Genomic DNA, 107,781 nt, shown 5'->3' with positions numbered 1-107,781 from the left:
GAACGAGGTGCACGCCTTCAACCTCTTCGGCTTCCTGAGCCGTTCGCAGGTGACGTGGAACCCGAGCTTCACCTCGGTGGTGAAGCACAGCTACATGTGCCCGACGACCGAGGAGCACATCCTGCCGATCATCCACGGCAACGACCGCGTCGAGTGGTTCTTCCAGATGACCGACGAGATCCACTGGGACTGCGGCGACAAGAACACCGGCAGGCCCATGGCCCGCGTGATCATGAAGGCAGGCGACATGGCCGCCATGCCTGCCTACTGCCGCCACCAGGGCTTCAGCCCCAAGCGCTCGATGCTGCTGGTGTGGGAGAACGGCTCGCCGAGCCTGGTGTACGAGATCCAGAAGGGCGAGTCGCCCGAGATCCCGGTGCAGTTCTGAACTGACTTTCTCCCTCCCCCTCTGGGGGAGGGCAGGGGTGGGGGCTCTTCGAGCCCGCGCCCTCCTTGAAGAAGCCCCCACCCCAACCCTCCCCCAGCGGGGGAGGGAGAGGAACGCTCATGCCTATTTCTTCCATCCGCCACCAGCTCTTCATCGACGGCCGCTTCGTCGACGCCGAGTCCGGCGAGACCCTCGCCACGCTGAACCCGCACGACAACACGCCCATCGTCGAGGTGGCGCTCGCCGGCAAGGCCGACGTCGACAAGGCCGTGGCCGCTGCGAAGCGCGCCTTTCCGAAGTGGAGCCGCATGGCCGCCGCCGACCGCGGCCGCATCCTGCTGAAGCTCGCCGATCTCATCGAGGCCAACGCCGAGGAGCTCGCACGGCTCGAATCGCTGGACACGGGCCACCCGATCCGCGACTCGCGCCGGCTCGACGTGCCGCGCACCGCGGCGTGCTTCCGCTACTTCGGCGGCATGGCCGACAAGTTCCAGGGCGAGACCATCCCGGTGGAGGAGGGCTTCCTCAACTACACGCTGCGCGAGCCCGTCGGCATCGTCGGCCAGGTGGTGCCGTGGAACTTCCCGCTGATGTTCACCAGCTGGAAGATGGCGCCCGCGCTCGCGGCCGGCAACTGCATCGTGATGAAGCCGGCCGAGATCACGCCGCTGAGCTCGCTTCGCATCGCCGAGCTGATGGCCGAGGCCGGCCTGCCGCCCGGCGTGGTCAACATGCTGCCGGGCCTGGGCAGCGTGGCGGGGCAGTACATCGCCGAGCACCCGGAGATCGCGAAGATCGCCTTCACCGGAAGCACCGCCACCGGCCGGCGCATCGTGCAGGCCAGCGCGGGCAACCTGAAGAAGGTGCAGCTCGAACTCGGCGGCAAGGGACCGAACATCGTGTTCGAGGACGCGAACCTGCAGGCGGCCGTCAACGGCAGCGCTTGGGCCATCTTCCACAACCAGGGGCAGGCCTGCATCGCGGGCTCGCGGCTGATGCTGCACGAGAGGATCGCCGACGAATTCCTCGCGCAGTTCATCCCGCTCGCGAAGTCGATCCGCCTGGGCAATCCGCTCGACGATGCGACGGAGATGGGCCCGCTCACCAGCGCGCAGCACCGCGAGCGCGTGCTGGGCTACGTCGACGTGGCGCAGGGCGAGGGCGGCGAGCTGCTCGCGGGCGGCAAGTCGCCCGGCGGCGAACTGGCGAAAGGCTGCTACGTCGAACCGACGGTGATGCGCGCCAGGTCGTACAAGGACCGCGTCGCGCAGGAAGAGGTGTTCGGCCCATTCGTCACCGTGCTCACCTTCAAGTCCGACGAAGAGGCGATGCAGATCGCCAACGGCACCGACTACGGCCTCGGCAGCGGCCTGTGGACCCGCGACCTGCAGCGCGCCCACAAGGTGGCTCGCGACCTGCACGCCGGCATGGTCTGGATCAACAGCTACAAGCGCGTGAACCCCGGCTCGCCCTTCGGCGGCGTCGGCCAGAGCGGCTACGGCCGCGAGATGGGCTTCGACGCGATGCGCGAGTACACGCAGGTCAAGAGCGTGTGGGTGAACGTCGACGCGCAGATACCGCCGCACTTCGTGCGCTGACGAAGCGGGACATCGAGACGAGCAGATCAGAGCAAGAGAAAGAACGAGGAGACACGAGAGATGCATTCGATCACCGCCCGCTTCATCGCGAGCCTCGCCGCTGCCGGTGCGCTGTTCGCCGCCGCTGCGCCCGCCGCCGCGCAGACCTGGCCCGTGAAGCCGGTGCGCGTCGTCATCGGCTTCCCGCCCGGCGGCATCGTCGACACGGTGGCGCGGCAGCTCCAGCCGCGCCTGCAGGCCGCGCTCGGCCAGCCGGTGATCGTCGACAACCGCGGCGGCGCCGGAGGCACCCTGGCAGCGGCCGAAGTGGCCAAGGCCGCACCCGACGGACACACGCTGCTGATGGTGTTCGACAGCTACGCGACCTATCCGCTGGTCTACCCGAAGCTGAGCTTCGACATCGCGCGCGACCTGCAACCGGTGACGCAGATCGTCAGCAATCCGCTTGTGCTGCTGGTCAACCCGAAGGTCGATGCGCGCGACCTCAGGAGCTTCGTGAGCCTGCTCAAGTCGCAGCCCGGGCGCCTCAACTACGCGAGCGTCGGGCCGGGGTCGAGCAACCATCTCACGGCCGAATACTTCAAGGCGGTGAGCGGCACCTTCGTCACGCACATTCCCTATCGCGGCGGCGGCCCGGCGCAGCAGGACCTGCTCGGCGGGCAGGTCGAGATGATGTTCCTCTCCGCCGTCCTGGCGCAGCCGCACGTCAAGTCGGGCCGCCTGCGCGCGCTGGCCCAGACCGGCCTGCAGCGCGCGGCCGCCTACCCCGACACGCCCACCATCGCCGAGAGCGGCTATCCAGGCTTCGAAGTCAATTCATGGGTCGGCCTGCTGGCGCCTGCGGGCACGCCGCGCCCCGTGGTCGACCGGCTCCAGGCCGAGGTGAAGAAGATCGTTGCCGACCCCGCCTTCGCCGCGCGCCTGCAGGAGCAGGGCCTGACGGGCATCGCGGGCACGCCCGAGCAGTTTGCGGCGGTGCTGCGCACCGAGCAGGACAAGTGGGCCCGGCTGGTGCGCGAGCGCCAGCTGAGCCTGGAGTAGCAGTGAGAGCGACGCAGAGTCCGGCAACAGGACAACAGAAGGAGACAACCATGGCAATCAATCGCAGGCAGTTCACGCAGGCCACGGCCGCGCTGGTGGCATCGGGCGCGGCACCGCTGGTGTTCGCGGCCGACACGCTGAAGATCGGCTACGTGTCGCCGCAGACCGGGCCGCTGGCGCCCTTCGGCGAGGCCGACAAGTGGGTCATCGACCAGATGAAGGCGGCCTTCAAGGAAGGTCTGACCGTCGGCGGAAAGAAGTACGCGGTGCAGATCGTGCTGAAGGACAGCCAGTCGAACCCCAACCGCGCGGGCGAGGTGGCGAACGACCTGATCCTGAAGGACAAGGTGGCGCTGGTGCTCACCGCAGGCACGCCCGAGACCGCCAACCCGGTGAGCGACGCCTGCGAGCTCAACGAGGTGCCCTGCGTCTCCAGCGTGGTGCCGTGGCAGCCGTGGTTCTTCGGACGCAAGGGCGATCCGGCCAAGGGCTTCAACTGGACGTACCACATGTTCTGGGGCTTGGAGGACGTCATCGCCAACTTCACCAACGGCTGGAAGACGCTCGCCACCAACAAGAAGGTCGGCGGGCTCTTCCCCAACGACGGCGACGGCAACGCGTGGGGCGACAAGGAGCTGGGCTTTCCGAAGCCGCTCTCGCAGATGGGCTTCACGCTCACCGACCCGGGCCGCTTCCAGAACGGCACGCAGGACTTCAGCGCGCAGATCGCGGCCTTCAAGAGAGACGGCGTGGAGATCGTCACCGGCGTGGTGATTCCGCCGGACGCAAAGACCTTCCTCACGCAGGCGCGGCAGCAGGGCTTCAAGCCCAAGGTCATCACGCTGGGCAAGGCGCTGCTGTTCCCCGGAGCGATCGAGGCGCTGGGCGACCTGGGCGACGGTCTTTCCACCGAGGTGTGGTGGAGCCCTGCGCATCCGTTCACATCGAGCCTCACGCAGCAGAGCGCGAAGGCGCTGGCCGAAGCCTACGAGGCCGGCACGAGGAAGCAGTGGACGCAGCCGATCGGCTTCGCGCATGCGCTCTTCGAGGTGGCGGCGAATGCGCTGGGGCGCGCCAGGTCGCTGAAGGCTTCGGACGTGCGCGACGCGGTCGCATCGACCTCGATCAATTCGGTGGTCGGCCCGGTGAAGTGGGGCGGCCAGGGGCCGTTCAAGAACGTCAGCAAGACGCCGCTGGTGCTCGGCCAGTGGGGCAAGGGCCAGAAGTACAAGGTGGAGCTGACCATCGTGAACAACGAGGCGGCCACCAACATTCCCACCGGCGGCAAGCTGCGGCTGCTCTGACGCGGGAACGCCATGACGCTGCTTGCACTGCATGCCGTGAGCAAGTCCTACGGCGCGCTCAAGGTCACCGACGGCATCACGCTGGCGGTGGCCGAGGGCGAGACGCTGGGCATCCTCGGGCCCAACGGCGCGGGCAAGACCACGCTGTTCAACCTGATCTCGGGCGACGTGCGCGTCGATGCCGGGCGCGTGGAATACGCCGGCCGCGACGTGACGCGGCTGAAGCCCCACCAGCGCTGCCACGCCGGCATCGGCCGCAGCTACCAGGTGCCGCAGCCCTTCGGCAACATGAGCGTGTTCGAGAACCTCGTGACCGCTGCCTGCTTCGGCGGGCAGCAGAACGAGCGGGAGGCCTGGCACACCGCGCAGGAGGTGCTGGAACAGACGGGCCTGATGGCGCATGCCAACAAGCCTGCGGGCGGCCTCACGCTGCTCGACCGCAAGCGGCTGGAGCTGGCGCGCGCGCTGGCGACACGGCCGAAGCTGCTGCTGCTCGACGAGATCGCGGGCGGCCTCACGGAACCAGAGGCCGCGGTGCTGGTCGGCGAGCTCAAGCGCATCAAGGCGCGCGGCATGACGATGATCTGGATCGAGCACGTGGTGCACGCGCTGCTGTCGCTGGCGGACCGGCTGTTCGTCATCAACTTCGGGCAGAAGCTCGCGGAAGGTGCGCCACGCGCGGTGATGAGCGATCCGGAGGTGCGGCGGGTGTACATGGGGATGGAAGCATGAGCACGCATCGACTTCGCATTGCTCCTTCCCCCTCTGGGGGAAGGCCGGGATGGGGGCACGACGGCGCCGCCATTCCGACGCCGCCTGCCCCCACCCCAACCCTCCCCCAGAAGGGAAGGGGGCAGGACCCGCGGGAGCAAACACCATGAACACCCTGCTCTCCACCCGCGACCTCAAGGCCTTCTACGGCGACGCGCAGGCTCTCTTCGGCATCGACTTCTCGCTGGAGCGCGGCGAGCTGGTGGCCATCATCGGCGCCAACGGCGCGGGCAAGTCGACCTTCCTCAAGAGCCTCACGGGCCTAGTGCGCGCGCCGCTCGACGCGATCCGCTTCAAGGGCGAGCCCATCGGCGGCCTGCCGCCTGGCGACATCGTGCGCCGCGGGCTCGCCATGGTGCCCGAGGGCCGCCGGCTCTTCCCGAGCCTCAGCGTCGAGGAGAACCTGCTGATGGGCGCCACGCCATCGCGCAAGGGGCCGTGGAACCTGCAGCGGCTGTATGCGCTCTTTCCCATCCTCGCCGAGAAGCGCAACCAGCCGGGCACCTCGCTTTCGGGCGGGCAGCAGCAGATGGTCGCGCTCGGCCGTGCGCTCATGAGCAACCCCGAGGTGCTGCTGTGCGACGAGCTCTCGCTGGGGCTCGCGCCCATCGTCATCCGCGAGATCTACGCCGCCATGCCGGCGATCACCTCGGAGGGCATGACGGTGGTCATCGTCGAGCAGGACGTGACCATGGCGCGGCAGGTCTCGCAGCGCGTCTACTGCTTCCAGGAAGGCCGCGTGTCGCTCGAGGGGCGTTCGGCCGAGCTCACGCGCGAGCAGATCTCGCAGGCCTACTTCGGCCTCTCCGAGGACTCGGAGGCGGCCCATGCTTGAGACGCTCGTCCAGGGCCTGCTGCTGGGCGGCCTCTACACGCTCTTCGCGCTGGGCCAGTCGCTGATGTTCGGCGTGATGCGGCTGACCAACACGGCGCAGGGCGACTTCATCGTTCTCGGTGCATTCGCGGTCATTGCGGGCATGTCGCTGACGGGCGGCGAGTCGCCGTGGCTGGTGGTGCTGGCGGTGCTGCCGGTGGCCTTCGGCTTCGGCTACGTGCTGCAGCGCTTCGTGCTCAACGGCACGCTCGGCAAGGACCCGCTGCCCTCGCTGGTCGTCACCTTCGGCCTGTCGATCGTCATCCAGAACCTGCTGCTCGAGCTGTTCTCGGCCGATCCGCGCGCCATCGAGACCGGCGGGCTCAGCACGCAGGGCATCGCGCTGGGTGACGCGATGTCGCTGGGCGTGCTGCCGCTGGTCGTGCTGGCCGTCGCGCTCGCTGCGACGGGCGCTCTGCAGTGGCTCTTCGCACGCACGGCGCTGGGGCGGTCGTTCCGCGCCGTGTCGGACGACCGCGAGATCGCCGAGCTGATGGGGCTGAACGCGAAGAAGGTCTACGCGCTCGCGACCGCCATCGCCTTCGTGCTGATCGCCGTCGCGGGCGCACTGCAGGGCATGCGCACGACGGTGTCGCCTTCGGACGGGCCGCTGCTGCTGCTCTTCGCCTTCGAGGCCGTGATCATCGGCGGCATGGGCTCCTTCTGGGGTACGCTGGCGGGCGCGATGATCCTCGGCGTCACGCAGCAGATCGGCTTCAGGCTGGACCCGGGCTGGGGCATCTGGTTCGGGCACATCGTGTTCCTCGCCGTGCTGGTGCTGCGGCCGCAGGGGCTTTTTCCCAGGACGCGCGGATGACCAACATGCCTCCTTCCATCGTCGCGGTCGAACGCGCAACGGCCGCGAGCCGCGCGGCGCTGTTCGCCGGCATCGCCATCGTTCTCGTCGCGGCCAGCCTGCCGTTGTGGGGCGAATCGAGCTGGATGCGCGAGTTCGTCGAGATCGCCTGCTACTTCATCTTCGCGATGATGTGGAACCTGCTCGCCGGCTACGGCGGCATGGTGAGCATCGGACAGCAGGCCTTCTTCGGCTTCGGCGGCTACGTGATGCTGATGCTCGGCAACTTCGCGGGCGTGAACCCCTTCGTGGCGATACCGCTGGGCGCGTTGGCCGCGGGGCTGGTGGCGGTGCCCGTGTCCTTCGTCGCGTTCCGGCTGTCGGGCGGCTACTTCGCCATCGGCACATGGGTCATCGCGGAGGTGTTCAGGCTGAGCTTCGCCAACGTGTCGGCCGTGGGCGGCGGCTCGGGCACCACGCTGACCGCGCTGCGCGGCATCGACAAGGCGACGCGCGAGAGCACCACCTACTGGATGGCGCTGGCCTGCGTGGTCGCGGCGATCGTGCTGGTGTATCTGTTCCTGCGCAGCAAGCGCGGCCTGGCGCTGCTGGCGATACGCGACAACGAGGTGGCCGCCGAGTCGCAAGGCATTCCGGTGGCGCGCATGAAGCTCGCGGTATACGTGGTCGCGGCCTTCGGCGCGGGGCTCGCGGGGGCGCTTTACTTCGTGGGCAACCTGCGCATCAGCCCCGACGCGGCCTTCAGCGTCAACTGGACGGCCTTCGCCATCTTCATGGTGGTCATCGGCGGCATCGGGCGCATCGAGGGGCCGCTGGTGGGCGCGCTCATCTTCTGGGCGCTGAACAAGTTCCTGAGCGACTACGGCACCTGGTACCTGCTGGGTTTGGGGCTGCTCGCGATCCTCGTCACGCTGTTCTTCAAGCAGGGGTTGTGGGGGTTCGCACAGCAGCGCTGGGGCTGGTCGCTGTTCCCCACGCAGCGCAAGCTGCTTCGCACCTTGCCGCAAGGGAGTGCGCTTCTACGTGATCGCCCCTGACTGGAAGCCACTTCGGACTTGCTAAAAACATCGTCGTCATGTAACGTGTTGTAAACGCCATGTAATCATTCCTTCCAGTCCCCTTCATCCTCCTGGAGTCATCTTGACGATCACCAAACGCCGCCTGCTCGAAGGCGGCGCGGCAGCCATTGCCGCTTCGCTGCTTGCGAAGACTTCGTGGGCTCAACAGCAACGCAACAGCGGCACCGCCGACGCGGCCTGGCCGACCAAGCCCGTGCACATCCTCGTGGGGTTTCCTGCAGGCGCATCGCCCGACCTCGCGGCGCGCGCCATCGCCGAGCCGCTGTCGAAGATCCTGCGCCAGCCGGTGGTCGTCGAGAACAAGCCCGGCGCCAGCGGCAACACCGTGGCCGACCAGGTGGCGAAGGCCACCGACGACCACACCATCGGCGCGCTGATCAACGGCAACCTGACGATCGCGAAGCTGCTCAATCCCTCGCTGCCCTTCGATCCCGAGAAGGACTTCGCGCCGGTCGGCCTGATCGGCACCGCGCCGCTGGTGCTGGCCGTCTCGGGCAGCGCAACCGGCAAGACCGCGGCCGAGCAGCTGCTGTGGGTGCGAAACCTCGGCAGCGGCGCCAAGTACGGCACGCCGGGCGTGGGCACCGTGGGCCACCTGGGCATGGAGCTCATCAAGAGCCGCGCGGCCATCACCGCGCAGCACAAGCCCTACACCGGCAATCCGCAGGTCATCGCGGGCCTGCTGGCCAACGAGATCCAGCTGGCGCTGCTGCCGCCGGGCCTCGCGATGCCGCACATCAAGTCGGGAAAGATCAAGGCCATCGGCGTAACCTCGCCCGAGCGCAGCCCGCTGGCGGGCGAGCTGCCCACCATCCGCGACGCGGACGTGCGCGGCGCCGACCTCGAGATCTGGACCGCGCTGGCCGCGCCCGCGAACATGAAGCCCGCGGCCGTCGCCAGGCTCAATGCCGCGCTGGTCGAAGTCATCAGCTCGCCCGACGTGAGCCAGGCGCTGCTGAAGACCGGCTGGCAGGCCCAGCCCGGCTCGCCCGACACGCTGGCCAAGCGCATGCGCGCCGACACCACGCGCCTGGGCGGCGTGATCATCATGAAGGGCATCCACTCGGAAGGCTGATGCCTTCCGGGGTGTCGTTCGCTGCTTCGCTCGCCCGCGCTCAGGTCTTCGATGCGGTGCGCTTGAACAGCGGCTGCTCGAAGCGGATCGTGATGATCTCCGTGTCGTCCGGCTTGCCGGGCACGCGGCCGTCTTCCGTCGGGTAGTTGGTGTCGATCGCGACGGCGAGCGTGTAGTCGTCCGCCACCTCGACGCTTTCGATCGAGTCGAAGGGCATGCTGAACTTGCCGTTCGCGACGTTGGCCAGCGGGCCGCCGATGTCGTCCGGGTCGGAGATGTTCAGCAGGTCGACCAGCAGCGTCTTCTTGAGCACGCCGTCGGCGTCCTTCACGTCGAGGTCGACCATGTAGAGGCGCTTGACCACGGCCTTGGAGCCATAGAGGCTGTCGCGCTCGATCAGCACGAACCTGTTGCCGCCGATGTTGGTCATGTCGCCGATGACGATCTGGTTGTCCTTGGCGGGGCCGTCCTTCCTGTAGACCGGGTTCTTGCCGGTGTAGAGCATCGAGGCGGGATCGAACTCGAAGAAGTTCAGGTAGCGCTCGTCGTCGGCCACCGGGCGCAGCGATGCCAGCGAAGGCGCCGCTTCGGGCACCGCGTAGAGGCGGGTCTTGTCGGCGTTGAAGGCGAGGCTCTCGAAGCCGCGGCTGGAGAGCGAAGTCGCGGTGGCGCCCTCGTTCATCACCAGCGGGTTGGACGGGCTGCGCAGGAAGGGATGCGGCACCGGGTCGCTCATCAGCGTGCCGTCCTTGTCGAAGTGCAGGATGTAGGGGCCGAACTCCTCGCCCACGAAGTACGTGCCGTCCTTCGCGCGGGCGATCGACTCGACGTCGAGATCGAAGCCCGTCAGCAGCCGGCCGCTGACGATGCGCGGATCGACCGGCTTGCCGCTGTCGACGAGGTTGTTGCCCGAGACCGTCTGGTAGTTGGCGAAGTCGGCGGTGATCTTCAAATCGACGCCCTTGCCGTCCTTCAGGAAGCCCTTCGCATCGTTGAATGCGACATGGCTGTTGACCTTCACGGTGCCGGGCACCGTCGTGCCGTTGGACGCGGTGCGGAAATCGATGCTCAGGTTGTAGAAGCCGACCACGAAGTCGCCGGAGTTGCCCTTGCTGCCGTAGCCGTTGTCGGGCATGGCGGTCCAGGTGCCGTCGTCGTTCTTCAGCAGCGCCGAAAAGCCGGGCAGCGGCTGGCCGTCGACGAAGGGCGGCGTCACGCCGAGCGCGGCGGTGATGAACTGGCCGGTGGTCGGCCCGGGCTGGCGGAACGAGTCTGGCAGCGAGGCCCAGCCGGTGAGCTTGTGCGGCAGGCCCGCGGAAGCATCCTGCGGCGGCTGGGCAGCGGGAGCGGGTGCCGGCGCGGGCGCAGGCGCCGGTGCTGGAGCGGGCGTGCCCGCCACGGGCGGAAGGACGATGCCGTTTCCGTTGCCGCCGCCCCCGCATGCGGCGAGGACTGCGGATGCAACGGCCGCGATTGCGATATGGCGCGGCAGGCTGAGCGAGACGAGGCGACTGGACACGATTGGATCCTCCGGTGTTGTTGTGAGGGGAGCAATCTAGGAAGCCGATGTGACCTGTCCGTGAATGTCCTTTCGCCTTTCGTCCTTCGCTGTTTGCCTTTCGCTTTCGTTCAGTGCGGATCGGCCGCGATCAGAGCATCCGAGAGACCCGGTCCGCCGCTTCGCGCAGCGCGGGCAGCATGGTCTCCTGCATCGCCTTCGCGCTGGTGCGGTTCGCCTGGCCGCTGATGTTGAGCGCGGCCACCATGCGGCCCTGCCTGTCGACGACTGGCGCGGCCACCGAGATCAGGCCCTCCTCGAGTTCCTGGTTCACCAGGCACCACTGCTGCTTGCGCGCCTGCGCGACCTTGGCCATGAGCGCGTCGATGTCGGTGATCGTGTGCCGGGTCAGCGCCTCGATGTTCGAGGCTTCGAGCCGCGCGCGCACCTCGTCGTCGTCGAGGTCCGCCAGCAGCAGCCGGCCCAGCGAGGTGCAGTAGGCCGGCAGGCGCGAGCCCACGCCCAGGTTGATGTGCATGATCTTCTTGGTCGGCACCCGCAGCACGTAGACGATGTCGGTGGCATCGAGCACGGCGGCGGAGCACGACTCCTGCACCTGCTGCACCAGCGCCTCCATCACCGGCTCGGCGCGGTTCCAGATCGGCATCGATGAGAGATACGCGAAGCCCAGGTCGAGGATGCGCGGCGTGAGCGTGAAGAGCTTGCCGTCGGTCACCACGTAGCCCAGCGTCTGCAGCGTGAGCAGGATGCGCCGTGCGCCCGCGCGCGTCAGCCCGCTGCCGGCGGCCACCTCGCTGAGCGTCTGGTGCGGCGCATTGGCGCTGAACGAGCGGATCACCTGCAGGCCGCGCGCGAAGGACTGCACGTAACTGTCGCCGGGGGCCGGTGTCTCGGGTTGTGACGCGTGGGTTGCCATGGTTCGTCTTCCTCTCTAGAATTCATTATACGAACAAATGTTCTTTAGACGAACAAATCGGCGGTTTGCAGAATCGGTCGGCGCGTTCAGGCGGATTCGTTTCTTCGTTCCCTTCCCTCACTTCCGGAGACAGGCTTCATGATCAACAAGATCGCGCGCTCGGTCGCCGATGCCCTCGCTGGCATCCCCGACGGCGCCACGGTTCTCATCGGCGGTTTCGGCACCGCCGGCATTCCCAACGAGCTCATCGACGGCCTCGTCGAGCAGGGCGCCAAGGACCTCACGGTCGTCAACAACAACGCGGGCAACGGCGAGACCGGCCTCGCGGCGCTGCTGAAGGCCGGCCGCGTGCGCAAGATCATCTGCAGCTTCCCGCGCCAGGCCGACAGCCAGGTGTTCGACGGGCTCTACCGCAGCGGCAAGATCGAGCTCGAACTCGTGCCCCAGGGCAACCTGGCCGAGCGCATCCGCGCCGCGGGCGCCGGCATCGGCGCCTTCTTCTGCCCCACGGGCTACGGCACGCAGCTGGCCGGCAACCGCGAGACCCGCGAGATCGACGGCAAGCAGTACGTGCTCGAGTACCCCATCCACGGCGACGTGGCGCTCATCAAGGCGGAGCGCGGCGACCGCTGGGGCAACCTGGTCTACCGCAAGGCGGCTCGCAACTTCGGCCCGGTGATGGCCATGGCCGCGAAGAAGACCATCGCCACCGTGCACGACATCGCCGAGCTCGGCACCCTCGACCCCGAGACCATCGTCACCCCGGGCATCTTCGTGCACCAGGTGGTGCGCATCGAACGCGTGGCCACCCAGGCCGGCGGCTTCAAGAAGGCAGCATGACCATGAGCACGAACTACACACGCCGCACCAAGGACCAGCTCGCCGCACGCGTGGCGCAGGACATCTTCGACGGCGCCGTCGTCAACCTCGGCATCGGCCAGCCCACGCTGGTGGCCAACCACCTGCCCAAGGGCCGCGAAGTCATCCTGCAGAGCGAGAACGGCATCCTCGGCATGGGCCCCGCACCCGAGGCCGGCGAGGAGGACTACGACCTCATCAACGCAGGCAAGCAGCCCGTCACGCTGCTGCCGGGCGGCTCCTTCTTCCACCACGCCGACAGCTTCGCGATGATGCGCGGCGGCCACCTCGACATCTGCGTGCTCGGCGCCTTCCAGGTGTCGGCCACCGGCGACCTCGCCAACTGGCACACCGGCGAGAAGGACGCGATTCCCGCAGTCGGCGGCGCGATGGACCTCGCCATCGGCGCCAAGCAGACCTGGGTCATGATGGACCTGCTCACCAAGCAGGGCGTGAGCAAGCTGGTGAAGGAATGCACCTATCCGCTGACCGGCATCGGCTGCGTCAAGCGCGTGTACTCCGACCTCGCCACGCTCGAATGCACGCCGCAGGGCCTGAAGCTCGTCGACCTCGTCGACGGCCTGAGCCGCGAGGAGCTCGAGAAGCTCGTGGGTCTGCCCATCGCCGCCTGAGGCGAACTTCCGGGCGGGGCGCGAAGGAACTTCGGAAAATGGTCCGGGTTTTCTTTTGCGCCTTTCGCGAGACCTTCGCGTTCTCTGCGTCCGGTATCCGAATTCGATTCACTTCCAAGCGAGACACACCATGACCAACCAAGCCTTCATCTGCGACGCCGTTCGCACCCCCTTCGGCCGCTACGGCGGCTCACTCAGCAGCGTTCGCACCGACGACCTCGGCGCCGTGCCGCTGAAGGCGCTGATGGAGCGCAACAAGAACGTCGACTGGCAGGCCGTGAGCGACGTGCTCTACGGCTGCGCCAACCAGGCCGGCGAGGACAACCGCAACGTCGCGCGCATGTCGGCGCTGCTGGCGGGCCTGCCGATCGAACTCGGCGGCGCCACCATCAACCGCCTGTGCGGCTCGGGCCTCGATGCCGTGGGCACCGCGGCGCGCGCCATCCGTGCCGGTGAAGCCGGCCTCATGATCGCCGGCGGCGTGGAGAGCATGAGCCGCGCGCCCTTCGTCATGCCCAAGGCCGAGAGCGCCTTCAGCCGCAACAACGCGGTGTACGACACCACCATCGGCTGGCGCTTCGTCAACAAGCTCATGAAGGCGCAGTACGGTGTCGACTCGATGCCCGAGACGGCCGAGAACGTGGCCACCGACTACAAGATCGAGCGCGAGGCGCAGGACCTGATGGCGCTGAACTCGCAGCTGCGCGCCGTGGCTTCGCAGAAGTCGGGCTTCTTCGACGCCGAGATCGTGCCCGTGACCGTGCCGCAGAAGAAGGGCGACCCCATCGTCGTCAACAAGGACGAGCATCCGCGCGAGACCAGCCTCGAATCGCTGGCCAAGCTCAAGGGCGTGGTGCGCCCCGACGGCACCGTCACCGCGGGCAATGCCAGCGGCGTGAACGACGGCGCCTGCGCGCTGCTGCTGGCCGACGAAGCCAGCGCCGCCAAGCACGGCCTCACGCCGCGTGCCCGCGTGGTCGGCATGGCCACCGTCGGCGTCGCGCCGCGCGTGATGGGCATCGGCCCCGCGCCCGCCACGCAGAAGGTGCTGGCGCTCACCGGCCTGAAGCTCGACCAGATCGACGTGATCGAACTCAACGAAGCCTTCGCCGCGCAGGGCCTCGCCGTGCTGCGCCTGCTGGGCCTGAAGGACGACGACGCGCGCGTCAACATCAACGGCGGCGCCATCGCGCTGGGCCACCCGCTCGGTGCCAGCGGCGCGCGCCTTGCCACCACCGCCGTGAACCAGCTGCACAAGGGTGGCGGCCGCTATGCGCTCTGCACGATGTGCATCGGCGTGGGGCAGGGCATCGCGGTGATCCTCGAACGCGTCTGACGACCGGACCGCGGCGAAACGAAAAAACAACCAGAGAAGCAAGAAGACAAGCCATCGGCAGCCGCGGCAACAGCGGCCCGATGGCATTTTTTTAACCAAAGAGGATGAAAGAGAAGGATCAGAGGATGAACCACACGTCGAAGAAGACTGCGCGCCGCGGCGCCGGCATTGCCGCGCTCGCGCTGGCCGCCGCAGCCCTGTTGCCCGCGGCCGCGTCCGCGCAGCAGGCCTTTCCCACCAAGCCCGTGCGCATCATCACGCCGTTCCCCGTGGGCGGCGGCCCCGATGGCGTGGCCCGCCTGGTGGCCGACAAGCTCTCTCGCGCCTGGGGCCAGCCCGTGGTGGTCGAGAACCGCCCCGGCGGCAACGGCTTCATCGCCATCGATGCCTTCAAGCGCGGCGCGAAGGACGGCCACGACATCATCGTGCTCGACAACGTGCACCTCGCGGCATACCCGGCGCTCTTCAAGAAGCTGCCCTACGACACGAGCAAGGACTTCGACGCGCTGCTGCCGCTGTTCAAGACCTACTTCTTCTTCACCGTCGCGACCAACAGCAAGTACAAGACCATCGGCGACCTGATCGCCGACGCCAAGGCCAACCCCGGCAAGCTGGACTACGGCTCGTGGTCAGTGGGCAACCCGGTGCACCTGGGCTCGGAGCTCTTCGAATCGGCCACCGGCACGCAGATGGAGCACATCGTCTACAAGGAAACCACGCAGCTCTACACCTCGGTGGCCACGGGCGAACTGGCCTTCGCGCTGGGCAGCAGCGCCACCGCCGGCCCGCTGCAGCGCGCGAACAAGCTGCGCTTCCTGGCGGCCGCCGCGCCGCAGCGCGTGGCAGCCTTCCCCGACGTGCCGACGGTCGGCGAATCGGGCGGCCCGAAGGGCTTCGAGGTCATCGGCTGGAACGCCATCGCCGTGCCCAAGGGCCTGAGCGCATCGGTCACCGAGAAGATCAAGCGCGACATCGAGAAGGGCCTGGCCGAGCCCGACGTGCTGGAGAAGTTCAAGAGCTTCGGCTACGAGCCCTTCCCGACCACGCGCCCGCAGTTCGACGAGTTCGTGGCGAGCGAGACCAGGCGCTTCACCGACGTGATCCGCAAGGCGAACGTGTCGCTGGACTGACGCGGCGGGCGCAGGCGCGTCATCGCGCCGCCGCGCGAAGCGTGTGTACCTTGGCGGCCGGCCGTTGTTCAGGCAGCGGCCTGCCCCAGCCCTCGGGCAGCTCGTGTAGCACCGCCTTCGCGTCGAGCGAGCGGATCGCCACCGAGTTGTCCGCCGGAATGCGCCCCTGCGCCAGCAGCGCCTCGTAGCGCAGGGCGCTCACCCGAAGGAACGAGGCGAAGTTGCCGACCTCGCCGCGCGCGGCCACCAACTCGTCGTACAGCCGCTCGATGAGCTGCACCACGACCATGCCGTCGCGCCGCGCGATTTCTTCCAGCACCTGCCAGAACAGGTTCTCCAGCCGGATGCTGGTGACCACGCCGTGCAGCCGCACCGAGCGCGTGCGCGCGTCGTAGCTCTGCGGATCGGCGCTGATGAAGACCTCGCACATGGTGGTTGTCTCCTTTGCTCGAAGGAAGGTGGGCGACGCCGCACTGTAGCGCCGTCCGCCTGTTCGAAGCTCAATGCGCGATGTGCGTACCCAGCACCGCGAGGAACTGCGCGAGCCATGCCGGATGCGCCGGCCATGCGGGCGCGGTGACCAGGTTGCGGTCGGTCACCGCCTGGTCGACCGGGCTGCCCATGTATTCGGCACCCGCGAGTTCCACCTCCACCTGGCAGGCCGGATAGGCCGACACCTTGCGGCCCTTGAGCAGCCCCGTGGCTGCGAGCAGCTGTGCGCCATGGCACACGGCCGCCAGCGGCTTGTCGGTGGCGAGGAAGTGCCGCGCGATCTCGACCACGCGGCTGTTCATGCGCAGGTACTCGGGTGCGCGGCCGCCCGGGATGACGAGCGCGTCATAGGCCTCGGGACGGACGTCGGCGAAGTTGGCGTTGAGCGTGAAGCGGTGCCCTGGCTTCTCGCTGTAGGTCTGCGCACCCTCGAAGTCGTGGACGGCGGTGTGGATCCAGTCGCCGGCCTTCTTGTCCGGCGCCACCGCATGGACCGTGTGGCCCACGGCCAGCAGGGCCTGGAAGGGCACCATGGTTTCGTAGTCTTCGGCGTAGTCGCCGCACAGCATCAGGATCTTGCGCGCCATGTGGTTTGTCTCCTTCGGATGAGGTTGGAATGCGGCCCGGCCCGGCGTGTTGGACCTGGCGCGGGCCGTTTCCGGATTATTCGAAGGAGCAGGGTGCGGCGGGTAGCAGCCGGCTGTGACCGGTATGCCGGCCCGGCGTCTTCAGATGAGCGTCACCGCCACGCCACGCCGCGCCTCACCGCGGGCGCGATGCCGGCGTAGAAGAAGCCCAGGTCGTCTTCCGGGCCGTTGGTGGCGCGCCCGCGCACCTTGCCCATCACGCACACGCCCATCTGCGCGTTGCCCTGGCCGATGACGAGCACGAAGGGGTTGTCCCGTCGCCGCGTGTGGGAGGGGAGAGTGCGCGGCTGCAGTGGCTAACAGAAGTTCGTAGAAGTTGCAGGGCATGCGCAAGAGCCGTGGGCCGCAGCGGGGGCGTCACCGATCTGCCTTTTGCGCTGAATAGCCTCGCTCAGGGTTTTCCCGCATCCCCGGGCAAGCCTCTCACGGACCGACAGACAACCCACAGAAAAGACCAGCCATGAAGACCTCCCAGATCACCCTCGCTGCCGCGCTCGCCCTGCTCGCCGTCGCTTCCTTGCCTGCCCAGGCCCAGCAGCGCACCCGCGAAGCCGTCGAGGCCGAAGCCATCGCCGCCGCCCACGCCAAGGACCAGAACGTCACCCGCGGCTCACGCGGTGCCGATCCGTTCACCTCCACGGCCGACCCCGAGGCCGTGTACAAGCAGGCCGTCGACACCGCCCACGCGCCCAACCAGAACGTGACGCGCGGTTCGCGCGGCCCGGACCCGTTCACCTCCAGCCGCGACCCGGAGCAGGTCTACCGCGAAGCCATGGCCACCGCCGCCGCGCCCGACCAGAACGTGACCAGCGGCTCGCGCGTCAACAGCAAGGTCATCTCGACCATGCAGAACCCGGTGCTGCAGTCGGCACAGGGCAAGTAAGCGCTTCGCCGGAAGACTCCGCCGCTACGCGTTATGTGCGCGGCGCGCGGGTTCGGCCTGGTGCAGGAATCCGGTGAAGGTGTCCGGCGGCGACGAACCGGTCAGCCGGGTCAGGATCCGGCCGACCTCGCCCCGGTGATAGCCCGCGTGCGTCGCCACGTGGGCCAGCATCTCCTCGCGCGACATCCGGCCCGCTGCGCCGTCGGTGAAGCTGAAGTCGATGCGCTCCTCGAGCTCGCGCGGGCCCAGGCGTGCGACGTAGTCGATGTACCAGCGGTCGGTTTCCCGCACCGCCTCGGCCAGCGTCTCCAGTGGCGGCGGCTCGGGTGCGCCCGTCGCGGCGTGGCCATGCGGCAGCCGCTGCACGTTGGCGACGAAGATCCGGTCGACGATGCAGGCGTGGTTGAACACCCGTGCGGCCGTGCGGTATTCGTCGGCAGGCCCGCTGGCCGCAAGATCGACCAGGCCCGCCAGCAGGCCTTCGTCAGCCCAGGCCTTGTAGCTGAACAGCGAAGCCAGAAGCGTCTGCGTACTCATCACAATCTCCCCTCGGCAGTTGAACGTTGAACGCACGCCTTTGCGTGCGCTCCCATTCTTGAGTGGAGCCTCGAACTTGGGTACTCGCATTCCCCCACAGCGCAGGACCATGCGCAAAGCGCCCCGGCAGCAGCGTTCGCGCGTCACGGTGGACGCGATCGTCGAGGCCGCAACTCGCGTTCTGGCGCGCCGCGGATGGGCGCGCTTCACCACCAACGAGATCGCGGCGGTGGCGGGCGTCAGCGTCGGCTCGCTCTACCAGTACTTCCCGGACAAGCTGGCCATCGCCGAGGCGATACGCCAGCGCCACCTCGACGAGGTGCTCGCGGCGCTGGGCCGTTGCGACGAAGAGGGCGATCCCGCGGCCACGTTCCCGCGCCGCGTGGAGCGCTTCGTCGATGGCGTCATCGCGGCCCATTCGGTCGATCAGGCCCTGCATCGCGTGCTCGTCGACGAAGTGCCGCTGGCCGCGCGTTCGAGCTATCCCGAGTTCGAGGCGGAATACCAGCGGCGTTACCGCGCCCTGGTCGCGGAAAGCCGAGAGCCGGCAGAAAGAGAAAGCGCCGACGCCGACATCGCCGCCCGCATGCTCTCGTCGGCGGTCGAGGGGGCCGTCCACTCGGCGGCGCGTCGCGGCGACCTGGATGCTCCCGCGATGCGGTCCGAGCTCGTCAGGCTGGTCCTGGCCTACCTGAGCGACCGCCGGCGCACGGACTGAACTCCATCGGCATTCGGGTTGCCCGCGTGGACACTGCCCCCGCACCCTGACCACAATGCCCCCGCCCCGTGCCTTTGCGGGTGCTGAAAGGTCATCGCAATGAAAAAAATGCTCGTGCCGGCTTGCCTGGCCCTGGCTCAGATGATGGTCGTGCAGGTGGCGTCCGCCCAGTCCTCGGGCGAAGCGGATCCCTCCCAGGGCAAGGCCCGGCCCACCGCGCCCACCACCAAGGCGGAGCGCGCCGAGGCTCGCAAGGAACGCCGCACCGAAGGCGCCGCCGCGGCGCGCGGACCACAGATGCAGGAGGGTGAGGTCCGGGCGACGACCGCGCCCCGGATGTCGAGGGAAGAACGCCGCGCCGCGACGGCCAAGCGCCGGGCGGCCAATCGGGAGGCGATGAAGGCAGGCCAGCTGTCGCGCGGCGGCAGCAACGACGCCCCCGAGAAGCAGAAGAAACCCTGAAGCCGAGCGGCGCGCCGTGCCGGCGCTGACCGGGTTGGAACAGGCCTGAGCTTCAGGCCAGGGCCCTGGCCGAGCGCATCTGCAGCAGGGCCAGCATCCGGGCTTCCTCCGCGTCGCGCAGGCTCTTGGCGGCGCGGCTCGCGGCGTACGTCACGTAGAGCGTCTCGATCGCCTTGGCCCAGCACTGGACCGTCTGGTACGGGCTGCTGGCGCTCCCGGGGATCGCGGGCACGGCGTACCCGGCCTTGCGCAGGATGTTGGCTTTGTGTTCAGTGCTCAGCATGGCGTGCTCCCCGGTTCGATGGTGGGAGCGCCTCAAGCCCCCGGGTTCGATGATGGGAGCACATTAACTGCGATGCGCCATGTTCGCTATTAGCTACATGACGTATCCAGATGTAGGAGAAGACAACCTGGGCTAAGCCGTAAGGCTTAGCCGGCGTTGCCCGCCTGCCACACGAGTGTGGCGGCGGTGAGATCTTCGAGTGCACTGCCGACGGCCTTGAATACGGTTCGTTCGGCGTCGTTCGAGCGGCCCGGGCGCTCCCCGCGGCACAGCGCGGCCAGCGTGCCGCGCACTTCCTCCTGGCGCAGCGTTCCGGCGGCCATCGCGTCCAGCAGGTCGCCGGCCTTCTGGAGCGCCTCGTCGGTGTCGACCCAGGTCAGGGCGCCGTCGAAGCACCTCGCGTCGGCTTCGCGCATCGCGGGGGTGAAGCTGCCGATCAGGTCGAGGTGCGAGCCCGGAGCCAGCCACTCGCCGCGCACGAGGGGCGAGGTGGCCAGCGTCGCGCAGCTCACGATGTCGGCCTGCCGCACCGCGGCTTCGAGGTCTGGTGCCGCGCGCGCGTTCCAGCCTTCGGCGCGCCACTGCGCGGCCAGCGCTTGCGCGCCTTCGGGCCGGTGGTTCCATACCCACAGTTCGTCGATGGGCCGCACGCTCGCATGCGCGGCCGGCAGCATGCGCGCGATGCGGCCGGTGCCCAGCACCAGCAGCCGGCGAGCGCCGGACCGCGCCAGGAACGACGCACCCAGCGCCGAGGCGGCGGCCGTGCGCCGGGCGGTGATCTCGTTGCCGTCCATCATCGCCAGCGGCACGCCGGTGCGCGCATCGTAGAGCACATAGGTCGCGTGCAGGCCGGGCAGGCCGTGCTCGCTGTTGGCCGGGAAGATGTTGATCGTCTTGATACCCAGGAAGCCGGCGTCGCTCCACGCCGGCATGATGAGCACGGTGCCCTTGCGCGTGCCGCCGTCGCCGTTGCCCGCCTCGGTCTCGATCGTGTGCACGTGGCGCGGCGGCACCTGCGCCCCGGCGGCGAAGGCCGCGCGCAGCGCAGGAACCAGCCGGTCGAAGGACAGTGGCGCGCGGGTGGCGGCCTCGTCGAAATGCCTCATGGCCGTCGTCTCATTGCTGCAGCGGATGGAGTGCCGACTCGAAGAACTCGGTCAGCGCCTTGCGGTAGGCCGAGCCGTAGCGCAGGGCCGTCATCGGCTCGAGATGCGCGGCGCTCGGCACCTCGATCAGCCGCTTGGGCTCGCGCGCGTCGGCCAGCAGTCGCCTGGAGTGCGAGATCGGGATCACCTGGTCCGCCGTGCCGTGGATCAGCAGCAGCGGAATCGGCGATATGGCCGCCACGTACTTCGATGCCGCGTAGTCGTCGTTCACCAGCAGGCCTGCGCCGCTGAGTTTCTCGTTGGCGATCGCCGAATAGGAATAGAAGGTCGACTCGATGGCTGCGGCCTTCACGCCCGCGCGGTTGCCCGAGCCCACCACCGCGATCGCGTTGGTGCCTCCCAGGCTCTGGCCGAAGACGAAAAGCCGCTCGGGGTCGACGTCCTTGCGCGAGCGCACGTAGTTCAGCGCCGCGTTGGAGTCCTCGAACACGCCCTTGGGCTCGGGCTTGCCTTCCGACTGGCCGTAGCCGCGGTAATCGAACACGAACACGTTGTAGTCCCGCTTGGGCAGCCAGGCCACGAAGCGCCAGTGCGTGCTCATGTTCTGCGCGTTGCCGTGGAAATGCACCACCGTGCCCTTGGCTTCCCTCGGGTCCTGGCGGTTCTCCGCGGGCAGGAACCAGCCGCTCAGGCGCGTGCCGTCGGCGCTGGTGAACTGCACGTTCTCGTAGCGCATGCCCAGCGCCTCGGGCGTCTCGTAGCGAACGCTGTCGGGGTAATAGAACAACGACTGCACGCAGCCACCCAGCAAGAGCGGCAAGGCGCAAATCGCCAGCCTTCCGAACCAGCGACGCATCGCGCCGCCCTTCATGCGGGCTTCCCGCCGGCGACAGCCGCGCGGCTTTCCGCAAGCATGTTGCAGAACAGCGCCCCCTGCTCGATGGCATCGTCGAGCGCCACGTGCGTGTGCGGCAGCCCGGCGTCGAACCAGCGGCGCGGCATGGCGCGCTTGGTGCTGTCGCGGTAGTCGAGCTTCAGCATCGCCATCGCGAACGACTTCACGTCGAGTGCCGAGTGGCTGAACGGGCTCTCGCCCGCGAAGCGCATCAGGTACCAGTAGACGAAGAGAAAGTCGAAGCCCGCCGGGTACGCGACGAACACCGGCCGCGCATTCAGGCCCTTGAGCCAGCTCACGTAGTTCTTCATGGCGTGGGCCGGGTCCTGCAGATCGGCGCGGCACGCGGCCCAGGCCTCGGGCTGGGTCTTCCACCATGCGGCGGTCTTGGGGTCGGCCTGAGCGCCGGGCAGCGTGTGCAGGTTGGCGCTGAAGGTGGAGACGAGTTGCTTGTCGGCCGTGTAGGCGGCCGAGCCGAAGCTGAGCATCGAGTTCGGGCCCGGGATGGGGCCGTCGGATTCGACGTCGGTGCTTATGTAGATTTCTGGCATGTGTTGTTCTTATTGGATGGAGCGCAAGAACGAGGCTGCACGCCGCAGTTGAAAGACGTGCATGTCGCGCCACTTGCCTGTCGAGTTCTCGATCAGCGCGATCTCGATGCAGGCCGCATGCACAGCTCCCGATGCGGCCAGGCGCGCTCGGAGTTCGTCCGCCGCCGCATCTGCATCGAGCGCCTTGCCGTGCGCCACAGACAGATGCGGAACGACGCTGTCGTGCTCGCCACCGTACGGCGGAAATTCGGGAAACGCTTCCACGAGCGCCAGCGTCATCTCGATGAATGGTGCCGCCGGCTCAGGTGCGAGATACGCGGTTTCCGGAAAACGCCCGACCTTGTTCAGTGCGAAGGAGAACGATGGTGTTCGGCTCAGGGCCTGTCGGGCACGCTCCAGGACTTCCGGCGTGATGCGCGCCGGGTCCATGAATGGAACGAGCACCGTGATGTGTGCGGGCACGCCAAGGGCCGAGGTGGCGTCGTAGAGCCGGCGCAGGTCGCCCACCATGGGCTCGGCGGCGGGAACCTTCACGGCGAATGCGGAGATGGCCATGGCGGCGGAGGATAGCTCAGGCGTTGGCGATCCGGCCCCATTCCAGGCCGTGCTTGGCGAGGTACTTGCGAAGCCGGTCGGCGTCGTTCACCACGCTGCGTTGCGCGCGCGAAGCCTGGAAGAGCTGGCGACCCGCGTCCGACAGGCTGCGCGACTGACGGCAGACGCGCACCACCGCCTCGAGCTGCAGGCGGTCGAACAGGTCGAGCGCTGCGCTGCGTTCCTCGCCGAGCAGGGCATCGAGATCCACGCCTTCGGTTGTGGGCGGCGCGGTGCCCGCGTGCTTCCACAGCCAACGCAGCCGCGCGATCTCGGCTTCCACCAGCGCGACCGGGATGCGCCCGCCGTCGGCCAGCGTGGACAGCCGCGTCACGCTGGCCGAGAGGTCGCGGAAGTTGCCGCTCCAGATCGCCTCGCCGCTTTGCGCGAAGCGCAGGTACGCGGCGCGCGCCTCGGCGTTGAAGCGCACGACGCGGTTGTTCTCGGCGGCATGGAGGGCCAGCAGATGGTCGACGTTGGGTTCGATGTCCTCCGGCCGCTTCGCGAGGCCGGGCAGGTCGTAGGTCCAGAGGTTGATGCGCGCGAAGAGGTCTTCGCGGAAGCGGCCCTCGGCGACGTCGCTGCGCAGGTCGCGGTTGGTGCCGGCGATCAGCTGGAAGTCGCTTTCCACCTCCTTGTCGGCGCCCACGGGGAAGAAGCGTTTCTCCTCGATGGCCTTCAGCAGCATCGCCTGCTCGTCGAGGCCGAGCTCGCCGATCTCGTCGAGGAAGAGTGCGCCCTGGTGCGCGGTGCGCAGCAGGCCCGCGCGGTCGGCGGCGGCTCCGGTGAATGAGCCCTTCTTGTGGCCGAAGAGCGTGGAGGCCGCGCCGTCGCCGCGCAGCGTCGCGCAGTTCACTTCGACGAACGGGCCCGTCATCTGGTGGCGCGACTGCTTCAGCTCGAACATGCGCCGTGCCAGGAACGACTTGCCCGCGCCCGTCGGCCCCACCAGCAGGATGGGCGCGCGCGAGCGCACGGCGACGCGCTCGATCTCGTCGATCAGCGCGTTGAAGCGCGCGTTGCGCGTGGCGATGCCGCTCTTGAGGAAGGCGACCGCGTCGCGCTGCTCCGCGTCGAAGCGACGCGCGATCACGTCGTAGCGCGAGAGGTCGAGGTCGATCAGCGTGCACTTGCCGGCCTCGCCCTCGCGCTGCTTCTTCGGCGGCGATGTCTGCGCGAGCACGCCGGGCACCACGCGCGATTCGGACAGCAGGAACATGCAGATCTGCGCCACGTGCGTGCCGGTGGTGATGTGCGTCCAGTACTGCTCGCGCTCGGTATCGAAGCTGTAGCCGCGCGCCCAGTCGTAAAGGCGCGTGTAGACCTCGCCGAAGTCCCACGGGTCGGCGAGGTCGAGCGGCACGAGGTTGACCGTGGTCTCGGGCGACACGGTGGCGATGTCGGCCTTCACCACCTCGGCCAGCGCCTTGTGCCGTAGCGTGTAGAGCAGCTCCATGCGCGAGACGACCATGTCCTCGTGCTGCGCGAGCGAGACGGTGGGCCGCCACTTGTTCCAGCGGCCCGCGCCCTGGCCGGCGTCGAGCTGGGTGCCGAGGAAGCCGATGACGACGATGGGTTTCTTCTTCATTTGGATAAATGGCTATCCAAAATTATATGAAATGATCAATTGAGAAAGCTGGGTAAGAGGCGATTGATCGCGTCGTATTGGAAAAAACTCAATCAAATCAATAGCTTGGAAAGATCAATCACCAGAAGGCTGAACGCTGGCACACCCGTTGCAATAAGGATCGCAACTCAAGAAAACAACCGACAAAAAAGAACCGAACAAGGAGAAGTCGCATGGCCAACCTTCAACTCTTTCAGACGCTGCGCGGTGCCCTGCAACCCGCTGCCGATGCCCGCAACGAAGCCGGCGGCGCCGCCTATGCGCTGTCCCCCAAGCATCGTCTGGCGCAGCTCGCTGCCACCGGCTGCCTGAACAACACGTTCCACGCACAGGCCCAGGACCAACTGGACGCCGTGCTGGCCCTCGCCCGCGAGATCGATCCAGTGTTCGTGGCGAAGACCGCCGTGTATGCCCGCCGCGCAGGCCACATGAAGGATATGCCGGCGCTGCTGGCCGCCACGCTGGCGGTGCGCGACGTGTCGCTGCTCGCCAAGGTGTTCGGCCGCGTGGTCGACAACGGCAAGATGCTGCGCAACTTCGTGCAGATGCTGCGATCCGGCGCGGTGGGCCGCAAGTCCCTGGGTACGCGTCCGAAGAAGCTGGTGCAGCAATGGCTGCTCGAGGCGACCGAGGCTCAGCTGCTGAACGCTGCCGTGGGCAACACGCCGTCGCTGGCCGATGTGGTGAAGATGGTTCACCCCAAGCCCGTCGAAGCCTGGCGCGCCGCATGGTTCGCATGGCTGATCGATCGTCCGTATGCGCTGGAGGCGCTGCCTCCGGTGACGCAGGCCTTCGAGCGCTTCAAGCGTGACCGTGCGCAAGAGGTTCCGGATGTGCCGTTCCAGATGCTGACCGCACTGGAGCTGGACAAGCATGCGTGGGCGCAGATTGCGCAGCGCGGTTCGTGGCAGATGGTGCGTCAGAACCTGAACACCTTCGCCCGCCACGGCGTGTTCGCACTGCCCGGCCTTGCCGAAGCAGTGGCTGCCAAGCTGCGCGATCCGCAGGCGGTGGCCAAGGCTCGTGTATTGCCGTACCAGCTGATGGCGGCCTGGAAGGCTGCCGGTGCCGATGTGCCGCACGTGGTGAAGGAAGCGCTGCAGGACGCGATGGAACTCGCGCTGGCCAACGTGCCGGAGTTCGAGGGCCGCGTGGTGGTGTGTCCGGACGTGTCGGGCTCGATGAGCTCGTCGGTGACGGGGCACCGCGGTTCGGCGACCTCGACTGTGCGATGCATCGACGTGGCTGCGCTGGTGGCTGCCGCCATGCTGCGCCGCAATGCCGATGCGCGCGTGCTGCCCTTCGAGACGAAGGTGGTTTCGCTGCAACTGAATCCTCGCGATTCGGTGATGACCAACGCGGCCAAGCTGGCGGCGGTAGGCGGCGGCGGTACCTCGTGCAGCGCGCCGCTGGCATTGCTGAACCGCGAGAAGGCGCAAGCCGACCTGGTGGTGCTGGTATCGGACAACGAGTCGTGGGCAGACCCCGCACGCGGCCGCGGTACCGCCACCATGCAGGAATGGGCGGCGTTCAAGAAGCGCAACCCGAAGGCGCGGATGGTGTGCATCGACATCCAGCCTTATGCGACGACCCAGGCGCAGGAGCGCGACGATGTGCTGAACATCGGCGGCTTCAGCGACGAAGTGTTCAAGCTGCTGGCGGTGTATGCCGCGGGTGGCCTGGGCGCCGACCACTGGGTGGGTGTGATCGAGGAAACCTCGATCTGAAGGACAGGAGAGTGCCGCGGGCTCGGCTCGTGGTACTCCTCCCACGAATTGATAGATGTCGTCGTCCGGCGAATGCAGATGTGAGTACATCCAACCATGTTCTCCTCACATCGAACGTTAGTCGCCGGACGGGGACGCCAAGTTGAAGTGCGAATGCAGGCAGGACTACATCTGGACGCCCGGGGGTCGAGCCCCGACACCAGTTCACTGGTGGGCATGTCTTGCCATCCTTGTCGCACTGTTTTTTGCAGCGAATGCTGGCGGAACTACAGACTCTTAATCTCGTGGTCGCGGGTTCGACTCCCGTCGGTCGGAAGACCGTAGCTCAGTGGTCAGAGCACGCCGTTTCGTCGATTCTTGTCGCTGCTTTTTTTTGTTTTGGGGTGAATGCAGGCGGGCTTACAGGTAAGAGCGTCATGGTCTTGGCCATGAAGGTCCCGGGTCCGAGTCCCGGTCTGCCCAGGCAGATAGCTCAGTTCAGAACCCGCCGCTCCTGGTCACCTCTTTTTTGTTTTCGGGCACGCAGGCACAGAAGGGAGCGCCACTGCCAAAAATGTTGATGTTGCCGGCAGTCCGGGTAGCACCGGATGCGGCGGGCAAGTTGGTCGACGAGCAAGGTTGAGGATGCAGGTGCTGGCTCCGATGACGGGTCTGTCACTGGCGCGCGTTTCCAATCGTCGACTGGGCCGCTGGATTCAAGCACCGCGGTCGCCGTATTGATGCGGGTTCGAATCCCGCCGTGTCCACCAGCCGTTCGTGAAGAATGGACAGACAGGTACAGAGAGAAGGAAAGAGAAATATGGAACAGATCGAGAACTACAACCTGCACGAAGTCGCCAACGGCGTTCCCGTGAAGATGTGGACCCGCGGCGTGCCCGTGGAAGACGAGGCGCAGAAGCAGCTCGAGAACGCGGCGCGCCTGCCCATCGTCTTCAAGCACATCGCGGCCATGCCCGACGTGCACTACGGCATCGGTGCGACGGTGGGGTCGGTGATACCGACCTTCAAGGCCATCATCCCGGCCGCGGTGGGCGTGGACATCGGCTGCGGAATGATGGCGTGCAAGACCACGCTGCATGCCAACGACCTGCCCGACAACCTGGGGCCGCTGCGCTCTGCGATCGAGAAGGCCGTGCCGCATGGATCCAACCCCAAGCGCATGGGCCGCGACAAGGGCTCGTGGGAGACGCCTCCCAACGAGACCGACGTGGCCTGGGCCGGGCTGGTGGACGAGTTCGACGCGATCTGCGAAGACTACCCGCGCCTGAAGAACACCAACAACCACAAGCACCTGGGAACGCTGGGTACGGGCAACCACTTCATCGAGGTGTGCCTGGACGAGGCGGGATCGGTGTGGTTCATGCTGCACTCGGGTTCGCGCGGCGTGGGCAACGCCATCGGCACGCACTTCATCGAACTCGCGAAGAAGGACGCCGAGCAGCACCAGCGCAACCTGCCCGACCAGGACCTGGCGTACTTCGAGGAGGGCGCCAAGTACTTCGGCGACTACGTGCGCGCGGTGGGCTGGGCCCAGAAGTTCGCGCGAGCGAACCGCGAAGTGATGATGCAGCGCGTGGTCGCGGCCGCGCGCAAGGTCATCACCAAGCCTTTCGAGGCGCACGTGGAAGCGGTGAACTGCCATCACAACTACGTGAGCCGCGAGACGCACTTCGGCGAAGACGTGCTCGTGACCCGCAAGGGTGCGGTGAGCGCCAAGGCCGGCGAGCTGGGGATCATCCCGGGGAGCATGGGGGCCAAGAGCTACATCGTGCGTGGAAAGGGAAACCCCGAGAGCTTCATGAGCTGCAGCCACGGCGCCGGTCGAAAGATGAGCCGTACCAAGGCCAAGAAGCTCTACACGGTGGCCGATCAGATCGCCGCGACGGAAGGCGTGGAATGCCGGAAGGACGCCGACGTGATCGACGAGATCCCGATGGCCTACAAGGACATCGACGCGGTGATGGATGCGCAGAAGGACCTGGTGGAGGTGGTCTACACGCTCAAGCAGGTCGTATGCGTGAAGGGATGAAGGCGAGGCCGGTGCACGGCCTTGTGGCGGGGATGCCGTAGAAGCGAAGGGCTCGGGCCCTCCTTCGCGGCAACTCGCGCATTGGAAAGGTCCGAGAGATGAAGAAGAGCAACAAGCAACGGCGCGCTGAGATCAAGACGCGTCGCCTCGAGCGCGCCGCCGCATCGGCCGCACGTCTGCGAGAGAAAGATGTCCGTCTGCCGCAGACCGACTACGCGTTCGCCCTCGGCTGCGAGCCGGCGGATCGGTCTGTTCTCGAGCGATACAACAACACCTATGGCGTGCTGCCCGCCTTCTACGAGGACCGCCCCTTCACCTGCCGCGATTGCGGCGCTGAGGAAGTGTGGACGGCCAAGCAGCAGAAGTGGTGGTACGAGGTCGTGCACGGGCATATCGATAGCCGCGCCGCACGATGCCTCGAGTGCCGGCGCGCACGCCGCGAGCGACTGCGCAACGCGCCGCCGGGCGCGAACCTGCTGCGCGAGCAGACGGATCGCCTTCGTGCGCTGGGCGATGCAAAACCGACCGCGAGCGCCGTCGCCGAGGTCGAGGCCGCGCTTGAAAGCAAGTGGTGGAGCCTGCGCGTCGTGGCGATCTAGACCATGGCGCGATGGGGCGGCGAAGCGAACCTCGCGAAGCTGCATGAGCTGATGGCGGCCCGCCCAGAAGGCGGTCGCCGATACTTTGCCTGGGAGCGCGTTGCCGCCGATGCGGCGAGGCGTGCGCTGATGAACACGGAGCGATGGCCTTGACGACGATGATGAAACTGACTTTCCTGGGGACCTCTTCCGGCACCCCCACGCGCCATCGCAACGTCTCCGGACTTGCCGTGCAGACGGTGCTCGGCGCCGACTGGTTCCTGGTCGACTGCGGCGAGGGTACGCAGCATCGCGTGCTGCAGACGCCGCTCTCTCTGAACGACCTGGCCGCCGTGTGCATCACGCATGTGCACGGCGACCATTGCTATGGGCTGCCGGGGCTGCTCGCGAGCGCAGGCATGGGCAAGCGGACGAAGCCGCTGAAGCTGATCGCGCCGCTGCCGGTGTGGCAGTGGTTCGAGGCCACGCGCATGCTGACGGACCTGCATCTGCCCTACGAAGTCGAGCATGTGGATGTCGAGGCGCAGCAACTGGTGTACGAGGCGCCCGGCGTGCGCATCGAGCGCCACGCGCTGCTGCATCGCGTGCCCAGCCATGCGTACCGCGTGCAGGCCCAAACGCGGCGCGTGCGGCTGAAGGCGGATGCGCTGCGTGCCGTCGGCCTTCCGCCCGGCCCTGCGTGGCGTGCATTGCAGAGCGGTGAGGACGTGCCCTTCAACGGCGAGTTGCTGCGCAGCGCTGATTTCGTCGACACGCAGGTCGACACTGCCAGCGTGCTTGTCGGCGGCGACAACGCCGAACCTTCGTTGCTGCGAGATGCCTGCCAGGGAGTGCAGTTGCTGGTGCATGAAGCCACCTTCACGCAGGACGCGCTCGACAAGGTCGGGCCCGGCCCGATGCACAGCTCGGCACGCCTGCTGGCCGAGTTCGCGCAGTCGGTCGAGGTACCGAACCTGATCCTCACGCACTTCAGCGCGCGCCACCAGAACGAGGAGGGCATGGCGGCGCTGATGGCCGAGACGCAGGCGCACTACCGCGGCCATGCGTTCCTGGCCAGCGACCTGGATGTCTACGAGCTCGACAGTGCCGGCGAAGTGGCCGTCACGCGAGCCCGATGAGAAGAGAGAAACAAGAAAGAAAAAGAAGGAAGAACCGAAGATGAGTACCGAAGAAGAATTCCTGCGCTCCGCCCATCCGATCGAACCCGCCATGCGCGCGCAGATCATGGAGGCGCTGAGCGACATCGAGGCGAAGCACGACGTGACCGTGCTCTTCGCCTGCGAATCCGGCAGCCGCGGCTGGGGCTTCGCCTCGCCCGACAGCGACTACGACGTGCGCTTCATCTACGTGAACCGCCCGCCGTGGTACCTCACGGTGATGCCGCGCCGGGACGTGATCGAGGTGCCGATCAGCGGCGACCTCGACATCAACGGCTGGGACCTGCGCAAGGCCCTGGGCCTCATGCGCGAGTCGAATCCGACGCTGCTCGAATGGCTGCGCTCGCCCGTCGTGTACCGCGACGACGCGGCGGCGATGCCACGCTTTCGCGAACTGTCGGAGGCGGTGTTCTCCAACGCACGCGCCTGGCATCACTACGCCTCGATGGCGAAGAAGAACTTCCGCGAGCACCTGCAGGCCGACGAGGTTCGCTACAAGAAGTACCTCTACGTGCTGCGTCCGCTGCTGGCCGCGCGCTGGATCCGCACGCAGCCCGGCGTGCCGCCGATGCGCTTCGCCGACCTCGCTCAGCGCACGCTCGACCCGGTCCGCGACGCCGCGCTGATCGCCGAGATCAACGCACTGCTCGAAGTGAAGATGCGCGCCGGCGAGGCCGCGACCAGCCCGCGCTGGAGCGGCATCCATGCGTTCATCGAAGCCGAGCTGGCGGCCAACGCGGTGGAGTCGGTGGCGCCACTGCCGCGTGCCGAGGAGGCAGGACTCGATGACTTCCTGCACGAGACCGTGCTGCGTTTCGAGCAGCGGAAGAAGCAGGAGGAGGCACCGCATGGTTGAACTCGACGGTTCCCAGGGCGAGGGCGGCGGCCAGATCCTGCGCACCAGCCTCGCGCTGTCGATGGTCACGGGCCAGCCGATGGCCATCGAGAAGATCCGCGCCGGTCGCGCCAAGCCGGGCCTGATGCGACAGCACCTCGCCTGCGTGAACGCGGCCGCTGCCATCAGCGGCGCGCAAGTCGATGGCGCCGAGCTCGGTTCGCAGTCGCTGCGTTTCGCGCCCGGCCCGGTGCGCGCTGGCGAGTACCGCTTCGCGATTTCTGGCGCGGGCAGCTGCATGCTTGTGCTGCAGACGGTGCTTCCGCCTCTGCTGCTCGCCGGTTCGCAGAGCCGCGTGCACCTGAGCGGCGGCACGCACAACCCGATGGCGCCGCCGTTCCATTTCCTGGAGCGTGCGTTTGCCCCGCTGGTGCGCCGACTGGGTGCGGACCTGCAACTGACGCTGCGCCGCTGCGGCTTTTATCCGGCCGGCGGTGGGGAGGTCGAGGCGGTCATCGTGCCCGCAGCCGGTGCGCTGCGGCCCTTCGACCTGATGGCGCGCGGTGCGCACCAGTCGAACTACGCCGAATGCCTGGCGCCCGGCATCCCGCGCCATGTGCCGACGCGCGAGCTCGAAACGCTGGGCGGCGCGATGGGCTGGTCGGGCGAGCAGCTGCGCTTCGGCTCGGTGCGCCAGAACGAAGGTCCGGGCAATGCGCTGCTTGCCACGCTGGCCTACGAGCACGTGACCGAGGTTTTCACCGCCTTCGGCGAGAAGTCGCTGAGCGCCGAGCAGGTCGCGCACGGGCTGGTGAAGGAGCTGCGCTCGTTCCAGAAGAGCGAGGCGGCCGTGGGCCCGCACCTGGCGGACCAACTGGCGCTGCTGCTGGCGCTCGCGGCGTGGCAGGGCAAGAAGGAATGCGCCTTCACCTGCAGCGAGGTGACCGAGCACACGCGCACCAACTGCGCGGTGATCGAGCGCTTCCTGCCGGTACGCTTCGCGATCGCCGAGAGCCGCCAGGCCTGCACGGTGCAGGTCGCGCCGGCCTGAGGCGGGTGCACGGCCGGTGTCTGCGGCTGGCGGAAAACTGCTTTCCGTTTTCCGCCATTGAACTGCGGGCGAGCCGGCGTATCGTGGTGGCCCGGCACGGGCCGGGGGGCGGACGGATTCGTCCAGGCAGACATCTATCGGAGACACCGGAGACAGGGCACCAGGCCATGACCACACCCTCGTTCATCTACACCAGCGCACCCCAGCGGGTGGTTTTCGGCGCAGGTTCGCTGCAGCACCTGGCCCGCGAGATCGATGCGCTCGGCGCGCGCCGGGCGTTGGTGCTCTCGACGCCCGAGCAGCGCCCGCAGGCCGAGCGCGTGGCCGACATGCTCGGCGCCCATGCGGCGGGGGTGTTCGACCGCGCCGTGATGCACGTGCCCATCGAGACCGCACGCGAGGCGAGGGAGGTGGCCGGCAAGCTCGGCGCCGACTGCGCCGTCGCCATCGGAGGCGGCTCCACCACCGGGCTGGGCAAGGCCATCGCGCTCGATTCGGGCCTGCCGATCCTTGCCATCCCGACCACCTACGCGGGCTCCGAGATGACGCCGATCTACGGCATCACCGAAGCCGGCATGAAGAAGACGGGCAAGGACTTCCGGGTGCTGCCGCGCACCGTGATCTACGACCCCGAGCTCTCGCTCGGGCTGCCCGTGGGCATGAGCGTGACCAGCGGCATCAACGCCATCGCGCACGCGGCCGAAGGACTCTATGCGGTCGACTCGAACCCGATCATGGACCTGATGGCGCAGGAGGGCATCGCCGCGCTGGGCCGCGCGCTGCCGGCCATCCGCGCCACGCCCAAGGACCCGGCCGCCCGCAGCGACGCGCTCTACGGCGCATGGCTGTGCGGCACGGTGCTGGGCAATGTCGGCATGGCGCTTCACCACAAGCTGTGCCACACGCTGGGCGGCAGCTTCAACCTGCCGCATGCCGAGACGCACACCATCGTGCTGCCGCATGCGCTGGCCTACAACGACGCGGCGGCGCCCGAAGCCATGGCGAAGATCGTGAAGGCGCTGGCTGGAAGCGGCAGCGCCGCGCAGGCCGTGTACGACCTGGCCCGCGACAACAGCGCGCCGGTCGCGCTGCGCGACATCGGCATGAAGGAGGCCGATCTCGACCTGGCCTGCGAGTACGCGCTCAAGAACCAGTACCCCAACCCGCGCCCGCTGGAGCGCGCGGCGATCCGCGCGCTTCTGCAGAACGCCTGGGAAGGCGTGCGGCCCTGAGCCCGCGCGTCAGGGGCGTGCCGTGCTCGGCAGGCTGGCCTGCCGCGTGAACGAGACGCTGGGCTTCCTGTAGGCCGCGGGCACTTCGTCGCGGTAGAAGGCGCGGCGGTCCAGGCTCTGCAGCGGGTTGTTGGCAGCGGCCACGGCTTGCTCGCGCACGGTGGCGCGGTCGAGCGTGGAACTGAAGGCCACGGCGCCTTCGGCGGCGGCGTCCGAATAGCGGTTGCCTTCGCGCGTCGCGGCCACGGCTTCGGCCTTCACGTCGCTGCGGCTGGCGGAAGAGGTGAGGGGCTGCACGCCTTCATAGGCTTCGGCGTGGGCGCCGGCCGCGCCCAGCATGGCGAAGGCTGCGGCGAGGGCGGATGCGGCGATGCGTTGCTTGTTGTTCATTGCGAGATTCCTTTCGAGTGGTTCGGGCCGATCAGAGCGGCAGTGCGTCGCCACGGGCGGCAGCGCGGGCAGCGGCACGCACGGCGGCGCGGTCGACGGTGCTGGCCACCATCGGGGCCACGCCCGACGAAGCGGCTTCGGCGTAGGGGTTGTCGGCACGCGCTGCGGCGACGGCTTCGGCGCGCACGGCGGCGCGGCTGGTCGACGAGGCGATCACCGGGGCGGGGCCGGCGCTGGCGCCGTCGGCATAGGGGTTGTCGGTGCGCGCGGCGGCCACGGCTTGGACATGCACGTCGGCGCGGCTGGCGGCGGAGGTGATCGGATGCACGCCTTCATAGGTTTCGGCGTGGACCGCGCCCGCTGCGCCGAGCATGGCGAATGCGATGGCGGAGAGAGCGGCGATGCGTTGCTTGGTGTTCATGATGCGAGTCCCTTTGCTGACTGTGTGGGCGGCGGACATTCGTCGTTGCCACGGGATGCAGTGTGAAACCGCATCGTGGTTCGCGATGTGCGTTTGCGCACCGCTTTCGCCAACTGGCAGCTAGAGGGAGGCCGTTGTCGCCGCAGTCGCGGTCGCCGTCACCTGCGGCGCGTACAGCACCGCCAGGGGCTCCGAGCGGCCCCGCACCTTCAGCACTTCGGCCTCGCCCATGGCGTGCGCCATGCCGGCCCGCTCGGCCGCGAAGAGCGACACCACGAGGCGCGAGGCGGCGGTCTTCGAATGGTCCTGCAGCCGGCTCGCGGTGTTGACCACCTCGCCGATGGCGGTGAAGGTGGTGGTCTCCAGGTAGCCCACTTCGCCCACCGCCGCACGGCCCGCGTGCAGGCCCATGCCGAACTCCAGCCGCTGGCCGAACTGCGCCTCGAAGCCTTCGCTCCACGCGTCCATGCGCTGGCCGATCAGCTCGGTCGCGCGCATCGCCTGCCTGCAGGCGGTGGGCAGGTCGCAGTCGAGGCCGAAGATCGCCATCACGCTGTCGCCGATGAACTGGTTGGGCACGCCGCCGCTTTCGCGCACGGCCGCGCCCACGGTGGCGAAGTAGCGGTCGAGCACGTAGGCCAGGTCGAAGGGCCACTGCCGCTCCGACAGGCCCGACCACCGCCGCAGGTCGACGAAGAGGATCGCCACGTCGCGCTCGCGCCCGAAGCTGCCCACCGGCGCGGGCCGGCCCTCGTTGGGCAGCGGCGCGAACAGCGGCGTGACCTCGATGTCGCCGCGCGGGCGCAACTGGCAGGCCAGCCGCACGTCGGCCGGCGCGCGCACCCTGTCGAGCGTGCGCCGCTCGTCGCGGCCCGGCTCGCCGATGTGCTCGGCAGGGCCGGCCACGCGCACGCGGCAGGTGGAGCAGCGCGCCCGTCCGCCGCAGATCGAGACGTGGTCGATGCCGTGGGAGCGGCTCGCCTCCAGCACGCTCCACCCGCGCGGAACCTGTACCGTGCGGCCGGGGTAGCGCAGCGCCACCTGCGGCTGGCGCGACCAGCGCGAGAAGCTGTTGCGGCCCCAGCGCGCCGCCAGCAGCGCGGCCAGCGCCAGGCCGTAGCCCCACTTGATCGCGTTCTCGGCGGTGCCCAGGGCCTTGGACTGCTCGGCCGTGGGCAGGGCGGCCGGCGGCACGCCGGTCCACTGGAACTCGCGCCCCATCGAAACGAAGCCCATCGCGGCGGACAGCGGCAGCACCACGGCCACCGCCAGCAGCAGGTGCGAGAAGCGCCGCCATGCCGGCTTGGCCCGCAGCGCGAAGTGCAGGCCCAGGCAGCCGTGGGTCCAGGCCGCAAGCAGCATCAGCAGCTGCGCGGCGGCGCCCTGCCAGTCCCACAGCCCCCAGACCACGCGTACGTACGAACCCTCGATGCCGTAGGCCTGGTAGGCGCCGCGCATGGCCGTGAGGTGAGTGGCCAGCAACAGCGGAAGCGCGAAACCCAGCGCCACGCGCAGGCCTTCGAGCGGGGGCATGCGCAGGGTGCGCCGCTCCCACAGGGCGACCACGGCCAGCGCGAGGTGCGTGGCGGCCGCGCCATAGAGCAGGGCGGTGCCCGCGATGGTGTGCCAGAAGGCCTGTACGCCGCGCAGCATGGTCTCGGCGGCGGCGAACGAATAGACGCCCAGCGAATGGTTCAGCAGGTGCAGCGTGACGTAGGCCATCAGCACCAGCCCGCTCGCCCAGCGCAGATTGCGCCGCGTGGGCGGTTTCAGCGAGAACGCGGCGGCGGGGGAGGCGTCGGAGGGGGCTTCAGGGGAACGTCTGGCCATGAACGGGTTCGAAGCGGCACCCGAGCATAATCCGCGCGCCCATCCCCGTTGACCACCGACCCCCGGCATGGCCAGACCCGAACCTACCCCCCGTTCCAGCCTTGCGCTTCGCCAGATCGCGTTGCTCGAAGGCCTTTCAGACCAGCGGCTGGACCTGCTGGCCCAGCAATGCCTGTGGCACAGCGTGGAGGCCGGCAAGCCCCTGCTGCTGCGCGCCGAGCAGCAGGGCGAGGTGTTCCTGCTGGTCTCGGGCCGGGTGAGGGTGACGACCTACTCGGCCAATGGCCGGCAGGTGACCTTCCGCGATTCCGAAGCCGGCGAGCACTTCGGAGACATTTCCGCCATCGACGGCGGCCCGCGCTCCGCCGACGTGGTCACGCTGGAGCCCAGCGTGGTCGCCAGCCTCGACCGGGCCTCCTTCATGGCCCTTCTGCGCGACGAGCCCCTGGTGGCCGGCCGGGTGATGCTGCGGCTGGCGACGCTGGTGCGGCAGCTGTCGGAGCGGGTGATCGACCTGAGCACCCTGGGCGTGCAGAACCGGCTGCATGCCGAGTTGCTGCGCCTGGCCCGCGCTGCCGGCGTCGAGGGCAACCAGGCCCGGCTCGACCCGGCGCCCAAGCACGCGGCGCTGGCCAGCCAGATCAGCACCAACCGCGAGCAGGTGACCCGCGAGCTCAACGCGCTGGCGCGCAGCGGCGTCCTGAGCAAGGACGACAAGGCCCTTCTGGTCGCCGACGTGGCCCGCCTGGAGCAGATGGTCTCCCAGGTACGCGGCGATTGAGGCTTTCCCTGAGGCTTCGCGCGCTTCGGGTCGCTGCGCCAGACCCCCTTCCGGGAGCAACACTGCGGCCCGGCAAAGCCGGTTGCGCGGTGTTCCACGAATGATTCGCCGGCTAGCTCAGTTCCAGCGGCCCTTGGTGCCGCCCAGCGAGAAGCGGCCGGCGCCCAGCAGCACCACGGTCAGCGCGCCGAACAGGTACAGGCCCTGCAGTTCCAGCGCCCAGCCGCCCTGCTTGGTCAGCGCGAAGAAGTCGGCCATGTGCACCAGGCCGAAGGCCACCAGCATGTTGATGACCACCACGCCTGCGGCGGCGCGGGTGTAGAGGCCCGCGATCATCAGCAGCGGCGCGACGATCTCGCCGACGTAGACCAGGTAGGCGATGCCGCCCGGCAGGCCGGCCTTGGCCAGCATGCCGGCGATGAAGCCCACGCCGGCCGAGAGCTTGAAGATGCCGTGCAGCAGCACCAGGAAGCCGACCGTTACGCGGATCAGCAGCTTGCCGGAATCGTCCAGCGAGGAGGGGGAGAGGGCGGACAGCGGCGACGCGATCGGCGCACGCGGGGTGTTGGCGGCGGTGGCCTGGGTGTTCATGGCAGATCCTTGCAGGGTGGAAACAGACGGTGGGCCCGCCGCGGGATGCGACGGTTGCGGTTCCAGTGTGCGGGGCTGCGAAAGGCGGGGATGTGCGTTTACGCACATGTTTCAAGCATTGGCTGCGGCGCGTTCCCTTTCGTGGAACGCGGCGCAACCGGTTTGCGGGGCCGAAGGTGTCGCCGCGGCCGAGGGCGGCAAAGCGGCGCGAATTGCGCGCAGCCTGGGGGCGAGCCTAGAACCTCCCGGTCCACTTGCGCTCGTATTCCATCTTCTGGAAGTGCGCCGCCATGAAGTCGATGAAGCTGCGCACCTTGGCCGACAGGTGTTTGCGGCTCGGGTAGGCCAGGTTGATGGTCAGGTGCGGCAGGTCCCAGTCGTCCAGCGTGGGCACCAGCCGGCCGGCCACGATGTCGTCGTAGACGATGTAGGTGGGCTGCACCAGGATGCCCATGCCGTCGAGCGCCGCCGCGCGCAGCACCTGCCCGTCGTTCGATTCGAGCAGGCCGGTGACCGACACCGTGTGCGTCTCGTTCCCGCGGCGAAAGCGCAGCTCGTTCGGGTTGTTGGCGTGGGTGTAGATCAGCAGCTTGTGCTGCTTCAGCTCTTGCAGCGTCTTCGGGAAGCCGTGCTGCGCGAAGTAGCGCGGCGAGGCGGCCAGGATGCGCCGCGTCTCGCCGAGCCGGCGGATGGTCACGTTCGAATCGGGCTCGAACTCGCGGGTGCGGATCGCCACGTCGATGTTGTTGTCGATCAGGTCGAAGTAGCGGTTGGCCGCCTCCACGTGCACCGTCACGCCGGGGTAGCGGTCGGTGTACTCGCGCAGCAGCGGCGCGATGTGGTGGATCGAGAACGACAGCGAGGCCGTCACGCGCAGCGTGCCCGTGGGGTTGAGCGCGGTGGCGTTCACCGCCGATTCGGCGTCCGAAAGGTCGGCCAGGATGGTGCGGGCGCGGCCGCAGAACTCGCGGCCGGTGTCGGTGAGGTAGAGCCGGCGCGTGTTGCGCTCGACCAGCCGCGCGCCCAGCCGTTCCTCGAGCGCGCTCAGGTGGCGGCTCGCGGCCGCGTTCGAGAGGCCCAGCGCCTCGGCGGCGCGGCTCAGGCTGCCGGCATCGGCGATCTGCACGAGCAGGGCGATTTCGGTCCAGCGGTCCATGGGCGTTCTTTGTCTCCGGGCTTGCCTGCCGTGCGCGGTTCTCGCCGGACCGATCGCGGGGCTGAACCGGGCCCCGGACGCCTGCGGGCGGGCAGGCTGGGGATTCTATGTGGCGCGCCCTGGGCGGGGCGCGCGCGGGTGCCAGGCGAAAGCCGGTTCCAGTCAGGTCCCGTTAGGCCGGAAGCTTTACAAAGGGAGGCAATGAATTCCTGGCCCTTCCTTCCCGGCGCCCGTCCGGAGCCCGCTCCCGCTCGGCATCTTTCCCTGAACGGCGCCGTCGTCATCGCGCTGCTGGCGCTGGTCGTGCTCTGGACGCTGCCCATGGCCGGCTTCTACGAGACCCCGCCCTGGGACAACGTCGAGGAGCTCTTCTGGGGCGGCAGCATGCAATGGGGCTACTACAAGCACCCGCCGCTGCCGAGCTGGCTGATGGGCCTGCCGGTCCTGCTGGCCGGCCGCCAGCCCTGGCTGACCTATGCAGCGGGCGTGGGCTGCGGCGTGGGCGCGCTCTACATCATGTGGCGCTGGTCGCTGGGCATGATGCCGCCGATGCGGGCGGCGCTGGCGGTGCTGCTCGGCTCGCTTGTGACGTACCACGTGCAGCGCGCCACCATCTTCAACCACAACACGGTGCAGCTGCTGCCCATGGCGGGCTACTGGTGGATGCTCTGGCGCGTGCTGCGCACGCCTTCGGCAGGCGGCCGCTTCGACTGGCTCTGGCTCGGCGTGTTCGCGGCGCTGTCGATGCTCACCAAGTACAGCGCCCTGGTGCAGTTCGCGGTGGGTGCGGGCTTCATCGCCTGGGAGGGCTCGTGGCGCGATGCGCGCGTGCGCCGCGACCTGCTGCGCGCTGCCGGCGTGGCGCTGCTGCTGATGGCGCCGCACCTTGCATGGCTGCTGCAGCACGGCGACCAGACCATCGGCTACGCGCGGCACTCGATGCACCCCTCGGGGCCGCTGCTCAAGCACGTGCATCCGCGGCCGCTTCGCATCCTGCTGGTGCAGGTCGCCCGGCTGTCGCCGATGCTTCTTTTCGTGGCCTGGGCCTGGTTCATGCGCGAAAGAGGCGCCGTGCAGGATCAGAAGACGGCACGCGACGGCTTCGACCGGCGCTTCCTCGCCTGGGCGACCTTCGGGCCGGTGTGCCTGGTGCTGGCGATGTCGGTGCTCTTCAACATGCGCCTCGTGGCTTCGTGGCTCAGCACCTTCTTCCTGCCGGTCGCCGTATGGGCGGTGATGGTGGTGCCGGGCCTGGAGGCCGAGCGCTGGACGCGCCGCCGATGGATCGGCACGCTCGTCGCGGCCGCCGTCCTGCACGTTGCCGGATCGTTCGGCCAGGCCTGGGTCGACGGCGTCTGGAGTGCGCGCCACGGCTACATCACGCGCGCCAACCTGCCTTCCGGCCGGATCGCCGAGGCCGTCCAGGCCGTATGGCGCGAGCGCGCGGGCGACCGCCCGCTGCGGCTCATGGTGGGCGACACCTGGTTCGCCGGCGCGGTGGTGCTGCACATGGACCCTGACGTGCAGTTGCTGATCGACGGCGACCCGCGCACCTCGCCATGGCTGCCGCCCGATGCACTGGCGCGCGAGGGCGGCATGGTGCTGATCCTCGACACGCCCGAATTCCGCTCCGAAGGCGCCCTGCTGGAGCCGCTGCTGGCCACCGCCAGCTGCACCGGCAGCCTGCGCATGCCCTGGGCGGGCGAGGACGACGAGCGCAGCGTTCGGGTGCGCTGGGGCATCCTGCCGGGCAGCGACGTGCGGGAAGAGCTGCGAAGCTGCCTGCCGCCGGCTTCGCCCTGACCCGGGCCCGGCGCCCGGCGACCTTTCCGCTGCACGGAAAAATCATTTGCACCGTGGCGCTTCAAGCGCCGTGTCGCCCGCCCTACAGTTCCTTGCGGTCGATCGACGACCGGACAACACGGAGACAGCCACGATGCGCAACCTCAACCAGGACAACATCACCCAGGCCGTGCTCGCGCGCTTCGCCGACACGCCCGACCCGCGCCTGCGCGAGATCCTGACCAGCCTGGTGCAGCACCTTCACGCCTTCGCGCGCGAGGTGAAGCTCACCGAGGAAGAATGGTTCCAGGGCATCCAGTACCTCACGGCCACCGGGCAGAAGTGTGACGACAAGCGGCAGGAGTTCATCCTGCTGTCGGACGTGCTGGGGCTGTCGATGCTCACCATCGCGATGAACAACGACAAGCCGGCCGGCTGTACCGAGGCCACCGTGTTCGGCCCCTTCTACTTCGAGGGCGCGCCCGAGTACGAGCACGGCGACGACGTGGCCAACGGCGCCGAGGGCGAGCCCTGCGACGTGTTCGCCACGGTGCGCGGTCTCGACGGCGAGCCGGTGGCGAATGCTGTCGTCGACGTGTGGCAGGCCGACGCGGGCGGCCACTACGACGTGCAGCACGCCGGCCTCGACCATGCGGAGAACCGCGGCACGCTGCGCACCGGGCCCGACGGTTCGCTGCACTTCCGCAGCGTGGTGGCGGTGGCGTACCCGATCCCCGTCGACGGGCCGGTGGGCGACCTGCTGCGCGCGACCAGGCGACACCCGTGGCGGCCCGCGCACCTGCACTTCAAGATCGAGGCGCCGGGCTACGAGCGGCTCATCACGCACGTGTTCCGCGACGGCGACGAGTACCTGGATTCGGATGCGGTGTTCGCGGTGCGCCAGTCGCTGGTCGCGCCATGGAAGAAGCAGGACAACGGCCGCTGGCGCCTGGACTTCGACTTCGTGCTCAATCCGCTGAAGCAGACAGCTCGGCGGTAGCCCGCAGCCGGCACGCGCGGTGCCATGCTGCTACGCTCGGAAGGCAAGCCCGCTCCCAGGCGGGTTTTCTCTTGTCTTCCTTCCCCATGGCTTTTCCCCTGATCACCGACCCGTACTTCTACGCGGTCGCCATTCCCGCCGTGCTGCTGCTCGGCATCAGCAAGAGCGGCTTCGGCGCGGGCTTCGGCTCGCTCGCGGTGCCGATGATGGCGCTGGCCGTCACGGTGCCGCAGGCGGCCGCCATCCTGATGCCGCTGCTGCTGCTGATGGACCTGCTGGGCCTCGCGGCGTTCCGGCGCGACTTCGACCGCACGCTGCTGAAGTTCCTGATTCCGTTCGGGCTGCTGGGCACGGCGATCGGCACGCTGCTGTTCCGCGTGCTCTCGGCGCACACGGTGGCGGGCATCGTCGGCGTGTTCACGCTGCTCTTCCTGGCGCAGCGCCTGCTCTTTCCGCCCAAGCCCGACGATCCATTGCCCTCGCGCGGCGTCGGCGCGGTGCTGACGACGGTGTCGGGCTTCACCAGCTTCATCGCGCACGCGGGCGGGCCGCCGATCAACGCCTACGTCATTCCGCTGCGGCTCTCGCCGGTGATCTTCACGGCCACCATGGCCTACTTCTTCTTCGTGGTGAACCTGAGCAAGTGGATTCCCTACGCATGGCTCGGCCTGCTCGACTTCCGCACGCTGGCCACCTCGCTGGTGCTGATGCCGATCGCGCCCTTGGGCGTATGGGTCGGCATCCGCATCGCGCGGCGCATCGATGCGACGTGGTTCTATCGCTTCGTGTATCTGGGAATGTTCCTGACAGGACTCAAGCTCGTCTATGACGGCTTTCTGGCCTGAGGCCGGCGAAGCGACACGAAGTGCGCGAAGCCTGGGGGCGAGCCTAGAACTCAACGATGGATTTGAAGCCGCCGAAGATCATCCGCTTGCTGTCGAAGGGCATGGTCTTGGGGTCCATCCCCGTGATGCGAGGGTCGGCCATGACCTTCGCGTTGACGGCGTCGCGGTGCTTGCGCGACTTGTAGACGATCCACGAGAAGGCGACGGTCTCGTCGGGCTTCTGTTTCACGCTCTGCGGAAATGATGTGAGCTTGCCCGGCTTCACGTCGTCGGCGATGCACTCCACGTATTCGAGTGCGCCGTACTCCATCCACACCTTGCCGGCCTTGCGCGCCAGCTTGCGGTAGGCCTCGACGTTGGCCGAGGGAATGGCGAGGACGAAGCCGTCTACATAGCGAGCCATGGTTGTTCTCCTGAAGAGTCTGTGGAACCGTTGAAGAAAGAAGACCGGCGGTTGCATGGCAGGTCGCCGCTCATTGCGAGGCCGCCGTTTCGTGGGGTGCTGCTGTTTCTTCGTTGTTCTGCGTCTGCCCCGGCATGGCGGAGCGAAGCAGCAAGGCACCGAGCAGACCCGCCACCGCCGCGAACACGGCGCCGACGAGGAACGCGAGGTTGTAGCCGCCGGTGAGTGCCAGCGGCAGCTGCGCACCGGCAGCTTCCATCGATGCGGAGCGCGCGGCGGCGGCGCTGGCCAGCACGGCCAGGCCCAGCGCGCCGCCCATCATGAAGGAGGTGTTGACCACGCCCGAGGCCAGGCCCGAGTCGGAGGGGCTCACCTCGCTCATCGCGGCCAGCAGCACCGGGTTGAAGGCCATGCCCGCGCCCAGGCCCAGCAGCATCATGCCGGGCAGCACGTCGAGCGCGAAGCTGCCGTTGACCGGCGCGCGCGCGAACAGCGCCAGCCCGATGGCCGCGAGCCACAGTCCCGCCGCCAGCGGCTTGCGGATGCCGAAGCGCATCACGATCCTGGCCGACAGGCCCAGCGAGAACACCGCCATGATGATGTTGGCCGGCAGGAAGGCCAGGCCGATCTGCATCGGCGTGTAGTTCAGCACCAGCTGCATGTAGAGCGCCGAGATGAAGAACCACGCGAACATGGCCGCTGCCCACAGCACGCCGACCACGTTGGCCACCGACACGCTGCGCAGCTTGAAGAGACCCAGCGGCATCAGCGGATGCTGCACGCGCGCTTCGATGGCAATGAAGATCGCCAGCAGCACCACCGCGGCGCCAAGCAGGCCCAGGGTCTGCGTGGAGCCCCAGCCGGCCTCGTTGCCGTTGACCACGCCGTACACCGCGAGCATGAGCGACAGCGTCACGGTGATGGCGCCCGCCACGTCGAGCTTCTCGCCGTGCGCATGGCCGCGCGCGCTGGGCAGAAGCGCCACGCACAGCGCATACACCGCCACGCCGATCGGCAGGTTCACCAGGAAGATCCAGTGCCAGCTCAGCGTGCTCGTGAGCAGGCCGCCCAGCAGCACACCGATGCTGCCGCCGCCGGCGCACACGAAGCCGTACACGCCCATCGCCTTGGCGCGGTCGGCCGGTTCGGTGAAGAGATTCATGATCAGCGAGAGCGACACGGCCGACACCACCGCGCCGCCCAGGCCCTGCACCGCGCGCGCCGTCACCAGCAGGCCCTGCGAGGTCGAGACCCCGCAGGCCAGCGATGCCAGCGTGAACAGCACCAGGCCCGCGAGGAACACGCGGCGATGGCCGTACAGGTCGCCCAGCCGGCCCCCGAGCAGCAGGAAGCCGCCGAAGGTCAGCATGTAGGCGTTCACCACCCAGACCAGCGAGGTCTCGGTGAAGCCCAGGTCGGTACGGATCGAGGGCAGTGCCACGTTCACGATGGTGGTGTCGAGCACGATCATCAGGACGCCCAGGCACAGCACCATCAATGCGAGCCAGCGCTTGCGGCTGTCGAGTTGGTTGGTCATGGGAAGCGGATTTCTTGGAGTGGAGGGTGAGGGACTCAGACCAGCGGCTTGCCGCCGTTGATGAGCCACGGGGTGCCGAAGCGGTCGGTCACCATGCCGAAGCCTTCGACCCAGAAGGTTTTCTCGAAGGGCATGCCCACATGGCCGCCATCGGCGAAGGCGTCGAAGACGCGCCGAGCCTCGGCCACGGTCTCGATGGTCAGCGCGACGCCGAAGCCCTTCATGCCCTGGTACGGCTGGCCGGGCATGGAGTCGGAGGCCATCAGGATGCCGCCGCCGTAGGCGAGCGAGGCATGCATGAGGCGCTTCTTCGCCTCGGGCGGGAACTGCTCGGTGTCGGGCGCGTCGCCGACGGTCATCATCATCTGCATGGTGCCGCCGAGCGTCTTCTCGTAGAAGCGCATGGCCTCGGCTGCGTTGCCGTCGAAGGTGAGGTAGGCGTGGATGTTGGGCATGGCGTTTCCTTTCGCGGTTACTTTTCGGTGGCGGCCTTCAGGTTGGCAAGACCCGTCTCGAAGTCCTTGCCGATCATCTGGTCCATGTTGAAGAAGATGCCCATGAGCCTGGCGATGTAGGGGCTCGGGCCGTACATGGCCCAGGTGACCTGCGTCGCGCCGCCCTGGGGCTGAAGCGTGAATTCGGCGGTGTTGTGGCCCTCGAAGGGCTTGATGAAGTCGAGCTTGATCGCGACCTTCGACGAAGGCGCGGACTCCACGATCTCCATGCGGCCCGCGCCCGCCTTGTCGTTGCCTTCCCACGCATAGGTCGCGCCCTTGCCGCTCGCGCTGCCGCCGAAGCTGCGCTTCATGGCGGGGTCGAGCTTCTCGTAGGGCGACCAGGTGCCCCAGCGGTGGAAGTCGTCGATCAGCGGAAAGATCTTCTCGGCCGGAGCCTCGATGCGCGCGGTGCGTTCGACGCGGAATGTGTCGGGCCGGGTGGCCGCATAGATCAGCAGCGCGGCGATCGCGAGCACGACGACGAGGGCGATTTTCTTGAGCATGGGTGGAGCTTTCTCTGGGATCCTGATGCGAGGGAAAGGCCGGTCAGCCCGGCTGCGCGACCACCAGCAGCCAGCCCACGCCGAAGCGGTCGGTCAGCATGCCGAACTTGGAAGTGAAGAAGGTCGGGATCAGCGGCTGCATGACTTGGCCGCCTTCGGCCAGCGCGTCGAACCACTTGACGGCTTCGGCGTCGGTGCTGGCGGTGAGCGCGAGCATGATGCCCTCGAACTTCGGCTGGCCCGAGCAGCGGCCGTCGGAGGCCATCAGCTCGGTCTCGCCGATGCGGAACACCGCGTGCATCACCTTCTCGGCATCGGGCATGCCGCCGGCGCAGCCGGTTTCTTCGGTTTCCGACGGAGCGCCCGCGGGCGCTTCCTTGTAGCGCATGAGCTGCGTGACCTCGGCGCCGAGCGCCTTCCTGTAGAAGCCGAGCGCTTCGTCGCAGCGGCCTTCGAACGAGAGATACGACTGGACTTTCATGACGATTCCTTTGGACTGGTGAGGTGACTCGGAGGCCCGCCGGTGTCATGGGCCGCAAACAATCGGATTACTTTGTGTACACCGTCCACAAAGAATAACAGAGATAATGGACAGTGTCCACATGGAGAAGCGATGAAGCTCAACAACGTCCCCGAAAGCCTGCCGCCCGCGCGCAGCACGTATCGCCACGGCGATCTGCGCCGGGCGCTGCTGGAAGCAGGCATCGAACTGGCCCGCGACGGCGGTCCCGACGCGGTCGTGTTGCGCGAGGCCACCCGGCGCGTCGGCGTGGTGCCCAACGCGGCCTACCGGCATTTCGGCAGCCGGCAGGAGCTGCTGCTCGCGGTGCGCGAGGCGGCGCTGGCGGCGGCGGCGCAGGCCATGGAAAAGGAACTGGCGGCCCAGCCCTGCGACCAGCCCCCCGCCGACTTCGCGCGCGGCCAGGTGCGCGCCGTCGGCACCGCCTACCTGCGTTTCGCCCAGGCCGAGCCGGGCCTGTTTCGCACCGCCTTCGTGATCTCCGACGAAGGCCGCGGCGAACTCGGCCCCGGCAAGGCCGGCGAGAGCGGGCTCGATCCGTTCCAGCTGCTGGGGAAGGCCATCGACCGGCTGGTGGACGCCGGCGTGCTCGACCCGGCGCGGCGCCCGAACGCCGAGTACTGCGCCTGGAGCGCGGTGCATGGGCTGGCGCTGCTCATCATCGACGGGCCGCTGCGCGAGATACCGCCCGAGGCGGCCTACAAGCTGGGCCAGCAGCTCATCGACATGGTCGAGCGGGGCCTCTGAGGCCGGCGCTTCGACGGACCGTTTCTACAGATAGATCTTCTGCAGCAGCCGTATCAGCGTCTCGCGCTCCCGTGCCGTGAGCTTGGCGCTGGCATCGGCCTCGAGCTGGATCACGGTCTGCTCCGCCTCGCGGATCAATGTTTCTCCGGCGGCAGTGAGATGCAGGCCGACGGCTCGCCCGTCGTGCGGATGAGGGCGGCGCTCGATCAACCCGCGGCTGTCGAGCGTGGCCACCAGGCTCACCAGGTTGGGCGGCAGGATATCCAGCGCATTGCACAGCTGCCGCGAGGTGGCGCCCGGGTTGTGGGCCAGCAGCGAGAGCACCGAGAAGTCGATCTGCTTGAGCCCGTAGGGCGCCATGCGCTCCGCGAAGAAGGCGCTGACGATCAGCCAGGCCCGGCGGGCGTTGTAGCCGACCAGGGTTTCGAGCATGCGCGCGTCGAGCCGGTCGGGCTTGCTGCCTTGCGGCGCCGCGGCCTGTTCGCCTTTGGCGGAAGCGGATTTCGGGTTGGAGGCCATGGCCCGAGCGTAACCCCGCGCCGACTGCCGCGAATGCCCGGAGTGGCTAGTTGGAGACACCGGCGCCGGGCGCGGCCGCCTGGGCCGCGTGTGTCAGCGCCACCGTCTCGCAGGAGCGCTTGATGATGCCCATGCGCATCTCGAACTCCGGCAGCACCCAGCGACGGAAGGCTGCGCCCGCGCGGGCCCTGGCCGCATCCTGCGGCGCCGCAGCCTCGATGCGCGCCCAGGCCCACGCCATCAGCGCGAGCATGGTCACGCGCAGGTAGTCGTCGGCCACCTCGTACGGCAGCACCGGGTTGGCATGCGCCGCCATCGCGATGGTGGTGCCCATGTAGCGCAGCTGCGCCAGCCGGCGCTGCACGTCGGCGTCGGCCTCGCGAGAGGCGTCCAGCGTGTCGCGCAGCTCCAGCAGCACGGCCGACATGGCGGCGCCGGCGTCCGGCAGCACCTTGCGCACGAGCAGGTCGATGGCCTGGATCTCGTTGGTGCCCTCGTAGATCATGGTCACCCGCGAGTCGCGCACGATCTGCTCGATGCCCCACTCGCGCACGTAGCCGTGCCCGCCGAATACCTGCAGGCACTCGCTCGCGCCGTGGAAGGCCTGGTGCGTGCACGCGGCCTTGAGCACCGGCGTGACCAGCGAGCACCAGCGCTGTGCGCGCTCGCGGGCCTTGGGGTCGGCGTCGTGTTCGGCCACGTCGAGCATCAGCGCGCTGCGATAGGCGATGGCGCGCGCGCCGTCGATCCAGGCGCGCTGCGTGTCGAGGATGCGGCGCACCGCCGGGTGCTCCGCGATCAGGTCGGCGCTCTCGCCGCCGCGGCTGGCGGGCACGGGGCCCGGCGCGCGCATCTGGCGGCGCTCGGCAGCATAGGCGTCGGCCTTCTGCCAGGCCGCGTCGAGCAGGCCGATGCCCTGCAGCGCCACGTGCAGCCGCGCCGAATTCATCATCACGAACATCGCGGCCAGCCCACGGCCCGGTTCGCCGACCAGCCAGCCGGTGGCCTCGTCGAAGCGCATGCTGCAGGTGGGGCTGCCGTGCAGGCCCATCTTTTCCTCGATGCGCTCGCAGTGCACCGCGTTGCGCGTGCCGTCGGGCAGCAGCTTGGGCACCAGTGCGAGGGACAGACCCTTGGGCCCGGCCGGCGCATCGGGCAGGCGGCACAGCACGAGGTGGACGATGTTCGGCGTCAGGTCATGCTCGCCGCCGGAGATGAAGATCTTGCTGCCGCTCACCCGCAGGCTGCCGTCGGCTTGCGGGACCGCGCGCGTGCGCACCTGTCCCAGGTCGCTTCCCGCGTGGGCCTCGGTGAGGCACATGGTCGCGAGCCATTCGCCGGTCGCGATCTTCTGCAGGTAGCGCTGCTTCAGCTCCTCGCTGCCGTGGTGCTTGAGGCAGGCGTACGCGCCATGCAGCAGGCCCGGCGCCATCGTGAGGCCATGGTTGGCCGCGGCCAGCCATTCGTAGAGCACCGCTTCCAGCACCGCCGGCAGGCCCTGGCCGCCGTCTTCCTGCGCGGCCGAGAGAGCGGGCCAGCCGCCGTCGACGAAGGCCTGGTACGCATCGCGGAAGCCCGGTGGTGAGACGACGTCGCCGTCCGAGAAGCGACAGCCGATCTCGTCGCCGCCGCGGTTGATCGGCGCCACCACCTCCCCGACGAATCGACCCGCCTCCTCGAGCACCTGCGACTGCAGCGCCTCGTCGACTTCGGCAAAGGGCGCGAGCGCGGCAAGGCGCGCGGGGGCGTCGAGCACCGCGTTCAGCAGGAAGCGGATGTCGTCGGGGCGGGGCTGGTAATCCATCGGAGGCTCGTTAGCTAACTAGATATCAGGGTGTCGGCAGCTTGCACGCGAAGCTGCCCGCGCGCTCGGTGTCGCCGCCGGTGTAGGTGGCGACCTGGGGGTAGGGGCACAGAGGCCGCGTGCGTTGAGCGGCCCAGCCTGCGGGCACTTCGGCGTTGGGCACCGGCGTGCCCGCGCCGCGCGCCGCGGCGGTGACGGACGCGGGCGCCTTGCCCTGCTCGACCCAGTCGACCAGCGCGCTCAGCATGTCGAACTGGTCGGTGGCCGGGCCGCCCGCGCAATGGTTCATGCCGGGCACGGGGAAGTAGCGCGCGAACGAGGAGGCATCGCCGCCGTTCGCGGCCTGCACGCGCTCGTACCAGGCCTGCGTGTCGTCGGAGGAGAACACCGGGTCGCTGGTGCCGTGGTAGACGATCATGCGACCGCCGCGCTCGCGCAGTGCGCCCAGGTTGGCTGCGTCGGGCGGCGTCATGAACGACAGCGCCGATTCGCGGAACACGCCGTCGGTGGCGGCGATGCGCGGGGCGTCGCGGTCCATGTCGAAGCCCAGCGCGAAGGGCAGGCCCTGCGGCCGCTCGGCCAATGGGGGCGTGCTGAAGATGAAGCCGACCGCGCCCGCGTCGCGCGTCGGCGGGCTCGCGAACTTCCACTCGCGCCAGTTGGCGCCGCTCACGCCCGCATCGAACGGGAAGCTGCTGTAGATCGGCTGGCCCGCGCCGTTGCGCGCGCCCTTGAACACGTTGGCGAGCGCGTTCTTCTGCGGCGCGCTCAGGCACATGCCGTCGCGCGTGCCCGCGGCGCAGGTCGGCACGTCGCGCTGGATGTCGAAGCGCGTGCGGCAGGCGTTGACGTTCGACACGATGCCGTCGGCGATGCCGTCGAGCGCGTCGCAGCGCTGCAGCACCTTGTCGGCCACCAGCTTCAGCTCGGCGGGCGTGAAGGCGCTCTGCAGGTCGGGCTGTCCGGCGGGCGTCTTCGCGCTGGCCACCGCTGCGTACTGCTGCGCGCCGTAGAGCTGCGCCACCGCCGCCTTCGGAAGGTTGAAGCCGGGGTCGCCCGCGAGCACCCCGTCGTACTGGCCGGCCGAGCGCACGGCGGCCACCATCGCGTGCCGGCCGCCGTTGGAGCAGCCGCCGATGTACGAGCGGTCGGGGCCGCGGCCGTAGGCCTTGGCGATCAGGTTCTTGGCCATCGGCGTGAGCTGCGCGACGGCGTTGTAGCCGTAGTCCAGCCGCGCCTGCGGATCGAGCCCGAAGCGCGGGCCCATCGAGCCCGCGTGGCCGGCGTCGGAGCTGATGACGGCGAAGCCCATCTGCAGCGCGCTGCTGCGCGGTCCGCCGCCGCCGATGCCGCCGAGCGCGGGCACCACCACGCCGTCGAGCCCGCCGTTGGCCTGGTAGAAGAATCGGCCGTTCCAGGCGACCGGCAGCCGCATCTCGAAGCCGATGGCATAGCGCTGGCCGTCGACGGGGCTTGTGCGCTCGTTCATGCGGCCCTGCACGAGGCAGTGCGCGGGCGCCGCCATCGCGACGCCGCCGACCGTGACGGTGCCGGCCGGCACCTCGGTGGCCGATGTGTAGACGGTGCCGGGCAGCACCGCGCGGGCGGCGAGGTCGGTGCAGGACTGCAGCGTGCCCGGCCGTGCGGCCGCCAGCGGCGCATGCGCGGCCGGCGGCGCGGTGGACCGGCTCGCGCAGGCCGCGAGCAGCGCTGCGGCGCCGAGCGCGGTCGCGCACAGGGCAGGGTGGAAGCGGCGCTGGGGCTTCTTCATGCGGTGGTCTCCTTGCCGCGCCAATTGCGGCGTTGTCGTTCGTTCAGGCGGCCTGGTTCTGCGGCTTGGTTCAGGCGACGTGGTTCAGGCGGCCTTCTTCGCGGCGCCTAGGTAGGTGTCGATCACGCGCGAGTCGACGGCCAGCTTCCTGGCCTCGCCTTCGAGGCTGACGCTGCCCATCTCGAGCACGTAGCCGTGGTCCGCCACCTCGAGCGCGGCGCGCGCGTTCTGCTCCACCAGCAGGATGGTCACCCCGGTGGCGCGCAGGGCCTCCACAGTGCGGAAGATCTCCTGCACCACCAGCGGAGCCAGCCCGAGGCTGGGCTCGTCGAGCATCAGCAGCGTGGGACGCGACATCAGCGCGCGGCCCACCGCCAGCATCTGCCGCTCGCCGCCCGAGAGCGTGCCGGCCAGCTGCGCGCGGCGCTCCTTCAGGCGCGGGAACAGCGTGTAGACCTCGTCGATGCGGTCGCGCCACTGGCGGTTGCGCATCCGCACCTGGCGGAAGGCGCCGAGCACGAGGTTGTCTTCCACCGGCATGGTGCCGAACAGCTCGCGCTTCTCTGGCACCAGCGCGATCCCGAGCATCACGCGCTCCTCGAGCGACAGCCCGTTGACCGGCTGGCCCTTGAACTCGATCACGCCCTTGGAAGGCAGAACGCCCATCAGCGCATTGAGCAGCGTGGACTTGCCCGCGCCGTTCGGCCCGATCACCGTGACCACGCTGCCCTGGCCGGCCTGCAGGTCGATGCCGTGCAGCACCTCGGCGCGGCCGTAGCCGGCGTGCAGGTCGCGGATGCGAAGCAGGGGTGTCGTCATGTCAATGTTCCGTTCCCAGGTACGCCGCGCGCACCTTGTCGCTCGCCTGCACCTCGGCGGGCGTGCCCTCCATCAGGTGCGTGCCGAATTCCATCACCACGATGTGGTCGCAGATGTCCATTACCAGTCCCATGTCGTGCTCGACCAGCAGGATGCTCATGCCCTCGCCGCGCAGCTGGCGCAGCACCTTGCCGAGCGCTTCCTTCTCCTTGTGGCGCAGGCCGGCGGCGGGCTCGTCGAGCAGCAGCAGGGCCGGGTCGGCGCACAGGGCGCGCGCGATCTCCAGCAGGCGCTGCTGGCCCATCGCGAGATTGCCTGCGAGCTCGTGCAGCAAGGCGCCCATGCCCACGCGCTGCAGCTGGCGCTCGGCCTCGCGGAACAGCGCGCGCTCCTCGGCGCGGTCGATGCGCAGCATGGCGGCGACGGCGCCCCTGCGACCGCGCAGGTGGGCGCCCAGCGCCACGTTCTCCAGTACCGTCATGTCCGCCACCATCTTCACGTGCTGGAAGGTGCGCGACACGCCGCGCTGCGCGATCTGCCGCGCGCCCAGCCCGCCGATGGCCTCGCCGCGGAAGCTCACCGCGCCGCCCGAGAGCCCGAGCACGCCGGTGATCAGGTTGAAGGTGGTCGACTTGCCCGCGCCGTTCGGCCCGATCAGGCCGACGATCTGGCCGGCGCGCGTCTGGAAGCTGATGTCGTTCACCGCCACCAGGCCGCCGAAGGTCTTTCGGATCGCGCGCACGTCGAGCACCACATCGCCAGCCGCCGGCCTGGCGCGTGCCGGCAGGTCGCCGGCATCGTGCCAGTCGACCGCGCGGCGCGGACGCGGCAGGCGGCGGTCGACGAAGGCCCAGAGCCCGTCGGGCAGGTACTTGAGCACCAGCACGATCATGATGCCGAAGACGATCAGCTCGTAGCTGCCGGCCGTGCCGATCAGCTTGGGCAGCAGCACCTGCAGCTGGTCTTCGAGCTGCTTGACCACACCCGCGCCGGCGATCGCGCCCCACACGTGCGCCGCTCCGCCGAGCACCGCCATGAACAGGTACTCGATGCCCATCTTCAGCCCGAATGGCGACGGGTTCACCGTGCGCTGGAAGTGCGCGAACAGCCAGCCCGAGACCGATGCGAAGAGCGCCGCCAGCACGAAGATGCCGATCTTGAAGCGCAGCGTGTTCACGCCCATGGCCTCGGCCATCTGAGAGCCGCCGGCCAGCGCGCGGATGGCTCGGCCGCTGCGCGAGTCGAGCAGGCGGATCACGGCAAAGGCCGCGAGCAGCGCGAAGATCCAGACCACCGCATAGAACATGCGCTGCTGGCCGATCTCGAAGCCGAACACCGTGAGACCCTTCACGCCGAGGATGCCGTCGTACTTGCCCAGCGCCTCCAGGTTGCCCATGAGGTAGTACAGCGACAGCGCCCAGGCGATGGTGGCCAGCGGCAGGTAGTGGCCCGACATGCGCAGCGTGATCGCGCCGATGATCGCCGCGCTGACGCCCGTGAGCGCCAGCCCGATGAAGAGCGTGACCCAGGGCGACAGCCCGGTATTCACCGTGAGATAGGCGGTGGTGTACGCGCCGATGCCCACGAAGGCCGCCTGCCCGAACGAGGTGAGGCCGCCCACGCCGGTGAGCAGCACCAGGCCCAGCACAGGCAGCGTGTAGATGCCGACGTAGTTGAGCTGGATGATCCAGAAGTCGGGCAGCGGCAGCAGCGGCAGCGCGATGAGCACCAGCACCAGCGCCAGCGGGCCCCAGGTGCGCAGCGCGCTCTTGTCGGGCGCACTGGCCGTCGAGGAATTGAGGAGCGCTTCCATGTTCAGATGCCCCTCACGGTGCGCATCGCACACGATCCACCCACGCGGCACGGCCGATGCGGGGAACGCCGCGGAACCGGCTTTGCCGGGCCGCAGGTGTCGCACCCAGCGAGGGGGTTGGCGAAGCGACACGAAGTGCGCGAAGCCTGGGAGAGTTTCATTTCAATGTTCCTCGTCCGAATGGCCGCTCTTCAGCGAGCGCCACAGCAGCACCGGCAGGATGATGGTGAACACGATCACTTCCTTGAACGAACTGGCCCAGAAGGAGCCGAAGGCCTCGATCACGCCCACGGCCAGCGCGCCGACCAGCGCGCCGGGGTAGCTCGCCAGGCCCGCGATCACTCCGGCCACGAAGCCCTTCAGGCCGATGAGGAAACCCGAGTCGTAGAACACCGTGGTGGTCGGCCCGATCAGCAGCCCCGAGAGCGCGCCGATCAGCGCCGCCATCGCGAAGGTGAGCTGCCCGGCCGCCTGGGTCGAGATGCCCATGAGCCTCGCGCCCAGCCGGTTCACCGCCGTGGCGCGCAGCGCCTTGCCGTAGAGGCTGCGCTCGAAGAACAGATACAGCAGCACGATCAGCGCGGCCGACATGCCGAAGATGATGAGCGCCTGCCCGCTCACGTTGAGCGGCCCGAGCGCCATGCGCTCGTCCCAGAACGGCGGGTTGCGGAAACCCTCCGCGCCGAAGAAGAGCAGGCCCAGGCCGGTCATCGCGAAGTGCACGCCCACCGAGACGATCAGCAGCACCAGCGAGCTCGCGCCCGCCAGCGACTGGTAGGCCACGCGGTACACCAGCGGCCCGAAGGCCGTGACGATGAACACCGTGAGCAGCGCCTGCACGCCGATGGGCAGGTTGCGCGGGCCGGCCCAGGCCGAGATCGCGCAGATGACGGCCGGCGCCGCGAAGGTGCGCAGCGCGGCCTTCAGCCCGGCGGCCGCGCTGCCGGCGTGGCGCCAGGTGACGACCAGGTCCATCAGCGCCGCGACGCCGGCCAGGATGAGCAGCAGCCACACCGTGCCCGGCGTCTTGCCGGTCTGGAAGATCGCCAGCGTCAGCGCGCCGTACGCCACGAATTCGCCCTGCGGGATGAAGATGACACGGGTCACCGTGAAGACGAGCACGATGCCCATGCCCAGCAGGGCATAGATCGCGCCATTGGTGAGGCCGTCCAGCGTCAGGATGCTGGCGATCGAGAAATCCATGGCGTATGCGCGATGTTGGCGGTGCGGATGTGAAGAAGAGGGGATTACTGCTCGACCTTGAACGCGCCGTTCACCACCTTGAGCATCACGCCGGTCTCGGTCGTGTAGCCCCAGTGGTCCTGCGCGGTCCAGTTCAGCACGCCGTGCGCGAGCACGGTGCGGCCCATGCCTTCGAGCGCGTCGCGCAGCGCGGCGCGGAACTCCGGCGTGCCGGGCTTGGCTTTCTTGAGCGCAACCGGCACGGCCTTCTCGAGCACCGTGAGCGCGTCGGCCGCATGGCCGGCGAACTGGTTGCGCGAGCCGGGGCCGTAGGCCTTCTCGTAGCCCTGCACGAAGGCGACGGCGGCGGCCTTCGAGGGATGGCTGTCGGGCAGCTGCTCGGCCACGGTGGCGGGGCCCGAGACCACGAAGGTGCCCTCGGCATCCTTGCCGGCGGTGCGCATCAGGTCCTGCGTGGCGGCGGCGTGCGTCTGGTAGACCTTGCCCTTGTAGCCGCGCTCCATCACCGCCTTCTGCGGCATGCCGGCGCCGCTGCCCGAGGCCACGATCAGGATCGCGTCGGGGTTGGCCGAAGTGAGCTTGAGCACCTGGCCGGTCACGCTGGTGTCGGCGCGCGCGAAGCGCTCGGTGGCGACGATCTTGATGCCGTTCTTGGCGGCCTCGGCCGTCAGCGCCTTGAGCCACAGTTCGCCGTAGGCGTCGGTGTAGCCGAGGAAGCCGACCGTCTTGACGTTCTGCTTCTTCATGTGGGCGACCACCGCGTAGGCCATCACGTCGTTCGACTGCGGCAGGCGGAAGAACCATTTGTCCTTGCCCGGCGGCAGCCCGGCCGGCGCGGTCGACAGCTGCGGCGTGCCCGACTCGGCCGTCACGTCGGCCATCGGGATCGCGACGGGCGTGGCGCTGGAGCCGATGATGATGTCGGCCTTGTCCTCGGTGACCAGGCGCTGCGCGTCCTTCACGCCGGTGGTCGGGTCGGTGGCGTCGTCGAGCACCACCACCTTGAGCGTTTCGCCCGCGATGGTCTTCGGCCAGATGGCGATGCCGTTCTTCACTGGAATGCCCAGGCCCGAGGCCGGGCCGGTGAGCGGCTGCACCACGCCCACGGTGATGTCGGCATGGGCGAGGCCCATGGCCATGAGCGCCAGCACGGCGGCGAGGGTGGTCTTCTTGAAGGTCATCGGTGTCTCCTGGGTACGTTGTGAAGCGGGCGGAACGAACGCGAAAAGGGAAGGGGCCTCAGCGCGGCGCCATGCGCAGCGCGCCGTCGAGGCGGATCACCTCGCCGTTGAGGTGGCCGTTGGTAACGATGTGGCAGGCCAGCTCGGCGAACTCCGAGGGCTTGCCCAGCCGCGGCGGGAAGGGGATGGACGCGGCCAGCGAGTGCTGCACCGCCTCGGGAAGCTCCAGCAGCAGCGGGGTGGCGAAGAGGCCCGGCGCCACGGTGCATACGCGGATGGCGTGTTGCGCGAGGTCGCGCGCCATCGGCAGCGTCATGCCCACCAGGCCGCCCTTGGAGGCGCTGTAGGCCTGCTGGCCCACCTGGCCGTCGAAGGCGGCGACCGAGGCGGTGAAGAGCATCACGCCCTTCTCGCCTTTTTCATCGCCACTGTCGAGCGCCGGCAGCTTCGCGCAGCGCGCGGCGAACAGGCGCGCCATGTTGTAGCCGCCGATCAGGTTGATGTTGACCACGCGCACGAAGTCTTCGAGCGGCGCGGGATTGCCGTCCTTGCCGACGATGCGCTTGGCGCTGCCGATGCCGGCCACGTTCATCAGGATGCGGGCGGTGCCGTGGGCGGCCTCGGCCTTGTCGAGCGCGGCGTTCACGCTGTCGGTGTCGGTGATGTCGCAGACGCACGCGATGCCGCCGATCTCGGAGGCCACCTTCGCGGCCAGTTCGGCATTGCGGTCGAGCACGGCGACCCTCGCGCCCAGCCGCGCGAGCTCGCGCGCGGTGGCTTCGCCCAGGCCCGATGCGCCGCCCGTGACCAGTGCTGCTTGTCCTTCGATCTTCATTTGTCTCGTCTCCAGGAATGTCCAGAAAGGTGGGGAAAAGGCTCAGCGGGGCTTCAGGGTGAAGGGCAGGCTGCCGTCGTGCATCGCCTCGGCCAGCGCGGCGCGGTGCTTGAGCACGGAACGCTGGTTGATGGAGCCCTTGTCGGTGACCTCGCCCTTGTCGATGGACGGCGGCTCGGCCATCAGGTGCAGCCGCGCGATGCGGTTGGCGCTGCCGGTGGCGCCGGCGGCCAGCGTGTCGACCACCTGCTGGAAGTGCGCCTGCACGGGCCCGCTCTCGAGCACCTCGCGCATGGTGGCGTCGGCCGGCAGGCCGGCGAGCTCGCGCACCTTCTGCGTCGGGAAGATGAGCGCGCCCACTTCCTTCAGGTTGATGCCGGTCAGCACCGCGTCCTGCACATAGGGCGCGCCGGCCGCGATGATCTTCGCGCGCATCGGGCCCACGCTCACGAAGGTGCCGGTGGCGAGCTTGAAGTCTTCGGCGATGCGGCCGTCGAAGCGCAGGCCGCGGTGGATGTTGCCCTCGTCGATCCACTTCACCGCGTCGCCGGTGGAGAAGAAGCCTTCCTCGTCGAAGGCCTCGGCCGTGGCCTCGGGCGCGCGCCAGTAGCCTGGCGTGATGTTGGGGCCGCGGTAGCGCACCTCGGTCTTGCCGTCGACCTCGATCAGCTTGAGCTCGATGCCCGGCGCGGGCAGGCCCACGTCGCCCGACTTCACGTCGGGCCCGGTCACGTACAGCGCGAAGGGGCCCGACTCGGTCATGCCCAGGCCGGTGCCCATGACGATGCGCTCGCCCACTTCGGCCTCCTGCGTGCGGTGCAGGCTGTCCCACACCGGCTGCGAGAGCGCCGCGCCCGAATAGAAGAACATCTTCACGCGCGACAGCAGGTTGCCGCGCAGCACCGGGTCGGTTTCCATGGCCTGCGCGATGGCCTCGAAGCCGGTGGGTACGTTGAAGTAGATGGTGGGCGCGATCTCGCGCAGGTTGCGCAGCGTCTCGGCCATGCCGGCGGGCGTGGGCTTGCCGTCGTCGATGTAGAGCGTGCCGCCGTTGTCCAGCACGATGCCCACGTTGTGGTTGCCGCCGAAAGTGTGGTTCCAGGGCAGCCAGTCGACCAGCACGGGCGGCTCGTCGCCCAGTGCGGGGATCGACTGGCGCAGCTGCTGCTGGTTGGCGCACCACATGCGGTGCGTGTTGATCACGGCCTTGGGCATCTTGGTCGAGCCCGAGGTGAAGAGGAACTTGGTGATGGTGTCGGGGCCGGTGGCGCGCATCGCCGCGTCGATGGCGGGCGTGGCAGGCGTGGAGGCGAGGGCGCTGAACGGCGTGACCGGCCGGTCGTCGAGCCGGCCGTCGGCCAGCACGACCTCGGTGCCGGCGGGCACGACCGCCGTGATGGCCCTGGCGAAACGCGCCGCGTCGCTCGCGAACACGAGGCCGGGCGTGAGCGTGTCGAAGACGTGGCGCAGCTTCTCGAAATCCTGGCTCACCAGGGAGTAGGGCGGCGACACGGGGCAGTAGGGCACGCCGGTGTAAAGGCAGCCCAGCGCCATCAGCGCATGCTCGATGCCGTTCTCGCTGAGGATCGCGACCGGGCGGTCGGCGCTCAGGCCGCGGTCCAGCAGGGCCTGTCCGATGCCGCGTGCTTCTTCGAGCGCCTGCGCGTAGCTCACGCGCAGCCATTCGCCGGTGCTGCCGTCGGCCAGCCGTTCGCGGCGGGCGATGAAGGTGCGATCGGGCTCGCGCTCGGCCCAGTAGGCGAGGCGGTCGGTCATGCGCTCGCGATAGGGGGCGAGCGGCGTCTCGGCGCTCAGGTATTGCGTGCCCGGCGCGCCGTCGCGCAGCACCGCGCGGGTGACGCCGAAGACCAGCGGGCGGTAGCGGACGGCGGGGGTGCTCATCCCTTGCTCACTTTCGCGCCGCGTCCTTCGAGGAAGTCGCGCACGCGCTGCTTGGCTTCGGGCGCGGCCTGCGTGATGCCGGAGATCAGCGCCTCGGTGAAGAAGCCGTGATCGGCCGACTGCTCGGCGATGCGCGGCAGGGCGTGCATCAGCGCGTAGTTGGTGAGCGGCGCGTTGGTGGCCACGCGCTTGGCGAGCTCGAAGGCCTTGTCGAAGGCCTGGCCCTCGTCGACGAGGTACTGCGCGAAGTTGGCGCGCTCGCCGTCCTCGGCGTTGTAGACGCGGCCGGTCATCATCATGTCGGTCATGCGGGCCACGCCGATCAGCTTGGGGATGCGCACCGAGCCGCCGCCGCCCACGAAGATGCCGCGCGAGCCTTCGGGCAGCGCGTAGAAGGTGGTGCGGTCGGCCACGCGGATGTGGCAGGCGCTGGCCAGCTCGAGCCCGCCGCCGACCACCGCGCCGTGCAGCGCTGCGATCACCGGCACCGGGCCGTGCTGGATCAGGTCGAGCGCGGCGTGCCACATGCGCGAGTGCTGCATGCCCTGGCCGGCGTCGCGCTCCTTCAGCTCGCTCAGGTCGAGGCCGGCGCAGAAGTGCGGGCCCTCGCCGTCGATCACCGCTGCGCGCACGCTGGACGGCAGCTTCTCGAAGGTGTCGCGCAGCGCGAGGATCAGTCCGTCGGACAGCGCGTTGCGCTTGGAGCCGCGCGTGAGGCGGACGATGGCGACTTCGTCGCGGATGTCGAGTTGGAGGTCTGGATTGGTCATGATGGGGTCCGGGGTTGCGTCGAATTATGGTTATGGGAAATAATCAATTCAAGGAATTTGGAGCCCCAGAGACCTAGGGACTTACCCGTACCGGAGACAAGACATGGACCATCAGAACCTGATCGCGATCGACATCCACACCCACGCAGAAGTCAGCTGCTGGAACCCGTTCGACAACTACGGCGAGGAATACGACCGCGCGGCCGACAAGTACTTCGGCTCCAGCGGCCGGCCCACCATTGCGGAGAGCGTCGCGTACTACCGCGAAAGAAAGATCGGCCTGGTGATGTTCATGGTCGATGCCGAATCGAACATGGGCCGCCGCCGCATCCCGAACGAGGAGATCGCCGAGGCCGCAAGGAACAACAGCGACATCATGATCGCCTTCGGCAGCGTCGATCCGCACAAGGGCAAGATGGGTGCGCGCGAGGCGCGCAGGCTCATCGAGGAGCACGGCGTGAAGGGCTTCAAGTTCCATCCCACGGTGCAGGGCTACCACCCCTACGACCGCATGGCCTGGCCCATCTACGAGGTGATCGCCGAATACGGGCTGCCGGCCATCTTCCACACCGGCCACAGCGGCATCGGCTCGGGCATGCGCTGCGGCGGCGGTCTTCGGCTCGAATACAGCAACCCGATGCACCTGGACGACGTGGCCATCGACTTCCCCGACATGCAGATCGTCATGGCCCACCCCAGCTTCCCCTGGCAGGACGAGGCGCTGAGCGTGGCCACGCACAAGCCCAACGTGTGGATCGACCTGTCGGGCTGGAGCCCCAAGTACTTCCCGAAGCAGCTCGTGCAGTACGCCAACACGCTGCTGAAGGACCGCGTGCTCTTCGGCAGCGACTACCCGCTCATCACGCCCGACCGCTGGATGCGCGACTTCGAGAACGCGGGCTTCAAGCCGGAGGTGATGCCCGGCATCCTCAAGGGCAACGCGATGCGGCTCCTGCGGCTGGATGCCGCGCCGGCCGCACCCGCGGCATCAGCCGGCTGAAGCCGCCTTGCGCGAACGGCCGGCCTGTGCGGCCGAGTCGTTCCAGTGCTGCTCCCACAGGGCGTCGCCGCGTTCGAGCGCGGCGCCCAGTTCCTTCTTGCGCCGCTGCACGACCGCGGTGACCAGCGCGTTGCACAGCGAGAGCGCCGCCGTGTACGAGTCGAAGGGCGACGCACTCGAGGTGCGCACCAGCATCACGTGATCGGCCGCCGAGGCCGCAGCGACCGAGGGGCCGTCGGTGATGACGATGACCTTGGCGCCCTTTTCCCTGAAGTACCTGGCCGCGCGCGCGGTGGCGAGCCCGTGGCGCCTGAACGTCAGGGCCAGCAGCACGTCGTGCTCGCCGATCCACAGCAACTGGTCTTCCATGAGCAGCGGGCCGCCGCCGTTCATCGGGCGGACGTCTGGCAGGCACATGTTCAGGTGCAGCGTCAGATGGCCGGCCAGCGCGGCGGCATGCCGCTGGCCGGTCACGTGCACGCGCGCCTTGCGCTGCGTGAGCATCCGCACGGCACCCTCGAAGGCCGCGACGTCGAGCGCCGCGAAGGTCGAGGCCAGGTTGTGCTGGTCGTGCAGCAGCGCGTTGGCAAGGCAGGTGCGCACGGACGTGTCGTCGGCGATGACGGCGTCCGCGCGCGTGGCCGGTGACGACAGCCGCGCGGTGACCTCCGAGCGCGCCTCGATCTGCGCATCGGCATAGCTGGGATAACCCAGCTTGGCCAGCAGCCGCACCACGGTGGAGGCGCTGGTGCCCACCTTCTTTGCAAGACTCGTTGCAGATTCGAGAAGGCCCTGGGGGTAGCGCGTCTGCAGTTCGTCGATCAGGCGCTGCTCGCTCCTGGTGAGCTTCCTGCCGTAGCCCGCGATGCGTTGGTTCAGATTCATGGTCGGGGCATTCTGCATGCGCAGCCGGGTTGCACCTGATTTTGCAATGGTCATTGCAAAAATTAAATCGTCTTGCAACAATGCGCGCACTTTCTATTGCACGACAGGACGCCCATGGAACCCCTCTTCACCGCCGCGGCACTGCGCCGCCGCGAGCTCCTCGCTGCCGGCCTCGCGTCGGTGCTGCCGCTGGCGGCGCACGCGCAGGCCTGGCCCTCGCGGCCGGTCACGCTGGTGGTGCCGTTCCCGCCGGGCGGCTCGGTGGACCTGATCGCGCGGCTCTACGCCGATCCGCTCGCGAAGGCGCTGGGCACGCCTGTCGTCATCGACAACCGCGCGGGTGCCGGCGGCTCCATCGCCAGCGCACAGGTGGCGCGCGCCAAGCCCGATGGCTATACGCTGGTCGCGTCGTCGCAGAGCTCGCACCTGGCCAATCCCCTGACCCAGCCCAATCCGGGCTACGACCCGATCAAGGACTTCGCGTCGATCAGCCAGCTCTCGCGCTCGATCAACGTGCTGCTGGTCAACCCGGCGGTGCCTGCGAAGAACTTCAAGGAGTTCGTCGCGCTGGTGAAGTCGCGTCCCGGCGAGCTCAACTTCTGCAGCGCGGGCCCCGGCAGCATGGGGCAGCTCAACGTGGAGCTGATGAAGTCGCAGCTGCAGCTCAACGCGACGCACGTGCCCTATCGGGGCGGCGGCCCGCTGGTCACCGCGCTGATCTCGAACGAAGTGCAGTTCGGCCTCGACAACCTCGCGCCCTTCCTGCCGCTGATCCAGTCCGGCAAGCTGCGCGCGCTGGCCGTGGCCGCGCCCGCGCGCGTGGCGGCGCTGCCCGACATCCCGACCTTCGCGGAGCTGGGCCATCCGGTGCTCAACACCACCTCGTGGATCGGCATCGCCGCGCCTGCCAGGACGCCGCCGGAGATCGTCGCGACGCTGCACAAGGCGGTGCGCTCGGTGGCCGACCAGCCCTCGATGGCCGAGGCGCTGCAGTCGCGCGGCGCATTGCCGCCCGAGGTGCAGTCGCCCGAGCAGTTCACCGCCATGATGTCGGAGCGCCTCGCGGTCTACGGCGACCTGGTCCGGCGAGCCGGCATCCGCGGGGAATGAGCGCCGCATGACCGAGTCATCGTTCGCGCCCGACACCGCCCCGCTGGAGGTCCTGCCGCGCGATCTCTCCGCCTACAGGCAGGGCAACACCGGCATCGACTACGTGCACCGTTTCGAGTCCGGCCGGCCGGGGCCGCACGTGCTCGTCAACGCGCTGACCCACGGCAACGAGATCTGCGGCATGGTGGCCGCCACGCACCTGCTGGACACCAGCGTGCGCCCGCGGATCGGCACGCTCACGGTCAGCTTCGCCAACGTGGAGGCCTACGAGGCCTTCGACATCGACAAGCCCTACGAGAACCGCCAGCTGGTGCACAACCTCAATCGCATCTGGTCGAAGGCCATGCTTGAGGGCACCGGACAGAGCCCCGAACTGCGCCGCGCGCGCGAGCTGCGCCCGGTGCTGGACGCGGCCGACTACGTGCTCGACATCCATTCGACCCGCGCACCGGTGCAGCCCTTCTGGGTCTATCCGGAGTTCGATCGCAACGCCGGGCTGGCGCTGGCCATCGGCGATCCGCTGGTGCATCTGGTGATGCCGGTGGGCGGCGCGCCGGGCACCGGTGTGACGGCCTACGGCCGCCATGGCCAGGAGGGCGTCGACGGCGGCGCCGTGGTCGTTGAATGCGGCCAGCATTTCAGCCAGTCGGCGGCCGACCTGGCGACCGACGTGACGCTGCGCTTCCTCGCGCACCTGGGGCTGGTCGAGCCGCCGCCAGGCGCCGCGGCGAAGGCGCCGGCGCGGCGCTTCCGGCTGCTCGAAGTGCACATGGTGAAGACCGAGAGCTTCAGCTTCGCGCGGCCGGTGCTGGGCTTCGAAGTCTTCCGCAAGGGCGAGCTGATCGCGACCGACGCGGGCCAGGAGATCCGCTCGCCCTGCGACGACTGCACGATCTTCATGCCCACGCGCGCGCCGCTGGTGGGACGCGAAGGCGTCTACCTGACGGTGCCGCTCTAGCCGGGCTGCCTGCCGCGGCGCAGCCGGTTCAGGGCACCGGCTGCGATTCCCGCCCGGGTTGCAGCGTTTCCGGTTCCGCTTCGGTTTCTTCCTCCAGCGCATCCCAGTCGCGCCCGAGCCGCCGGCGGCGCTCCTCGCGCTCGCGCGCCATCTGCTCCTCGAACTGCTGGCGGCCTGCCTTGTTGGCGGCGATCAGCTTGGCGCGGTCCTTGTAGTGCGGGTAGATCTCGTTGCTGAGTTCGATGTTTCGGCGGCGGAAGCGCATTGCCGATTCGCGCGCCTCGGAGGCCGGCCAGCCCAGCGCCTCGAGCGTGGCTCGCGCGCTGCGCAGCGAAGACTCGAACACCTCGCGCTCGACCTCCGTCACGCCGCGGTCGCGCAGCTGGAACAGGTGCGTCACGTTGCGTGCCCTGGCGATGATGCGGGCCTGCGGGAAGTTCTCCTTCACCAGGTCGACGATCTCCAGCGACTGCTCGATGTCGTCCACCGCCACCACGATCACCTTGGCCGTTCCCGCTCCCGCGGTGCGCAGCAGGTCGAGCCGCGTCGCGTCGCCGTAGAACACGCGAAAGCCGAACTGCCGCAGGCCTTCGACGGTGTCGGCGTCGTGGTCGAGCACCGTCACGCGCAGGCCCTGCGACATCAGCATGCGACCGACGATCTGGCCGTAGCGGCCGAAGCCGCAGATCAGCACCTTGGCGTCCTGCTGCTCCGAGATCTCTTCGAGCTTCGTGCCCGTGTTGCGGCTGTAGCGCGGCAGCACGAACCTGTCGAGCAGCACCAGCAGGAGCGGCGACAGCAGCATCGACAGCGCCACCGCGCCGATCAGCAGCGAGGTGACCTCGGGCGGCAGCACGTCGGGCCCCGCCGCCTGGAACACCACGAAGGCGAACTCGCCGCCCTGCGCGAGCAGCAGCGTGAACACCGGCCGCTCCTGGTAGGCGATGCCCATCGCCTTGGCGAGCGCGTAGATCACCGCCAGCTTGATGGCCACGAAGCCGACCACCAGCATCGCCATGATCCAGGGGCTCGCCATCAGCACGCCGAAGTTGATCGACATGCCCACCGCGATGAAGAACAGGCCCAGCAGCAGTCCCTTGAACGGCTCGATGTCGGTCTCGAGCTCGCGCCGGTATTCGCTCTCGGCCAGCAGCACGCCGGCGAGGAAGGCGCCCAGCGCCATCGACAGGCCCACCAGCTGCATCAGCGCCGCGATGGCCACCACCAGCAGCAAGGCGGCGGCGGTGAAGATCTCGGGCGTGTCGCTGCGCGCGATCCAGCGCAGGATGGGGCGCAGCAGCAGCCGGCCGCCGAGGATGATGCCGCCGATCACGCCGATGATCTTGGCCGCTTCCAGCGCGCGCTCGAGCCCGGTGATCGACTGCTCGGCCGCGGTGGCGCCGGCCAGCAGCGGCAGCAGCGCGAGGATCGGGATGGCCGCCACGTCCTGGAACAGCAGGATCGAGAAGCCGGCCTGCCCGCTGGGCGTCTTCAGCAGGTTGCGCTCGCCGAACACCTGCAGCGCGATCGCGGTGGACGACAGCGCAAGGCCCAGCGCGGCCACCAGCGACACGCGCCAGCTGGCGCCCACCGCGCAGCCGACCGCGAACAGCACGGCGGCGCAGCTCAGCACCTGCGCCGTGCCCCAGCCGAAGATGGGTCGGCGCAGGTTCCACAGGCGCTTGGGCTCGAGCTCCAGGCCCACGAGGAAGAGCATCAGCACCACGCCGAACTCGGCGAAGTGCAGCACGTCCTCGACCCTGGAGACCAGCCCCAGGCCCCAGGGCCCGATGGCGATGCCGGCCACGAGGTAGCCGATGATCGAGCCCAGGCCCAGGGCCTTCGACAGCGGCACCACCAGCACGGCGGCGCTCAGGTAGATCAGGCTGTTGGTCAGCCAGGCGGGTGCGTGTTCCATTCAGGCCGCCTTCCCGTTGCCGTCCACGGATGCGGTGGAGGCAGTGGTGCTGGCCAGCCCGTGGACCATCGCCGCGCGGAATGCGTCGGAGACCACCTTGCCGACCTCGTCGTTGTCGGCCGGCCGGTCGCTCTCGGGCACGGGGCAGGCGATGCAGGCGTCGATCTCCTCGATCTCGGGCCAGTCGGGGTAGCTGCCCAGCCGCTCGGCGAAGGTCTCGACATGCGCCTTCACCGCCGCCTCGCCGGCGCTGCGCGCGCCGTAGAAGATCATCGGCGGCAGGAAGCGCATGCCGCACAGCGCCGCGGTCTGCTCGTAGGGCGGCAGGAAGGCGTCGAAGAAGTAGCGGTGGTAGTTCTGAGGGTGGTAGCTCGCTTCGGGGCTGCCCGTGGTGGCGACCAGCCAGAGGTCCTTGCCCTGCAGGGCGGTGCCGCCTGGGCCGTAGGCCCAGCCGTAGGCGAGCACGTCGTCGACCCAGAGCTTCTGCAGCGCGGGCATCGAGTACCAGTGGATCGGATGCACCAGCACCACCAGGCTGGCCCTGGCGAGCCGCGCCTGCTCGGCCTCGACGTCGATGGCGAAGTCGGGGTAGGTGCCGTAGAGGTCGTTGACGTCGACCCCCGGCACGCCGCGCGCGGCGGCGAGCATGCGGCGGTTGACGCGCGAGTCGCGCCAGCGGGGGTGGGCGGCCAGCACGTAGATGCCGCCGGAGCCGCCTGCGGGGCTCTCGGCTGCGGTTCCCATGGATGTTGTTGTCGTCATCCCGCGAACATAGCTCAAGAGTGCGCCGGGGTGGGTTTCGCCGGGCATAAACGTCCTACGACTACCATTCGCGCTGTTGCCGTTCTGGAGGAGTGCTTTTATGCCGGTGGTTCTGGTCGCCAATCCCAAGGGTGGCGTGGGCAAATCGACGATCGCGACGAACGTCGCGGGCTACTTCGCAAGCCGGGGCCACGCCGTGATGCTGGGCGACGTGGACCGGCAGCAGTCCTCGCGCCTCTGGCTGGGCCTGCGGCCGCCGGTGGCCCGGCAGATATCCACCTGGGAAGCCACCGGCGAAGGCGCCGTGGTGCGCCCGCCGCGCGGCACCACGCACGCCGTGCTCGACACCCCCGCCGGCCTGCACGGCTGGCGCTTCAAGGAAGTGCTGGCGCTGGCCGACCGCGTGATCGTGCCGCTGCAGCCCAGCATCTTCGACATCTACGCGACCCGCGATTTCCTCGACCGGCTGCAGGAGAACCGCCGCGCCGAGAAGACGAAGATCGGCCTCGTCGGCATGCGCGTGAACGCCCGCACGCTGGCGGCCGACCGGCTGCACGAGTTCATCGAGGGGCTGGGCGTGCCGGTGATCGGCGAGCTGCGCGACACGCAGAACTACGTGCAGCTCGCCGCTCGGGGACTCACGCTGTTCGACATCGCGCCCGGCCGCGTGCAGCGCGACCTGGAGCAGTGGCAGCCGATCTGCGAATGGCTCGACGCCTGATCCGCGCGACGGCTCCCGGTTTACCCTGACTCCGGTTGTCGCGAGGCCGACAGCCTCGCGGCGACCCCAGACGCCAGAATGCCCCGCATGACCAAGAAGACATTCCAGACCCTTCAGGATCTCGCCGCCTGCGTCGGCCAGGAAGTCGCCGTGAGCGACTGGATCGCCATCACGCAGGAGCAGGTCAACCAGTTCGCCGAGGCGACGGGCGACCACCAGTGGATCCACGTCGACATCGAGCGGGCCAAGGCCGGCCCCTTCGGCGGGCCGATCGCGCACGGCTTCCTCACGCTGTCGCTGCTGCCGCGCTTCTACGAGACGGCGCTGGACGTGGTCGAGTCGCGCATGGGCGTGAACTACGGCCTGAACAAGGTGCGCTTCATGTCGCCGGTGCCGGTGGGCAAGCGCCTGCGCGCGCGCATGAAGCTGCTGACGGCAGACCCCATTGCCGATGACGGCTTCCAGATGACCTGGGAAACCACCATCGAGCTCGAAGGCGCCGCCAAGCCGGCCTGCGTGGCCGAGTCGGTGGTGCGCCGCTACCGCTGAAGCGGCCGCGGCGTCCTTGCTTCTTTTTCTTTCTTCTTACATCCGGCGGTCGGTCACTTCGCCGTAGGTGGCCGCGCCCTGGCGCGTGATGCTGAGGGCGCTGGCGCGCACTGCGTCGCGGTCGGTTTCGCCGCTCCTGGCCTGCGTCACGCCGGTGCCGCCATTGCTGATGCGAAGCGGCTGGCGCGCGTCGGCCTGCACTTGCGCGCGGGACAGCGTCGACTGGAAGGGGGCGGGCGGCAGCGGGTTCTGCTCTCCCTGGAAGGCCTGCGCGCTGCCGGCGAAGGCGAGCGTTGCGAGTGCGGCGAGAGCGATCGGCTTGGCGTTCATGGCGGGGCTCCTTGGTACAGGGTGGATGGGATGAATGCCGGGCCGCCTTGCGGCCGGCATGTCTTCCATACGACGCGATTCGCCGAATGGATGTGTCCTGTCCCTGCTGCCGGAAGGGGCAGCCGCCGCCTCAGGCGAAGCCGTTCTGCCGCCAGGCCTCGAACACCGTCACCGCCACCGCGTTCGAGAGATTCAGGCTGCGCTGGCCCTCGCGCATCGGCAGCCGCAGCCGCTGCGACTCTGGAAAGCCGTCGCGCAGCGCGGGTGGCAGCCCGCTGGTTTCCGATCCGAACACCAGCCAGTCGCCGGGCTGGAAGCGCACTTCGTGCACCGGGCGAGAACCGCGCGTGGTGAGTGCGAACATGCGGTCGGCGGCGGGCTGCTCGGCCGCGAGCAGGGCCGGCCAGTCGGCATGGCGCCTGACTTCGGCGTACTCGTGGTAGTCGAGGCCGGCGCGGCGCAGAAGGCGGTCGTCCATCGAGAAACCCAGCGGCTCCACGAGGTGCAGCTTGCAGCCGGTGTTGGCTGCGAGCCGGATCACGTTGCCGGTGTTCGGCGGTATTTCGGGGTGGACCAGGACGATATTGAACATCCGGCGATTGTCGGCGGGCCGGGGCGCCGGCATCTCAGCGCGGCGGATCGGTGCGGGCCAGCACGATCCCGGTGATGTGTGCCGCGCCGGCCTCGCGCAGCACACCCGCTGCAGCGAACAGCGAGGCGCCGCTGGTCATGACGTCGTCCACCAGCACGATGCGGCGGCCGCGCAGTTCGTGGGCGCGCAGCGGCTCCACCGCGAAGGCGCCGCGCAGGTTGCGCAGCCGGTCGGCGCGCGACAGGCCGCTCTGGGCGGTCGTTTCTCGAGTGCGAAGGAGCAGGCCGGCGTCTGCCTTCGAGGGCGCCAGGCGGCGTACCAGTTCGTGCGACTGGTTGAAGCCCCGCTCGCGCAGCCGGCCGGGCGCCAGCGGCATCGGCAGCACGATGTCGCTGGCCTCCAGTGCAGGCTCCACCCAGGGCGCACTGCGCAGCAGCGTGGCGAAGGGCCCGGCCCAGCCGGCCTCGCCGCGGAACTTGAATGCCGCGATGGCGTCCGGCCAGGGCCATGCATAGGTGCAGGCGGCCAGGCAGGCATCCAGCGGCGGCGGGCTCTTCACGCATTCGCCGCAGCGGCCGACACCCTCGGGCAGGCGCAGCGCGCAGCCGCTGCAGCGCGAAACGGGCGGGGCGAAGCGGGCCACGCAGGCGTCGCAAACCGGGCGCGACGGCCAGGCGCGGCAGACCGCGCACTGGCTGGGCAGCCGCGCGAGCAGCGAGGTGAAGAGGCCGGTCGGGCCGGAAGACGGGAAAGGCCACATGGCCCGGTGGCTGAGCATCGCCTCAATATACTCACGGCCCCATGGCCACCGACCCCGCAAGACGACCGCCGACCATCGATGCCACGGCGGCCGCCCGCTGGCGCCGGCTCGCGCCCGCCGACGGCGCCTCTCCCTGGCTGCACGAGGAAATCGGCCGCCGCATGGAAGACCGGCTGCAATGGATCAAGGCGCAGCCCCGCAGCTGGGCCGACTGGGCCCCGCTGCGCGGCGGCCTCGAGGCCCACGAACTCGTCGCCCGCCGCTACAAGGATGCGGCTTCCTACGTGATCGAACCCGAGGGCGCGCTGGCCCCGGCCACCGGCCAGGCGCTGGCCGCGCCGTGGTGGAGCGCGCGGCGCTGGCAGGCCGGCAAGCCGCGCTTCGAGGCACCGCCCGAAGACGGCGTCGACCTGCTCTGGGCCAACATGTCGCTGCACATGGCGGCCGACCCCGAGGCGCTGATCGCGCACTGGCACAAGCTGGTGGCGACCGACGGCTTCCTCATGTTCTCGTGCCTCGGCCCGGACACCGTGCGCGAGCTGCGTGCGCTGCATGCCCGCATGGGCTGGCCGGCCGCAGGCCACGAGTACACCGACATGCACGACTGGGGCGACATGCTGGTGCATGCCGGTTTCGCCGAGCCGGTGATGGACATGGAGCGCATCGTGCTGACCTGGGCCACGCCCGAGGCGTCGCTGGCCGAGCTGCGCACGCTGGGCCGCAACCTGCATCCGGCGCGCTTTCCTGCGCTGCGCGGCAGGGGCTGGCTGCAATCGCTGAAGAAGGCGCTGCCCGAACTCGCACCGGCGGAGGGCGGCGACGGACGCATCGCGCTGACCTTCGAGGTTGTCTACGGCCACGCCTTCAAGCCGGTGCCGCGCGTGTCGCTCTCGGCCGAGAGCGCGGTGTCGCTGCGCGAGATGCGATCGATGCTTCAGCGAGGCCGTCCGGGCGCCTGAACGATCGCGGTCGGCGCACCCGAAAAACGTGCCTCGAAAACGCCTGTCTCAGAGAGCGTTTCTTGCCTACTAGTAGTGACCCGTAGGCGTCTCACAGGGCACCCGGGCGCAGGTATCTACCCGCTACAATCCGCCGTTGCGTGAAACTCGCGGGTATTGTCCCGCGATCGAAGGGTGTCGGATCCTGTTCGTACGAGAGGGTTTGGCGACCGTCGACGCACCGATTTGCTGAACTCGCCCGTGTCGAATTCCGTGTTTCGATTTGCCACCGTTTCAGGCCAGAGCATCCACTGGTTCCTGAAGCGCAACTGCTCGGTGACGCCGAGCCAGCTGGGCTGGCTCTACGCATCGCTGTGCGTGGTATCTCTCGGCATCGGCACTCTGTTCTGGCTGCACGGTGCGCCCATGGTGCTGCCTTTTGCCTGGCTCGAACTGGCTGCTGTCGGGTTTGCCTTCATGGTCTACGCAAGGCATGCGACGGATGGCGAGAAGATCGCATTGCAGGAGGGACGTCTCGTCGTCGAGCTTGAGAACGGCGGGCACTACGAGCGCACGGAATTTCTTCCGCACCAGGTGCGGATCGAACCCCAGGCCGGCGATCGCTCGCTGATCGAGGTCTCGGGGCAGGGTCGATCGGTCAGGGTGGGGCGCTATGTACGCCCGGAGTTGCGTGCGGCCTTGGCCCGCGAGATTCGAATGGCGTTGCGTGGCGCCTGAGGAGACTTGCGCAGTGCTGCACGGTTGGGTTTGTCGAAAAAATTGAAGAAACGTGAACACGATGAAGAGCATTTGGCGCAATAAGTACAGGCCGGCGAATCTGTTGCTGGCGGCCGGCGCGGCTTTCAGCAGCGCGGCGCACGCAGTCAACGATCTGCCCGGCGGCCCTTCGGTGCGCCAGTTGAATCTTCCGGTCGGCGTGACCAAGATCGCTCAGGAGCAGCATCTGCTCCACACGATCATGATGATCCTGTGCACGGTCATCTTCGTCGGCGTGTTCGCGGTGATGTTCTATTCCATCTGGAAGCACCGCAAGTCGGTGGGCCACAAGGCCGCCAACTTCCATGAATCGGTGGTGGTCGAGGTCATCTGGACCATCGTGCCCTTCCTCATCGTCATCGTCATGGCGCTGCCCGCCACCAAGGTGCTGGTGGCCCAGAAGGACACCACCAACGCCGACCTCACGATCAAGACCACGGGCTACCAGTGGAAGTGGGGCTACGACTACCTCAACGGCGAAGGCGAGGGCCTGGCCTTCATCTCCACGCTCGACAGCTCGCAGCGCGCCATGTCCGATGCGGGCGCCAAGGGCCAGATGCCCGACGACTACCTGCTCAAGGTCGACAACCCGCTGGTCGTGCCGGTGCAGAAGAAGATCCGCATCATCACCACCGCGAACGACGTGATCCACGCCTTCGCCGTGCCGCAGCTGGGCCTCAAGCAGGACGCCATTCCCGGCTTCGTGCGCGACACCTGGTTCCGCGCCGAGACCGTGGGCGACTACTACGGCCAGTGCCAGGAGCTGTGTGGCAAGGAACACGCCTACATGCCGATTCACGTGAAGGTGCTCTCGGCCGCCGACTACACGGCCTGGGTCGCCGCCAAGCGCAAGGAAGCCGCCGCCAAGCTCGACGACCCGACCAAGGTCTGGACCCTGCCCGACATGCTGGCGCGCGGCGAGAAGGTCTATGCCGCCAACTGCGCGGCCTGCCACCAGGCCAACGGCAAGGGCGCCGGTCCGATCAAGCCGCTCGATGGTTCGCCGAAGGTGACCGACGCCGACCACAAGGTTCAGCTGACGGTGCTGCTCAACGGCCAGAACAACGGCGCGATGCCTTCCTGGAAGCAACTGAGCGATACCGACCTCGCGGCCGTGGCCACCTACACCAAGAACAGCTGGTCGAACAAGACGGGCCAGCTGGTGCAGCCGGCCGAAGTGCTGGCCCTGCGCGCCAAGTGATGCGCGATCGCCCCGCGACGAAGAAATTGCAAGGAACCACGAAATGAGCGCAGTTCTCGACCCCCACGGTCACGCAGCAGGCCACGGCGACCACGCACACGACGATCACCACGATCACCATGCGCCCACCGGCTGGCGCCGCTGGGTGTTCGCCACCAACCACAAGGACATCGGCACGCTCTACCTGCTGTTCAGCTTCACGATGCTGATGGTGGGCGGCGTGCTTGCGCTCCTGATCCGTGCCGAGCTGTTCCAGCCCGGACTGCAGCTGGTGAACCCCGAGCTCTTCAACCAGTTCACCACCATGCACGGCCTGATCATGGTGTTCGGCGCGATCATGCCGGCCTTCGTGGGCTTCGCGAACTGGATGATCCCGCTGCAGGTGGGCGCCTCCGACATGGCGTTCGCGCGCATGAACAACTTCAGCTTCTGGCTGCTGATCCCTGCGGCGCTGATGCTGGTGGGCTCGTTCTTCATGCCCGGCGGCGCGCCCGCCGCGGGCTGGACGCTGTACGCGCCGCTCACGCTGCAGATGGGCCCCTCGATGGACGCCGGCATCTTCGCGATGCACATCATGGGCGCATCGTCGATCATGGGCTCGATCAACATCATCGTGACCATCCTGAACATGCGCGCCCCCGGCATGACGCTGATGAAGATGCCGATGTTCTGCTGGACCTGGCTCATCACCGCCTACCTGCTGATCGCCGTGATGCCCGTGCTCGCGGGCGCCATCACGATGACGCTGACCGACCGCCACTTCGGCACCAGCTTCTTCAACCCCGCCGGCGGCGGCGACCCGGTGATGTACCAGCACATCTTCTGGTTCTTCGGCCACCCCGAGGTCTACATCATGATCCTGCCGGCGTTCGGCATCATCAGCCAGGTGGTGCCGGCCTTCGCCCGCAAGAAGCTCTTCGGCTACGCCTCGATGGTGTACGCCACCTCGTCGATCGCCATCCTGTCGTTCATCGTGTGGGCGCACCACATGTTCACGACCGGCATGCCGCTGACCGGCCAGCTGTTCTTCATGTACGCGACCATGCTGATCGCGGTGCCCACGGCCGTGAAGATCTTCAACTGGATCGCGACCATGTGGCAGGGCTCGATGACCTTCGAGACGCCGATGCTGTTCGCCGTCGGCTTCATCTTCGTGTTCACCATGGGCGGCTTCACCGGCCTGATCCTGGCCGTCGCCCCCATCGACACGCAGCTGCAGGACACCTACTACGTCGTGGCGCACTTCCACTACGTGCTGGTGGCCGGCTCGCTGTTCGCCATGTTCTCGGGCTTCTACTACTGGGCTCCGAAGTGGACCGGCGTGATGTACAACGAGACGCGCGGCAAGGTGCACTTCTGGTGGTCGCTGATCTCGTTCAACGTGACCTTCTTCCCGATGCACTTCCTGGGCCTGGCCGGCATGCCGCGTCGCTATGCCGACTACCCGATGCAGTTCGCCGACTTCAATGCCGTCGCCTCGGTGGGCGCTTTCTTCTTCGGCTTCGCGCAGGTCTACTTCTTCCTGTTCATCGTGCTGCCCACGATGCGCGGCAAGGGCGAGAAGGCCCCGCAGAAGCCCTGGGAAGCGGCCGAGGGCCTCGAATGGGAAGTGCCTTCGCCGGCGCCCTTCCACACCTTCGAGAACCCGCCCAAGCTCGACGCGACCGCCACCAGGGTGATCGGTTGAGCGGATTCCCCGCACTTCGCGACGCACGATGACACCCGAACAGAAAAGGAACAACCGCCGCATGGGGCTCACGCTGGCCTCCATCGCGGTGGTGTTCTTCATCGGTTTCATCGTCCGCATGGTCTGGTTCAGCGGCCGCTGAACCAGCGCGCCGATCACGCGAAGCCAGCTTCAAGCAAGCAACGAACGGGAGCACAGCGCATGAGCCTCGGTCCACGCATCCGCCGCGCCAACGTCCGCATGGTCGGCAAGCTGGCCGTCGTGGCCTGCGGCATGTTCGCATTCGGCTACGCGCTGGTGCCGATGTACCGCGCGATCTGCGAGATGACGGGCATCAACATCCTCGCGCTCTCCGAGCTCGAGGTGCCGGGCGGCGCGAGCGGCGGCAAGAACGTGCGCGTGCCCGACAACACGCAGGTCGACAAGAGCCGCACCATCACTGTCGAGTTCGATTCCAACGTGCGCGGCGGCCTGTGGGACTTCAAGCCCGCGGAGCGGACCATCCAGGTGCACCCGGGCGAGCTCAACACGGTGATGTACGAGTTCCAGAACGTGCAGAACCGCCGCATGGCCGCGCAGGCCATCCCGAGCTACGCGCCGCAGCAGGCCGCGCCGTACTTCAACAAGCTCGAGTGCTTCTGCTTCAACCAGTACACGCTCGATCCGGGCGAGAAGAAGCAGTGGCCGGTCGCGTTCGTGATCGACCCGAAGATTTCCAAGGACGTGAAGACCATCACGCTGTCGTACACCTTCTTCGAGGTGGGCGGCAAGACGCCCGCGGCCCCGGTGGCCGCAGTTTCCGGCACCGCGAATGAGCCGCGCTCGTGACCGATCCGTCGAACCGGCCGAGGGCTTCGCTGTGGGACACGGTGAAGGCTGTGGGCTGGTCGTTCTTCGGCGTGCGCAAGAACAGCGCCTACCAGGAAGACCTGCGCAAGCTGAACCCGCTGCACATCATCGCGGTGGCGTTCGTGGCGGTGGTGGTCTTCGTGGTCGTGCTCGTGCTGGTGGTGCGCCATGTGGTCGCATCGGCCGGTGCCTGACGCAGAAGAAGCCTTCCACGGCAAGCAGAATCCATTGAACCGAGAGAAGAAAGAGAGCCAGGAGCTGATATGAGTTCAACCACCCACGGCACCACGCCCTACTATTTCGTGCCGGGCCCCTCGGCCTATCCGGTCTCGGCCGCGATCGGTTTGTTCTTCGTGATCCTGGGCGCCGCACAATGGATCAACGGCCACGAGTGGGGCGCATGGTCCCTGCTGATCGGCATGGTGATCTGGCTCGGCACCCTCTTCGCGTGGTTCCGCGCCGCCATCGGCGAGAGCGAGAGCGGCCAGTACGGCCACAAGATCGACCTCTCGTTCCGCTGGAGCATGAGCTGGTTCATCTTCTCCGAAGTGATGTTCTTCGGCGCGTTCTTCACCGCGCTGTGGTGGGCCCGCACCCATGCGCTGCCCACGCTCGGCAGCCTCGACAATGCGCTGCTGTGGCCCGACTTCAAGGCCGTGTGGCCCAGCGTCACGCCCGGCGCCACCGCTTCGCCGGCGGGCATCGTCGAGCCCTTCCAGACCGTCGGCCCGTTCTGGCTGCCCACGATCAACACCGCGCTGCTGCTGAGCTCGGGCGTCACGCTCACGATCGCCCACCACGCGCTGCGCGCCGGCCATCGCGCGCAGACCATCCGCTTCATGTGGCTCACCGTGCTGCTGGGCGTGATCTTCCTGGGCGTGCAGGGCTACGAGTACCACCACCTGTACACCGAGCTGAACCTCAAGCTCAGCTCGGGCACCTACGGCTCCACCTTCTTCATGCTGACCGGCTTCCACGGCCTGCACGTGTTCATCGGCATGCTGATGCTGCTGTTCATCACGCTGCGCCTGCGCAAGGGCCACTTCACGCCCGAGCGCCACTTCGGCTTCGAGGGCGCGGCCTGGTACTGGCACTTCGTGGACGTCGTCTGGCTCGGCCTGTACCTGCTGGTCTACTGGCTTTGAGCCGGGAAGCCAGGCCCTGTCACCCTTGCTTCATCGTGCGGCAGCGTTTCGCGATGGCATTTCATTGGTGACGGACGCTGGCGGCATTCCAGAAAGAAGGCGCCGGAAGGCGCCTTTTTCTTGGTTCTCCTGGCACGAGCATCATCTACTTGCCGAGCGGGAGCCCGGTTGGCTGGATGTATCCGAACTTCCAGGCGAGCAGCATGCAGAGGAACAAAAACACCGAGAGGCCGATCCGAAAGGTGAGCGCGCGCGCCATGCCGCCGCTCTTGGCGCGCCCGTTGCGCCCGTCCTTCAGCATGAAGTACAGGGCAAACGCGAGGCTCGCGAAGATGCCCACGAACACCAGGGCGACGAAGTATTTCATGACCCGCATTATCGGCCGCACCCCCCGTCCCCTCCAGTGAATCCCGTACCCCTGTATCCCGAAGGACGCCCACGCCGGGCCCGCTTCCTGGTCATCACCATTGCCGCCGCGATGACCGTGTCGGCCACCATTTCGCTCGGCCGCTGGCAGCTTTCGCGCGCCGCTCAGAAGGAGGCGCTGCAAGCCAGCATCGACGCCGAGAAGCAGAAGCCGCCGCTGACGCAGGCCGAGTTCCTCGCGCTCGGCAAGGGCTCCGATGCGCTGCACCGTGCGGTGCGCCTTCGCGGCCTCTGGCTGACGCCTCAGACCGTGTACCTCGACAACCGCCAGATGCACGGCACGCCCGGCTTCTACGTGCTGACGCCCTTCGCCCTCGAGGGCACCGAGCAGACGGTGATGGTGCAGCGCGGCTGGATCCAGCGCAATTTCGTCGACCGCACGAAGCTGGAGCCGGTCGAGACGCCGGCGGGCATCGTGGAAGTGACCGGCCTCATCGAGCCGCCGCCGAGCCATCTGCTGGAACTGTGCTCCTCCGCTGCGGCGCCCACGGCCGCCGCTTCTGCTGCCGCTCCTTCGCCTGCCGCCGCCGCTTCGGCCCCCGAGGCCCAGGCCCCCGCTGCGGCACCGGTCGCCGAAGGGTATTCGCCCATCCGGCAGAATCTCGACCTGGAGGCCTTCCGTGCCGAGACCAAGCTGCCGCTGCGCACCGACGTGTCGCTGCAGCAGAGCGGCCCGGCTTCCGAGGGCCTGCAGCGCGACTGGCCGGCCCCGGCGCTGGGCCTCGAGAGGCACTACGGTTACGCATTCCAGTGGTTCGGCCTGTCGGCCCTCGTCGTCATCCTCTATGTCTGGTTCCAATTCATCACGCCCCTCCGCCGCGCAAGGCGCCGCGCACGCGATGGCCGCTTCTGACGAGCCGCTGGGCCTGACGGTGCATTCGATGCCGTCGCCCAACCAGGCGCTCGACGGTGCGGAGGGCCGGCGCACGGCTATGGGGCGCTGGAAGATGATCGCGGTGATGCTGATGTGCGCCTCGCCGGTCATCGCCTCCTACTTCACCTACTACGTCATCCGGCCCGAGGGGCGCAGCGTCTACGGCGAGTTGATCGACCCGCAGCGCGAGCTGCCGAAGCTCACCGCCACCGACCGCAGCGGCGCGCCGGTGGAACTGAGCACGCTCAAGGGACAGTGGCTGCTGGTGACGGTGGGCGATGCCGCATGCGACACGCTTTGCGAGCAGCAGCTCTACCTGGCGCGGCAGCTGCGCGAGAGCCTGGGGCGCGAGAAGGACCGCATGGACCGCGTCTGGCTGGTGAGCGATGCCGCTCCCGTGCCCGAGCGCCTGGACAACGGCCTGCACGGCGCGACCGTGCTGCGCGTGCCGGCCGACCAGCTGGCGAAGTGGCTCGCACCCGCGCAAGGCCACTCCCTGGCCGAACACCTGTACGTGGTCGACCCCATGGGTAACTGGATGATGCGCTTTCCCGCCCGCATGGACGTCGCCGGCGCCGGCCGTGCCAAGCGCGACCTCGACCGCCTGCTGCGCGCTTCGGCGTCGTGGGACGAGCCCGGCCGCTGACGAAAGAAACGACGGACGCCGCATGGACAGCACGAGCTCGCTCTACGACCTGACGCCCATCGCCTGGCTCATGGCGGTCGGCGTCCTGATCGCGCTCGGGCCGCTTGTTTGGGTGTGGCGCCGCAATGCCGGCAGCGGCCCCGCGCGGCGGCTGCATGCGCTGACGGTGCTCACGCTCTTTCTCTCCTTCGACCTCACGCTGTTCGGCGCCTTCACGCGGCTCACCGATTCGGGCCTGGGTTGTCCCGACTGGCCCGGCTGCTACGGCAACGCCAGCCCGCACGGCGCGCGCCACGAGATCGCGATGGCGCAGTCGGCGCAGCCGACCGGGCCGGTGACGCACAGCAAGGCTTGGGTCGAGATGGTCCATCGCTACCTGGCCACCGGGGTTGGTGTGCTGATCCTCACGCTCGCCGCGGCCACCTGGATCGTCCGCCGCCGGCAGCGCCTCGCGCCGCCTTCCTCGACGGACGGAAGCGGGCACCATGCCACGCTGAGCGCCTGGTGGCCGGCCTTCACGCTGGTCTGGGTGTGCCTGCAGGGAGCCTTCGGCGCTCTCACGGTGACGTGGAAGCTGTTCCCGGCCATCGTCACGCTGCACCTGCTGGGCGCGGTGGTGCTGCTGGCGCTGTTGTGCATCCAGGCCGTCCACTACAGGCAGGCCGCGGCCGACCGGCTGCCCACCCCCGTGTCGCCCGCGCTGCGCAACGCCCTCATCGCGACCACCGTGCTGCTCGTGCTGCAGATCGCGCTGGGCGGCTGGGTCAGCACCAACTATGCAGTGCTGGCCTGCACGCAGTTCCCGACCTGCCAGGACAGCTGGTGGCCGCCCATGAACTTCTCCCAGGGCTTCGAGATCTGGCGCCACCTGGGCGTGACCGGTGACGGCCAGCCGCTCGATTTTTCCGCGCTCACCGCCATCCACTACGCGCATCGACTGATGGCCTATGCGGTGTTCGTCGCGCTCGGCGTGCTGGCCTGGCGCATGCGCCGCATCGTCGCGCTGCGGCCGCAGGCGCGATGGCTCGCCGGCCTCGCGCTGCTGCAACTGGCCACCGGACTGGGCAACGTACTGCTGGGCTGGCCGCTGGCCGCGGCCGTGCTCCATACCGGCGGCGCGGCGGCGCTCGCCGTGGTGCTCACCTGGGCGCTGTGCGAGAGCCGGCGCGCCCCGGCAGCGCGGTCTGCGCATGCCGGCGAAAATACGGCAGGTCACAACAACAGTCAGCGTCAGAGGAAGGCCGCCGCGTGAGCACCCCGATTTCCGTTCAGCAAACCGCCAGCACCAACGTGCTGCGCCAGTACTACGCGCTGACCAAGCCGCGCGTGGTGCAGCTGATCGTGTTCTGCGCGCTGATCGGCATGGTGCTGGCCATTCCCGGGCTGCCCTCATGGGCGGAACTGAAGCGCGCGGCCGTGGCCTGCATCGGGATCTGGCTGGTGGCCGGCGCCGCCGCGGCGTTCAACTGCCTGGTCGAGAAAGGCATCGACGCGAAGATGAAGCGCACCGCCTGGCGCCCCACGGCGCGCGGCGAACTCAGCGACAGGCAGGCGCTGGTGTTCTCGGCGCTGCTGTGCGCGGCGGGTTCGGCGCTGCTGTGGTTCCTGGTCAATCCGCTGACCATGTGGCTGACCTTCGCCACCTTCGTGGGCTATGCGGTGATCTACACCGTGATCCTCAAGCCGCTCACGCCGCAGAACATCGTGATCGGCGGCGCCTCGGGCGCGATGCCGCCGGTGCTGGGCTGGGCCGCGATGACGGGCAGCCTCGATCCGGGGGCGTGGATCCTCTTTCTCATCATCTTCCTGTGGACGCCGCCGCACTTCTGGGCGCTGGCCCTCTACCGCGTGGAGGACTACCGCAAGGCAGGCCTTCCGATGCTGCCCGTGACGCACGGCAACGAGTTCACGCGGCTGCAGGTGCTGCTCTACACCTTCATCCTTTTCGCGGCCTGCCTGATGCCCTTCATCTACGGCATGAGCGGCTGGCTGTACCTGGCGGTGGCGGTCGCGGTGAGCATCGGCTTCACCGGATACGCGTTCGCGCTGTGGCGCAACTACTCCGACACGCTGGCGCGCAAGACCTTCCGTTTCTCGCTGATCCACCTGAGCGTGCTGTTCCTGGCGCTGCTCGTGGATCACTACATCCAGTGAGTGAGCATCAAGTTTCAATGAACAAGCGCAACGCTCTTCGGCTGATGGCTGCAGGCGCAGGCTGGGCAGGCATCAGCGCCGCGCTCGGCCTGGGCCTTGCGGCGTGCAGCGAAGAAACCAGACAGAGCTTCAATGCCGTCGACATCACTGGCGCCGACTACGCCAAGAACTTCTCGCTGAAGGACGCCGACGGCAAGGTCCGCACCCTGGCCGACTTCAAGGGCAAGCTGGTCGTGCTGTTCTTCGGCTACGCGCAGTGCCCGGACGTCTGCCCGACCACCATGACCGAGATGGCGCAGGTCAAGCAGCAGCTCGGCAAGGACGGCGACAAGCTGCAGGTGCTGTTCATCACCGTCGACCCGGCGCGCGACACGCCCGAGGTGCTCAAGGCCTACATGGGCGCGTTCGACCCGAGCTTCGTCGCGCTGATTCCCACGGCCGACGAGCTCGCAGCCGTCGCGAAGGACTACAAGGTCTACTACAAGAAGGTCGACGGCAAGACGCCGACCAGCTACTCGATGGACCACTCCGCCGCCAGCTACGTCTACGACACGCAGGGCCGGCTGCGGCTCTACGCGCGCTACGGCGCGGGCGTGGCGCCGATGGTGTCCGACCTGAAGACGCTGCTGGCTTCCTGAGAGGGGCCGCCGCCTGATGTCCGCCACCGATCCGCTCGGGCACCTGAAGGGGCGCAAGGGCGCCTTCTGCATCGCGCTCATCCCGCCCGAGGTGCTCGATGCCCTCAACGACGGGCTGATCGAAACCGTCAACCTCAACGAGTTCCTCGCGCTCGAACTGCCGCGGCTGGCGCGCAGCGTTGCGGGCCACATCGGCCTCGATGCGCAGAGCGAGCGGCTGGCCGACACGATCGCGATGCTGGGCGCCTTCAAGCCGATGCAGCGGCATGGGCACATCGCCCGCGCCCTCTACGACCTGGCCGCGCTGCACGACGAGCGTGATGCCGTCGCGCACCGGCTGGCCACCCATGCGAGCGACGTGGCGCGCTGCTGGGCGGCGCAGTGGGTCACGCTTTCGGGCCTGCCGCTGGCGGCGCAGCTGGAGTCGGTGCGCCGATTCGCGGCCGACCCGCATTTCGGCGTACGCGAGATCGCGTGGATGGCGGTGCGCGACGCGGTGAATGCATCGCTCGACGAAGCGCTGGTGCTGCTGCAGCCGTGGGTGCTCGATGCCGACCCCAACATCCGCCGCTTCGCCAGCGAACTCACGCGGCCGCGCGGCGTGTGGTGCGCGCAGATCGAGGCGCTCAAGGCCGAGCCCTGGCGCGCCCTGCCGCTGATCGAACCGCTGCGCGCCGACGCCAGCCGCTATGTGCAGAACTCGGTGGCGAACTGGCTCAACGACGCGAGCAAGAGCCAGCCCGAGTGGGTCGACAAGCTCTGCGCACGATGGCTGGCGGAGTCGGATGCCGCCGAGACCCGCTACATCGCGAAGCGGGCGCTGCGGACGCTCTCGAAATGAAAAAAGCCCGGCAGGGCCGGGCTTCGTTCGTGAAGGGCAGGAGGGAAGAAGGAAAGGCTTACGCGTATTCCGCGAGTGCCTTCTTCATCTTCTTCATGGCCGCCACCTCGATCTGGCGGATGCGCTCGGCGCTCACGCCGTACACGGCAGCCAGGTCGTGCAGCGTCATGCCGCCCGAACCGTCGTCGTTGACCTTGAGCCAGCGCTCTTCAACGATGCGGCGGCTGCGGTCGTCCAGCGCTTCGAGCGCTGTCGCGATGCCGTCGCTCGACAGGCGGTCGCGCTGCTGCGATTCGAGCAGGGCGGTGGGTTCCTGCGAGGCATCGGCCAGGTAGGCGATCGGGCCGAAGGCTTCGTCGCCGTCGTCGGTCGGGCCCGGATCGAGCATCACGTCGCCGCCGGAGAGGCGGGTTTCCATCTCGAGCACTTCCTCGGGCTTCACGTTCAGGCGGGTCGCCATCTGCGAGACCTCGTCGGGGCTCAGGGTGTCGCGGTGCGTGCCGGTGTCGGCAAGGGCCGAGTCGGCCTTGAAGCCCTGCTTCATCGAGCGCAGGTTGAAGAACAGCTTGCGCTGGGCCTTGGTCGTCGCGACCTTGACCATGCGCCAGTTCTTCAGGATGTACTCGTGGATCTCGGCCTTGATCCAGTGCATCGCGTAGCTCACGAGCCGCACGCCCTGGTCGGGGTCGAAGCGCTTCACGGCCTTCATGAGGCCGACGTTGCCCTCCTGGATCAGGTCGCCGTGCGGCAGCCCGTAGCCCAGGTACTGGCGGGAAATGGAGACCACGAGGCGCAGGTGCGAAAGAACCAGCGCGCCGGCGGCTTCGAGATCGTTGTGGTCGCGCAGCTTGCGTGCGTAGCCCTGCTCTTCCTCGAGCGTGAGCATCGGCAGGCGGTTGGCGGCCGAAATGTAGGCGTCCAGGTTGCCCAGCGGGGGAACCATCGACCAGGGGTTGGCGACGGCCAGCTGGTTTGCAGAGACTCCAGACAGGGTTGTCATCAGGGGAAACTCCTTTGTGTTGGCCATATTAGCACTCGGTTAGAGGGAGTGCTAATCCAAGGGTTCCCTTGAATTTCTATCGCCGGAATAGCCAAAGCCTACCAGCGGATGCCAAGTCTTAGGAACAGCTTGGACAACACGAAAAGGGGACCGACCCAGAGATATTGGATGTCTTCGAAGAACGATGGCTTCTTGCCTTCGATCTTGTGGCCCACGAACTGGAAGACCCAGGCCACTACAAAGATAGCGGCTGAAACCGGCAATACAAGTCCCCCGAGCGCATGCACCACCACCAGCGCCAGGGCGGTCAGGACGAGCATGGCCGCCAGGAAGGCCGGGGCCCTCAGCAGCACGTAGTAGACGAGGCTGGCGGCCACGAAGAGATAGGCCACCCAGGGGTGGATCGAAAACAGCAGCCCGACGATGCTCAGCATGATGGCCGGGATGGCCACGAAGTGAATCAGCTCATTGGTCGGATTGCGGTGGCTTTCCTCGTAGTGGGCGAGCAGGCGATCGACCTTGCGGTCGCTGGCTTCGAGGGGCGCGGCGGCTGTGTGCGTCATGGCGAGTCTCCGTGGGCGCCGTGCGATGCGGCGGGACTTTCCATGGTGCCCACAGAGAAGCCCGATGGCAAGCGCGCATGCCATGTGAAAATGCTATCAAATAGGTAGCATAAAGAACTACAGCCACGCCGGTTGCCATTACTTTTTGCACTGTCACCAGAAGGTTGCACGGCTAAGATCGGCAGGTGCCTCCCTTCGACTCTCCTCCCGCCTCCCGATCGCCGGCCGCGGAGTCCGGTACGGCCGCCCGCACGCCTCGGGCGATCCTGGTCGTGGACGACCACGACCTGCTGCGCCTGGGCGTCTGCGCCCTGGTACAGGCCCAGTCCGGTCCCTCCGACGCGCGCATCGAAGTCTTCGAGGCCAGCAACGTCGCCGACGCGCTGCGGCTCTACGAAGCCAACCAGTCTTCCATCGGGCTGGTGCTGCTCGACCTGGCGCTTCCCGACACCCATGGCCTCAGCGGCCTGGCCGAGTTCCGGATGCGCTTTCCCGAGGCGCGCATCGTGGTGCTCTCGGGTACCGGCAACAGCACCCTGGCCCAGGGCGTGCTCGCGCTGGGCGCGGCCGCCTTCCTGCCGAAATCGGCGGACCTGAAGGAGGTCGTGAGCTTTATCCGCGCCTGCGGCCTGCTCGATGGCGGCCCCGACACCACGCAACAGCAGCAACCGGCGGCAGGCTCGGCCATGCCCGGCAGGGCGCTCAGCGGCTACGCCGAGTTCGCCCACGCCAGCGCCTGGCAGGAACTCACGCCGCGGCAGATGCAGGTGCTGCAATGGGTGCTGGAAGGCAAGGCCAACAAGGAGATCGCCCAGCTCGCGAACCTGAGCGAAGGCACGGTGAAGAACCATGTCTCGACCATCCTGCTGCTCTTCGGCATGCGTTCTCGCGCCCAGCTGATCAGCACCCTGCATTGAGCGTGCAGCCCGCCGCGCCAACCGCCCCGACCGCCGACCACGCGCTCGGCCTGCGGGTGCTGCGCGAGCACGTCGCCTCGGTCTACAGCACCTACAGTGCCTCGACGCTCACGCACATGGCCTTCGTGGTCGTGTTCGGCAGCATCATCTATTCGCAGCTGAAGGACCCGAGCCTTCTGTTCTGGCTTGCAGGCCTGCTGATGGCCGACGTCTACGTCTTCTTCACGCCGCGCTGGACGCCGTCGCGGCCGGTGCGCGAGAGCGCCTACTGGGCGCGCAAGATCTCGCGCGTGGTCACGCTGGTGAGCATGGTCACGGCGGTGGTGCCGTGGCTGATCGTGCCGCACAACAACCTGCCGATGACCTCGCTTCTGATGGCGGTGATCGTCGGCAGCTGCGCGCGGGCGGCGCAGTCGCTGTGGCCGCTGAAGCCGGCGCTCTTCGGCTACACCATGCCGATGTCGCTGGGGATGATCACCGCGCTGGCCTGGCAGGGCGACGGGCTGCACCTGTTCCTGGCGGCGGCCGGGGCGGCCTACCTGCTGCTGACGCTCCATGCCGGCATCGGCCAGCACAGGCTGCTGACCGAGTCGCTGATGCTGCGTTTCGAGAACGAGGCGCTGGCCGCGCGGCTCGGCGAGCAGATTGCCGCCACCGAGCGCGCGAGCGAAGAGAAGACCCGCTTCCTCGGCACCGCCAGCCACGACCTGCGCCAGCCGCTGCACGCCATCGCGCTCTTCGGCGCCGCCCTCGAGAACGAGCTGCGCGACCGCCCCGAAGGCCGAAACGCCGAGCGCCTGATGCGCGCAGTGAACGCGCTGGGCGCCTCGCTCGACACCATGCTCGACGTCTCGCGCCTGGACGCCGGCGTGATCACGCCGGCGCCCCAGCCGGTGCAGCTCGATGCGCTGTTCCTGCCGCTCAACCACACCTTCGCGGCACGCGCCGAGCAGAAAGAGCTTCAGCTGCGCGTGCGCGCCAGCGGCCTGTGGGTGCACAGCGACCCGCAGCTGCTGCACCGCATGCTGTCGAACCTGATGGACAACGCGCTGAAGTACACGATGCGCGGCGGCGTGACCGTCACGGCGCGGGAGCGCGGCGAGTCGGTGTGGATCGAGGTGCGCGACACCGGCATCGGCATCGCGCCCGAGCAGTCGGGCCGGATCTTCGAGGAGTTCTACCAGATCAACAATCCGGGCCGCGACCGCTCGCGGGGGCTGGGCATCGGGCTGTCGATCGTGCAGCGGCTGTCGCGGCTGCTGGGCCATCCGGTCCAGATGCATTCGCGCCCGGGGCGGGGCACGCATTTCCGGGTGGTGGTGCCCGTCGCGAGCGCCCCCGAGCGGGCGCCGGCCGGGCTGCTGCCGGCGTCCCTGTCCGGAGCGAGTGCCGGTGAGCGCAGGGCGCCGACGCTGGCGCTGCCCGGCCGCGTGCTGCTGCTCGACGACGAACTGGAGATCCGCGAGGCCATGATGGGCCTGCTGCGCTCCCATTCCATCGACGCCCAGGCCGTGGCGAACGAGGCTGCCGCCGATGCCGCCCTGCGCCATGCTGCACGCGAAGGGCGGCCCTTCGACCTGCTGATGTGCGACTACCGCCTGGCCGACGGCGTCGACGGCCTCGATGCCGGCCTGCGCCTGAGCCAGTCCGACGGCGCGGCGATGCCGCTGCTGCTCATCACCGGCGAGACCTCGCCCGACCGGCTGCAGCGCGTGCGCGAGTCGCAGGTGCCGGTGCTCTTCAAGCCGGTGGTGGCCGACCAGCTGCTGCAGGTGATGGCCGAGCTCAAGGTTGCCGGACAGCTCGGGCCGGCCTCGGCCGGTTAGCCTGCAATTGAATTCTTTTCTATTATTTTTGACGCCAGAAGCGGTGCGTAGGCGTTGTCTTCTGCGCTCCCCATGACTTTCGACACTGGTGGATGGGGGCGCGGTGACCTATCTTCACCGCATCGCGTTTCCGCGACAGGAGTAGGTAGGGGAGAGAGAGAAAAAGTGATCGGCCCCGGCGCAAGCCGGGGCCGTTTTTTTCTTGTCGGCCTGCCCGGCCGGTTTATCCCAGCAGTGCCTGCGCGAATTCGCGGGCGTTGAAGGTTTCGAGGTCTTCCAGCTTCTCGCCCACACCGATGAAATAGACCGGAATCGGCTTCTCCCGCGCGATGGCGCACAGCACGCCGCCCTTGGCCGTGCCATCGAGCTTGGTCACGATCAGCCCGGTGAGGCCCAGCGTCTCGTCGAAGGCCTTGACCTGCGCCAGCGCGTTCTGGCCGGTGTTGCCGTCGATCACCAGCAGCACCTCGTGCGGCGCCGTGCCGTCGGCCTTGGTGACGACGCGCTTGATCTTCTTGAGCTCGTCCATCAGGTGCAGCTGCGTCGGCAGGCGGCCGGCCGTGTCGACCAGCACCACGTCCTTGCCGCGGGCCTTGCCGGCGTTCACCGCGTCGAAGCTCACGGCCGACGGGTCGCCGCCTTCCTGGCTCACGATCTCGACGGTGTTGCGGTCGGCCCAGACCAGCAGTTGCTCGCGCGCCGCCGCCCGGAAGGTGTCGGCCGCCGCCAGCAGCACCGAGGCGCCTTCGTCGGCCAGGTGCTTGGTGAGCTTGCCGATGGAGGTGGTCTTGCCCGCGCCGTTGACGCCGGCCACCATGATCACGGTGGGAGTGAACTGGCCGATGACCAGCGGTTTCTCGAGCGGCTTCAGCAGGTCGGCCACGGTCTCGGCCAGCAATGCCTTGACCTGCGAGGCGTCGGTGGCCATCTGGCGCTTGACGCGGCTGCGCAGGTCGTCGAGCAGGAACTCGGTCGCCTTCACGCCGGTGTCGGCCATCAGCAGGGCGGATTCGAGTTCCTCGTACAGATCCTCATCGATCTTCGCGTTGACGAACACGGCCTGGATGCCGGTGCCGGTCTTGCGCAGGCCGGTCTTGAGCTTGTCGAACCAGCCCTTGCGCTCGGTGGCGATGGCGGCGGGTTCGGCAACCGGCGCGGCGGCGACTGGAGCCGGCGCGGGTACGGGTACGGGGGCGGGTGCCGCGGGCGCAGGGGGCGGGGAGGGCGGCACGACCGGGGCTGCGGCTGGTGACAGTGCCACCGTGGGGGCAGGGCCTGGCGCGGGCGCCGGTGCGGCGACGGGCGCTGGCGCCGGCTTTTCTTCCGCCGCCGGCTTCGAGCCGAACCAGCTCGAAGGCGAGAACACCGAGCGCGATGGCGCGGGTTCAGGTGCAGGCGCAGCCGGGGCCGGCGGGGTGGCTGCCGGCGCTTCGGTCGCCTCGGGAGGCGGTTTTTTCTTGAAGAAACTGAACATCGGGAGCTTTTTACAATCCGAGCCATTCTATGAAACACCTCCCGCCACGCCGTGCTGCGTCTGGTGCGGTGCTGGCGATGGCGCTCCTGGCGCCGTGGGCCGTGCCTGCCCAGGCCCAATCCGCCCCGCCTTCCGCCGCCGCAGCAGCAGCGGCTCCCGGCCCCCAGCAATTCACGCTCGCCAACGGCATGACGCTGATCGTCCAGCCCGACCGGCGCTCGCCCACGGCGGTGCAGATGGTCTGGGTCCGCGTCGGCTCCATCGACGAGGTCGACGGCACCTCCGGCGTGGCCCATGCGCTCGAACACATGATGTTCAAGGGCACCAAGGACATCAAGCCCGGCGAGTTCTCCCGCCGCGTCGCCGCCCTCGGCGGCCAGGAGAACGCGTTCACCACCCGCGACTACACCGGCTACTACCAGCAGATCCCGGTCGGCAGCCTCGAGCAGGTGATGAAGCTCGAATCGGACCGCTTCGCCAACAACCAGTGGCCCGACGACGAGTTCAAGCGCGAGATCGAGGTGGTCAAGGAAGAGCGCCGCCTGCGCACCGAAGACCAGCCGCGCGCCCTGCTCGGCGAGCAGCAGAACGCCGCTGTCTTCACTGCCTCTCCCTATCACCGCCCCGTGGTCGGCTGGATGAGCGACCTCGACGCCATGACGCCCGATGACGCGCGCGCGTTCTTCAGGCAGTGGTACGTGCCCGCCAACGCCGTCGTCGTGGTGGCCGGCGACGTCGATGTGGCGCAGGTGCGCGCCATGGCCGAGAAGTACTACGGCCGGATCCCCGCGCGCGCCGTGCCCGCGCGCAAGCCGCGCATCGAGCCGGCGCAGCGCGGCATCCGCCGCATCGAGCTGAAGGCGCCGGCCGAGCAGGCCTACGTGTCGCTCGCCTTCCGCGTGCCGCAGCTCGCCAGCATCGACGACGTGAACAGCGACGCCTGGGCGCTGGTGGTGCTCTCGGCAGTGCTCGACGGCTATTCCGGCGCCCGGCTCGACCGCGCGCTGACCCAGGGGCCCGACCGCGTCGCCGATTCGGCCGGTGCGTACTCGGGCTTCATCGGACGCGGCCCGCAGCTCTTCGTGCTCGACGGCGTTCCGGCCGCCGGCAAGAGTGCGGAGGTGGTCGAGGCCGCGCTGCGCGCCCAGGTCGCGCGCATCGCCAAGGAAGGCGTGGGCGAGGCCGAACTGGCCCGCGTCAAGACCCAGTGGGTGGCGAGCGAGACCTACAAGCGCGACTCCGTGATGGCGCAGGCGCGCGAACTCGGCAGCAACTGGATCCAGGGCCTTCCGCTGGACGCCAGCGAGCGCATCGTCGCGCGGCTGCAATCCGTCACGGCCGCCCAGGTGCAGGCCGTGGCCGCCAAGTACTTCGGCGACGACCAGCTCACCGTCGCCACGCTGCGTCCCCTGCCGCCCGAGTCCAAGCCGCGCGGCCGCGGTTTCGCCGCCCCCGCGGGCGAGATGCGCTGAAAGGTCACCATTCCCATGCAGAACACTCTCATGAAGACCGCGCGCCGCGCCCTGCTCGCCGGCGTCGTCGCCGTGGCGGGCATCACGGGCGCGCAGGCCGCGCTGCCCATCCAGCACTGGACGCTGGCCAACGGCGCCAAGATCTACCTGGTGTCGACCAACGCGCTGCCGATCGTGGATGCGCAACTCGACTTCGACGCCGGCAGCCGCCGCGACCCTGCCGCGCAGGCCGGCCTGGCCAGCGTGACCGCGACCATGGTCGAGAAGGGCGTGCGCGCCGGCAGGAACGGCGAGCCCGCGCTCGACCAGAACGCCCTGGGCGAGGCCTGGGCTGATCTGGGCGCGAGCTTCGACGTGAGCGCGGGCACCGACCGCACCAGCTATTCGCTGCGCTCGCTGTCCGATCCGGCGCTGCTGAACAAGGCGGTGGCGCTCGCAGCACGCGAGATCGGCGAGCCCTCCTTCCCTGACGACGTGTGGCAGCGCGAGCGCGAGCGCATCAACGCCGCCATCAAGGAGGCCAACACCAAGCCCGCCACCGTGGCCGGCCGCGCTTTCGCGGCCGATGTCTACGGCGTGCATCCCTACGGCCAGGAAGTGAAGGAGGAGACGCTCGCGCGCATCGACACCGCCGCCATGCGCCAGCGCTACCAGCAGCTCATCGTGCCGTGCCGCGCGAAGCTCAGCATCGTCGGCGCGGTCACGCGCGCGGAGGCCGAGACCATCGCCACCACGCTGCTGTCGCGCCTGCCCGGCCCCGAAGCCTGCACGCCGCTGCCGGCCATCGCACCGGTGGCTGCCCTGACCGCGCCGAAGGACGAGCGCATCGCCTTCGATTCGGCGCAGGCCCACGTGCTCATCGGCCAGCCCGGCTATCCGCGCAAGGACCCGGACCACTTCGCGCTCACGCTGGGCAACTACGTGCTGGGCGGCGGCGGTTTCGTCTCGCGCCTGATGAACGAGGTGCGCGAGAAGCGCGGCCTCACCTACAGCATCTACAGCGGCTTCGCGCCGGGGCTCGAGGCGGGCGCGTTCCGCGTCGGCTTCCAGACCCGGCCCGACCAGGCCGAGGAGGCCGTCAAGGTGTCGCGCGAGGTGCTCGCGAAGTTCGTGGCCGAGGGCCCGACCGCTGCCGAGCTGAAGGCCGCCAAGGACAACCTGATCGGCGGCTTCCCGCTGCTCCTGGACAGCAACCGCAAGCTGATCGGCAACGTCGCCAACATCGCCTGGCACGACCTGCCGCTGGACTACCTCGACACCTGGACCGCGCGCATGAACGCGGTCACCGCCGCCGACGTGAAGGCCGCCTTCCAGCGCAAGCTGCAGCCCGAGCGGATGGTGACGGTGGTGGTGGGCGGCAAGGAAGCCAAGACCGCCAAGGCGCAGCCGCAGACGGCTTCGCAGTGATCTCCTTCCCCTCCTGCGGGGCACCGCGGAGCCGGCTTTGCCGGGCTGCCGCTGTCGCCGCGGCGAGGGGACGGCGCAGGCTGGGGCCGCGCTACTCCAGGGCGTGCGGACCGCTCGTAGCGGCCGCGCGCACCGTGGCGCCGAGACGCTGCAGCAGCTTCGGCGCAGCGCGCGCGTGCTGCCAGTAGAGTGGCACCGGCAGCATCGAATCGGGCACCAGCTCGATCAGTCTTCCCTCCTTCAGCGCCCCGGCCACCATGCTGACCGGGTGCATGCCCCAGCCCATCCCCGAGCAGGCCGCCTCGACGAAGGCAGTGGGCGAGGGAATCCAGTGCCTGGGCGTCTCGACGTTGCGGTGGCAGATGCGCCGCACCCAGCGCGCCTGCAATCTGTCCTTGCGGTCGAACACGAGGCTGGGCGCGCTCGCCAGCGTGCGCGCGCCCACGCCCTTGGCGAAATGCTCACGCACGAAGCCGGGGCTGGCGGCAGCGACGTAGCGCATGGTGCCCAGCGCCTCGCTGTTGCAGCCGGCCACCGGCTGCGCCAGCGCGGTGACTGCCGCGAGCACCGCGCCGCTGCGAAGCCGCTCGGCCGTGTGGTCCTGGTCGTCCACCGTGAGGTCGAGCAGCGCGCCCGGCTCCTGTGCAGTGAAGGCTGCCGCGGCGGCGACGAACCAGGTCGCTAGCGTGTCTGCATTGACTGCCACGCGGATCGTGACGCGCTCGCCACCGGCCTCGTCGCCGCCCATGCCCAGGACGGGCAGGGCATCGCGCAGCTCGTGCTCCAGCATGCCCACGCGCTCGACATGCCGGCACAACTGCCGCCCGGCCTCGGTCGCCACGCAGGGCTGGCCGCGCACCAGCAGCGCGCCGCCGGTGCGCTCCTCCAGCTGCCTGATGCGCTGCGACACCGCGGAAGGCGTGACGTGCAACGCGCGCGCGGCGCGTTCGAAGCTGCCTTCGCGCACCACGGCGGCGAGGGCGTTCAGGGCGGCGTAGTCGAGCATGGGGTGCGGCTCAAGAGATGAAGAAAAACTGAATCAAATTAAGAAAGTTTAGTTTGAGTTAATCCGGTGCGGGCGGCATCCTCGAAGCATGCAAGCCGTACAAGTCACCACCGCCTTCGCCAACGGGCTCTTCATGAGCCTGGTCCTCATCGTCGCCATCGGCGCGCAGAACGCCTACGTGCTGCGCCAGGGCCTGCGCCGAGAGCACGTGGGCGCGGTGGTGCTGTTCTGCGCGGCCGGCGACGCGGTGCTCATCAGTGCCGGCGTGGCCGGCATGGCGCAGGCGCTGAACGGGCGGCCGATGCTTGCCACGGTGCTCGCGGGACTGGGGGCAGCCTTCCTGTGCGCCTACGGACTCAGGGCGCTGTGGCGCTCGCGGCAGCCGGCAGCGCTTCAGGCCTCGACGCAGGGCGCGGCGTCGCTGTCGCGCGCGGCGGTGGTGGCGCAGGCGGCGGGCTTCACGCTGCTGAACCCGCACGTGTACCTCGACACGGTGCTGCTGGTGGGCAGCGCTGGCGCGCAGTATGCGGGCCTGCTCAAGGTCTGGTTCGTGGCGGGCGCTGCCATGGCGAGCGTGCTGTGGTTCACCTCGCTGGGCTTCGGCGCGCGGCTGCTCGCGCCAGTGTTTGCGAAGCCCCGCGCCTGGCAGATGCTCGACGCGCTCATCGGCGGCACCATGCTCGTGCTGTCGGCGATGCTGCTGCGGCGCGCGTGGGCGGGGGCTTGAGAGGCCGGCGGATTTGGCGGCGTTAAGCTCGCCGCATGCCCCAGCACCAGAAGAAAGCAGCCTCACCCTCCCGATCCGCACCTGCCGGCAACAAGCCCAAGCCGGCGGTGAAGCGCCCCTCCAAACCCAGCGAGGTGCGCATCATCGGCGGCGAATGGAAGCGCACCCGCCTGGCCGTGGCCGACAAGCCCGGCCTGCGTCCCACGCCCGACCGCGTGCGCGAGACCCTCTTCAACTGGCTCGCGAGCCTGGCCGGCGCCGGTGGCGGCGAGCTTCCCGGCTGGCGGTGCGTGGATGCCTTCGCGGGCACCGGTGCGCTGGGTTTCGAGGCCGCCTCGCGCGGCGCGGCCAACGTGCTGCTGTGCGAGCAGGACCCCGCGCTCGTCGCGCAGATGCAGGCGATCAAGACCAGGCTCGAAGCCGAGGCCGTTCGCGTCGAGCGCGGCAACGGCGTCACCGCGCTCGAGCGCGTGCCCGCGGGCAGCCTCGACGTCGTCTTCCTCGATCCGCCCTTCGACAATCTCGCGCTCTACGAGCCCGCGCTTCGTGCCGCCGCGCATGCGCTGCGCCCCGAGGGTTCCGTGTATCTCGAGGCCCCGCGCCGCTGGAGCGGCGAGGAGCTCGCGGCCCTGGGCCTCGCCGAGTTCCGCTACCTGAAGGCCGGCGCCGTGCATGCCCATCTGCTGCGGCCCGCCGCGCAGGGGACTGCATAATCCGCCGGACAAGCCGCACCGGCAGCATGAGGAAGAAGCAACCATGGCCAGCAACGTCATCGCGGTTTATCCCGGCACTTTCGATCCCATCACCCTCGGTCACGAGGACGTGGTGCGCCGTGCCACCCAGCTCTTTTCGAAGGTGATCGTCGCCGTCGCGGCGGGCCATCACAAGAAGGCGCTTTTCACTCTTTCCGAACGCATCGACATGGCCCGCGAGGCCGTGAAGCCCTACAGCGACCAGGTGTCCGTCGAGAGCTTCTCGGGCCTGCTGCGCGACTTCGTCGTCGCGCGCGGCGGCAAGGCCATGGTGCGCGGCCTGCGCGCCGTGACCGACTTCGACTACGAGTTCCAGCTCGCCGGCATGAACCGCTCGCTGATGCCCGACGTGGAAACCGTCTTCCTGACGCCGAGCGACAAGTACCAGTTCATCTCCAGCACCTTCGTGCGCGAGATCGCGATGCTCGGCGGCGAGGTCCACAAGTTCGTCTCTCCCAACGTGGAGCAGCAGCTGGCGGCGAAGGTCCGCAGCCTCGGGCGTGAGTAAGTTCTCCCCCAGGCTGCGCGCACTTCGTGTCGCTTCGCCAACCCCCTCGCCGGGGGCGACACCGGTGGCCCTGCAAAGCCGGTTCCACGGTGTCCCGCGAATGGTTCACGCCGAACTGCAAGCGGGTGTGAGGTGAGCGGCACGCCCTTGCCCCGCCTGCATCTGCTGGGCGACGCAGCACTGCTGTGCGACCTGCCCGCGCCCGCCACGCTTGCGCAGCAGCAGCGCATCTGGGCGCTGGCCGAGCATGCGCGGGAGTGGCCCGGCATCGGCGAGACGCTGCCGGGCATGAACAACCTGACGCTCACCTTCGATCCGACCGTGATCGATCTGGACACGCTCACTGCCTACGTGCTCGAGGCCTGGCCGAAGCTGTCCGCCGGCGTTGTCAGCGGCCGGCTGGTCGAGATCCCGGTGGCCTATGGCGGCGAGCACGGGCCCGACCTGGGCGACGTCGCGGCGCACACCGGCCTCACGCCGGCCGAGGTGGTGCGGCGCCATACCGGAGCCGAGTACGTCGTCTACCTGCTGGGCTTCCTGCCCGGCTTCAGTTTCATGGGCGGACTGCCGCCCGAACTCGCCACGCCGCGGCGTGCCGAGCCGCGTCTTGCGGTGCCGGCGCGATCGGTCGGCATCGGCGGCGAGCAGACCGGCATCTATCCGCTGGTGTCGCCGGGCGGCTGGCAGCTGATCGGCCGCACGCCGCTGGAGCTGTTCGATCCCGCGGCCGAGCCGCCGACGCTGCTGCGTCCCGGCGACCGCGTGCGCTTCGTGGCCGAGAGCGTGCAGACATGATCGCCATCCGCAAACCCGGCGTGCTCGCCTCGGTGCAGGACCTTGGCCGTCACGGCCATCGCCAGCTCGGCATCTGCCCGGGCGGCGCGCTCGATGTGCTCGCGCTCACGCTGGCCAACCGGCTGGTGGGCAATGCCGATCGCGCGGCAGGGCTGGAGCTCACCATGGGCGGCTGCGAACTGCAGTTCGAGGCCGACACGCGCATTGCCTTCACCGGGGACGACTTCGGCGCCACCCTCGACGGCGTGCCGCTGTGGCCCTGCTGGAGCGTGCCGGTCGCGGCCGGCCAGACGCTCAGGCTCGCGGGCGCCAATGCACCCGGCACGAGGAAGTCCGGCGTGCGAAGCTGGCTGGCGGTGGCGGGCGGCGTCGACGTGCCGCCGGTCCTCGGCTCGCGCAGCACCGATCTCAAGGCAGGCTTCGGCGGCCTCCAGGGCCGCGCACTGCGCAAGGGCGACCGGCTGCCGACCGGCGTTTCGGCGCTCGATGCCGCGCAGCGCGAACGCCGGCCTTTCGGCATCCGTGGCCCCGACTGGGGCGCGGCCGAGGACGATGGCGCCATTGCGCTGCGCGTGCTGCCCGGCCCCGAGTTCGAACTGTTCACGCTGGCCGCGCGCGAGCAGCTCTGGGGCGAGCGCTGGCGCATCACGCCGCAGAGCAACCGCATGGGCAGCCGGCTCGAAGGCGCCGAGCTCAAGCGCAAGCGCAGCGGCGACATGCTTTCCTCCGGCGTGATCCCCGGCACGATCCAGGTGCCGCCTTCGGGCCAGCCGATCATCCTGATGGGCGACGCGCAGACCACCGGCGGCTATCCGCGCATCGGCGTGGTCATCCGCGCCGACCTCTGGAAGCTCGCGCAGGCGCCGCTCAACGGCAGGCTGCGCCTCGTGCAGGTCGACCAGCCGCAGGCGCTGGCCGCATGGGCCGACCAGCAACGCTACCTCTCGCAGGTGGCGCAAGGGCTTGCGGCTGCGGGCTGGCCGGCGGCGTCATAGACTGGGCTGAAACCGAGAGAGAAAGAAAGGACCCCTCGCCATGCAGATCGACCTCAACGCGGACCTCGGCGAAGGCGCCGGCAACGACGAAGCGCTGCTCGCGCTGGTGAGCTCCGCCAACATTGCCTGCGGCTGGCACGCCGGCGATGCGAAGACCATGCAGCAATGCGTGCGCTGGGCGATGCGCAACGGCGTGGCCATCGGCGCGCACCCCAGCTTTCCCGACCGCGAGAACTTCGGCCGCAGCACCATGCACCTGCCGCCCGAGGAGATCGTCGCCAACGTGCTCTACCAGGTGGGCGCGCTCGCGGCCATCGTGAAGGCCGAGGGCGGCAGGCTCTCGCACGTGAAGGCCCACGGCCAGCTCTACAACCAGGCCGTGAAGGAGCCCGAACTCGCCGATGCGCTGTGCGAGGCCGTGCGCCGCTTCGACCCCTCGCTCAAGTTCTTCGGCCTCGCGGGCAGCAACATGATCGACGCGGCCCGCCGCGCCGGCCTCGAACCCGTGGAAGAGGTGTTCGCCGACCGCGGTTACATGCCCGATGGCAGCCTCGTGCCGCGCAGCCAGCCCGGCGCGCTGATCGAGAGCGAGGAACAGTCCCTCGCGCAGACCCTCTCGCTGGTGCGCGACCGCCGCGTGACCGCCATCGACGGCAGCGTGGTGCCGGTCAATGCGCAGACCGTCTGCCTGCACGGCGACGGCGCCCATGCGCTGGCCTTCGCGCGTCGCATCCGTGAGCGGCTGGAGCAGGAAGGCATAGCCGTAGGGGCCATGGCCTGACGGCCCAATACGTGAGTCGCATCGTGGCTGTCAGATCCGCCAGAGTCCTGCTCACCGGCTTCGAACCCTTCGAGCAGGAAGCGCGCAATCCCTCCTGGGACGCCGTGCGCGAGCTCGATGGCTGGAAGGTCGGCCGCGCGACCGTGCATGCGCGCCTGGTGCCCTGCGTCTTCGGCGATGCCATCGACGCCTTGCTGGCGGCCATGGACGAGCTCGAGCCGCAGCTGGTGCTTTGCATCGGCCAGGCGGGCGGTCGCGCGGAGTTCACGCCGGAGCGCATCGCCATCAACATTGACGACGCGCGCACGGCCGACAACAAGGGCCGGGAGCCGATCGACGTGCCGGTGGTGCCGGGCGGGCCCGCGGCGTACTTCTCGACGCTGCCGATCAAGGCGATGGTGCGCGAGCTGCGCGCGGCGGGGGTGCCGGCCTCGGTGTCCAACAGCGCGGGCACCTTCGTGTGCAACCACATCTTCTACGGGCTGATGCACCGCATCGCGACGCAGCCGGGGCCGGGGCTGCGGGGCGGCTTCATCCACATTCCCTACCTGCCGGAACAGGCGGCGCGCTTTCCAGGGGCGCCGAGCATGTCGCTGGAGACGATGGTCAAGGCGCTGCGCATCGCGGTGACCACTTCGCTGGCCGTGGAGCACGACGTGGCGGAGACCGGCGGCCAGCTGCACTGAGCGGCCGCGGGCGTCCGGGGATCGGTCAGGCGGGGAAGTTCTTCGCGAGCCAGCGGTTGAGCGCGGCGTTGACGATGTCGGGCTTCTCCATCGTCAGCATGTGGCCGCAGTCGGGTACCCACACCACCTCGGCCTGCGGCAGAAGCGCTGCCATCTCGGTGGTGCATTCGGGGGGGGCGAGCTTGTCCTCGTTGCCGCACATCAGCAGCACCGGCGTGCGCACCGATGCGAGGTGCAGGCGCGCGTCGGGCCGCCGCATCACTGCGCGGTTCTGGCTGATGAGCTGCTGCGCGCCCGCGCCCAGCACGATGTCGAGGTAGCGCTGCACCAGCGCCTCGTCGGCCGCCTGCGCTGGGTGGAAGGCGAAGTAGACGTTGGGCTCGATCACGTCGCGCAGCTCGCCGCGCTCGAAGTATTCGATGGCGCCTTCGCGCAGCGTGAACATCTCGGGTGTCTCGGGCCGCGCGCTGGTGCCGAGCAGCGCGAGGCCGGCGATGCGCTGTGGCGCCTGGCGGGCGGCTTCCATGGCGACCATGCCGCCCATCGAGGCGCCGCACAGCACCAGCTGGCCCTCGTTGTCGCGCAGCACGGCCGCGGCCATGCCTTCGATGGTGTCGTTGTGCCGCTGGACGTCGCTCACGCGGGCGCCGAAGGCGGAGGGAAGGGCGGGCAGCTGGGCTTCCCAGATGCGCTCGTCGCAGGCGAGGCCGGGCAGCAGGATCAGATTGGGCATGGGCAGGGATTCTGCGCGATTGCGGCCCGCGGCGCAGCGGCATAGGTCGCGGCATAGGCCTCATGGCCAGCAGTCATTTCGCGCATGCCTCGGCACACTCGCAGGCAATGCAGAGGAACCCCGCAATGAATCTTGTCGAACGCGTCCAAGCCATCCTGCTCAAGCCGAAGGCCACCTGGCCCGAGATCGACGCCGAGCCGGCCGATGCCGCATCGCTCTACAAGAACTACGTGATGATCCTCGCGCTGATCCCGGCGCTGGCCAGCTTCATCGGCCTGTCGCTGATCGGCGTCGGCGCCTTCGGCGTGAGCTTTCGCGTGCCGCTGGCCTCGGGGCTCGCGAACATGATCGTGGGCTACGTGCTGTCGCTGGTGATGGTGTTCGTGCTCGCGCTCATCATCGACGCGATGGCGCCCACCTTCGAGGGCAGCAGGAGCCAGATCGGCGCGCTCAAGCTGTCGGCCTATGCGAGCACCGCCGCGTTCGTCGGTGGCGTCTTCAGCCTGCTGCCTTCGCTGTCGGTGCTGGGTGCGCTGGCGGCGCTGTACGGCATCTACCTGCTCTACACCGGCCTGCCGGTGCTCATGAAATGCCCGCCCGACAAGGCCATCGCGTACACCGCCGTGGTGGTGGTCTGCGCCATCGTCGGCGGCGTGGTGATCGCCTGGGTGCTGGCGCTGCTCACGCCGTCGCCAATGCGACTGGGGGCGGCCCCTGCGGCCGACACCGTGGTGGCGGTGCTGCAACAGGCGGCGCGGGCGAATACCTGAGCGTCGTGCGCACGGTGGAAAATGGGCGGCAATGCCAATGCCAATGCCAACGCCCAAGCCCGACACCACCACCGACCTGATCCTGATCCGCCACGGCGAGACCGCCTGGAACCGCGAGCTTCGCTTCCAGGGGCATGCCGACGTTCCGCTCAACGACATGGGCCACGAGCAGGCCCGCCGCCTCGGCCTGCGACTGGCCAGCGAGACGGCGGTGCGGCACATCTTCAGCAGCGACCTCATGCGCGCGCAGCAGACCGCGGCGCCCGGCGCGCAGCAGCTGGCGCTGCCGGTGGTCACTTCGGCGGCCCTGCGCGAGCAGTTCTTCGGCGTGGTCGAGGGCATGCGCTCCGACGAGATCCAGAGCCTTCATCCCCGCGCCTGGGAAGAGTGGCTGGAGTTCCGCGAGGACCACGCCATGCCCGAGGGCGAGACGGCGCGCGAGTTCCACGCGCGCATCATCGCGGCGCTGGGCAGCATCGCCGCCGCGCACCGGGGGCAGCACCTGATCGTCGTCACCCACGGCGGCGTGCTCGACATGGTGTGGCGCACCGCCAGGGGCCTGAGCCTGAGCGGGCCGCGCCGAAGCGAGATTCCCAACGCGGGCTTCAACCGCATCCGCATCGCCGACCCCTCGCGGCCCGACGACATCGAGATCGTCGAGTGGGCCGACGCCCGCCACCTGGCCGACCTGCCGCCGCAGCCGACCTACGACCAGACGCGGCACCTGAAGAGCAAGGACTGAGGCGGCAGCCTCAGCCGCAGCTGCCGGCCTTCGGCGTGCGCAGCAGCGGCTGGCCGGCGCCCACGCCCGTGGGCTTGCCGCCGTCGACCGCGAGCTGGCCGTTCACCAGCACCGTGTTCACGCCTTCCGACAGCAGCGCCGGCTGCGTGTAGGTGGCCCTGGCCGCATAGCGGGCCGGATCGAACACCACCACGTCCGCGTAGTAGCCCGGACGCAGGTGGCCGCGCTGCTTCAGTCCCAGCGTGTCGGCCGTCAGCGACGAGCTGCTGCGGATGAACTGCGCCAGCGAGATCGTGTGCTCCTTGACCACATACTGGTCGTACTTGCGCGCGAAGGTGCCGTAGGCGCGCGGATGGCCCAGCGACGAATCCGACGAGGTCATGACCCAGGGCCGCTTCATGAAGGCGCGCACGTCGTCGTCGCTCTGGTTGAACGAGGCGATCATCAGGTCGCCGTCTCGCAGCACCGCGATGGCGGCGTCCACCGGATCGGCGTTCGATGCCTTGGCCACGTCGGCCAGCGTCTTGCCCACGTACTTCGTGCTTCCGGCCGAGAACAGGATGGCCTCGGGGCCGCCGCGCAGCCGCAGGTTCTCGCGCATGTCCTTGCGCAGGCGCTCCTGCTGCGAGGCGTCGTCGAAGCGCTGCAGCGTTGCCGCACGGCCGCCTTCGTTGGCCCAGGGCGGCAGCAGCGCGGCAGAGAAGCGGGTGCTCGACGCGGTCCACGGATAGTGGTCTGCCGTGATGTCCAGGCCTTGCGCGCGCTCCTTCTCGATGCGCCTGATGATGTCGCCGCTCTGGCCCTGCACGTCGACGCCCAGCGCCTTGATGTGCGCCACGTGCACCGGCAGCTTCGCCTCGTGGCCGATGCGGATCACCTCGTCGATGGAGCCCTTCAGGCCGATGTTGTACATGGACTCGTCGCGGATGTGGCTGTCGTAGAGGCCGCCGTGCCGCGCCGCCACCTTCGCGAGCTCGATGACCTCCTCGGTCTTCGAGAAGTTCTGCGGCGTGTAGAAGAGCCCGGTGGAGAGGCCCAGCGCGCCTTCGCACATGCCCTGGCTCACACGCTTCTTCATCGCCTCCAGCTGTTCGGGCGTCGGCGCGCGGTTGGCCTCGCCCAGCTCGCTCATGCGCACCGGGCCGAAGCCCACGTACATGGCCACGTTGGTGCCCACCGGCGCCGCGCGCAGCTTCTGCGCCTGCGCAGCGATGTCGAAGCCACCGAAGCCGTCGTTGCCGATCACCGCGGTGGTCACGCCCTGCGTGATGAAGGGGATGTTCAGCCGCTTCTTCGGGTCGCCGGAATGCAGGTCGGCGTCGGCATGCGTGTGCGCGTCGATGAAGCCCGGCGCCACCACCATGCCGGTGGCGTCGATGACGCGCTTCGCGGTGAACTGCGTCGGCGCAGCCTTGCCCGCGAACACGATGCGATCTCCCGCGATGCCCACGTCGCCCACCACCGGGGTGTCCGAATCGCCGGTGTAGACGGTGCCGCCGCGCAGCAGCAGGTCGAGGGCGACCGGGGCGCCGTCTGCGGCATGGAGGACGGGTGCGAAAGGCGCGAGGGCCGAGAGAACGGCCAGCGTGGCGAAGGACTTGTGCATGGAAGGCCCGGCCCGCGAAGGGCGTGTTGTCTGCATGGATGGAGCGGCCAGTCTAGGAGCCGTCCGCACGCTGTCGCCAATTCCTTTTGCACCATGTCCCATGACCTGAAGGCATGGGCCGCCGGCGCTTGCGCCATCTTGTTCAGGCGAGGCCGGTGGTGCCTCCGGCCAGCTGCCCGAGTCCGAGCCGGGCATACACGCCTGCCGTCTGCCGGCGCAGGCGCAGCGACTCGGGCTGTCCGTTGAGCTGCTGCTGCAGGATGCCCTGTGCCGCGGACAGCGAAGCCTGCGTGCCGCTGCGCACCAGCGCGTCGAGATACACCTGCTCGAACAGGTCGCGCTGCGCGTGGCTGCCGCCGATCTCGATCATGCGCGGCAGGGCCGTGCCCAGCCCTTCGATCGCCGCCGCGAGATCGCCGTGCGCATGCGCCACCAGTCCGTGCGCCGCCGGCACGCATACGCGCTGCCATGCCGCGCGCGTCGATGCCGGCGCGTTGGGCGCGAAGGCCACGATATTGCGCAGCAGGACCTCGGCCTCGGGACGGCCGGCGCGCGCCAGGCCGTAGAGGTACTGAAGGTCGAGGAAGGGCAGTACGTGGTCGGCCTGCCGCTGGCGCAGGTGGTCGGCGACGTCTTCCCAGCGGCGGCCCACGTCGATGCCCGCGAGCTCCAGCCGCGCGAGCAGCGAGACGGCGCCGATCTGGTCCTGCGAGTAGTCCTTCACCACGCCCCAGGCATGCTCGTCGTACACCGCGAGCGCCTCGGCATCGCGGCCCAGGTCGATGAGGAACAGCGCCATGTGCCACCAGTTGTGCGTGACCATGAACGAGTTGAGGCCGATCCAGGTGTCGCTCACGCTTTCCATGAACGCCAGCCCTTCGGAGAGCCGGCCCTCGGTGAGCATCACGTGCGCCAGCGCATGGTGCGCCCACGGCTCCTTGCGGCACATGGCGATGGCGCAGCGCGCGCTCGCCTCGGCCTCGCGCATCAGGTGGCACTGCTCGTAGCCGAAGGCCGCCATGCCGTGCACGTAGGGCACGTCGGCGGCATGGGGCAGCACCGCGAGCGCGAGCTTCAGCATGCCGGGGCAGTCGCCGGTGTTGAAGCAGTGGTACTGGCCGAGCTTGACCGACACCAGGTCGCGCGGATGCTCGCGGGCCTGCTCGGCGTGCAGCGCGATGGCGCGGGCGATGTCGCCCTCGGCCCAGGCTTCGATGGCTGCGATGTAGCGCTGCTCGCGCGGCGTTGCGCGCGCCGCGCCGGCGCGTGCCTTCGCAAGGAAAGGGCGCGCGTTGGCCGCGGCTTCCCGCGATTCGGCGAACAGGTGCAGCGTGGCGCAGTAGGCCTGCACGATGGGGCTCGCGTCGGCATCGGCTACCGCGAGCAGGTTGACCGCGCGGGCCTCGCTGGAGATGAAGCCCATGACGAAGTCGTCGACCAGCGGCAGGCTGGCGGCATCGTCGAGCGTGAGCGGGTTGCCGAGGCTGTCGGAGAGGGAATTTGCGGATGGCATGACGGCATGGTGCCATGCCCCGGAATGCTTCGGCGTCGCACTGTTTTCCACCGCGCCATTGCCGTGCCCGCAACGCAGGAAGTTGCGACTGCCAAGGCCAGGAACACCGCGGAACCGGCTTTGCCGGGCCGCTGGTGTTGCACCCGGCGAGGGGGCGGCAGAAGCGACACGAAGTGCGCGGAGCCTGGGGGTGAATCTATACGCCGGCCTGCTGGTGGCGGTACTCCTGTGTCCTGCCGCCGTAGCCGTAGGCCGCGCCGCGTGCGTCGATCACGTGGATGTACGACACCTCGTGCAGGTCGGGCCTGATCTTCGCCATGGCGGCGTGCACTTCGCGCAGGTAGCGTGCCTTCTCGGCCTTGGTGTTGGTCTCGTCGGTGATGCTGATGTCGAGGTGGAAGGCCGACTTGCCCAGCGAGGCCAGCGACTGCCCGCCGATGAACCATGCGTCGGCGGCGATGTACTGCACGGTGATGGCGATCACCGGCAGCTGCTTGCCGAGCACGCTCTGCGTGAGCTCGGCGACGGCATCGACGGTCTTGCGGGTGAGCTCGGCATCGGGTTGGCCGGAGAGGTGGACGACGATGTGGGGCATGGCGGACTCCTTGGATGAATGGGTTGTCGATGGGGTGATTGTGGGAACCGCCAAGCAATCGGAAAAGCGGGAAGATATGATGCGTTCCATCGGATAAACGGATGGATCAACGATGCAGGGATTCGACCTGGAGCAATTGCGCACCCTGGCCGCGGTCGTCGACGCGGGCAGCCTCACGGCGGCCGCGCCGCGCGTCTTCCTCTCGCAGTCGTCGGTGAGCGAGCAGATCCGCAAGCTGGAAGAGCGCGCGGGGCAGTCGCTGCTCACGCGCAGCAAGGCGGGCGTGGCGCCCACCGAGGCGGGCGTGCGGCTGCTGGGCTATGCGCGGCGCATCCTGGCGCTGAGCGACGAGGCTTTCCGCGACCTGCATGGCGAGACGCTGGAGGGCGAGCTGCGGCTGGCCGTCACCGACTACTTCCGGCCCGGCGACCTCACGCGGCTGCTGGGACGGCTCGGCGAGAGCTATCCCCGGGTGCGGCTGCACGTCACCATCCTCAAGAGCGACGCGTTGCGCTCGGCCTATGCGCACGGCGATTTCGACGTGGGCATCGCGATGAACATCGCCGGAGCCTCCGTGCCCGAGGCGCGGGGCGCGGTGCTCAGGCGCGAATCGCTGGTGTGGCTCGGTGCGGAGGGCATGCGGCTGGTGCGCGGGGAGCCGCTGCGGCTGCTGGCCCTGCCCGACACCTGCTCGCTGCACCAGTTCACCGTGTCGCTGCTGCGGCGCCGGCGCGTGCCCTATGCGCTGGCGCATGTCGCCTCGGGCGTCGCGGGGCTTCAGTCGGCACTGGCGGCGGGGCTGGGCGTGGCCTGCCTGAACGAGTCCGCCATCAGCGACGGCGTGACGCGGCTGGCGACCCCGCACGGCCTGCCGGCGCTGCCGCGCGTCGCGTTCCAGTTCCTGGCGGGGCGCAAGGGCGAGACCGCCTTCGTGACCCGGGCGAGGGAAATGCTGGCCACTCACCTGATGTGACAAACCGCGCCAGGGGTGGCGCGGGATTTGCGTCACCCCCGCCATGGATGCGCCACCTCCCACGACCTCCCCGCCGAACCTGCTGCGGCACACCCGCTTCGACGACGCGCAGGCCATCTTCTCGGGCACGCTCTTCGTCGCCATCGCGATGATGCTTTTCGGGCAGGCCGGCCTGCTCACCGGCGGCACGGCCGGCGTCGCGTTCCTGCTGCACTACGCCACAGGCGCGAGCTTCGGCAAGCTGTTCTTCCTGGTCAACCTGCCGTTCTACTGGTTCGCCTGGCGCCACATGGGCCGGGCGTTCACGCTCAAGACCTTCTCTGCCATCGCGCTGCTCTCGGTGATGACCGACCTGGCGCCGCGCTACCTGTCCATCTATTCGCTGCATCCGGCCTTCGCGGCCGTGCTCGGCGGCCTGATGCTGGGCACCGGCTGCCTGTTCCTCGCCCGCCACCGCGCCAGCCTGGGCGGCGCGACGGTGCTCACGCTCTATCTGCAGGAAAAGCGCGGCTGGCCGGCCGGCAAGGTGCAGATCGGCATCGACTGCACGGTGGTGCTGCTCGCCCTGTGCGTGATCCCGCCGCAGCGGGTGGGCTGGTCGGTGCTGGCCGCGGTGGTGATGGGGCTCTTTCTCTGGATCAACCACAAGCCCGGGCGCTATGCGGCGACCTGAGGTGCTCCGCTAGCGGCCGGGCGGCAGGGGCCAGGGCCGCTGCGGTTCGCGGATCTGCTCGAAGGCGCGTGCCACGCGCAGCACGCCGAGGTCGTCGAAGCGCTGGCCGGCGATCTGCAGCCCGATCGGCAGGCCCGAAGCCGAGTACCCGCAGTTCACCGAGGCGGCCGGCTGCTCCGACATGTTGAACGGCACGGTGAAGCCGATGTGCTCCAGCGGCCGCAGCGGGTCGTTGGTGGGCGAGGGCGCCTCGGCCGCGGCCGGCATGTTGGGCGACACGGGCGAGATCACGTAGTCGAAGCGCGCGCAGGCGCTCACGGCGGCCACGCGCGTCGCATGGAACTGGCTGAAGCCGCGGAACACGTGTTCGCCGCTGAACTCCGCCGCGCTCTCGGCCCATTCGCGGATGTAGGGCAGCACCTTCGCGCGCTGGTCGGCGCGCAGGCTCTTCATGTCCACCAGCGAGCGCATGCGCCAGAAGTGGTCCATGCCGTCGAGCATGGCCTGCGACATGAAGGGCTGCATCGGCTCGATGACGGCGCCCGCCTTCTCCAGCAGGCGCGCAGCCTGCTCGACCGCTGCCTGGATCTCTGGCTCCACCGCCAGCCCGCAGCCCGCGTCGAGCAGCAGGCCGAAGCGCAGGCCGCGCAGATGGTCGGGCGCGACGTCGAAGCTCGCCCAGGCGATGTCCTGCGGCGGCAGGCCCATGCTGTCGCGCGCATCGGGCTTCGACAGCGCCTGCATCAGCAGTGCCGCGTCGCCCACGGTGCGCGTCATCGGCCCTGCCGCGCGGCCCATGTAGGGCGGATCGATGGGAACGCGTCCCAGGCTGGGCTTGAGCGTGAAGACGCCGCACCAGCTCGCGGGCAGGCGCAGCGAGCCGCCGATGTCGGTGCCCAGGTGCAGCGGACCGTAACCGGCCGCTGCAGCCGCACCGGCACCCGCGCTCGAGCCGCCGGGCGTCAGGCGCAGGTCCCACGGATTGCGCGCCAGCGTGTGGAAGCTGGAGAGACCCGAAGACAGCATGCCGTAGTCCGGCATCGTGGTCTTGCTCAGGATCACCGCGCCGGCTTCCTTCAGGCGCGCCGCGGGCGGGGCATCCGCGCTCGCGGGCTTCAGGTCGACGGCGGCGGTGCCTGCCGGCATCGGGTCGCCGCGCGTCGCGATGTTTTCCTTGATGGTGGCCGGCACCCCGTCCAGCGGCCCGCGCGCATCGCCGCGCAGCCAGCGCGCCTCCGAGGCCCGCGCCTGTTCGAGCGCAGCCTCGGGCCTGAACAGCCAGGTGGCCTGCAGATGCGGCTCCCAGCGCTCCAGCTGCGCGATCACGTCCTGCGTGACCTCGACCGGCGAGAGCTTGCGGTCGCGGTAGGCGGCGGAAAGCTCCTGCGCGGAAAGACTGCTCAGCAAGGCGGCATCGGACATTGCTTCACTCACTCAAGCTCTGCATTCCGAGCGATTCACAGCGCACGAGATGCCCATGGCTCCTTCGTGGAACACCGTGGAACCGGCTTTGCCGGGCCACCGGTGTTGCCCCCGGCAGGGGGTTGGCGAAGCGACACGAAGTGCGCGAAGCCTGGGGGCGAGCCTCATCAACTCCACGACAGTGCGGAGAGGTCGTTCACGAAGATGGGGTTCTCTTTCCAGATGCCCTTCACGTTCTTCTTCGCGACGGTCGGGAACTGCGGCTGGTACAGGAACCCGTTGGCCGCATCGGTGGCCAGCATCTTCTGTGCGTCGCCCAGCAGCTTGTTGCGCTCGGTGGCGTTGGCGGTGGTCTTGATCTTGTCGAACAGCGTGTCGAAGGCCTTCGACTGGTAGCCCCAGTAGTAGTCGGGCTTGGCGTAGTTGCCGAGGTCGAAGGGCTCCACGTGCGACACGATCGACAGGTCGTAGTCCTTGTTGCCGTAGGTGCCGCTGAGCCACTGGGCCCACTCGACGTTCTGCACCTTCACCACGATGCCGATCTTGGCCAGTTGCGCCACGATCACCTCGCCGCCCTGGCGTGCGTACGGCGGCGGAGGCAGCGTCATCTTCAGTTCGAGCGGCGTCTTCACGCCGGCCTCGGCCAGCAGCTTCTTGGCCTTCTCGATGTCGAAGGGGTTGATGCCGGTGGTGTCGACATAGCCCGCCGCGCCCGGCACGTAGTGGCTGCCGATGGGCACGCCGAAGCCGTCGGCTGCGCCTTCGATGAAGGCCTTGCGGTCGATGGCCGCGAGGATGGCGCGGCGCACGCGAACGTCGTCCAGCGGCTTCCTCTTGTTGTTGATCGACAGGATGGTCTTGGCGCGCGAACCGGCCAGGATCACCTGGAACTGCGGGTTCATCTTGAACTGCTGCACCACGCGCGTGCCGATGCGCGGGAACACGTCGATGTCGCCCGAGAGCATGGCCGCGGCCTGCGCGGCCGTGTCGGAGATGAAGCGGAAGGTGACCTTGTTGATCTTCGCGGTGGCCGGGCTGCGGAAGCCTTCCCACTTGCTCAGCGTGATCGACGAGCCCTTGGCCCAGTTGTCGAGCTTGTAGGGGCCGGTGCCGACCGGCTTGGTGGCGTTGCCGTCGGCGCTCTTGGGCTCGACGATGACGGCTGTGGCCTGGCCCAGCACGAAGGGCAGGTCGGGGTCGATCTCCTTGTTGATGATGACCACCGTGTAGTCGTCGACCACCTGCGTGCTGAGGTTGGCGAAGGTGCGCTTGTCCTTGTTGGTGCTCTTCTCGCTGCCGGCGCGGTCGAACGAGAACTTGACCGCGGCCGCGTTGAAGGGCTCGCCGTTCTGGTACTTCACGCCGCGCTTCAGCTTGAAGGTGTAGGTCTTGAGGTCGGGGGAGATCTCCCAGCTCTCGGCCAACAGCGGCGTGACGCTGCCGTCGGAATTGATCTTGGTGAGCGTCTCGAGGATGTTGTACTGCACCACCTCGGCGATGGCGGCCGCGGCGCCGGTGGTCGGGTCCAGCCCCGGCGGTTCGAGCGCCATGCCGATCACGATGGCGTCCTTCCTGCCCTGCGCCATGGCGGCGAGCGGGCTGGCCAGCGCAACGGCGGCGCCGGCGGAGGCAAGGAGGGTGCGACGGTTCAGCATACGTGTGATCTCCGGAAAAACATGCCAGGTTCGAATGGCGGACGACTGCTGCGGCGCGCGCCGTGCCCCGAAGGGATGCGCGGCACCGCGAAAGACACGACACGCAGCACGAAAGATGCCACCTGCGCGATCGGCCATTTTCATGCAGAGGGCGCGCCGCCGCGCGGCCCGCGGGCCGGTTTTTACTCGGGAGCTTCCCGTAGTGCCCTGCAGCGGCTGCGGCAGAGGCGCGCCGGGCTCAGGCCCAGGACAGGGACGCGATGTCGTTCACGAAGATCGGCGTGTCCTTCCACAGCCCGCGCAGGTTGCGTCCGGCCACGGTGATGAACTGCGGCTGGTACAGGAACACGTTGGCCGCGTCTTCCGCCAGCAGCCGCTGGGCGTCGCCCAGGTAGCGCAGGCGGTCGGCCGGGCGCGCCGCGTTGCGCGCCTTCTCGAAGACCTCGTTGAACTTCGCCGACTGGTAGCCCCAGTAGTAGTCGGGCTTGGTGTAGTTGACGAGGTCGAAGGGCTCGACGTGCAGGATCAGCGAGAGGTCGTAGTTCTTGTTGCCGTAGGTGCCGCTGATCCACTGCGCCCATTCGACGTTCTGGATCTTCGCGACGATGCCGACCTTGGCGAGCTGCGCGGCGATGAGCTCGCCGCCCTGGCGCGCGTAGGGTGGGGGCGGCAGCACCAATTCGAGCTCGAGCGGCGTCTTCACGCCGGCCTCGGCCAGCAGCCTCTTCGCCTTCTCCACGTCGTAGGCGTTGATGCCCGTGGTGTCGACGTAGCCGGGCGCGCCCGGCACGTAGTGGCTGCCGATGGGAATGCCCCGGCCGTCGGCGGCGGCTTCGATCACTGCCTTGCGGTCGATGGCCGCGGAGATCGCTCGGCGCACGCGCACGTCGTCCAGCGGCTTGCGCCTGTTGTTGATGGCGAGGATGGTCTTGCCGCGCGAGGCGTTGAACACCACCTGGAAGCGCTTGTCGTTCTGGAACTGCGGCAGGCTGCGCGACACCGATGCGTGCGGGAACAGGTCGACGTCGCCCGAGAGCAGCGCGGTGGTCTGCGCCGCCGGTTCGGAGATGAAGCGGAAGCTGGCCTTGCGGATCTGCACGGAGTCGGCGTTGCGCCAGCCGTCCCACTTGGCGAGCACGATGCTCGAGCCCTTGGCCCAGTTGTCGAGCCGGTAGGGGCCGGTGCCGACGGGCCTGGTGGCGTTGGTCTCCACTGTCTTGGGCTCGACGATGATGGCCGAGGCCTGCCCGAGCAGGAACAGCAGGTCGGGCTCGATCTCCTTGGTGATCAGCACCACCGTGTGCTCGTCGACCACCTGCGTGGCGATGTTGGTGAAGGTTCGCTTGTCCTTGTTGGTGCTGTTGGCGGCCGCCGCGCGGTCGAACGAGAACTTCACGCTCTGCGCGTTGAAGGGCTCGCCGTTCTGAAACTTCACGCCGCGCCGCAGCTTGAAGGTGAGCGTCTTCAGGTCGGGCGAGACTTCCCAGCTTTCGGCCAAGAGCGGCGTGACGCTGCCGTCGGAGTTGATCTTGGTGAGGGTCTCGAAGATGGTGTAGAGCACCACCTCTGCGATCTCCGCGCCGGCCTTGGCCGTGGGGTCCAGCCCAGTGGGTTCCAGCGTGAGGCCGATGACCAGCGCATCCTTTCTCTTCTGCGCCAGCGCGAGCGTCGGCAGGGCCAGCGGTGTCAGGGCTGCGGCGCCGGTGGCGAGCAGGGTGCGTCGTTTGAGCATGAAGCGGAGTCCTCGAAACAGGGGGCAGGCATCATCCGCGACGGCGCGCAGGTGCGCAACCAGATGCTTATGACCCACTCATCCTAAGCAGGATGAGCGACGCTTCGATGTCAGCTCAGCCCGGCAGCAGCGTGCCGCCTGCGGGCGTGCGCGGCACCGCGTCGAGCAGCGTGCGCGTGTACTCGTGCTGCGCGTGCTGGAAGAGATCGGCAGGCGCTCCCTGTTCCACGATGCGTCCCTTGAAGACCACGCACACGTTGTCGCAGAGGTGGTTGACCACCGCGAGGTCGTGGCTGATGAGCAGGTAGCTGATG

The 107,781-nt window shown here is 68.7% G+C and carries 112 protein-coding genes, 1 tRNA gene and 1 pseudogene (1 of these 114 only partly in view); 63 read left to right on the top strand and 51 right to left on the bottom strand.

The features are described 5' to 3' along the window. From ACTJLF_RS05070 to ACTJLF_RS05030, 9 genes are all read left to right on the top strand, one after another. Nucleotides 1-388, top strand: the end of a protein-coding gene (locus ACTJLF_RS05070; protein WP_126184614.1) for a hydroxyquinol 1,2-dioxygenase. Its footprint begins 620 nt before the window's first position; only the last 388 of its 1,008 coding nucleotides appear in the window; its start codon lies off the left edge, out of view; it ends in the stop codon at nt 386-388. A gap of 134 nt (nt 389-522) precedes the next feature. Then, nucleotides 523-1,986 (top strand): aldehyde dehydrogenase family protein, encoded by a 1,464-nt coding sequence (locus tag ACTJLF_RS05065; protein WP_132753719.1) that lies wholly within the window; start codon nt 523-525, stop codon nt 1,984-1,986. A 60-nt stretch (nt 1,987-2,046) separates the two neighbouring features. Beyond that, nucleotides 2,047-3,027 carry a tripartite tricarboxylate transporter substrate binding protein gene (locus ACTJLF_RS05060; protein WP_132753592.1) on the top strand — a complete coding sequence of 327 codons (981 nt, stop codon included), beginning with the start codon at nt 2,047-2,049 and terminating at the stop codon, nt 3,025-3,027. 50 nt (nt 3,028-3,077) lie between these two features. Continuing rightward, nucleotides 3,078-4,331, top strand: coding sequence for an ABC transporter substrate-binding protein (locus tag ACTJLF_RS05055; protein ID WP_145761511.1), 1,254 nt, complete (start codon nt 3,078-3,080; stop codon nt 4,329-4,331). Nucleotides 4,332-4,343: 12 nt separating this feature from the next. Then, nucleotides 4,344-5,063 (top strand): ABC transporter ATP-binding protein, encoded by a 720-nt coding sequence (locus ACTJLF_RS05050; protein ID WP_019656182.1) that lies wholly within the window; start codon nt 4,344-4,346, stop codon nt 5,061-5,063. Nucleotides 5,064-5,208: 145 nt separating this feature from the next. After that, the gene (locus ACTJLF_RS05045) at nt 5,209-5,937 is read left to right on the top strand and encodes an ABC transporter ATP-binding protein (RefSeq protein WP_126184611.1); all 729 of its coding nucleotides are present in this window, start codon (nt 5,209-5,211) and stop codon (nt 5,935-5,937) included. After that, nucleotides 5,930-6,793 carry a branched-chain amino acid ABC transporter permease gene (locus ACTJLF_RS05040; protein WP_145761510.1) on the top strand — a complete coding sequence of 288 codons (864 nt, stop codon included), beginning with the start codon at nt 5,930-5,932 and terminating at the stop codon, nt 6,791-6,793. The genes ACTJLF_RS05045 and ACTJLF_RS05040 overlap by 8 nt, the downstream gene beginning before the upstream one ends. Further along, entirely contained in the window at nt 6,790-7,830 is a 1,041-nt protein-coding gene (locus ACTJLF_RS05035; protein ID WP_132753596.1) for a branched-chain amino acid ABC transporter permease, read from the top strand. Before ACTJLF_RS05040 ends, ACTJLF_RS05035 begins: the two co-directional genes overlap by 4 nt. 103 nt (nt 7,831-7,933) lie before the next feature. Beyond that, complete coding sequence (locus ACTJLF_RS05030) at nt 7,934-8,947, top strand: Bug family tripartite tricarboxylate transporter substrate binding protein (RefSeq protein WP_019656178.1); 1,014 nt, start codon at nt 7,934-7,936, stop codon at nt 8,945-8,947. 40 nt (nt 8,948-8,987) lie between these two features. Here ACTJLF_RS05030 and ACTJLF_RS05025 read toward each other — a convergent pair whose 3' ends face one another. Together ACTJLF_RS05025 and ACTJLF_RS05020 are read right to left on the bottom strand one after the other, a co-directional pair. Next, nucleotides 8,988-10,466 (bottom strand): esterase-like activity of phytase family protein, encoded by a 1,479-nt coding sequence (locus ACTJLF_RS05025; protein ID WP_145761509.1) that lies wholly within the window; start codon nt 10,464-10,466, stop codon nt 8,988-8,990. Nucleotides 10,467-10,596: 130 nt separating this feature from the next. Then, complete coding sequence (locus ACTJLF_RS05020) at nt 10,597-11,382, bottom strand: IclR family transcriptional regulator domain-containing protein (RefSeq protein ID WP_019656176.1); 786 nt, start codon at nt 11,380-11,382, stop codon at nt 10,597-10,599. A gap of 138 nt (nt 11,383-11,520) precedes the next feature. Here ACTJLF_RS05020 and ACTJLF_RS05015 point away from each other — a divergent pair, with 138 nt between their 5' ends. The 4 genes from ACTJLF_RS05015 to ACTJLF_RS05000 all read left to right on the top strand — a co-directional run bounded on the left by ACTJLF_RS05015 (nt 11,521) and on the right by ACTJLF_RS05000 (nt 15,338). After that, on the top strand, nt 11,521-12,222 hold the full coding sequence (locus tag ACTJLF_RS05015; RefSeq protein ID WP_019656175.1) for a 3-oxoacid CoA-transferase subunit A: 702 nt from the start codon (nt 11,521-11,523) through the stop codon (nt 12,220-12,222). Continuing rightward, nucleotides 12,219-12,872: a 3-oxoacid CoA-transferase subunit B gene (locus ACTJLF_RS05010; protein WP_019656174.1), complete on the top strand. Its 654-nt coding sequence runs from the start codon at nt 12,219-12,221 to the stop codon at nt 12,870-12,872. Before ACTJLF_RS05015 ends, ACTJLF_RS05010 begins: the two co-directional genes overlap by 4 nt. Before the next feature lie 130 nt (nt 12,873-13,002). Next, nucleotides 13,003-14,208: a 3-oxoadipyl-CoA thiolase gene (gene pcaF, locus ACTJLF_RS05005; RefSeq protein ID WP_440882622.1), complete on the top strand. Its 1,206-nt coding sequence runs from the start codon at nt 13,003-13,005 to the stop codon at nt 14,206-14,208. A 125-nt stretch (nt 14,209-14,333) separates the two neighbouring features. Continuing rightward, on the top strand, nt 14,334-15,338 hold the full coding sequence (locus tag ACTJLF_RS05000; RefSeq protein ID WP_440882621.1) for a Bug family tripartite tricarboxylate transporter substrate binding protein: 1,005 nt from the start codon (nt 14,334-14,336) through the stop codon (nt 15,336-15,338). A gap of 19 nt (nt 15,339-15,357) precedes the next feature. Here ACTJLF_RS05000 and ACTJLF_RS04995 read toward each other — a convergent pair whose 3' ends face one another. The 3 genes from ACTJLF_RS04995 to ACTJLF_RS04985 all read right to left on the bottom strand — a co-directional run bounded on the left by ACTJLF_RS04995 (nt 15,358) and on the right by ACTJLF_RS04985 (nt 16,719). Then, nucleotides 15,358-15,768 carry a ribbon-helix-helix domain-containing protein gene (locus ACTJLF_RS04995; protein ID WP_126184607.1) on the bottom strand — a complete coding sequence of 137 codons (411 nt, stop codon included), beginning with the start codon at nt 15,766-15,768 and terminating at the stop codon, nt 15,358-15,360. A 70-nt stretch (nt 15,769-15,838) separates the two neighbouring features. Beyond that, complete coding sequence (locus ACTJLF_RS04990; protein ID WP_440882620.1) at nt 15,839-16,417, bottom strand: DJ-1/PfpI family protein; 579 nt, start codon at nt 16,415-16,417, stop codon at nt 15,839-15,841. 152 nt (nt 16,418-16,569) lie between these two features. Further along, the gene (locus tag ACTJLF_RS04985) at nt 16,570-16,719 is read right to left on the bottom strand and encodes a hypothetical protein (protein WP_440882619.1); all 150 of its coding nucleotides are present in this window, start codon (nt 16,717-16,719) and stop codon (nt 16,570-16,572) included. Nucleotides 16,720-16,937: 218 nt separating this feature from the next. Between ACTJLF_RS04985 and ACTJLF_RS04980 the strand changes: the two genes are divergently transcribed. Next, nucleotides 16,938-17,360 carry a hypothetical protein gene (locus tag ACTJLF_RS04980; protein ID WP_126184604.1) on the top strand — a complete coding sequence of 141 codons (423 nt, stop codon included), beginning with the start codon at nt 16,938-16,940 and terminating at the stop codon, nt 17,358-17,360. Between the two features lie 24 nt (nt 17,361-17,384). Here ACTJLF_RS04980 and ACTJLF_RS04975 read toward each other — a convergent pair whose 3' ends face one another. After that, entirely contained in the window at nt 17,385-17,897 is a 513-nt protein-coding gene (locus ACTJLF_RS04975; RefSeq protein ID WP_440882618.1) for a DinB family protein, read from the bottom strand. 109 nt (nt 17,898-18,006) lie between these two features. Here ACTJLF_RS04975 and ACTJLF_RS04970 point away from each other — a divergent pair, with 109 nt between their 5' ends. Then, entirely contained in the window at nt 18,007-18,615 is a 609-nt protein-coding gene (locus ACTJLF_RS04970) for a TetR/AcrR family transcriptional regulator (protein ID WP_019656166.1), read from the top strand. A 99-nt stretch (nt 18,616-18,714) separates the two neighbouring features. Next, a complete protein-coding gene (locus ACTJLF_RS04965) occupies nt 18,715-19,077 on the top strand; it encodes a hypothetical protein (RefSeq protein WP_186475912.1) in 363 nt (120 codons plus the stop codon). A gap of 52 nt (nt 19,078-19,129) precedes the next feature. Here the strand turns inward: ACTJLF_RS04965 and ACTJLF_RS04960 are convergent, their stop codons facing one another. The 6 genes from ACTJLF_RS04960 to rtcR form a co-directional block, all read right to left on the bottom strand. Then, entirely contained in the window at nt 19,130-19,360 is a 231-nt protein-coding gene (locus tag ACTJLF_RS04960) for a hypothetical protein (protein ID WP_019656164.1), read from the bottom strand. A 146-nt stretch (nt 19,361-19,506) separates the two neighbouring features. Continuing rightward, complete coding sequence (locus ACTJLF_RS04955; RefSeq protein WP_440882617.1) at nt 19,507-20,466, bottom strand: ornithine cyclodeaminase family protein; 960 nt, start codon at nt 20,464-20,466, stop codon at nt 19,507-19,509. 10 nt (nt 20,467-20,476) lie between these two features. Beyond that, on the bottom strand, nt 20,477-21,286 hold the full coding sequence (locus tag ACTJLF_RS04950) for an alpha/beta hydrolase (RefSeq protein WP_260310857.1): 810 nt from the start codon (nt 21,284-21,286) through the stop codon (nt 20,477-20,479). 47 nt (nt 21,287-21,333) lie between these two features. Continuing rightward, complete coding sequence (locus ACTJLF_RS04945) at nt 21,334-21,912, bottom strand: exonuclease (RefSeq protein ID WP_019656161.1); 579 nt, start codon at nt 21,910-21,912, stop codon at nt 21,334-21,336. Nucleotides 21,913-21,921: 9 nt separating this feature from the next. Next, the gene (locus ACTJLF_RS04940; protein ID WP_440882616.1) at nt 21,922-22,446 is read right to left on the bottom strand and encodes a 2'-5' RNA ligase family protein; all 525 of its coding nucleotides are present in this window, start codon (nt 22,444-22,446) and stop codon (nt 21,922-21,924) included. Nucleotides 22,447-22,483: 37 nt separating this feature from the next. Continuing rightward, nucleotides 22,484-24,094, bottom strand: coding sequence for an RNA repair transcriptional activator RtcR (gene rtcR / locus ACTJLF_RS04935; protein WP_440882615.1), 1,611 nt, complete (start codon nt 24,092-24,094; stop codon nt 22,484-22,486). Between the two features lie 212 nt (nt 24,095-24,306). Between rtcR and ACTJLF_RS04930 the strand changes: the two genes are divergently transcribed. The 8 genes from ACTJLF_RS04930 (at nt 24,307) to ACTJLF_RS04895 (ending at nt 32,763) form a co-directional block, all read left to right on the top strand. Continuing rightward, nucleotides 24,307-25,860 (top strand): vWA domain-containing protein, encoded by a 1,554-nt coding sequence (locus ACTJLF_RS04930; RefSeq protein ID WP_354425703.1) that lies wholly within the window; start codon nt 24,307-24,309, stop codon nt 25,858-25,860. A 320-nt stretch (nt 25,861-26,180) separates the two neighbouring features. Beyond that, nucleotides 26,181-26,322: transfer RNA gene (locus tag ACTJLF_RS04925), tRNA-OTHER, on the top strand. Nucleotides 26,323-26,659: 337 nt separating this feature from the next. Then, nucleotides 26,660-27,889, top strand: coding sequence for an RtcB family protein (locus tag ACTJLF_RS04920; protein WP_126184596.1), 1,230 nt, complete (start codon nt 26,660-26,662; stop codon nt 27,887-27,889). 98 nt (nt 27,890-27,987) lie between these two features. Continuing rightward, nucleotides 27,988-28,488 carry a zinc-ribbon domain containing protein gene (locus ACTJLF_RS04915; RefSeq protein WP_440882614.1) on the top strand — a complete coding sequence of 167 codons (501 nt, stop codon included), beginning with the start codon at nt 27,988-27,990 and terminating at the stop codon, nt 28,486-28,488. 158 nt (nt 28,489-28,646) lie between these two features. Continuing rightward, nucleotides 28,647-29,606 (top strand): ribonuclease Z, encoded by a 960-nt coding sequence (locus tag ACTJLF_RS04910; RefSeq protein WP_440882613.1) that lies wholly within the window; start codon nt 28,647-28,649, stop codon nt 29,604-29,606. Between the two features lie 40 nt (nt 29,607-29,646). Continuing rightward, nucleotides 29,647-30,501 carry a nucleotidyltransferase domain-containing protein gene (locus ACTJLF_RS04905; RefSeq protein ID WP_440882612.1) on the top strand — a complete coding sequence of 285 codons (855 nt, stop codon included), beginning with the start codon at nt 29,647-29,649 and terminating at the stop codon, nt 30,499-30,501. Further along, nucleotides 30,494-31,531 carry an RNA 3'-terminal phosphate cyclase gene (gene rtcA, locus ACTJLF_RS04900; protein ID WP_440882611.1) on the top strand — a complete coding sequence of 346 codons (1,038 nt, stop codon included), beginning with the start codon at nt 30,494-30,496 and terminating at the stop codon, nt 31,529-31,531. Before ACTJLF_RS04905 ends, rtcA begins: the two co-directional genes overlap by 8 nt. 167 nt (nt 31,532-31,698) lie before the next feature. Next, nucleotides 31,699-32,763 (top strand): maleylacetate reductase, encoded by a 1,065-nt coding sequence (locus tag ACTJLF_RS04895; RefSeq protein ID WP_440882610.1) that lies wholly within the window; start codon nt 31,699-31,701, stop codon nt 32,761-32,763. Between the two features lie 9 nt (nt 32,764-32,772). Here the strand turns inward: ACTJLF_RS04895 and ACTJLF_RS04890 are convergent, their stop codons facing one another. From ACTJLF_RS04890 to ACTJLF_RS04880, 3 genes are all read right to left on the bottom strand, one after another. Further along, complete coding sequence (locus tag ACTJLF_RS04890) at nt 32,773-33,153, bottom strand: hypothetical protein (protein WP_019656151.1); 381 nt, start codon at nt 33,151-33,153, stop codon at nt 32,773-32,775. Nucleotides 33,154-33,184: 31 nt separating this feature from the next. Further along, the gene (locus ACTJLF_RS04885; protein ID WP_019656150.1) at nt 33,185-33,574 is read right to left on the bottom strand and encodes a hypothetical protein; all 390 of its coding nucleotides are present in this window, start codon (nt 33,572-33,574) and stop codon (nt 33,185-33,187) included. A 120-nt stretch (nt 33,575-33,694) separates the two neighbouring features. Continuing rightward, nucleotides 33,695-35,404: an adenylate/guanylate cyclase domain-containing protein gene (locus ACTJLF_RS04880; RefSeq protein WP_440882609.1), complete on the bottom strand. Its 1,710-nt coding sequence runs from the start codon at nt 35,402-35,404 to the stop codon at nt 33,695-33,697. A gap of 67 nt (nt 35,405-35,471) precedes the next feature. Between ACTJLF_RS04880 and ACTJLF_RS04875 the strand changes: the two genes are divergently transcribed. Next, nucleotides 35,472-36,185: a Crp/Fnr family transcriptional regulator gene (locus ACTJLF_RS04875; RefSeq protein WP_019656148.1), complete on the top strand. Its 714-nt coding sequence runs from the start codon at nt 35,472-35,474 to the stop codon at nt 36,183-36,185. 117 nt (nt 36,186-36,302) lie between these two features. Here the strand turns inward: ACTJLF_RS04875 and ACTJLF_RS04870 are convergent, their stop codons facing one another. Continuing rightward, nucleotides 36,303-36,776 carry a DoxX family protein gene (locus tag ACTJLF_RS04870; RefSeq protein ID WP_019656147.1) on the bottom strand — a complete coding sequence of 158 codons (474 nt, stop codon included), beginning with the start codon at nt 36,774-36,776 and terminating at the stop codon, nt 36,303-36,305. Nucleotides 36,777-37,011: 235 nt separating this feature from the next. Next, entirely contained in the window at nt 37,012-37,932 is a 921-nt protein-coding gene (locus ACTJLF_RS04865) for a LysR family transcriptional regulator (RefSeq protein ID WP_440882608.1), read from the bottom strand. A gap of 201 nt (nt 37,933-38,133) precedes the next feature. Here ACTJLF_RS04865 and ACTJLF_RS04860 point away from each other — a divergent pair, with 201 nt between their 5' ends. The 3 genes from ACTJLF_RS04860 (at nt 38,134) to ACTJLF_RS04850 (ending at nt 41,559) form a co-directional block, all read left to right on the top strand. Next, nucleotides 38,134-39,735: an ArnT family glycosyltransferase gene (locus ACTJLF_RS04860; protein WP_440882607.1), complete on the top strand. Its 1,602-nt coding sequence runs from the start codon at nt 38,134-38,136 to the stop codon at nt 39,733-39,735. 133 nt (nt 39,736-39,868) lie between these two features. Next, nucleotides 39,869-40,714 carry an intradiol ring-cleavage dioxygenase gene (locus ACTJLF_RS04855; protein WP_132753630.1) on the top strand — a complete coding sequence of 282 codons (846 nt, stop codon included), beginning with the start codon at nt 39,869-39,871 and terminating at the stop codon, nt 40,712-40,714. 86 nt (nt 40,715-40,800) lie between these two features. Next, on the top strand, nt 40,801-41,559 hold the full coding sequence (locus ACTJLF_RS04850; RefSeq protein ID WP_019656143.1) for a sulfite exporter TauE/SafE family protein: 759 nt from the start codon (nt 40,801-40,803) through the stop codon (nt 41,557-41,559). Nucleotides 41,560-41,602: 43 nt separating this feature from the next. Here the strand turns inward: ACTJLF_RS04850 and ACTJLF_RS04845 are convergent, their stop codons facing one another. The 5 genes from ACTJLF_RS04845 to ACTJLF_RS04825 form a co-directional block, all read right to left on the bottom strand. Next, nucleotides 41,603-41,962 carry a DUF1428 domain-containing protein gene (locus ACTJLF_RS04845; RefSeq protein WP_019656142.1) on the bottom strand — a complete coding sequence of 120 codons (360 nt, stop codon included), beginning with the start codon at nt 41,960-41,962 and terminating at the stop codon, nt 41,603-41,605. 70 nt (nt 41,963-42,032) lie between these two features. Beyond that, entirely contained in the window at nt 42,033-43,499 is a 1,467-nt protein-coding gene (locus tag ACTJLF_RS04840; protein ID WP_019656141.1) for a DHA2 family efflux MFS transporter permease subunit, read from the bottom strand. Nucleotides 43,500-43,534: 35 nt separating this feature from the next. Further along, nucleotides 43,535-43,954, bottom strand: a complete 420-nt coding sequence (locus ACTJLF_RS04835) for a VOC family protein (protein WP_440882606.1) — start codon at nt 43,952-43,954, stop codon at nt 43,535-43,537. Nucleotides 43,955-43,971: 17 nt separating this feature from the next. Then, complete coding sequence (locus tag ACTJLF_RS04830) at nt 43,972-44,499, bottom strand: SRPBCC family protein (RefSeq protein WP_126184584.1); 528 nt, start codon at nt 44,497-44,499, stop codon at nt 43,972-43,974. Between the two features lie 43 nt (nt 44,500-44,542). Further along, the gene (locus tag ACTJLF_RS04825) at nt 44,543-44,980 is read right to left on the bottom strand and encodes a VOC family protein (RefSeq protein ID WP_132753636.1); all 438 of its coding nucleotides are present in this window, start codon (nt 44,978-44,980) and stop codon (nt 44,543-44,545) included. A 132-nt stretch (nt 44,981-45,112) separates the two neighbouring features. Between ACTJLF_RS04825 and ACTJLF_RS04820 the strand changes: the two genes are divergently transcribed. Continuing rightward, on the top strand, nt 45,113-45,766 hold the full coding sequence (locus ACTJLF_RS04820; RefSeq protein WP_019656137.1) for a TetR/AcrR family transcriptional regulator: 654 nt from the start codon (nt 45,113-45,115) through the stop codon (nt 45,764-45,766). A 24-nt stretch (nt 45,767-45,790) separates the two neighbouring features. Here ACTJLF_RS04820 and ACTJLF_RS04815 read toward each other — a convergent pair whose 3' ends face one another. From ACTJLF_RS04815 to ACTJLF_RS04770, 10 genes are all read right to left on the bottom strand, one after another. Beyond that, nucleotides 45,791-46,285: a MarR family winged helix-turn-helix transcriptional regulator gene (locus ACTJLF_RS04815; RefSeq protein ID WP_126184581.1), complete on the bottom strand. Its 495-nt coding sequence runs from the start codon at nt 46,283-46,285 to the stop codon at nt 45,791-45,793. 46 nt (nt 46,286-46,331) lie between these two features. Then, entirely contained in the window at nt 46,332-48,089 is a 1,758-nt protein-coding gene (locus tag ACTJLF_RS04810) for an acyl-CoA dehydrogenase family protein (protein ID WP_126184580.1), read from the bottom strand. A gap of 25 nt (nt 48,090-48,114) precedes the next feature. Continuing rightward, the gene (locus ACTJLF_RS04805) at nt 48,115-49,860 is read right to left on the bottom strand and encodes a tannase/feruloyl esterase family alpha/beta hydrolase (RefSeq protein ID WP_440882605.1); all 1,746 of its coding nucleotides are present in this window, start codon (nt 49,858-49,860) and stop codon (nt 48,115-48,117) included. 84 nt (nt 49,861-49,944) lie between these two features. Continuing rightward, the gene (locus ACTJLF_RS04800; RefSeq protein ID WP_019656133.1) at nt 49,945-50,679 is read right to left on the bottom strand and encodes an ABC transporter ATP-binding protein; all 735 of its coding nucleotides are present in this window, start codon (nt 50,677-50,679) and stop codon (nt 49,945-49,947) included. Nucleotide 50,680: 1 nt separating this feature from the next. After that, nucleotides 50,681-52,492, bottom strand: a complete 1,812-nt coding sequence (locus ACTJLF_RS04795; protein WP_440882604.1) for a branched-chain amino acid ABC transporter ATP-binding protein/permease — start codon at nt 52,490-52,492, stop codon at nt 50,681-50,683. Nucleotides 52,493-52,654: 162 nt separating this feature from the next. Continuing rightward, nucleotides 52,655-53,695: a branched-chain amino acid ABC transporter permease gene (locus ACTJLF_RS04790; protein ID WP_019656131.1), complete on the bottom strand. Its 1,041-nt coding sequence runs from the start codon at nt 53,693-53,695 to the stop codon at nt 52,655-52,657. A 44-nt stretch (nt 53,696-53,739) separates the two neighbouring features. After that, the gene (locus ACTJLF_RS04785) at nt 53,740-54,876 is read right to left on the bottom strand and encodes an ABC transporter substrate-binding protein (protein WP_019656130.1); all 1,137 of its coding nucleotides are present in this window, start codon (nt 54,874-54,876) and stop codon (nt 53,740-53,742) included. Between the two features lie 58 nt (nt 54,877-54,934). Then, nucleotides 54,935-55,711 carry an SDR family NAD(P)-dependent oxidoreductase gene (locus tag ACTJLF_RS04780; protein ID WP_440882603.1) on the bottom strand — a complete coding sequence of 259 codons (777 nt, stop codon included), beginning with the start codon at nt 55,709-55,711 and terminating at the stop codon, nt 54,935-54,937. A gap of 42 nt (nt 55,712-55,753) precedes the next feature. Beyond that, entirely contained in the window at nt 55,754-57,613 is a 1,860-nt protein-coding gene (locus ACTJLF_RS04775; protein ID WP_440882602.1) for a feruloyl-CoA synthase, read from the bottom strand. Further along, a complete protein-coding gene (locus ACTJLF_RS04770) occupies nt 57,610-58,383 on the bottom strand; it encodes a crotonase/enoyl-CoA hydratase family protein (protein ID WP_019656127.1) in 774 nt (257 codons plus the stop codon). Before ACTJLF_RS04770 ends, ACTJLF_RS04775 begins: the two co-directional genes overlap by 4 nt. A gap of 103 nt (nt 58,384-58,486) precedes the next feature. Here ACTJLF_RS04770 and ACTJLF_RS04765 point away from each other — a divergent pair, with 103 nt between their 5' ends. Further along, the gene (locus ACTJLF_RS04765; RefSeq protein WP_019656126.1) at nt 58,487-59,383 is read left to right on the top strand and encodes a 4-hydroxyphenyl-beta-ketoacyl-CoA hydrolase; all 897 of its coding nucleotides are present in this window, start codon (nt 58,487-58,489) and stop codon (nt 59,381-59,383) included. On the opposite strand, the gene ACTJLF_RS04760 is transcribed toward ACTJLF_RS04765, so the two are convergent. Continuing rightward, entirely contained in the window at nt 59,372-60,268 is an 897-nt protein-coding gene (locus ACTJLF_RS04760; protein ID WP_260310855.1) for a MurR/RpiR family transcriptional regulator, read from the bottom strand. The genes ACTJLF_RS04765 and ACTJLF_RS04760 overlap by 12 nt on opposite strands. 114 nt (nt 60,269-60,382) lie before the next feature. Between ACTJLF_RS04760 and ACTJLF_RS04755 the strand changes: the two genes are divergently transcribed. Next, entirely contained in the window at nt 60,383-61,378 is a 996-nt protein-coding gene (locus ACTJLF_RS04755) for a Bug family tripartite tricarboxylate transporter substrate binding protein (protein WP_126184575.1), read from the top strand. A 7-nt stretch (nt 61,379-61,385) separates the two neighbouring features. Continuing rightward, a complete protein-coding gene (locus ACTJLF_RS04750) occupies nt 61,386-62,336 on the top strand; it encodes a succinylglutamate desuccinylase/aspartoacylase domain-containing protein (protein WP_354412248.1) in 951 nt (316 codons plus the stop codon). A 28-nt stretch (nt 62,337-62,364) separates the two neighbouring features. Here the strand turns inward: ACTJLF_RS04750 and kefC are convergent, their stop codons facing one another. Together kefC and kefF are read right to left on the bottom strand one after the other, a co-directional pair. Then, nucleotides 62,365-64,254, bottom strand: coding sequence for a glutathione-regulated potassium-efflux system protein KefC (kefC, locus tag ACTJLF_RS04745; RefSeq protein ID WP_440882601.1), 1,890 nt, complete (start codon nt 64,252-64,254; stop codon nt 62,365-62,367). Further along, complete coding sequence (kefF, locus tag ACTJLF_RS04740) at nt 64,255-65,016, bottom strand: glutathione-regulated potassium-efflux system oxidoreductase KefF (RefSeq protein WP_440882600.1); 762 nt, start codon at nt 65,014-65,016, stop codon at nt 64,255-64,257. It abuts the gene before it with no gap. A gap of 100 nt (nt 65,017-65,116) precedes the next feature. Between kefF and ACTJLF_RS04735 the strand changes: the two genes are divergently transcribed. Beyond that, nucleotides 65,117-65,737, top strand: a complete 621-nt coding sequence (locus tag ACTJLF_RS04735; RefSeq protein ID WP_019656120.1) for a ParA family protein — start codon at nt 65,117-65,119, stop codon at nt 65,735-65,737. Nucleotides 65,738-65,815: 78 nt separating this feature from the next. After that, nucleotides 65,816-66,286 carry a MaoC family dehydratase gene (locus ACTJLF_RS04730; RefSeq protein WP_019656119.1) on the top strand — a complete coding sequence of 157 codons (471 nt, stop codon included), beginning with the start codon at nt 65,816-65,818 and terminating at the stop codon, nt 66,284-66,286. Nucleotides 66,287-66,322: 36 nt separating this feature from the next. Here the strand turns inward: ACTJLF_RS04730 and ACTJLF_RS04725 are convergent, their stop codons facing one another. The 3 genes from ACTJLF_RS04725 to ACTJLF_RS04715 form a co-directional block, all read right to left on the bottom strand. After that, on the bottom strand, nt 66,323-66,616 hold the full coding sequence (locus ACTJLF_RS04725) for a DUF4148 domain-containing protein (protein WP_019656118.1): 294 nt from the start codon (nt 66,614-66,616) through the stop codon (nt 66,323-66,325). 130 nt (nt 66,617-66,746) lie between these two features. Then, nucleotides 66,747-67,208 (bottom strand): tRNA (uridine(34)/cytosine(34)/5-carboxymethylaminomethyluridine(34)-2'-O)-methyltransferase TrmL, encoded by a 462-nt coding sequence (trmL, locus tag ACTJLF_RS04720; RefSeq protein WP_126184572.1) that lies wholly within the window; start codon nt 67,206-67,208, stop codon nt 66,747-66,749. 34 nt (nt 67,209-67,242) lie between these two features. After that, nucleotides 67,243-67,968 carry a ComF family protein gene (locus ACTJLF_RS04715; protein ID WP_132753652.1) on the bottom strand — a complete coding sequence of 242 codons (726 nt, stop codon included), beginning with the start codon at nt 67,966-67,968 and terminating at the stop codon, nt 67,243-67,245. Between the two features lie 41 nt (nt 67,969-68,009). Here ACTJLF_RS04715 and ACTJLF_RS04710 point away from each other — a divergent pair, with 41 nt between their 5' ends. The 8 genes from ACTJLF_RS04710 to ACTJLF_RS04675 all read left to right on the top strand — a co-directional run bounded on the left by ACTJLF_RS04710 (nt 68,010) and on the right by ACTJLF_RS04675 (nt 74,565). Further along, entirely contained in the window at nt 68,010-68,927 is a 918-nt protein-coding gene (locus ACTJLF_RS04710; protein WP_132753654.1) for a biotin synthase, read from the top strand. A 240-nt stretch (nt 68,928-69,167) separates the two neighbouring features. Further along, on the top strand, nt 69,168-69,644 hold the full coding sequence (locus ACTJLF_RS04705) for a DUF2244 domain-containing protein (RefSeq protein WP_020723207.1): 477 nt from the start codon (nt 69,168-69,170) through the stop codon (nt 69,642-69,644). A gap of 61 nt (nt 69,645-69,705) precedes the next feature. Further along, nucleotides 69,706-70,884: a cytochrome c oxidase subunit II gene (gene coxB / locus ACTJLF_RS04700; protein WP_019656113.1), complete on the top strand. Its 1,179-nt coding sequence runs from the start codon at nt 69,706-69,708 to the stop codon at nt 70,882-70,884. 43 nt (nt 70,885-70,927) lie between these two features. After that, nucleotides 70,928-72,571, top strand: coding sequence for a cytochrome c oxidase subunit I (gene ctaD / locus ACTJLF_RS04695; protein ID WP_019656112.1), 1,644 nt, complete (start codon nt 70,928-70,930; stop codon nt 72,569-72,571). A 28-nt stretch (nt 72,572-72,599) separates the two neighbouring features. Further along, on the top strand, nt 72,600-72,713 hold the full coding sequence (locus ACTJLF_RS04690) for a cytochrome oxidase small assembly protein (protein WP_019656111.1): 114 nt from the start codon (nt 72,600-72,602) through the stop codon (nt 72,711-72,713). A gap of 59 nt (nt 72,714-72,772) precedes the next feature. Then, on the top strand, nt 72,773-73,399 hold the full coding sequence (locus tag ACTJLF_RS04685; RefSeq protein WP_019656110.1) for a cytochrome c oxidase assembly protein: 627 nt from the start codon (nt 72,773-72,775) through the stop codon (nt 73,397-73,399). Then, nucleotides 73,396-73,614: a DUF2970 domain-containing protein gene (locus ACTJLF_RS04680; protein WP_019656109.1), complete on the top strand. Its 219-nt coding sequence runs from the start codon at nt 73,396-73,398 to the stop codon at nt 73,612-73,614. Before ACTJLF_RS04685 ends, ACTJLF_RS04680 begins: the two co-directional genes overlap by 4 nt. Before the next feature lie 69 nt (nt 73,615-73,683). Beyond that, a complete protein-coding gene (locus ACTJLF_RS04675; protein WP_440882599.1) occupies nt 73,684-74,565 on the top strand; it encodes a cytochrome c oxidase subunit 3 in 882 nt (293 codons plus the stop codon). 145 nt (nt 74,566-74,710) lie between these two features. Here ACTJLF_RS04675 and ACTJLF_RS04670 read toward each other — a convergent pair whose 3' ends face one another. Further along, the gene (locus ACTJLF_RS04670; protein WP_019656107.1) at nt 74,711-74,941 is read right to left on the bottom strand and encodes a twin transmembrane helix small protein; all 231 of its coding nucleotides are present in this window, start codon (nt 74,939-74,941) and stop codon (nt 74,711-74,713) included. A gap of 27 nt (nt 74,942-74,968) precedes the next feature. Here ACTJLF_RS04670 and ACTJLF_RS04665 point away from each other — a divergent pair, with 27 nt between their 5' ends. From ACTJLF_RS04665 to ACTJLF_RS04640, 6 genes are read left to right on the top strand one after another with little or no spacing between them, the layout of a single operon-like run. After that, entirely contained in the window at nt 74,969-75,844 is an 876-nt protein-coding gene (locus tag ACTJLF_RS04665; protein WP_440882598.1) for an SURF1 family protein, read from the top strand. Then, nucleotides 75,831-76,511, top strand: a complete 681-nt coding sequence (locus tag ACTJLF_RS04660) for an SCO family protein (protein WP_440882597.1) — start codon at nt 75,831-75,833, stop codon at nt 76,509-76,511. Before ACTJLF_RS04665 ends, ACTJLF_RS04660 begins: the two co-directional genes overlap by 14 nt. 22 nt (nt 76,512-76,533) lie before the next feature. Continuing rightward, on the top strand, nt 76,534-77,763 hold the full coding sequence (locus tag ACTJLF_RS04655; RefSeq protein WP_132753662.1) for a COX15/CtaA family protein: 1,230 nt from the start codon (nt 76,534-76,536) through the stop codon (nt 77,761-77,763). Next, complete coding sequence (gene cyoE / locus ACTJLF_RS04650) at nt 77,760-78,665, top strand: heme o synthase (RefSeq protein WP_132753664.1); 906 nt, start codon at nt 77,760-77,762, stop codon at nt 78,663-78,665. The genes ACTJLF_RS04655 and cyoE overlap by 4 nt, the downstream gene beginning before the upstream one ends. A 17-nt stretch (nt 78,666-78,682) precedes the next feature. Further along, entirely contained in the window at nt 78,683-79,303 is a 621-nt protein-coding gene (locus ACTJLF_RS04645; RefSeq protein ID WP_019656102.1) for an SCO family protein, read from the top strand. Between the two features lie 16 nt (nt 79,304-79,319). Continuing rightward, the gene (locus ACTJLF_RS04640; RefSeq protein ID WP_440882596.1) at nt 79,320-80,144 is read left to right on the top strand and encodes a DNA alkylation repair protein; all 825 of its coding nucleotides are present in this window, start codon (nt 79,320-79,322) and stop codon (nt 80,142-80,144) included. Nucleotides 80,145-80,202: 58 nt separating this feature from the next. On the opposite strand, the gene rpoH is transcribed toward ACTJLF_RS04640, so the two are convergent. Both rpoH and ACTJLF_RS04630 read right to left on the bottom strand, forming a co-directional pair. After that, nucleotides 80,203-81,144: an RNA polymerase sigma factor RpoH gene (rpoH, locus tag ACTJLF_RS04635; RefSeq protein WP_019656100.1), complete on the bottom strand. Its 942-nt coding sequence runs from the start codon at nt 81,142-81,144 to the stop codon at nt 80,203-80,205. A 98-nt stretch (nt 81,145-81,242) separates the two neighbouring features. Beyond that, on the bottom strand, nt 81,243-81,707 hold the full coding sequence (locus tag ACTJLF_RS04630) for an Mpo1 family 2-hydroxy fatty acid dioxygenase (RefSeq protein ID WP_019658587.1): 465 nt from the start codon (nt 81,705-81,707) through the stop codon (nt 81,243-81,245). Nucleotides 81,708-81,892: 185 nt separating this feature from the next. On the opposite strand from ACTJLF_RS04630, the gene ACTJLF_RS04625 reads away from it, so the two are divergent. Together ACTJLF_RS04625 and ACTJLF_RS04620 are read left to right on the top strand one after the other, a co-directional pair. Continuing rightward, nucleotides 81,893-82,624, top strand: coding sequence for a response regulator transcription factor (locus ACTJLF_RS04625; protein WP_126184564.1), 732 nt, complete (start codon nt 81,893-81,895; stop codon nt 82,622-82,624). Next, nucleotides 82,621-84,450 carry an ATP-binding response regulator gene (locus tag ACTJLF_RS04620; RefSeq protein ID WP_132753670.1) on the top strand — a complete coding sequence of 610 codons (1,830 nt, stop codon included), beginning with the start codon at nt 82,621-82,623 and terminating at the stop codon, nt 84,448-84,450. Before ACTJLF_RS04625 ends, ACTJLF_RS04620 begins: the two co-directional genes overlap by 4 nt. Before the next feature lie 223 nt (nt 84,451-84,673). Here the strand turns inward: ACTJLF_RS04620 and ftsY are convergent, their stop codons facing one another. Beyond that, entirely contained in the window at nt 84,674-85,924 is a 1,251-nt protein-coding gene (gene ftsY / locus ACTJLF_RS04615; protein WP_132753672.1) for a signal recognition particle-docking protein FtsY, read from the bottom strand. 77 nt (nt 85,925-86,001) lie between these two features. Here ftsY and ACTJLF_RS04610 point away from each other — a divergent pair, with 77 nt between their 5' ends. Next, nucleotides 86,002-87,396, top strand: coding sequence for a M16 family metallopeptidase (locus tag ACTJLF_RS04610; RefSeq protein ID WP_409327483.1), 1,395 nt, complete (start codon nt 86,002-86,004; stop codon nt 87,394-87,396). Nucleotides 87,397-87,411: 15 nt separating this feature from the next. Beyond that, complete coding sequence (locus ACTJLF_RS04605; RefSeq protein WP_440882595.1) at nt 87,412-88,803, top strand: M16 family metallopeptidase; 1,392 nt, start codon at nt 87,412-87,414, stop codon at nt 88,801-88,803. Between the two features lie 91 nt (nt 88,804-88,894). On the opposite strand, the gene ACTJLF_RS04600 is transcribed toward ACTJLF_RS04605, so the two are convergent. After that, nucleotides 88,895-89,809 (bottom strand): LysR family transcriptional regulator ArgP, encoded by a 915-nt coding sequence (locus tag ACTJLF_RS04600; RefSeq protein ID WP_440882594.1) that lies wholly within the window; start codon nt 89,807-89,809, stop codon nt 88,895-88,897. An 88-nt stretch (nt 89,810-89,897) separates the two neighbouring features. Between ACTJLF_RS04600 and ACTJLF_RS04595 the strand changes: the two genes are divergently transcribed. The 7 genes from ACTJLF_RS04595 to pcp all read left to right on the top strand — a co-directional run bounded on the left by ACTJLF_RS04595 (nt 89,898) and on the right by pcp (nt 95,053). Then, nucleotides 89,898-90,536, top strand: a complete 639-nt coding sequence (locus ACTJLF_RS04595) for a LysE/ArgO family amino acid transporter (RefSeq protein WP_440882593.1) — start codon at nt 89,898-89,900, stop codon at nt 90,534-90,536. 35 nt (nt 90,537-90,571) lie between these two features. Further along, on the top strand, nt 90,572-91,249 hold the full coding sequence (locus ACTJLF_RS04590) for an RsmD family RNA methyltransferase (RefSeq protein WP_354412284.1): 678 nt from the start codon (nt 90,572-90,574) through the stop codon (nt 91,247-91,249). Nucleotides 91,250-91,292: 43 nt separating this feature from the next. Further along, on the top strand, nt 91,293-91,796 hold the full coding sequence (gene coaD / locus ACTJLF_RS04585) for a pantetheine-phosphate adenylyltransferase (protein ID WP_019658578.1): 504 nt from the start codon (nt 91,293-91,295) through the stop codon (nt 91,794-91,796). 147 nt (nt 91,797-91,943) lie between these two features. Next, nucleotides 91,944-92,591, top strand: a complete 648-nt coding sequence (pxpB, locus tag ACTJLF_RS04580; protein WP_019658577.1) for a 5-oxoprolinase subunit PxpB — start codon at nt 91,944-91,946, stop codon at nt 92,589-92,591. Further along, nucleotides 92,588-93,586 carry a biotin-dependent carboxyltransferase family protein gene (locus ACTJLF_RS04575; RefSeq protein WP_440882592.1) on the top strand — a complete coding sequence of 333 codons (999 nt, stop codon included), beginning with the start codon at nt 92,588-92,590 and terminating at the stop codon, nt 93,584-93,586. The genes pxpB and ACTJLF_RS04575 overlap by 4 nt, the downstream gene beginning before the upstream one ends. A 40-nt stretch (nt 93,587-93,626) precedes the next feature. Next, the gene (gene pxpA / locus ACTJLF_RS04570; protein ID WP_126184557.1) at nt 93,627-94,367 is read left to right on the top strand and encodes a 5-oxoprolinase subunit PxpA; all 741 of its coding nucleotides are present in this window, start codon (nt 93,627-93,629) and stop codon (nt 94,365-94,367) included. Between the two features lie 23 nt (nt 94,368-94,390). After that, the gene (gene pcp, locus ACTJLF_RS04565; protein WP_440882591.1) at nt 94,391-95,053 is read left to right on the top strand and encodes a pyroglutamyl-peptidase I; all 663 of its coding nucleotides are present in this window, start codon (nt 94,391-94,393) and stop codon (nt 95,051-95,053) included. 25 nt (nt 95,054-95,078) lie between these two features. Here the strand turns inward: pcp and ACTJLF_RS04560 are convergent, their stop codons facing one another. Continuing rightward, nucleotides 95,079-95,786: an alpha/beta fold hydrolase gene (locus ACTJLF_RS04560; protein WP_440882590.1), complete on the bottom strand. Its 708-nt coding sequence runs from the start codon at nt 95,784-95,786 to the stop codon at nt 95,079-95,081. A gap of 125 nt (nt 95,787-95,911) precedes the next feature. Here ACTJLF_RS04560 and ACTJLF_RS04555 point away from each other — a divergent pair, with 125 nt between their 5' ends. After that, nucleotides 95,912-96,556: a Yip1 family protein gene (locus ACTJLF_RS04555; protein ID WP_019658568.1), complete on the top strand. Its 645-nt coding sequence runs from the start codon at nt 95,912-95,914 to the stop codon at nt 96,554-96,556. A gap of 43 nt (nt 96,557-96,599) precedes the next feature. After that, a complete protein-coding gene (locus tag ACTJLF_RS04550) occupies nt 96,600-97,298 on the top strand; it encodes a histidine phosphatase family protein (protein ID WP_019658567.1) in 699 nt (232 codons plus the stop codon). Between the two features lie 10 nt (nt 97,299-97,308). On the opposite strand, the gene ACTJLF_RS04545 is transcribed toward ACTJLF_RS04550, so the two are convergent. From ACTJLF_RS04545 to ACTJLF_RS04535, 3 genes are all read right to left on the bottom strand, one after another. Beyond that, nucleotides 97,309-98,904: an N-acyl-D-amino-acid deacylase family protein gene (locus ACTJLF_RS04545; protein ID WP_440882589.1), complete on the bottom strand. Its 1,596-nt coding sequence runs from the start codon at nt 98,902-98,904 to the stop codon at nt 97,309-97,311. Between the two features lie 142 nt (nt 98,905-99,046). Further along, a complete protein-coding gene (locus ACTJLF_RS04540; protein ID WP_440882588.1) occupies nt 99,047-100,417 on the bottom strand; it encodes a tetratricopeptide repeat protein in 1,371 nt (456 codons plus the stop codon). Nucleotides 100,418-100,613: 196 nt separating this feature from the next. Then, on the bottom strand, nt 100,614-101,012 hold the full coding sequence (locus ACTJLF_RS04535; protein ID WP_019658564.1) for a tautomerase family protein: 399 nt from the start codon (nt 101,010-101,012) through the stop codon (nt 100,614-100,616). A 112-nt stretch (nt 101,013-101,124) separates the two neighbouring features. On the opposite strand from ACTJLF_RS04535, the gene ACTJLF_RS04530 reads away from it, so the two are divergent. After that, nucleotides 101,125-101,985 carry a LysR family transcriptional regulator gene (locus ACTJLF_RS04530; protein ID WP_019658563.1) on the top strand — a complete coding sequence of 287 codons (861 nt, stop codon included), beginning with the start codon at nt 101,125-101,127 and terminating at the stop codon, nt 101,983-101,985. A gap of 43 nt (nt 101,986-102,028) precedes the next feature. Then, entirely contained in the window at nt 102,029-102,658 is a 630-nt protein-coding gene (locus ACTJLF_RS04525; RefSeq protein ID WP_019658562.1) for a YitT family protein, read from the top strand. Nucleotides 102,659-102,667: 9 nt separating this feature from the next. Here the strand turns inward: ACTJLF_RS04525 and ACTJLF_RS04520 are convergent, their stop codons facing one another. From ACTJLF_RS04520 to ACTJLF_RS04505, 4 genes and pseudogenes are all read right to left on the bottom strand, one after another. Next, a complete protein-coding gene (locus ACTJLF_RS04520) occupies nt 102,668-104,080 on the bottom strand; it encodes an amidase (protein WP_440882587.1) in 1,413 nt (470 codons plus the stop codon). A gap of 167 nt (nt 104,081-104,247) precedes the next feature. Continuing rightward, nucleotides 104,248-105,735, bottom strand: coding sequence for an ABC transporter substrate-binding protein (locus ACTJLF_RS04515; RefSeq protein ID WP_440882586.1), 1,488 nt, complete (start codon nt 105,733-105,735; stop codon nt 104,248-104,250). A 238-nt stretch (nt 105,736-105,973) separates the two neighbouring features. Next, entirely contained in the window at nt 105,974-107,467 is a 1,494-nt protein-coding gene (locus ACTJLF_RS04510) for an ABC transporter substrate-binding protein (protein WP_440882585.1), read from the bottom strand. A 115-nt stretch (nt 107,468-107,582) separates the two neighbouring features. Then, nucleotides 107,583-107,781 (bottom strand): annotated as a pseudogene (locus ACTJLF_RS04505) (peptide ABC transporter ATP-binding protein); the annotation flags it as partial.

This window comes from Variovorax sp. 22077, assembly GCF_052044195.1.
Taxonomy (GTDB): Bacteria; Pseudomonadota; Gammaproteobacteria; order Burkholderiales; family Burkholderiaceae_C; genus Variovorax; species Variovorax atrisoli.
Note: the sequence above shows the minus strand (reverse complement) of the source record. Positions and strands in the feature narration are given on the sequence as shown.

Excerpts from the sequence above, each read along its gene's own strand:
- ACTJLF_RS05060 (WP_132753592.1), top strand. The coding sequence starts at position 2,047 with ATGCATTCGATCACCGCCCGCTTCATCGCGAGCCTCGCCGCTGCCGGT.
- ACTJLF_RS05055 (WP_145761511.1), top strand. The coding sequence starts at position 3,078 with ATGGCAATCAATCGCAGGCAGTTCACGCAGGCCACGGCCGCGCTGGTG.
- ACTJLF_RS05050 (WP_019656182.1), top strand. The coding sequence starts at position 4,344 with ATGACGCTGCTTGCACTGCATGCCGTGAGCAAGTCCTACGGCGCGCTC.
- ACTJLF_RS05045 (WP_126184611.1), top strand. The coding sequence starts at position 5,209 with ATGAACACCCTGCTCTCCACCCGCGACCTCAAGGCCTTCTACGGCGAC.
- ACTJLF_RS05040 (WP_145761510.1), top strand. The coding sequence starts at position 5,930 with ATGCTTGAGACGCTCGTCCAGGGCCTGCTGCTGGGCGGCCTCTACACG.
- ACTJLF_RS05035 (WP_132753596.1), top strand. The coding sequence starts at position 6,790 with ATGACCAACATGCCTCCTTCCATCGTCGCGGTCGAACGCGCAACGGCC.
- ACTJLF_RS05020 (WP_019656176.1), bottom strand. The coding sequence starts at position 11,382 with ATGGCAACCCACGCGTCACAACCCGAGACACCGGCCCCCGGCGACAGT.
- ACTJLF_RS05015 (WP_019656175.1), top strand. The coding sequence starts at position 11,521 with ATGATCAACAAGATCGCGCGCTCGGTCGCCGATGCCCTCGCTGGCATC.
- ACTJLF_RS05010 (WP_019656174.1), top strand. The coding sequence starts at position 12,219 with ATGACCATGAGCACGAACTACACACGCCGCACCAAGGACCAGCTCGCC.
- pcaF (WP_440882622.1), top strand. The coding sequence starts at position 13,003 with ATGACCAACCAAGCCTTCATCTGCGACGCCGTTCGCACCCCCTTCGGC.
- ACTJLF_RS05000 (WP_440882621.1), top strand. The coding sequence starts at position 14,334 with ATGAACCACACGTCGAAGAAGACTGCGCGCCGCGGCGCCGGCATTGCC.
- ACTJLF_RS04995 (WP_126184607.1), bottom strand. The coding sequence starts at position 15,768 with ATGTGCGAGGTCTTCATCAGCGCCGATCCGCAGAGCTACGACGCGCGC.
- ACTJLF_RS04990 (WP_440882620.1), bottom strand. The coding sequence starts at position 16,417 with ATGGCGCGCAAGATCCTGATGCTGTGCGGCGACTACGCCGAAGACTAC.
- ACTJLF_RS04980 (WP_126184604.1), top strand. The coding sequence starts at position 16,938 with ATGAAGACCTCCCAGATCACCCTCGCTGCCGCGCTCGCCCTGCTCGCC.
- ACTJLF_RS04975 (WP_440882618.1), bottom strand. The coding sequence starts at position 17,897 with ATGAGTACGCAGACGCTTCTGGCTTCGCTGTTCAGCTACAAGGCCTGG.
- ACTJLF_RS04970 (WP_019656166.1), top strand. The coding sequence starts at position 18,007 with ATGCGCAAAGCGCCCCGGCAGCAGCGTTCGCGCGTCACGGTGGACGCG.
- ACTJLF_RS04965 (WP_186475912.1), top strand. The coding sequence starts at position 18,715 with ATGAAAAAAATGCTCGTGCCGGCTTGCCTGGCCCTGGCTCAGATGATG.
- ACTJLF_RS04960 (WP_019656164.1), bottom strand. The coding sequence starts at position 19,360 with ATGCTGAGCACTGAACACAAAGCCAACATCCTGCGCAAGGCCGGGTAC.
- ACTJLF_RS04955 (WP_440882617.1), bottom strand. The coding sequence starts at position 20,466 with ATGAGGCATTTCGACGAGGCCGCCACCCGCGCGCCACTGTCCTTCGAC.
- ACTJLF_RS04945 (WP_019656161.1), bottom strand. The coding sequence starts at position 21,912 with ATGCCAGAAATCTACATAAGCACCGACGTCGAATCCGACGGCCCCATC.
- rtcR (WP_440882615.1), bottom strand. The coding sequence starts at position 24,094 with ATGAAGAAGAAACCCATCGTCGTCATCGGCTTCCTCGGCACCCAGCTC.
- ACTJLF_RS04930 (WP_354425703.1), top strand. The coding sequence starts at position 24,307 with ATGGCCAACCTTCAACTCTTTCAGACGCTGCGCGGTGCCCTGCAACCC.
- ACTJLF_RS04920 (WP_126184596.1), top strand. The coding sequence starts at position 26,660 with ATGGAACAGATCGAGAACTACAACCTGCACGAAGTCGCCAACGGCGTT.
- ACTJLF_RS04915 (WP_440882614.1), top strand. The coding sequence starts at position 27,988 with ATGAAGAAGAGCAACAAGCAACGGCGCGCTGAGATCAAGACGCGTCGC.
- ACTJLF_RS04910 (WP_440882613.1), top strand. The coding sequence starts at position 28,647 with ATGATGAAACTGACTTTCCTGGGGACCTCTTCCGGCACCCCCACGCGC.
- ACTJLF_RS04905 (WP_440882612.1), top strand. The coding sequence starts at position 29,647 with ATGAGTACCGAAGAAGAATTCCTGCGCTCCGCCCATCCGATCGAACCC.
- rtcA (WP_440882611.1), top strand. The coding sequence starts at position 30,494 with ATGGTTGAACTCGACGGTTCCCAGGGCGAGGGCGGCGGCCAGATCCTG.
- ACTJLF_RS04895 (WP_440882610.1), top strand. The coding sequence starts at position 31,699 with ATGACCACACCCTCGTTCATCTACACCAGCGCACCCCAGCGGGTGGTT.
- ACTJLF_RS04890 (WP_019656151.1), bottom strand. The coding sequence starts at position 33,153 with ATGAACAACAAGCAACGCATCGCCGCATCCGCCCTCGCCGCAGCCTTC.
- ACTJLF_RS04885 (WP_019656150.1), bottom strand. The coding sequence starts at position 33,574 with ATGAACACCAAGCAACGCATCGCCGCTCTCTCCGCCATCGCATTCGCC.
- ACTJLF_RS04880 (WP_440882609.1), bottom strand. The coding sequence starts at position 35,404 with ATGGCCAGACGTTCCCCTGAAGCCCCCTCCGACGCCTCCCCCGCCGCC.
- ACTJLF_RS04875 (WP_019656148.1), top strand. The coding sequence starts at position 35,472 with ATGGCCAGACCCGAACCTACCCCCCGTTCCAGCCTTGCGCTTCGCCAG.
- ACTJLF_RS04870 (WP_019656147.1), bottom strand. The coding sequence starts at position 36,776 with ATGAACACCCAGGCCACCGCCGCCAACACCCCGCGTGCGCCGATCGCG.
- ACTJLF_RS04865 (WP_440882608.1), bottom strand. The coding sequence starts at position 37,932 with ATGGACCGCTGGACCGAAATCGCCCTGCTCGTGCAGATCGCCGATGCC.
- ACTJLF_RS04860 (WP_440882607.1), top strand. The coding sequence starts at position 38,134 with ATGAATTCCTGGCCCTTCCTTCCCGGCGCCCGTCCGGAGCCCGCTCCC.
- ACTJLF_RS04855 (WP_132753630.1), top strand. The coding sequence starts at position 39,869 with ATGCGCAACCTCAACCAGGACAACATCACCCAGGCCGTGCTCGCGCGC.
- ACTJLF_RS04850 (WP_019656143.1), top strand. The coding sequence starts at position 40,801 with ATGGCTTTTCCCCTGATCACCGACCCGTACTTCTACGCGGTCGCCATT.
- ACTJLF_RS04845 (WP_019656142.1), bottom strand. The coding sequence starts at position 41,962 with ATGGCTCGCTATGTAGACGGCTTCGTCCTCGCCATTCCCTCGGCCAAC.
- ACTJLF_RS04840 (WP_019656141.1), bottom strand. The coding sequence starts at position 43,499 with ATGACCAACCAACTCGACAGCCGCAAGCGCTGGCTCGCATTGATGGTG.
- ACTJLF_RS04835 (WP_440882606.1), bottom strand. The coding sequence starts at position 43,954 with ATGCCCAACATCCACGCCTACCTCACCTTCGACGGCAACGCAGCCGAG.
- ACTJLF_RS04830 (WP_126184584.1), bottom strand. The coding sequence starts at position 44,499 with ATGCTCAAGAAAATCGCCCTCGTCGTCGTGCTCGCGATCGCCGCGCTG.
- ACTJLF_RS04825 (WP_132753636.1), bottom strand. The coding sequence starts at position 44,980 with ATGAAAGTCCAGTCGTATCTCTCGTTCGAAGGCCGCTGCGACGAAGCG.
- ACTJLF_RS04820 (WP_019656137.1), top strand. The coding sequence starts at position 45,113 with ATGAAGCTCAACAACGTCCCCGAAAGCCTGCCGCCCGCGCGCAGCACG.
- ACTJLF_RS04815 (WP_126184581.1), bottom strand. The coding sequence starts at position 46,285 with ATGGCCTCCAACCCGAAATCCGCTTCCGCCAAAGGCGAACAGGCCGCG.
- ACTJLF_RS04810 (WP_126184580.1), bottom strand. The coding sequence starts at position 48,089 with ATGGATTACCAGCCCCGCCCCGACGACATCCGCTTCCTGCTGAACGCG.
- ACTJLF_RS04805 (WP_440882605.1), bottom strand. The coding sequence starts at position 49,860 with ATGAAGAAGCCCCAGCGCCGCTTCCACCCTGCCCTGTGCGCGACCGCG.
- ACTJLF_RS04800 (WP_019656133.1), bottom strand. The coding sequence starts at position 50,679 with ATGACGACACCCCTGCTTCGCATCCGCGACCTGCACGCCGGCTACGGC.
- ACTJLF_RS04795 (WP_440882604.1), bottom strand. The coding sequence starts at position 52,492 with ATGGAAGCGCTCCTCAATTCCTCGACGGCCAGTGCGCCCGACAAGAGC.
- ACTJLF_RS04790 (WP_019656131.1), bottom strand. The coding sequence starts at position 53,695 with ATGGATTTCTCGATCGCCAGCATCCTGACGCTGGACGGCCTCACCAAT.
- ACTJLF_RS04785 (WP_019656130.1), bottom strand. The coding sequence starts at position 54,876 with ATGACCTTCAAGAAGACCACCCTCGCCGCCGTGCTGGCGCTCATGGCC.
- ACTJLF_RS04780 (WP_440882603.1), bottom strand. The coding sequence starts at position 55,711 with ATGAAGATCGAAGGACAAGCAGCACTGGTCACGGGCGGCGCATCGGGC.
- ACTJLF_RS04775 (WP_440882602.1), bottom strand. The coding sequence starts at position 57,613 with ATGAGCACCCCCGCCGTCCGCTACCGCCCGCTGGTCTTCGGCGTCACC.
- ACTJLF_RS04770 (WP_019656127.1), bottom strand. The coding sequence starts at position 58,383 with ATGACCAATCCAGACCTCCAACTCGACATCCGCGACGAAGTCGCCATC.
- ACTJLF_RS04765 (WP_019656126.1), top strand. The coding sequence starts at position 58,487 with ATGGACCATCAGAACCTGATCGCGATCGACATCCACACCCACGCAGAA.
- ACTJLF_RS04760 (WP_260310855.1), bottom strand. The coding sequence starts at position 60,268 with ATGAATCTGAACCAACGCATCGCGGGCTACGGCAGGAAGCTCACCAGG.
- ACTJLF_RS04755 (WP_126184575.1), top strand. The coding sequence starts at position 60,383 with ATGGAACCCCTCTTCACCGCCGCGGCACTGCGCCGCCGCGAGCTCCTC.
- ACTJLF_RS04750 (WP_354412248.1), top strand. The coding sequence starts at position 61,386 with ATGACCGAGTCATCGTTCGCGCCCGACACCGCCCCGCTGGAGGTCCTG.
- kefC (WP_440882601.1), bottom strand. The coding sequence starts at position 64,254 with ATGGAACACGCACCCGCCTGGCTGACCAACAGCCTGATCTACCTGAGC.
- kefF (WP_440882600.1), bottom strand. The coding sequence starts at position 65,016 with ATGACGACAACAACATCCATGGGAACCGCAGCCGAGAGCCCCGCAGGC.
- ACTJLF_RS04735 (WP_019656120.1), top strand. The coding sequence starts at position 65,117 with ATGCCGGTGGTTCTGGTCGCCAATCCCAAGGGTGGCGTGGGCAAATCG.
- ACTJLF_RS04730 (WP_019656119.1), top strand. The coding sequence starts at position 65,816 with ATGCCCCGCATGACCAAGAAGACATTCCAGACCCTTCAGGATCTCGCC.
- ACTJLF_RS04725 (WP_019656118.1), bottom strand. The coding sequence starts at position 66,616 with ATGAACGCCAAGCCGATCGCTCTCGCCGCACTCGCAACGCTCGCCTTC.
- trmL (WP_126184572.1), bottom strand. The coding sequence starts at position 67,208 with ATGTTCAATATCGTCCTGGTCCACCCCGAAATACCGCCGAACACCGGC.
- ACTJLF_RS04715 (WP_132753652.1), bottom strand. The coding sequence starts at position 67,968 with ATGTGGCCTTTCCCGTCTTCCGGCCCGACCGGCCTCTTCACCTCGCTG.
- ACTJLF_RS04710 (WP_132753654.1), top strand. The coding sequence starts at position 68,010 with ATGGCCACCGACCCCGCAAGACGACCGCCGACCATCGATGCCACGGCG.
- coxB (WP_019656113.1), top strand. The coding sequence starts at position 69,706 with ATGAAGAGCATTTGGCGCAATAAGTACAGGCCGGCGAATCTGTTGCTG.
- ctaD (WP_019656112.1), top strand. The coding sequence starts at position 70,928 with ATGAGCGCAGTTCTCGACCCCCACGGTCACGCAGCAGGCCACGGCGAC.
- ACTJLF_RS04690 (WP_019656111.1), top strand. The coding sequence starts at position 72,600 with ATGACACCCGAACAGAAAAGGAACAACCGCCGCATGGGGCTCACGCTG.
- ACTJLF_RS04685 (WP_019656110.1), top strand. The coding sequence starts at position 72,773 with ATGAGCCTCGGTCCACGCATCCGCCGCGCCAACGTCCGCATGGTCGGC.
- ACTJLF_RS04675 (WP_440882599.1), top strand. The coding sequence starts at position 73,684 with ATGAGTTCAACCACCCACGGCACCACGCCCTACTATTTCGTGCCGGGC.
- ACTJLF_RS04670 (WP_019656107.1), bottom strand. The coding sequence starts at position 74,941 with ATGCGGGTCATGAAATACTTCGTCGCCCTGGTGTTCGTGGGCATCTTC.
- ACTJLF_RS04660 (WP_440882597.1), top strand. The coding sequence starts at position 75,831 with ATGGCCGCTTCTGACGAGCCGCTGGGCCTGACGGTGCATTCGATGCCG.
- ACTJLF_RS04655 (WP_132753662.1), top strand. The coding sequence starts at position 76,534 with ATGGACAGCACGAGCTCGCTCTACGACCTGACGCCCATCGCCTGGCTC.
- ACTJLF_RS04645 (WP_019656102.1), top strand. The coding sequence starts at position 78,683 with ATGAACAAGCGCAACGCTCTTCGGCTGATGGCTGCAGGCGCAGGCTGG.
- ACTJLF_RS04640 (WP_440882596.1), top strand. The coding sequence starts at position 79,320 with ATGTCCGCCACCGATCCGCTCGGGCACCTGAAGGGGCGCAAGGGCGCC.
- rpoH (WP_019656100.1), bottom strand. The coding sequence starts at position 81,144 with ATGACAACCCTGTCTGGAGTCTCTGCAAACCAGCTGGCCGTCGCCAAC.
- ACTJLF_RS04630 (WP_019658587.1), bottom strand. The coding sequence starts at position 81,707 with ATGACGCACACAGCCGCCGCGCCCCTCGAAGCCAGCGACCGCAAGGTC.
- ftsY (WP_132753672.1), bottom strand. The coding sequence starts at position 85,924 with ATGTTCAGTTTCTTCAAGAAAAAACCGCCTCCCGAGGCGACCGAAGCG.
- ACTJLF_RS04610 (WP_409327483.1), top strand. The coding sequence starts at position 86,002 with ATGGCGCTCCTGGCGCCGTGGGCCGTGCCTGCCCAGGCCCAATCCGCC.
- ACTJLF_RS04605 (WP_440882595.1), top strand. The coding sequence starts at position 87,412 with ATGCAGAACACTCTCATGAAGACCGCGCGCCGCGCCCTGCTCGCCGGC.
- ACTJLF_RS04600 (WP_440882594.1), bottom strand. The coding sequence starts at position 89,809 with ATGCTCGACTACGCCGCCCTGAACGCCCTCGCCGCCGTGGTGCGCGAA.
- ACTJLF_RS04595 (WP_440882593.1), top strand. The coding sequence starts at position 89,898 with ATGCAAGCCGTACAAGTCACCACCGCCTTCGCCAACGGGCTCTTCATG.
- ACTJLF_RS04590 (WP_354412284.1), top strand. The coding sequence starts at position 90,572 with ATGCCCCAGCACCAGAAGAAAGCAGCCTCACCCTCCCGATCCGCACCT.
- coaD (WP_019658578.1), top strand. The coding sequence starts at position 91,293 with ATGGCCAGCAACGTCATCGCGGTTTATCCCGGCACTTTCGATCCCATC.
- ACTJLF_RS04575 (WP_440882592.1), top strand. The coding sequence starts at position 92,588 with ATGATCGCCATCCGCAAACCCGGCGTGCTCGCCTCGGTGCAGGACCTT.
- pxpA (WP_126184557.1), top strand. The coding sequence starts at position 93,627 with ATGCAGATCGACCTCAACGCGGACCTCGGCGAAGGCGCCGGCAACGAC.
- ACTJLF_RS04560 (WP_440882590.1), bottom strand. The coding sequence starts at position 95,786 with ATGCCCAATCTGATCCTGCTGCCCGGCCTCGCCTGCGACGAGCGCATC.
- ACTJLF_RS04555 (WP_019658568.1), top strand. The coding sequence starts at position 95,912 with ATGAATCTTGTCGAACGCGTCCAAGCCATCCTGCTCAAGCCGAAGGCC.
- ACTJLF_RS04550 (WP_019658567.1), top strand. The coding sequence starts at position 96,600 with ATGCCAACGCCCAAGCCCGACACCACCACCGACCTGATCCTGATCCGC.
- ACTJLF_RS04545 (WP_440882589.1), bottom strand. The coding sequence starts at position 98,904 with ATGCACAAGTCCTTCGCCACGCTGGCCGTTCTCTCGGCCCTCGCGCCT.
- ACTJLF_RS04540 (WP_440882588.1), bottom strand. The coding sequence starts at position 100,417 with ATGCCATCCGCAAATTCCCTCTCCGACAGCCTCGGCAACCCGCTCACG.
- ACTJLF_RS04535 (WP_019658564.1), bottom strand. The coding sequence starts at position 101,012 with ATGCCCCACATCGTCGTCCACCTCTCCGGCCAACCCGATGCCGAGCTC.
- ACTJLF_RS04530 (WP_019658563.1), top strand. The coding sequence starts at position 101,125 with ATGCAGGGATTCGACCTGGAGCAATTGCGCACCCTGGCCGCGGTCGTC.
- ACTJLF_RS04525 (WP_019658562.1), top strand. The coding sequence starts at position 102,029 with ATGGATGCGCCACCTCCCACGACCTCCCCGCCGAACCTGCTGCGGCAC.
- ACTJLF_RS04520 (WP_440882587.1), bottom strand. The coding sequence starts at position 104,080 with ATGTCCGATGCCGCCTTGCTGAGCAGTCTTTCCGCGCAGGAGCTTTCC.
- ACTJLF_RS04515 (WP_440882586.1), bottom strand. The coding sequence starts at position 105,735 with ATGCTGAACCGTCGCACCCTCCTTGCCTCCGCCGGCGCCGCCGTTGCG.
- ACTJLF_RS04510 (WP_440882585.1), bottom strand. The coding sequence starts at position 107,467 with ATGCTCAAACGACGCACCCTGCTCGCCACCGGCGCCGCAGCCCTGACA.